The organism is Clostridium sp. (assembly GCF_036646415.1).
Classification (GTDB): domain Bacteria; phylum Bacillota; class Clostridia; order Clostridiales; family Clostridiaceae; genus Clostridium_J.
In genome coordinates this window covers 1-115,343 of record NZ_JAVXMF010000004.1, presented here as the reverse complement: position 1 = coordinate 115,343, position 115,343 = coordinate 1, and the positions used below count along the sequence as shown (strand labels likewise).

The following is a 115,343-nucleotide window of genomic DNA, read 5'->3' as shown; positions in this document are numbered from 1 at the left end:
GATTAAGATTGTTAGGATAAGAATTTTGGTTAAATTTTTCATGGGAAATTCAATCTCCTTGTTGATAAAAAATCCAGAGAAATCTCTCTGGATTTTTTACTTTTTTACTTTCTATTTTTTAGGGTTATATTTAGACAAACTATTGAAATCGGCAGAATAATATAGGGCATTATATCATTTATAGTATTCCTAGGATTATTTTAGAAGTGGCTACTTACTTCTTCTCTTTCAATTCTTTTTATATCTTTTAATCTTAGGTGGGTTTCGTCCATAATTTTATCATAGGATTCACCATCAATAAGCATTTGTTTTGCTTTATTATAGTTTTCTACAGTTGCTTCAATCTTCATAAGAATCTCCTCCTAATAATATTTTTATCATTACTTATTTTGTGATTATAAAGGAAATCTATTCATGAAAATAATAACAATATTTGGATGAATAATATTATTGTTAGTTTAAGAATTGTGACTTAGTCACTTAATTTCATTATCAAAAGAGTTATATTATATATAAGGCATCTTCAAAAAATAAATAAGTCAATCTCCTAGGCTATTTTGAGTGATACGTCGTCAGCAGAACCCTTAGATAGTTCTACTATCTGCGGAACCTGCTTCCTTGTCTAACTCAAAATATCCTTCGCATCTTTGACTTATTATTTATTTTCAGATGCCTAAGAATTAAAACAGTATTAAATTAAAATATATTTTAACAATTGTATTTTTAAAGTGTGAAAAATTGAAGTTAAAATAAGCTTATATGGAAGGAGTATATTTGATGATTAGAATTACAGATAAAGCAAGGGAAGCGTTTAATGAAAAGAATAATGAGTCCAATGGTAGACTTATGATTAGAATAGCAATTTCAGGTTATGGATGAGGAGGCCCAAGTTTAAAAATAGTTCTGGATGAACAAAAAGGTGAAGAAGATATAATTATAGACATAGACGGAATAAAGGTTATTTATGACAATAGCTTAAATCCATATGTGAAAAATATTATAATAGATTACTCAAGCGTTTGGGTAATTGGAGGTTTTTTAATAAGAGGTGGCGGACGAGGATGCTGCTAACTATAATGTAAATATATAAATCCTATGATATTTTTAAATATTTAAAAAATAATTTTGAAATCAAAGATTAAATTACTATTATAGTTGAATTCGTAAATATATATTGATACAATATTATTAATTTAATAAATAGCTAGGGGTGCCGTTTTGGCTGAGAGGGATAGTTCCTAACTCTAAGAACCTGATATGGTTAATACCATCGGAGGGAAGCAAATTAATATATAGTTATACTATTGTATTGGAATTAATGAGCTTGCTTTATGCAAGCTCTTTTTTTAACTTAAACTCCAATTTTACATTTGGAAAGTTAAAGTTACTTCTTACCACCTAGCAAAGTTTTTGTTAGGTGGATTTTTATTACGTAGAAATTTAAATTTTCATGGATGAATAGGCAAGAGAAAATATTGTTTTATATTTTATTTGAAAGAAGGTGAAAAAATGAAGGTTAACGGAAAAGAGTTTTCAAGGGATGGAATTAGTACTATCAGTAGCTTGCTAAATAAATTAAATATTAATGAAGCTAGAGTTGTGGTGGAACTAAATAAAGAAATAGTAGTTAAAGAAGATTATTCAAAGATTAATTTAAAGGAAGATGACACCATAGAAGTTATATCCTTTGTAGGTGGTGGCTAAGAAAAGTTTAATAACATAGATGAATGGAGGGGTGCAGTTGGAAGAAAAAATTCTTATTAAAATCAACGAAGAAGAATCAGAAGTTATCTTAGGGGAATCTTGTTTTAAGCTAATGGATAAGGTTAAGCCAGACAGTGATGTTATTATATTAAATGGATTTCCCCTAGAGAAAGATAAAGAATTAAAAGCAAAAGATAGAGTTGTGTTTATAAAAAAAGGACAAATTCCAAGTGCTAAAGAGTTACAAGGATTAATGATGGCAAGGCATACTCCGGGAGTCCATGAAAAAGTTAAGAGAGCCAGAGTTGGCATTGCAGGGGTTGGTGGACTTGGTTCTAATATAGCTATATCACTGGCTAGACTTGGGGTTGGACATATTAAAATAGTGGATTTTGATGTGGTGGAGCCTTCAAATCTAAATAGGCAACAATATTTTGTCTGTGATATAGGTGAGTATAAGGTTAAGGCACTAAAAAAACAACTTCTAAATATCAATCCCTTCATTGAAATAGAAGATGTGGTGGAGAAGATAGAAAATGATAATGTAAGGGAGTTATTTGGACAAATTGATATAGTTATTGAAGCTTTTGATAATCCAAACTACAAAGCGGATCTTTGTAATACTGTATTAACTACTATGAAAGATAAAACTCTTATAGCATCTTCAGGGATGGCTGGGTTTTATTCCTCTAATGATATAACTACTAAGAAAATAACTAGTAGATTTTATATTTGTGGAGATGGAGTAAATGAAGCTAAAGAAGGATCAGGACTTATGGCACCAAGGGTAGCTATATGTGCAAATCACATGGCAAATATGGCACTTAAAATTATTTTAGGGGAAGAGGAGATTTAATTATGGCAGATATATTAAAAATAGGCGGGATAGAATTAACTAATAGATTATTTGTAGGAACAGGAAAATATCCATCTAATAAGATGATAAAAGAAGTATTAGAGAATAGTACATCCCAGGTTATAACCTTAGCACTAAGAAGAATCGATTTAGATAATAAGGAAGAAGATATTTTGTCTAACATTCCTAAGAATGTAACATTACTACCAAACACTTCAGGAGCAACTAATGCAGAGGAAGCGGTAAGAATTGCGAGAATAGCCAGAGCTATGGGGTGCGGGGATTGGATAAAAATTGAGGTTATATCAGATTCTAAATACCTACTTCCAGATAATGAAGAAACTATAAAAGCTACTGAAATCTTAGCTAAAGAGGGCTTCACAGTACTTCCATATATGTGTCCAGATTTATATGCAGGAAGAAGATTAATAGAAGCGGGAGCATCTGCTGTTATGCCACTGGGAGCACCCATTGGAAGTAACAGAGGGATAATGACTAAGGAAATTATTCAAATTATGATAGACGAACTTGATATTCCAATCATAGTTGATGCAGGGATAGGTAAACCATCACAAGCAATGGAAGCAATGGAAATGGGAGCAGCAGCCTGCCTAGTTAACACAGCAATAGCATCTTCAAAGGACCCAGCCAATATGGCTAAAGCCTTTAACTTAGCAGTGGAAGGTGGAAGACTTGCCTACTTATCTAAATTTGGATCAGTATCAAATAAAGGAAATGCATCCTCACCATTAACAGGATTTTTAGATTAAGGTCTGTTTAACCAAGTGTTGATAATAACTTCATATTATCTTCGCTAAACCGTTTCGGAACCTTGATTTACTAAAGGCTCTGGTTAGAACAAAATCTAAAATACAACAACTCGCATTCGCTCAAACAAGTTGTATTTATTAACGATTTAGTCCTCCCCATAGCCTAAGTAAATTCAAGAACCCTGCAAATGGTATTGCGCTCAGATAATATTGAAGTTAAATTTCAACAATCAGATAAAACATAGTATTAAAACAACCTATGTTTAATCTAAGTGTTGATAATGACTTCATATTAAAATGTGTTAAATATTAAGGGGATGAAGAAAATGAGCTTTTATAATATTATAGAAAAGTTTAGAGATTTTGATTTTAGTGGGTATTGGGAGAATGTAGAACTAGATGATATTTTAAGAAGTATTAATGAGAGAAATCCAACCTATGAAGATTTATTAAATTTATTATCACCTAAGGCTGAAGAAGCTTTGGAGGAAATGGCAGTTAAGGCTAGGAAGTTATCCTTAAAACATTTTGGAAGAACCATATTACTTTATACTCCAATTTACATAGCAAATTATTGTGTAAATAAATGTGCCTACTGTGGATATAATTATGAAAATTCAATAAGCAGAAAGAAGCTTACTATGGAAGAGATAAGGCTAGAATCGGAAGTGGTGGCAAAGGAAGGTTTTAAGCACATTATTCTATTAACGGGGGAGAGTCAGGTTCACTCACCTACTGATTATATAGTGGATGCAGTGAAAGTAATGAAAGAGTATTTTCCTTCTATAACCTTAGAGATACAACCATTAAGTGAAGAGGATTATAGAAAAACTGTGGAAGCTGGAGTTGATGGACTTACTGTATATCAAGAAACCTATGATGAAGAGATCTATGATAAAGTTCATATAGCCGGGCCTAAAAAGAATTATAAATTTAGATTAGACACCCCAGAAAGAGGAGCTAAAGCAGGAATGAGGAGCATAAGTATTGGAGCACTTCTTGGTCTTGCAGATTTTAGAAAAGATGCTTTCTTTACAGCACTTCATGGAGAATATATAAGAAAGAAATATCCTCATGTTGACATAACTTACTCACCACCAAGGATAAGACCTTGTGAAGGTGGCTTAAGGGAATTAAATACTGTGGATGATAAAAGAATGGTACAGATTATGCTGGCATATAAGATATTTGCACATCAAAGTGGAATAAATATATCAACTAGGGAAGACAGTAAAATGAGAAAAAACTTAATTCCACTAGGAATTACAAAGATGAGTGCAGGGGTTTCCACAGAAGTTGGAGGTCATTCACTAGAATCTAAGGGTACATCTCAATTTACTATAAATGATGAAGGTACTGTGAAAGAAGTAAAAGAAATGATAATGGAAGCAGGGTTCCAACCAATATTTAAGGACTGGGAAAGATTTTGATTTATCTAATAACAAATAGACACTTAGCTCGTGAGGAAAAATACTTTAACACACTAAAAGAAGCCTCACTAGCTGGTGTAGATAGGATAATCTTAAGAGAAAAGGATTTATCCCATGAAGATTTTGAAGAGTTATATTACAAAGTAAAAAAAGTAGTAAACCCTGCTACTGAAGTAATAATAAACTCCAAAACAAAGGTCTTTAAGAAAGTAGGAGAAAAAATCCTACACCTACCCTTTGAAGCTTTCATAGAATTGAATAATAAAGAAAACCTAGAAATAGGAGTATCAGTTCACACTGTAGACCAAGGAATAGAAGCCTGTAACCTAGGATGCAGCTATATCCTAGCATCTCATATATTTCCTACGAAATGTAAGGAAGGACTAGAACCTAAAGGTTTAAACTTCATTAAGGAGCTTAAAGCAAAAGTTAATTGTCCAATAATAGCACTAGGAGGAATATCCACTGAAAATGCACAAAGTGTAATAGAAGCTGGAGCGGATGGAGTTGCATTGATGTCAGCTTTCTTTAAATGTGAGAATGTTGGGGAATTGGTTGATGGACTGAGAAAAGGGGAGTAGGATTGATGTTACGGGGGAGGATCGGCTCCACCACGAAAACCTCGACTAATTAGATTAGTCGAGGTTTTTTTCCTATGTATAAGTTTAGAATTATTTTGTAAACTAAAAAGTTATTTTAATGTCTTTTTTACAAATAAAATAAAAATTAACAGACTAATAAAACCAGATACAGCAGAAACAATAAATAACATTTGATATCCTATGAGTTGTAAAACCAATCCTAGAATAATAGATCCTAAACCAATGCCTAAATCAAAAGCAGTAAGAAATGTAGCGTTAGCTACTCCTCTTTTCTCTGGTGGAGCTAATCGTATAATTGCTACTTGAAGAGCAGGCTGTGCTGATCCGAATCCAATTCCGTAAAAAATGGCTGTAATAACTAGTCCAATAATTCCTTTTGTCAATGCTAGAACTAATAGTGCAACAATCAGGATAAAAAGCGCAGGAATAATAATGGCTCCTTCTCCATATTTGTCAGATATCTTACCTGCAATAGGCCTAATTACTGTAAGTGTGACAGCATAAACCAAGAAAAAAGTACCGACATTAACTTGAATTTTTGCCGCAAACAGTGGTAAAAATGTTGTAATGCCACTAAAAACATAACTACTTTTACCTAATCATAAAAATACATTGTAATTGCAAAAAATAGTAGCCCGCTTATTATAAATATTCGTCGGCCATATTGATCCATTAATCCTCCAACAATTGGACGAATAAGTACTGCAGATATTGTACTTTGACTTATTATTTATTTTCAGATACCTTATAGAAAAATTTTAGCACCTTACTTGTTAGGTATTGTGCTTAATAAGCTCTGGATTTCGTTAATACTATATTAAATTATTTTTAATCGCATATCTTACTGTGACTGGTTTTTGATAGCATAATTATTATTTAAGTATTCAGCTCCGTAGCTATGCATCATTTCTAAAATAGGTATTATCTTTTTACCTACTTCTGTTAATCCATATTCTACCTTTGGTGGCACTACAGGATAAACCTTTCTATATATAAGATTATCATCCTCTAAACTTCTTAATTGCTGTGTAAGCATTTTTCTGGTGACATTTAGTAATTTGTTTTGGATATCACTAAATCTAAGTGGGGAATAACTTAAATACCACAAAATCGATATTTTCCATTTTCCTGAAAATAAATTTTCCGATAAAACCATTGGACATATGTCATATTTAAGGCATTGGTCTTTCATATGACATTGTTCGTGGCGTTCTATATTATTTTTCATATCATTTTCTCCTTATGAGGTATATTTTAAGGTACTTTGAAACAAAAAAGTGCCTTCTTGTTATAAAGACATTATGTTGTTACTATTATAGCATAACAACTTTTCAGTTCTATAGAGAATAGTTTTAAAATAATATTCAGTTATTTTGGTTAATATGCTCAAAATACTTCTTTTCAGAATTAACTGAGATAAAACAAAAATTATTTACAAGGAGCATATACAAGATGTAGTAAGGATTATAAACAATTTTATTTTTAAATAATTATTTGACAACTGTAAATAATAAAGTTGTTATAACAGTATAATAAGAATTGTTTTATGATGGATAAATATGTTGATTTGAGAAGGGGGGATTTTATAAATGGAGTTAGTTAATTTAATACAAGAAAGAAGGTCTGTAAACAATTTTATTGAAGGAGTAGAGATACCAAGATCTGAATTTGATGAGATATTTAGATTAGTTACCCTTACACCATCCTGTTATAATCTTCAACATGCTAATTATATAGTTATAGATGATGCAGAGAAGAAAGAACAGCTGATGGAAGTAGCATTTAAGCAGTATAAGATTCATACAGCATCTGCTGCTGTTTTGGTTTTGGGAAGCAAAGAAGCAAATAAGGATGCAAACAAGATTTATGAGGGAATGCTTTCACTAAGAATCTTAAATAAAACAGAATATAACATAATACTGCAAGAAATCAATAGCTTATATGAAGGTAGAGGGGAAGAGTTTAAAGTTCAAGAGGCTATTAGAAATGCATCTCTATATCAGCAATGATGTTTATGCTTATTGCTAAGGAGAGGGGGTGGGATACATGTTCTATGATAGGATTTGACCCTGAAGCTGTAAAAAAGTTATTTAATATACCAGATAAATTTGAACCAGTTTTATTGATTACTATAGGTAAGGAAGATAAAACTAATAGAGGATTACGAGGATATAGAAAACCAATACAGGAATTTGTTTATTATAATAGTTTTAATGACATTTCAGAGTAAAGTCTCCCACTTCTATAAGTGAGGGTTCAATACACTAACAAAAAGAAAACTTCAGTAGGTGTTAAAATCTTCTTCTGAAGTCGTTAATTCGGCACTTTAGGTGCCAGCTTTAATAAATAAATACTGATAAAATAATAAATATAATAAATATAAAGTGAGGTTAATTAACATGAGTAAAGTATTATATATCAAGGCAAATGCTAAAAAGGAAGGAGCATCAAGAACTTTTAGAATTTCTGATAGCTTTATTGAAAAATATAAAGAGTTAAATCCAAATGATGAAATAGTAACTTTAGACTTATATAAGGAAGGAATAGGATTTTTAACAGAGGAAGGAATTAATCTTCATAGACCTAATCCGGGAGAAGGAAAGGATCATCCAATTCTAAAATATGCCTATCAATTTGCAGAAGCAGATAAATATATAATTGCAGCTCCATTTTGGAATTTAAGCTTCCCGGCAATATTAAAGGCATATATAGATTATATATGTGTTACAGGAATCACATTTAAATATACAGCACAGGGACCAGTTGGATTATGCCAAGGCAAAAAGGCAGTTCATATTGTTGGAAGAGGTGGTGGATATTCAGAAGGACCAGCTGCAGGATATGAAATGGGAGATAGATATTTAAGAACAATCTTTGGCTTCTTAGGAATAACTGATTTTACTACAATAGCAGCAAATAAATTAGATGTTATTGGTGAAGATGCAGAGGCGATTGTTCAAGCTACAATTAATGAAGCTCAAGATAAGGCGAAAACTTTCTAGATATAAGACATATAGCTAGGAGAACAATATTCTTATTCTTTAATTTCAGCAGCTGATTTCCATTGTACATCAAATTTATCTTATGTAATTAGTATAAGATACAGGTATTTGGAAATTTAAAAATATTCTGGATTTTAAAGGTCATCCTTCGCCACCACCATAAAAAAACAATGATTAAGACAAGAATTCTTGATCATTGTTTTATTTTTTTCTTATTTTAAAAATCTTTCTGGATTATTACCAATTTCATTACATAAAGATGTGATTACGTTACATGTGTGGGATAAGTTTTCTTTATTGATTTTATCAGCGGTATCCCTATCTGTATGGTAATCAACAAATGGACCATATTCAAAATATGCTACTGGTATACCAGCTTCTTCAAAAGCTACATGGTCACTTCTAGTGCTTTCATCTCTTCTATTATCGTATTCGAAATTATTCATACAACTTACTGCTAAATCTGCAGTTAAAGACTCCTTAGATCTATCAGCTGTGTAAACACATAAATTATCACCGATACCAACCATATCAGCATTTATCATTGCAATAGTATTTTGTAAATCATCACTATTTAAAGATTGAACATAATAACTTGAACCTACTAAACCTATTTCTTCAGCACCAAATGCAATAAATTTAATATTGCAATCAAGTTTTTCCTTGGATAAAATCCTTGCTGATTCCATTACAGTAGATATACCTGAAGCATTGTCATTGGCAGCAGGGGTATCGACTCCATCATAGTGAGCTCCAACTACTATAGTTTTAGCATCTTTCTTTTTGGATTTTAATGTTGCAATAATATTTTTTGATTTACTATCGATACATTCACTATCAACCTTTATTGTGGCTTTAAGGCCTTTTTCTGAGGTTATTAGGGTTGAGTTAAGATATTCTGCATCAGCTTTAGATATTGTAACAGCTGGTATTTTTGTAGGTTCAACTAGAGTAGCTGATAGAGGTTCTTCACTATTAGGATCAAAAAACATAACGCCTACAGCACCCATTGCAGTAGCTCTTTCAGTTTTAGTTCTAAATGTATCACCACCACGCTGAATGATTACAATCTTATCTTTTACTTTAGCTTTTTCTAAATCATTTAGTGTTCCCATATATCCATTAACAACTTCTGAAGTTAAGCCTTCCTTTGAAGTCTCTTTACTATAGGTTAAAGCCTTAGATTTAACTACCTTACTTTCGGGTATATCTATTTTTACTTCTACATCATTACATTTAAATGCGGTTACAGGAAATTCTTGTTCATCAATAATAAGTCCCATATCTTCAAACTGCTTAGATATATATGATGCTGCATCCTTTTCTCCCTCAAATCCAGTTATTCTAGCGTCATCTTTTGCTGAAAGTTTTTCTATTGTGCTATATATCCTATCTGCTGAAATATCCTTTGAAAAGTCTGTGAATTTTATGCTGGTTATATCACTTAAGCTAGAGGATTTGTCTTTAACACCATTACAACCCACAAGTGATGTTATAAAAACTAAAGAACAACATATACATATTATTTTTTTTGTGCCTTTCAAAATTAATCCCTCCCAAAAATTATTAGTAAATATAACTTTTGTTTTAATTTTTAAATAGATAGAATTTTAAATTTTATACTCCTTTCATTTACAGCTAGATAATAATTCTTAGTATTTAGCTCAATTCAATTTATTTCTTTTTATAGATTATATGAAATATATTAACATTTAATTACATTTTGTTCTAGTAGCCAGTTAAATGCATTACTATTTTTGGTATATTTCAAAATGGTAAAAATTTTCATAGTTAAATCTTATGTAATATATTAGTAAAAATAGTATAATAAGATTACTATAGTTATAATGCATTAAGAATAAATTATTATGAAGTGGTGGAATGAATAAACGAGCTATCAAATAAAATTTGTGAGGTGTACTATGGAAAAGTTAAAAATAAGCCAATTAAAAAATATAGAGGAGAATATATTCTGTAATTCTAGAGCTATTGAAAAAGTAAAATGGAATTATCTTTTTAATAATGGAAGTAAAGAAGCTATAGTTTCAGAGCTTATAAAATATCAAAATGAGGATGGTGGCTTTGGAAAGGGATTAGAGGCAGATATGCTATTACCATCATCAACAAGTATAGCATCTACTGAGGCCATTTTCATCGCATATGATTATGACCTTAATTGTGAGGAGCTTTGGTTTGAAAATTTATTAAATTATTTTGAAAAAACCATTGAAGATACACCATCATTTTGGGAGAAGGTTCCAAAGGACGTAGAGAACTTTCCCCATGCACCATGGTGGATATATGCTCCAGATACAAAATTTACTCCTAACCCTTGTGCTGTTGTTGCTTCAGCTTTTATCAAGTATGGTAATACTGTCCAAAAGGAGCTAGGTAATAAAATTGCAACTACATGTATAGAGTTTTTAAATAGTAATAAAGAATGTTCTGATCATGATTGCTATTGCCTACAAAGATTATTTATAGTTTTAAAAGAACTAAATTCTAATTTAATTAATGATGTAACTATTAGATCTATGGAAAGAAGAATATTAGAGTGTCTTTGCATAGATGAAAATAAATGGATGGAATATGTATCACAACCTTTGGATTTAGTAACTTCACCTCAGTCACAATGGTATAAGATAGTTGAACCTTTTGTAGAAAAGAACTTTTATTTTTGGATTAATACATTGAAGGAAGAAGGTTTTTGGCAACCTAATTTTTCTTGGAGAGTAGATAGTGACGTAGCTAGAAATGTTACAAAAATTTGGACTTGCTACATAGCCGTGAAAAGAGCAAGAATTTTCAAAGCTTTTGGGCTAATAGATATACATTGAATTTAAAATTAATGGGTAAATAATTTCGTATTTTATGGTGGTGTCTCGCCTCCACCATGAAAAAAACAATGATTAAGATTGGAATTCTTAATCATTGTTTTTATTTTATTGTCATAAATTCACTTTAGGCATCTGAAAATAAATAATAAGTCAAAGATGATGAAATGTATTTTCATTATTAAGTTGTGAGTTGAAAGAAAATATAATTAGTTAATATTAAGTAGCTAAGAAAAAAGAACACTGATATAATGTTTTTTAGAATGTATACAAAAGGAGTTATTGAATGAAATATTATTTAGCACCAATGGAAGGAATTACGGGGTATATATATAGAAATTCTTATGAAAAATATTTTGGTAATATTGATAAATATTTTACACCATTTATTATTACAAATAAAAGTTCAAGTCTTAAAACTAAAGAGCTTAGGGATGTTTTACCTGAAAATAATAAAGGGATGAATATTGTGCCTCAAATACTTACTAACGATTCAGAAGGTTTTATTAATACTACTAGAAAATTACAACAATTAGGTTATAATGAGGTTAATTTAAATTTAGGCTGTCCTGCTGGAACTGTTGTTTCAAAGAATAGAGGCTCAGGATTTCTAGCGAAAAGAGAAGAACTTGATATGTTTTTAAATGAAATATTTAAAATAGATCATATGAAAATTTCTATAAAAACTAGAATAGGAAAGGATAGTCCACAGGAATTTTATGAGCTAATAAAAATTTACAACAAATATCCTATAGAGGAATTAATTATCCATCCCAGAACACAAAAGGATTTTTATGGGAATAAACCTAATTTGAAGGTGTTTAAAGATGCATTATCTTTAAGCAAAAATCCAGTATGTTATAATGGTGACATTTTCACTGTTGATGATCATAATAAATTAATAGGAGATTTTCCAGAAGTAAATACAGTAATGCTAGGAAGAGGGATATTAGCCAATCCAGGGTTAATGAATGAAATTAAAAATAATACTTTTATAGATAAAGAAGTATTGAAAGAGTTTCATGATGAAATTTTAAATGAATACATAGAGTTATTTAAGGAAGATAAAAATGCACTATTTAGAATGAAAGAACTATGGGGCTATATGATTTACATATTTTCAGATAATAAGAAACATGCTAAAAAAATAAAGAAGTCACAAAAGTTAAGCGATTATAAGGTCGCTGTATTAAGTTTATTTGATGAGCAGGAAATTATAAAGGGAGCTGGATTATTTAATAATCAATATTAAATAAGTGTGATGCTAATTTCTTTTATTCTTATTATATTAAATGTAAAAGGAGCGTAAATAATGGGTAGAAAAATAATTCTTAATCTTGCAATTAGTTTAGATGGATATATAGCTGATGAAGATGGTGGTTATGATTGGATAGTAGGAGATGGTGATACTAAATTAAATACTAAGAAAGTTTTTGATTTTACTGAATTTGTTGATAGTGTTGATACAGTAGTTATGGGTAGAAAAGCTTATGAGGACTGTGGTGTTAAAGGATATGAGACAAAACATGTTGTTGTAGCAACTTCTCGAAAGATGGAAAATTACGATAATGTAAAATTTATTAATGATGATATTTGTGGTCATATACAAAATCTACAACAAGAAAAAGGTAAGGATATTTGGCTGTTTGGTGGTGGTGGTCTTACAGATTGTTTTGTAAAAGCAGATTTAGTTGATGAATATATTATTGGTATTATACCTATAATTTTGGGAAAGGGAAGACCATTATTCCTTGGCGATAATCCAACCATAAAGTTACACTTAGATGAGTGCACAGTGCAAGAGGGTATTACAATACTAAGATATTCAAAAAGAGTGTGTATAGATTAATTATAAAATCTATACACACTCTTATTAAAATGAATTAAATTAACTTAGTAAATGTAGATTTTCTTCTGTTTAATAAATTATCTAAGTGAATTCTTAAGTTTACCAGCCATTCAGGTTCATTATTCCATTTTTCTTTTATAGAGCGAAGCACACGGACATATCCATATAAATTAGCATATCTTCTGAACATAGGTAATAATTTAAGCATATCATCTGAAATACTATAGGCTGAGCGATAACCTTTAATAAATTGATTTATTGCAGACTCGACTTGTTCTTCTGGCATATCCTCTGTCATACTGTCTAATGCTTGTTCAATATCCATTGCATACCAGTGATACTCTGAATCATCAAAATCTATAGGGGTATAGGTTTTTGTAATTTCATCATAAAATAGGTTGTCAGCTTCAAAGTCATAATGGATAAGTCCAAAATTCTCCTTTGTAATAGGTAGTTTTGAAAAATAATCTTTAAGTATAGATAGTTCATTTTTAGCTGCGATCTCATCTGGAAAATTTGATAATACATCTTCCATCCAGTTCATGGTTTCTTTCCAATCATTACGTTTATTATTTATTGGTTTATATTCACTACTTAGCTTATGCAATTTCCCTAATGCGTTACCCCAGCCAAATATAAGACTATCTGTCATAGGTATTTGACTTATTTGTTTACCAGATGCTTCTTTAAATGCAACAGCATAGTAGGCTCCCCAAGGGGTAGCTATTACTTCAAGTTCATTACCAGATTTAGATAAAATAGTGTCCACTGCAGAATAACCACTATGTCTTAAAAATCTTAAAAATTCAAGTTCAGCAAGTACTTTTTCCTTGGCTTTTTCTTCAGCAGGTGCAAATCTAAGAAAAAAAGTATTACCTTGATTTTTACACCAATAAACTGCATTTGATGAAATTCTAAAATATTTTAAAAAATTAGGATCATCAATATCATACTCCCAGTTATTAAGTAACATATGGGCTAAATCTTTATTTTCAAACAAGTATTTTAATTTTAACATTTAACATACCTCATTTCTTATTTTTTTATACAATTTATTTATTAAGATAAAGTCTCCTTTTCGGTTGTAAGCCAATCTTAAGCTTACTGAATTTTTAAAGCTTAACCTGCATTAGATATAAAATTAATATGAAGTTTTGAAATAATTAGCATTGTCTTAAACTAATATGGTGAAAATTATTTGCATAAAAAAGTATATAAAAATACCACGGTAAGATTAACCTACTGTGGTATACCTAATATTTGGGCATAAAAAATACACGCTAACCCGTACCGTGCATCTTAATGCTAACTATTAAGGCTGAAAGGTTAAATCAAAGTTGTTCAAAAGGTACAACAAATAAAGAGTATATCAGGTACTCTTAAAAAAATCCTTTTGAACCTATATGCAATTATTTTAAAATCACCTCATATAACTTTTGCATAAAAAAAACTCACTCCTTTCGCCTAAAATTTACTACTAAGCTCTAAGTTTAATATACCATATAATTACTACTAATACAATATTATGTATAAATATTAAAGTTATGTTAATCTTAAAAGTCTATGTTATACACATTACGTTAATCGTACTATAAGCAAATGAATTTTATTGTAAATTATTTTATTGCATGTAAAATAATTGAAATTTATACATATAGTATGATATAATTTAAAGAAACAATTATGGGTAGGGGGAATTTTTATGGTAAGTTTGCCATGGTGGCAGTATGTACTTTCAATGGGTGGATTTATAATTTTCTTATTATTTCTAATTGACTTTATGAGGAAACATCCGAAATTTACAAACATATTTTGGATTGCAGCATTGTTTACATTTCCAGTATGGATAATTAGTGGAGGGGTAGTAGGCTGGTTTAGATGGTCTAAGACTCTAAGTATGTTACTCCCAATTATATTTTTTAATCTTTGTAGAATAGCAAATTATGAGAAAAAGAAGGGAAAGGTATGGGAAGCTATTCAAAAGAAAGAGGTTATATGGTTTTTTTATGCAATACTCTTTTTGAACATTATGGAAGCTACAATAAAGGATGTTACTTTAGGAAATTATTTTAATGCACTTTGTGGATTCTTATTGTGTGTTACTATTCCTTATGCACCAAAGTTTTGGAAAGTTACAGATGAAAAACCAAGTGATATAGTTGGTTATACTACTGCATCATGGAATTTTCTTTATACAACTTGGAATGCTTGTTTTGTTTTTGCAGAATCACCAATAGGATTTGCTGGTACATGTTGTATCCTTTTTGCAGCAGAATTATATCCTATAATAAAGAAACGTCCTGAATTATATATTACTTCTCGTGTTTATACATTAGCTTTTTATCTTTTATTTAAGGCTTGCTTCCCAAGCGTTATACCTACTTTAATGGACGCATCAGCTTGGTTTAACCCACAAGTACTATACTACTGGGGTTTAGCAAATGCTATAATGATAATACCATATGTATTTTGGCACACATGGCAATTGCATACAGGAAAAGGTGACTATAGTTTTAGACGAGGAAAAATTGATGCTGATACTCCATCTAAAAGTAAGATAGTTACCAATTAGTCCCTTGGATCGTGATATGGTGTACAGGGTTTATGTAATTATCAAGTACAATGAATAAAAAAAGTGATAAGATTAGAATTAAATATGAAGCCCATGACAGATTGTTGTGGGTTTTTAGCTTTTCATGAGATTTGGAATTATGAGAAATAAGTGTATCGCAAGTAATGGAGGTTTTGCTAAAATTGGATGAAGGTATGGTATAATTTGTTTATATATACCTGATGGAAAAGGTTGAAGAAATGAGAGAGACCGTAATGATAAAGGTTAGGTTTAAATGTTGAATAATAAGAATGGAGTGATTATATGTCTAGAGCAAATCACCGAGATATAGTTAGATTTCAGTATAGTTCAGATAAGAATTTAAATGCTTATAGGGAAGAAATCTAGGAAACTTTTATAAAAAGGAATAACTACTATTGAGTTGGATCGCAATACAGTTAGCAAAGACATTATGGATTTTATGTAAGAAATAATTAAGTTATATAATAAGTGGGATATTTAACAAATCTCATCTGAAAAAATATTGCATATTTATACATAATAAACCAAATAGCAAGAAGGAATTTTTAAAATATTGTTGAATAATAAAATATTATACTGAATTTTAAAAATATACTTGTGAGGTGAAATATGGAAGATGTTTGTGAAAGATTCTTAAGAAATTTCGATTTTAAAAATATACTAAAGAAACACAATATTCATAAATATATTATATTTATACTTTGCTTACCATTTATTCTCTATACAAGAAAAATAAATTATATGCTATATCATAGTATTATTGAAACATTAAATACAGCTATATGTTTTAGTCTTGTTATTGTTGTTATTAATTCTTACAACATGTCAGAAAATGACTATTTTCTCTTTTTAGGTATTGTATTTGGATTTGTTTCTTTTTTAAATTTTCTACATGGAGTTACTTACATGGGTAGTATATATAATGGAAAAGAATTAATAAATATATCCTTACAATTAAGTGCATCATTTAGAATTGTAGAAGTATTATCAATATTAATATCTTTTATTTTTTTATATAAAACTTTTAATAAACATGTAGTAGTTTATTTTTATATATTTATTTCTTTTGTTTTATTGTATATAATTTTTTTTACAAACTATTTTCCTATATGCTTTATTAGTGGCTTAGGTCATACTAAATTTTATGTTCAATGTGAGTGGATAGCGATTTTATGTATGTCAGTAGCTATCATCCTTTTTGTTAAAAATAAAAAGCATTTTAGTAAAACAACACTATTTTATATGAGTGCATATTTAATATTATCAATAGTAGTAAGATTTATGTTCATTGTTAATAACTCCATTTATAATGATTTTAATGTATTGAGCCATATCCTTAAATTTATATGCTATTACTTTTTGTACAAAGCTTTAGTTGAAAATGTAATAAAAAACCCTTTAAATACTCTTTTCAATGATTTAAACAATAAGAATATAGAACTTAAATTGAAGACTACAGAATTAGAAAAAACTATTTTAAAATTAAATGAAGAAAAAGCTAAGGTTGAAAAAATTAACGAAAAACTTGATGCTAGTAAAAATAATTATAAAAAGCTTTTAGAGTTTTTACCAGATGCAGTTATTTTTAGACATAATTATGAAATTATATATGCAAATGCAGCGGCTATTAAATTGTTTGGAGCAAAAGATAAACAAGAATTAATAGGAAAAACTCCTTTTGAATTAACTCATAAAGATCACTTAGATGATTTGATAAAAAAATTAGAGGATGAAAAAAATGGTATTATTTCTAATATTAATTATGGAGAATATAAATTAATTTCACTTGATGGAAAAATAAAAGATGCTGAACTAAAAAGTACTCCTTTAGAACCAAGAGAAGATAATTTTTATTTAAATGTAATTTATGATATTTCAGAAAGAAAAAAAGCTGAGAAAGCTGAAAAATTGTTAAATGAAGCTCGAGAAAATGAAAAGCTTAAAACAGAGTTTTTTGCTAATCTATCCCATGAACTTAAAACTCCAATAAATGTAATTTACAGTGCACTTAAAGTAATGGAGTTAAATGCTAAGGATGAAGTTACAAAAAAATATAATAAAGTAGTAAAGCAAAATTGTTGCAGACTTTTAAGACTAATTAATAATATAATTGATTCTACTAAAATAGATAATGGATTTTTAACATTAAATCTAACATGTAATAACATAGTATCAGTAGTAGAAGATGTTGCTTTATCTGTTTCTAATTATATAGAGTTACATGGTATGACCTTGATATTTGATACAGACGTAGAAGAAAAATATTTAGACTTTGATTTAGATGCTATTGAGAGAGTAATTCTTAATCTAATTTCTAATGCTATTAAATTTAGACGTGAAAATGGGACTATAAATATTAATATTTATGATAAAGGAAATAGTATAATTATATGTGTAAAAGATAATGGGATAGGTATTTCTACTGAACAACAGAGTTTAATTTTTGAAAAATTCAAACAAGTTGACAAGTCTTTTACAAGAAATAGAGAAGGCAGTGGGATAGGGTTATCTCTTGTAAAGTCTTTAGTTGAGATACACAAAGGAACTATAACATTAAAAAGTAAAGAAGATGTAGGTAGTGAATTTATTATTGAATTACCTATACTTGAAACAACAAAACATGGTGTTGAAAATAATGATAAAATTTCTCATAGCAATATAATTCAAAACATAAATATTGAATTCTCAGATATATATTTATAAAGAGTGGTTTAAATAAAATGGAACCTATGTGATAGACGCTTATAAAGAAGAGTCTATTTATATAGGTTCCATTTTGCACAATAATATTATGAGGTTAAATAGTAAAGGTATAACACTAGTAAAAATAATTTAGTAAACTAAGAAAAATTGAATGTTTATATTATAAAAAAATTAGGAGCTTAAAATTATATTAGCATATAGGTTACAACACCAAGGAGGGCTAGTGAAAATATATTATATAGTGTAAAAATCTTTACATATATAAATCCTTCCTTAGGATTTTCCTTAACATAGAGTTTATAGGATATTACACTTGCAAGAGAAGCTATAAGTGTACCAAGTCCTCCGATATTTACACCAAGTAAAAGCTCCCTATAATAAGATGTAAATGGTGAAATAAGCATTGTAGCAGGTACATTACTTATAAATTGACTAGCAACTATTGAAGATATATATGTACTTTCTTCAGAGGATAACAGCTTGGCCATTATATCTTTAATAACATCCATTGAAGAGATATTTCCTATAAATATAAAGAAGGCAATAAATGTTAAAAGCAGAGAGTAGTCAACTTCTTTAAATAGATCCTTATCAAGTAAAAATACAGTTAATAAAGTAACTACGAAGGTTAATCTATAATCTATTAAGTGAAATACTGAAAGAAGAATTACAAAAAACAATATTGAATACAAGATCACATTTCTCACATTATCTATATCAACATTCTCTAAGGTGAAGGATAGCTTTTTCTTATCTCCACACATAATAAATAGCACTAATAGCATTAAAGAAAGTATTACTAGTGGCAATGTTATCTTAAAGAAATCCATTGGTGAAATATTAAAAAATGAGTAAATAAAAAGATTTTGTGGATTGCCCATTGGTGTTAATGCACTACCAAGGTTAGCAGCTATTGTTTGAAAAACTATTATATTCAAGCTATCAATTTTAGCTTTATTTGCAATTATTAATGTTAATGGCACAAAGGTTATAAGAGCTACATCATTAGTTAAAACCATTGAAGAAAAAAAGGTTACTAATACCAATGTATAGCTAATACTATTAAAACTCCTACATTTTGATAATAGTGATGTTGCTATTGCATCAAATAATTTAAGTTTTTTAAAGGCTACTACCACAATCATTAAATTAAATAATAGTATAAGTACCTTAAAATCTATATATTCAAGTTTAGGTAATGCAAAAAATGAGGTGATTATTGCAAGTATTGAAGCAATAGTTAACACAGCTTCCTTTTTTAGCAGTGTAGTTATTTTATTTATTAATGATAAATTCTCATTAGAAATTTCATATTCAACATTTTCAGTCATATTTAAAATCCCCCTAATTAATTTTAGTCCAAGGATGATTGTATAATAAATAGAGGACATATTCAATCTACTAATTTAAAAGTTAGATAAGAGGAGTTTAGTCATATTTATTTAGCAAATTAGGAACAGTACAATTTTAATGTTGTTGATATAATATAATTACCACGTGGGAAAAGGTTGGTGATAATTTGAATTATAGTAAAGCTATATCACAGTGCATTCAGTATATTGAAGAAAATATAAAGAAAGATTTAACACCCGAGATGATAGCTAATGAAGTTGGATATTCTACCTTTCATTTTTGTAGGATATTTAGTATACAGCAAGGAATTACTTTGATGGATTATGTTAAGAAAAGAAGGCTTACACTAGCAGCAATAGATTTATTTAAAGGAAATAGAATAATAGATATTGCTTTAGAGTATGGATTTGATACACATAATGGTTTTTCAAAGGCATTCAAAAAAGAATATGGCTTTAGTCCTACACAATATTTAAAACGTATGGATGGTTATTTTGGGGAGAAATCAATATTAAAAATTGGAGGTTATATTATGAATCCTGTTATTATCAAAAGGCCAGCATTTAAAGTTGCAGGCTATGGTATTAAGACTAATGTTTCTAATGGAAATTATACAAAAGATGTTGCTTCATTTTGGAGTAATTATGATGGTGAAAATTTAGAAAGTAAAATGTATGAAATTTTAAATCCACCTAAACATGGTGAAGTAGGTTTGTGTGTATCATCAAATAGTGAAAGTGGAGATGCAATATATCTTCTTGGGGTCATAGTCGATGATTTTACAAAAGTCACAGATGATATGATAACTGTAGAAGTACCGAAAGCAACTTATGCTGTATTTACAACGACCCCAGTAGATACAAGTAGTGATTCAGAAGATAATGACTTTGCTAATGTAATAAAACAAACTTGGAAATATATATTTGAAGAGTGGTTTAAAGATAGTGAATATACATTTGATGAAAGTAAGATTGATTTTGAATATTATGATGAGAGATGTCATGGAAGAAAAGATACTGTAATGGATATTTATGTGCCTGTAGTAGAAAAGTAACAATCAAAGAGTATCTTTAGAAAATTAAGAAAAAATAGTAGCTTCCAATTGCAGTGGGGGCTACTATTTTTATGTTCTTCTATGTAACTTTTTAAAATTAGGTTGAATAAGTTGTTTTATAGTTACATAAAAATAGGATATAATTAAATTAATTTATAAAGGGAGTGATGGTAATGGGATTATTCGGTAGTGTGTTAGGAAATGCATCAGAAGTAGATATCAATAAAATTAGACAGGATTATATGAAATTATTAGGATCTAATGAGGAAATAGAAAAAGCATACAAGCTAATAAGAGACATGATTATATTTACAAACAAAAGATTAATCATTATAGATAAGCAAGGAGTTACTGGTAAAAAGGTAGAATATCATTCAGTACCATATAGAGCAATTACTAATTTCAAAGTGGAAACATCGGGACATTTTGATTTAGATGCAGAACTTAAAATATTTGTTTCAGGAATGAGTATGCCTATAGAAAAAACTTTTAGCAGTAGCTGCAATATTTATGAAGTGCAATCAATATTAGCAGAATACTGTAGTAAATAATATAAACATAAGAGATTATAAAATTAGGCAAATAAAAAAATTTATAGCTAAAGCCGTGAATGAATAAACCCTCATCACGGCTGTTTTTATAATATTATATTTTTATAATAAGAACCCACCGCAAAATTGGTGAGTTCGTGTATTCTGAAATTATAAAAATTTAACAGTTCTCATACGATTTATTGCTGCGGCTAATTCTATTTTCCTAGGTAATTCAAGCCAACGTTCAGTTAACAAAATGTTTGGGAAAATTGAGTCTAAGCCATTAGATTCAATTTGGTCATATACTTCAGAAATAGCCTCTTCAATATGAATGGTTTCTGAGGTTGACTTAACTTCTATAAATCTCAATATATATGCTAATGCATTTAGTTGAGCATGTGATGTTATTCCAGGTAGCATACGTAAGTCAAGTTTTTCATCACCTATAAGAATACAATCTTTTTCTATGACATCAACCTTTTGAGATACTTGTTCATTAGGATAGGGAGTAAAGCCTTTACTACTTAATTTACGATTATGATACCAATTCACAGGTTCTAAGGTTTCATCAACAGCAAGCTCAGAGGTAAAGCACATTAGTTTCGTTTCCTCCGTTACGTTATATGCAACAAAGTCCTCCATAAGGATTACATTATCAGCAATTTCAAGATACTCACTGCTACCGCCAATAACGAGTATGGTTGAGGTTCCAGTTTCATAGAACATTTGGCGTATCCTATCAGTAAATGGAGTTATAGGTTCTTTTTTTATAAGTTGCTTCATTCTAGAATCCTTTATCATAAAGTTTGTAGCACTTCTATCTTCATCAATTAAAAATAACTTTGAGCCATAATTAATAGCTTCTATAATGTTAGCAGCTTGTGATGTACTTCCACTTGCACGCTCAGTTGAGAATGCTTTTACATTTACCATAGATAGAGATTTTATAAAAGGGGATAGGTCTAGATTTTGGATTGACCTACCATCTTCTGCTGATATATTTATAGCAGTTTCATCTGTTATTACAAGTTCACGTCCGTCTCCAGGAATATGATTATATACTCCTACAGATATGGAATCAAGCAAGGTACTTTTTCCAGAATATCCTCCACCAGTGATAATAGTTACGCCTTTTTTAACTCCCATACCTATAATTGAGTTACCATCATTAAGGTTAATTTTCACTTCATCCTCCATAGGACTTATAAATGGCAAGGCATTTTCTTGTGGAAGCTCCGTTCCTTTTAAACGAGGTAAAATACTTCCATTAGCCACAAAAGAGCAATAAGAGTTTTCGCTTAAGAACTTACGAATTTGCTCTTGAATTGAAGCTATTTTAAGCCAGTTATTTAAGGCTGCATTATCAAAGTTATCTATAAAGTCATCAAGTATTTGTGGTAAATCCCTGGTCATGATTTTAGCAGCTTTCTTTCCATTAATGGTTAACTTCTTTTCCTTATCTTTATATATAGGCAATAAGGCTTGCATCATTATGCATAAATAATTATCATCTTTAAAAAATGAACAATTTCGTTTTAATATCTCTTGACCTGGGTTAAGAATATAGAGCATTCCTGTGACCTTGGCTTCCTTGGTACGACTATAATATTCTGTATTTTTCAAATTTATATAATAACTAAGTTTTCTTAGACAATAGTCTTCGATAGCTAATTTCTCAATTGGTGAATGTGAGTTTGTATCTTTAAGACCCAAATGGGATAGAGGAATTTTAATTGTTATAGTTGGCTTTTCAAGTAAAAGCTTATGAGTAATATCAAATTTAAATTCTATGTCATTATAGTAATAATAAGGTCCTTTAACAAGTGACTGTAAAGCCTCTTTTCTTTTAAAGCTACTTGCGTCAGGAGTACTACCTAATTTACGAGAGATAATATGAGCGTTATCTTCGTAAACTTTACGGTAATAGGATACATTGCAATCATCGATTTCTAATAATATTTTTTTCAAACGATCTATAGGTAACACCTCTTTCAATAATATAAATTGTTTTATTTAATCCTAAAAGCAAATGACAATCATATTAAGAAAAAATAAAACACCTCTGATAAAATCAGAAGTGTTTTAATCAATGAGAAATTACCTCAAATAATAGTCTACTTTTATGTTAGAAAGTTCTTACGTAGGTAGACAAAACATGATCTGAAATTATTATTTTTAACTTAATATTAATTGTCACATTGTCCACCTCACTTTCTTAATCTATAAGAATATATTAACAATTATATTACAAAATGTCAATAATGTTTTTTTATTCAAAAATTATACAGCCAAAGAATTCAGGCTTATGAAATGAAGGTGCTGGATTAGTTATATAACTCCAAACACCGTAATGAGGGATAACCGTCTTAGAACCAGTTTTGTAAAAGTTGCCGTTCATAAGGTATCCAGGTTTTATTTGAAAATCACTAAAGTAAGTTTTTATAAAAGAAAATGGTATTTCATACTCCACTTTCCAGGGTATAGAATTAGAAAAGCATTTATAATTATTATGGGTAACATCAGTTTTTATATTAAATATACTTAAATCAACATTATTAATGTAGGCTCTATTTTGTGTTTTAGAATCAAGTTGAAGTAATAAAACACCAGCAGCATTCATTTCAAAATTAAAATATCTTTCATCATTTTCTGGTTCAGGTTTAAAGAAGAATTCCACAGCACTATCCTCATAAACATTATCATTAAATTTAGTAGAGTTCACTCTAACTACTGCATCTTGTGATAAAAATCTTATATGCAAAGCATCATCAGTATAGAACATTTTTACCACTGTACAGGGTTTGTATCCAGTTTTATCCCAAGGAAATTTATCAATTGTAGTTCCTTCTATTTTGTCCCAAATATGACTATTATACTTCTTTACTTTTTTTACATAATACTTCAATTATCTCACTCCTGATTTTATTTATAGGTGGTTAATTTCAGTATATGATTAATTGATTTAGAGTTTACAAAATAAGGAAAATACAATGTAATACTGACGTAATATACTAAAGATTTAACATTGGTAAAATTAAAAAGGGAGAAAGGATTATTAGATATGAGAAAATATATATTTTAAACTGCTACTTACATTTTCAAGATATATTTATTTCTATAATAAAAACCCTAGAAAGCCAATATAGGTTTTCTAGGGTTAGTTCAATAGATAGAAATATTATCTCGATCTATTCTCAGTGCTATCTAGTAGTTCTTGTAGCTTGCTAGCTTGCATACCTGATTCTTCAGCAAACTGTTTAAATAAACTACTAACTTCACTATTATCTAATTTCTTAGAATATGTTTCATAATCACGTACGTTTTCTTGGGCATCAAGCAGTTTTTTTACAATTACATCTCTAGTATTTAAGTTCATTTGAAATACCTCCACATTATTAATATTATTTTGTTTTTTCATCTATACTAAACATTTATTACACGCTTATTTTAACCTTTTTCAAAAAAAATATTCTCTTCATTTTTCAGAGATTTAATGATGCACTTTCTGTGTAATGCCATTGGAAGGTAAACAGATATTTAAAATCATATCAGAACTTAAAGAAATCAATTTAAGTTTTCATTGGTTTAATTGATAATTTATATAAAATTTGGTATTATATAGGGAGAAAGAACTTATTGGGGGTGTGATAATATGAGATTTGAACTCAAAGAAAGCGAACAACTCAAAATACTCTGTGCAAAGTCTGTAAGTATGACATATGGCGACAATTTGCACAGAGGTAATAAATAAAGTCGTCTTTATAATTAAAGGTCATACATATACAGGCTTTGTCTCTTTAATTTAGATTATAAATTTAAGGAGCTGAGCTTTATGGGATATGTAAAGGCTGAAACAATTTTACCGGATAGTTTATTAAGAGAAATTCAAAAGTATATTCAAGGTGAATATGTATATATTCCATCTGAAAATACAACTCGGAAAAAATGGGGAGAAAAATCTGGCACTCGAGATTATATAAAGAATAGAAATGAAGAGATATGCACCAAGCATAAAAATGGATATGCAATCTTAGATTTGGCAGAAGAATTTTTTCTTTCTATTGATAGTATTAAGAAAATTGTATATACAAAAAATAAATATGAAAAGCTACCACTGTAATAATCAGTGGTATTTTTTTATGTGTAAAGAATAATATAGAAATATTCTTTATATATTATCTTAGCACACCAATATATTAAAATGAATATGAGGATAAATCCTATATGTATAAAATTATTAAGTAATAGTATTTATATTTTGTGAGGTGAATATATATGAAAATTAAGAATAGAAGATATATGCTATTAAGTGATTTTGAAAATGTATATAAATTCTTAAAGGATAATTATAATAGTGAGCACTTTAATGGTTATTTGTTACCAAGTTTTTATGAGTATGCCCATACTCATTCAGCATTTAATCATAAGTTGACTCATAGATTTGGTCTTTGGGAAGAGAATAATGATATTGTTGGAATTGCGTGCTATGAGATGAATTTAGGAGAATGCTTTATGGGAGTAAAGGAAGGTTATGAAACTTTATATCCTGAGATGCTTACTTATGGAGAAAGAGAATTATCAGAGGTTAAAGATGGAAAACATAGCTTAGATGTATACTCTACAGATAAGCAAGGATTAGATACTCTATTATTGCAAAGAGGGTATGAACTATGTGAAACTGAAGCAATTACAATATATCCCTATGAAAAGGGTTTTCCAGAATTATCATTGCCAGAGGGTTTTTCTGTAATATCCCTTGAAGAGGAGAATGATCTAAAGAAAATTCATGCTTGTCTATGGAAAGGCTTTAATCATGGATCTAATCCAGATGATGATATAGATGGTAGACTTCTTATGCAAAGCGCTCCTCGATTTAATAAGGAACTTACAACAGTTATAAAAGCTCCAAATGGTGATTATGCATGTTTTGCTGGTATGTGGGAAGATACGCAAAATGAATATGCCTATTTAGAGCCTCTAGCCACTGTTCCAGAGTACAGGAGAATGGGACTTGCCACCATTGCGTTGATGGAAGGAATGAAAAAAAGTCAAAAGTATGGAGCAAAATATTGCTTCGGAGGTTCTAGAGAATTTTATGGCATTATTGGATTTGAAGAGGTTGGTAAACGTACCATGTGGAAGAAAATTTGGTAATTAACTAATTTTATAAATTTTGGGGATTTAAGTACTAAGAAAGGAATTATAATTAAAATGGGGTTAGATATTGAACAATTGTATAGAGAGTTTTCTAACTTAAGGCTTGTTGGAATTAAGGAGCCTTCGCTAGGAATAATAAATAATTTAATAAAGAATAAAAAGGTTGATGATGAAAATTTATTTGTTATAGAGGGATTATGGGCATATGAAAAAATAATGAAAAGTAATTTAAGAATAAGAAATTTCGTATTTTGCCCAGAGTTTATTAAAAATAAAGATATGCTTGAGATGGTTCGACTTGTTGTTTCCTCAGCAGAGAATTCCTATTTAATATCAAGTAATTTGTGTAGTAGATTAAGTAGTAGAGATGGTGGAGAAGGATTTTTCATGTTATGTAGTTTTCCACAGCATAAGCTTGATGATATAGAGCTGAAAGAAAATAATTTACTAGTAATACTTGATGGGTTAGAGAAACCAGGAAATATTGGAACAATCATAAGGTCAATTGACGGTGCTGGTGGAGATGGAGTAATTATCTGTAATAGTAAGGTGAGAAAAACAAATCAAAAATTAATAAAATCAAGCATGGGATCTAGTTTTATGCTGCCAGTTATAAACAGTGATATAACCGAAATTACAATGTGGCTTAAAGGTAATGGATTTAAAATTATTATTACTGATTTAAAGGCTAGTAAAAGCTACTATAATGCTGATTATAAAGGAAGAATTGCTATTATTGCAGGAAATGAAATACATGGTATTTCAGACGTTTGGAATGAACATGAATGTGAAAGAGTAATAATACCAATGTTCGGAGGTGCGGATTCCTTAAATGTAGGAGTGGCAGCCACAATGGTTGTTTATGAAGCAAGCTTTTGCCAAAAGGATTTAGCTAAAAGGTTAGGATAAATGCAATTGCTTTATTTTAGATGATATGGAAAGTGATATATATATTCATAGAAATATAATTTCTATGAATATTTTTTTTATGTTTATGGTAAAAAAGTTAAAAATAGTACAATAATTAAGATGTGCAGTCTAATAATTATTAAAGTTTGGTGATTATGAAATAGCAGTATTAAATCATTATATTTAAAAAGTATTTTTATATTCATCGAAACGTATTGACAAAAATTAATTTAGTTGATATTATTTATTTAGATGGTTATAAAAATAAAAAATAAATGTTTAATTTCATGGTTTTTATGTGCATTAAAATAACAATATTTATAAAGGGGATTTTAAAAATGAGATTATGTGAACAATTAAAAGATCAATATTTAAAGGAGATTACTGCGTTAATAGATAGGTGGAAAGAAAACTCCAGTAGATTAAAAAAAGAAGAGTCAGTGGATGAAGCGATTTTAGAAAGTATAAAAGTAAATGTAGGAGAAATATTCTATAAAATGTTCAATGTTAGCTACAATAATTCTTGTAAAAATGTGTTAACAGAGGAAGAAGAACTTAAGAAGCTATATGATGCATATCTTGCTTTCTTTGATAAAATACCTGCACCTTGGAAGGCAAAAGCTGAAAAGGATAAAGAGTATAATATGATGGAGGAATTTTATAAAGAACAAATAAAGTTAGAGACAGCAGATAAGCTTAAAGAAATATTCGTTAAATATTATGAAAAAAAGTAGGTGATAGTATGGAAAAGGATTGTTTAAAGATTTTTAAATGTCTTGCAGATAAATCCAGGTTGATGATAATAAATAATTTAATGGAAAGTCCTATGTATGTAGAGTTGTTATCAGAGAGATTAAATTTAGCAGCATCTACAATATCCTTTCATTTAAAAAAGTTGGAAGAAATAAAATTAGTTTATTCAGTTAAAGAACAGTATTATGTAGTTTATCATTTGAATGATGAAATGCTTTCATTAACGCTGAATTCATTAATAGGGATAGGAGAGCCGGAAAAGGATATTCAGACAAAAAGAGAGGAACAGTATAGAACTAATGTAATTGAAGCTTTCTTTGAATATGGAAAATTAAAATCTATTCCTGTACAGCAAAAGAAAAGAAAAATTGTACTGGAGGAAATTCTTAAAAAATTTCAGCCTGGAAAGGAATATGCTGAAAGGGAGGTAAATATAATTATTGCTGATTTTAATGATGATTTTTGTACTATAAGAAGAGAGATGATAGCTTTTAAAATGCTTTCAAGAGAAAATGGTATTTATAAGCTAGTTGAAAATAAAAAAGATTAGAAATAATAATAACATGGGGGTTATTAGTATGGAATTTATAAATGTTATACCAAATATGGTTAGTGGATTTGAAATTAAAAAAGGAGCTCTAGTATTACTAAATTTTTGGGGAGAAAATAGTGATTTAGCTATACTAGATAAATTTACTTTAGAAGTTGCAAAGGCTGGAGGAGTTCCAATTAGATGGCAGCAATCCAGAGAATTAATAAAAGATTATTATACAGAAGTAGCACAAGAATACTTAGAGTTTCCAGATAAGTATTTTGAAATTTTCAAACTAGCTGATGTAGTTATTGATATGTTTATGTATGCACCTGCACCGCACAAGGATTTTCCAAAGGATAAGTTTCCTTTCTATGGTGGATATATGAGAAAGCTATTTGGTTCACTTACTGAAGGTAAAGAATTATTTATTCAAGTAAGAGTACCAACAGAGGAAAATGCTATGAGTGAAGGCATTGATTATGAAGTTTATAAAGCTTCAATATATAATGCTTTAAGCATAGATTTTACAAAGCTTAAAAAGGATTGTACAGAGCTTGTAAATAAACTAAAAGGAAAAAATAGCATTAAGATTTATACAGAAGGTAATAAGGTATTATCCTTTAATCTAGAAAATAGACAATGGCATAAGGATGATGGTACTGGAGATATTCCATGTGGAGAGGTGTTTATAGCTCCAATTGAAGAAAGTGCTGAAGGTGAAATATTAATCCCACTAGTTATATTAGAGGGCGAAAAGCTTTCAAATATACTTCTTGAATTTAAAGCTGGTAAGTTAGTAAATTGTTCATCAAAAGAGTTAATGGAGTTTATTAAACAATTTTCAGGAGATAATGATGTTCTTGCTGAGTTTGGAATAGGGTTAAATGAAAATATAAAAGAACTAATTGGTTGTGCTGTTGTAGATGAAAAATGTAAAGGAACTGCACACATAGCAATAGGAATGAATGATATGTTTGGTGGGAAAAATTCTTCTCAGCTTCATATGGATTTTATATTTACTCCATTGAAGATTGAAGTAGATGATGAAATATTAATGCAGGGTTCAGAGCTGTTATAAAGATATTTTCAGTGTTTTGTTAAAAAGATTTAATTATGTATATTCTAGAAAAAATAGTAGCTTCCAATTGCAGTGGAGCTACTATTAAAAACATAAATGTGGAATTGAAAAAGTTAAAATTGAAAGAATTTAAATTTTTAGGTGCAAATCCAAAGTTTCAAATAATTATTGAAATAATATCTTTGGTAACAATATATTTCATGGCAATTTACTTTATTATGAGTTTATATGATATAGGTACTCCAATAGGAATATGTTTTTTTTATAGCTATTATATTTACTTTTATTAATAGTCTTTATGGACCAAAGGTAGAGTATCATAAGTTAAAAGATGAGACTATTTTTATACTGTATACAGGTAATAAAACAGGGACAAGTGTTTTGGGAAGAAGAGTTAGTTCTTATGCTGAGGGTATCATTATAGATAGATTTATATTTTCAAAAGATGAAATATTATATTTACAAAAGGAGTGATGGTCATGGGCTTATTTAGTGGGGAATTAGGAAATGCATCGGAAGAGGATAATATAATTATATGAATAAAAATAATGTTCTTGAAAATAAATCTATATCTAAATTAATATTTATATTTGCCATACCTTCAATATGTTCATTACTATTAGAGTCAGTAGCATCTATGATAGACACAGTTTTTGCTGGTCATTTAGGTGCTATTAGTGCGAATGCACTGACTGCTATGGGGATTTTAAATCCAATACTATCATTATTAATTGCAGCTCAATTAGTATTTGGTGTATCAACTAGCATAGTGATAGCTAAAGGGCTAGGGGAAGATAACAAAGGTAAGGTAAACAATGCATTTAAGGTTGGACTATACTCTAGTTTCATTTTTAGTTTTACTATATCTTTGATAATATTTATCTTTCAAGGTAAATTATTAGATATACTAGGTGCTAATGGACAAGTTAGGAGATTAGCAAAGGAGTATTTAAATATAGCTATAATATTTAATATATTTAGTTCTACAGGATATACATTAGTAAATAATATAAGAGCTTTCGGATATCCTAAGATAGAAATTATGGTAGTTGTTTCTGCTACAGCCATAAATGTTTTATTTAATACAATATTTACTTTTGGAATGGATATGGGTATTAGAGGTATTGCATTAGCAACTTTAATTAGTGAAATATATTATTTATCATCTTCTGCTATATTTTTAATGAAAAAGAACTTATGGATTAAGAAGAGTACATTAAGTGTAAATGAAGTAAAATCAATATTGTTATCATTGGTAAAAATTGGTTTTGTTCAATTCTTAATGCAGGCCTTAAGTAGTTTAACTGCATTTATAATAAACAACAGATTAATGACCTATGCAAGTATTATATATATAGGAGTATGGGCAATTTGCAGTAATATACATACGGTTATAATATTACCTCTAATAGGCTTAACACAAGGAATACAATCAATAATAGCTTATTATCAAGGTAGTAAAGATGAAAATAGAAAGAATGAAGCAAAAATGAAGGCTATAAAATATAGCTTGATATATTCAATAAGTGCAACTATATTAGTAGGATTGTTTGCAGATAAGTTTGTATCTATATTTACTCCTAATTTAGATTTTATAAACTTAGCCATACCAATAGTTAGAATAATGTTTTTGGGATTTCCATTTATGGGGGTTGTATATACTTTAATAACTTTCATGCAAGTATCAGATAATGAAAAAAATGCCATTATACTAGGAATGACTAGACAGATGGGGGTATTTATACCTTTAGTAATAATACTTCCAATAATATTTTCTAAATATAATATTATGAATATACCACCTGGTATGTCAATATTCATTGCAATACCATTATCAGATGTTGGAGCATTTATTGTAGGTATATATCTGAGTAGAAGGTGTATTTAAAAGAAGTGGAATAAGCTTTTGATATCTATATATTTTTCTAGGATGAATTTTAAAAAGTTAGAGTAAGGGTTACTTACAATCTAGTTTTATGTAACCAATATAAAATGCTTTAATATTATATTATAGAGTAATTTATTGTGAGGAAATATGATAAGTAGGAAAGAAAAAGCTGTTATAGATTCAAAGGTAGGAAATGTAATAGATAAAATGTCACTAGGTAAAGTTACATTGCATGGAGAATATATTAGTTCTGATAGTGGATATGCAGATAATTTAGAGATTTCTATTATTTCAGAGCAAGATGGGAAGGAAATTATATTTCCCGTTTACTACAGTGGTTATTCTTTGAAATTGTTTTTAGGCGATTTTAATGGTGATGGTAAATCTGAGATAATGTTAAGAGGCAGCTTTGGTGGTTCAGGAGGATTTGAGATTGCTTCTATTTACGAGTATAAAGATGGAAAAGTAGAAGAAATATTTAGTCCAGACATGTTTAGTGAAAAGTATAAGTTTGAGGCGAAATATTTAAATAATTACAAGGTAAGGGTAGATGCTGTAACTTTAAATAAAAAATGGATTATAGATATATCATCTAAGCCTAAAATTTATTTGAACTTTATCTACGATGATAAAGGCAATGTTATAGATGAAGGAATGTCATCAGTATCACCAATAAACAGTGCGTATCCAATTAATGATGTATATCAAGATTACTATAATTTGTTTGTAAGACAGAGAATTATTGGAATATCTAATGCAGATACAATAGGTGTTGTTGAAAGCTTTGTTAATTTAAAAGATAACAATATAACTATAAATAGTGTAGGGGTTTTTACCTATGGTGAGAATATAGATAATATGACTAATATGACTAGAAGAATGATAGAAAATCAAGATATATGATAAATTTAAGTTGTAGAACAAGGTATTCTTTTAATAAAAAGCCAGCAAAGATTTATTTGCTGGCTTCATTTATAGTAATAACATTTTTTCTTAAAGCATCAATGCCTATTCTATCGATAAAGTCACTCAATTTTTCACCCATTGAAGCATTGGTTTTATAAAAATCAAAGATGTTATCTACAGTTTCTAGGGCTTCAACTTCAGTTAAATCTACAGCTATTACATCTGCAATTCTTGGATTATATCCTGCTGATCCTCCGGCGGTAACTCTAAATCCAGTCACATCCGCAATTACTCCCACATCCTTACTATAGACACTTCCACAAGCAGATCTACATCCAGCGACACCAATTTTAGTTCTACAAGGCATTTCCATTCTCATGTATTTATTATATAGTTTCATTCCAGTACTAATGGTATTAAATTTGCTTCTTTTACAAAATCCAGCAGGGCACATCTCTACATTTTTTACTGAATTTTGTGTAAGAACTGCTGGTTTCATATCTAGTTCTTTCCATATAGAAGGTAAATCCTCTGCTTTCAGGTTAGTAATTAATATTCTCTGACCTGAAGTTAGTTTAATTACACCATCATATTTTTTAGCTACCCTTGCTATTTTTTCTAAGGTTTCTGGAGTAGTGAAGCCACCAGGAATGTCAGGAGTTATAGCAAAGGTTCTTTTCCCATCCTTAACCTTTTGAAGATTTCCAAAGTCATTACCCAATTTAACATCTCCTTCTTTAATAATGTGCCTAGCAATTAATAATTTATATCTGCAGCAGCTACATTTTCCTTATTTTTAGAAGAACATGGAGTAACTCCGTAGGTCATTCCACAGTGAGGGCATCCGTCAACAAGTTTTGTCATAGTGAAGGTTTTACCACAACTACACTCTATTTCATGTTGGATTGCAAGTGGGAAATCTGCCTTTCCTTTACTTCTAACTAAATCAACTATAGCTTTACCATCTTTTTCGATAGATGAACATCCACAACTCATAATTATTACCTCCGTTTTTTATATTATGTTTTATAGTGTACATGAATAAGAAAAATTATTCTGTAACATAAGATACGTAATAGGAATATTAATGAAGTATTAATAGTTAGGAGGAATACTATGAGTGACTATAAAATCAAAAGGCACGAGGAAGAAGGACCAGTTAATTTATATTCTTATTTTATTGGTTCAAATCCACCTACTTCATTTAATCCCATAAGTTCATATCCAACTATTCATAATACAGTGTTGGTAGGTCCATTTTCTAGTGTTATAGGAGATGTGACAATAGATAAAAATGTATTTGTTGGATGCAATGCAACCCTTAGAGCTGATGAAGGTACCCCTTTCTACATTGGACCTAATTCTAATATTCAAGATGGAGTAATATTTCATGGTTTGCAGAATCAAAAATTCACTGTAAATGGGAAAACATATTCAATTTATGTTGGAAAGGAATCTACTATTGCTCATGGAGCTTTAATTCATGGACCAAGTATTGTAGGAAATAAAGTTTTTGTTGGATTTAATGCCATTGTTTTTAATGCTATTGTAGAAGATGGCTGTTATATTGATACTACAGCTATTGTAACCGGCGGAATAAGATTGCATGCTAACACCTATGTTCCAATTGGTGCTATAATAGATACTCAGAATAAAGCTAATGCTCTAGGAAAAGTACCTACCAGCAGAGAGGAATTTGCTAAAGAGGTAGTGGAAGTAAATAATGAGTTTCCATCAGCTTATGCGTTAAAGTTTGGTGATACTCGTTGTAGTTGTGGACTTTGTTGTAATAAAGATACTATAATTCATGATTAACAAATTAAGGAACACTCTGAATATATAAGTTGTCTAGTGGAACTTGCTTCACCAAAGATAGGGGAGGTGGAGTTTCATGTATTTATTACTTCAATATGTAAAACCGTACAAATTGAATTGTACGGTTTTTTTAGTATTTAAATAGTAGTGTTAGGCAATTGAGGAGATAACGTAATCTTTAAATATCTTTGAAATAGGGGACATATAGGAGTCTTTAAGCCAGCCCATATAAATCACTCTATCTTTGAGATTCTCTCTAATTTTTATGATAGAAAGAGTATTAGTATTAATAATTGGAGTATTAGGGACTATAGAAATCCCGGCACCAGCAGCAACTAAGCCTTCGAGCATACTAGCTTCGCTAGGTTGTATAGAAATTTTAGGAATATAACCTAAGTATTCGGAGTAAGAAAGCATTTTATCTTTACTTTGCTCACAAAATGCAACGAAGGATTCATTCTTTAATTCCTTTAAAGAAATTTCAGTTTTATTTGAGAGAACATGATTTTTAGGAACAATCAGAACATATTCTTCCCTTTTTATTGGTATTGATTGAATTTCAGGGTGAGAATCAATATTGTCTATACAATCATAAAAACCCAAATCTATTTTCCTTGTTTTTAAATCTCTTAGTATTCCTGGTACAGATTGATGGTTAAATTGGAATTTAGCATTAGGACTTTTATTTAAAAAATTGCTAATTATAAAAGGCATAAAATAAGTTCCTATACTAGATGTAGATGAAATACTTATAGTACCTGCTAAAGGATTAGTTATATCTTGTAATTCTTTTACTCCTCTTTCAATTTCCATTAAAGCTATATTAGTATGAGTTAAAAACATTTTTCCAAAACGAGTAAGTTTAATATTACGACCATTTTTCTCAAATAAAGGCACATTTAATTCATCTTCTAACTTTGATATTGCTTTACTTAAAGCCGGTTGAGTTACTGAAAGTAAATTTGCAGCAGTTGTGAAATTCTCAGTTTCAGCTATTGTTTTAAGATACTCTAATTGTTGTAAATTCATTTTTATCTCCTTAATATTTAGTATATTGTTATTTAAAAACTATATAGTTATTTTTCATATAACTATAACTAAAAGTCATATTTATATGAAAAATATGAATTAGACATAGTTAGTTTTGTAATGATATAATCACAATATGTAATTTGAAAATTAATTAATTATATTGGCTAATTATAAATTTTATTTATGGATATGTCAAAATTATGTTTGAGGAGATTATAAATTATGGATAATATATTTAATAAACCAATAAATGAAGTTATACAGTTAAGACACTCAGTAAGAAATTATGAAAATAAAGATTTATCAGAGAAGGTAATTCAAAAAGTAGAAGAGTACATTAATAATATAGATAATCCTTTTGATGCCAAAGTGAGAGTCAACTTAATTAAAAAAGACGATTCTAATAAAGAAGTAAAACTTGGAACTTATGGAGTGATAAAAGGAGCTAATTATTACTTAGCTGTTGCATGTGAAAAAGGGAACTTCAATTTCGAGGCCCTTGGATATGTTTTTGAAAAAGTAATTTTATATTGTACGTCTTTAGGTCTTGGAACAGTATGGCTTGGTGGAACCTTTAATAAAGGTAAGTTTGCAAAAGCTATGAGTATAAAGGAAAATGAAATTCTTCCTATTGTATCACCGTTAGGATATGAAGGTGGTAAAAAATCATTCTTAGCATCGATGATGGGTAGCAACACAAATAAACGGAAGGCTTATTCTGAAGTCTTCTTTGATAAGGATTTTAACAATCCACTTTCTAAGGAAACAGCAGAAAAGTATAGTGAAGTTTTAGAAATGGTAAGAATTGCTCCATCAGCTATGAATAAGCAACCTTGGAGAATATTAAAGCAGGGAAATAAATTTCATTTTTACACAGATGGTAAGATGGAAATGAATAGAATAGATATGGGAATTGCTCTTTGTCATTTCCATTTAACTGCCAAAGAAAAATCTTTAAATGGAGAATTCAATATTACAGATCCTAAAGTAGACACTAAATATAAATATGTTATATCTTGGATAGGATAATATTATAGATAATAAGGATAAGGTAGGGGGAATTATTTTATGATGAATGTAAATAAAGATAAATGTATAGGTTGTGGATTATGTGTAAAGGATTGTTTTGCAAGAGATATTAATATTATAGAGGGAAAAGCTGAAATTAATAATGTAACTTGTTTTAAATGTGGTCACTGCATAGCTATTTGTCCTAAAAATGCTATATCAACAGATGAGTATGATATGGAAGATGTAAAAGATTATAATAAAGAAGAATTTTCAATAGAGGCTGATAATCTACTGAATTTTATTAAGTTTAGAAGAAGTGTAAGATACTTTAAAAATAGAAATGTAGAGGAAGAGAAGCTTTTAAAAATAATAGAAGCAGGAAGATTCACACAAACAGGAAGTAATAGTCAAAATGTATCTTATATAGTAGTAAGAGATGGGATAGAAGAGTTGAAGGATATGGCATTAGAGAGCTTAAATGGCATAGGACAAGGAATACTTTCTAATTTAAATCCACAAACAATGCCTTTTAAGAGATACGCAGAAATGTGGGGGAAAATGTATGAAGGCTACAAAGCAAATCCAACTGGAAGGGAAAGTTTGTTCTTTAATGCTCCTAGTATAATACTCGTTGTATCTGATTCACAAGTAAATGCATCTTTAGCATCTTCAAATATGGAGCTTATGACTAATGCATTAGGACTTGGAACATTCTTTAGTGGGTTCTTTATAAGAGCAGCTCAAGGAAATAAAAAAATTATGGATTATCTAGGATTAGATGAAAGTAAGCAAATTGTTACTTGTATGGTAATAGGATATCCAGATATAAAATATTCAAGAACAACACCTAGAAAAAATCCAGAGATAAGTTGGAAATAAAAACATACTTATTTAAATATAATACAAACAATTAATAAAATGTGAAAATGAGTTTATTATATAATTAGATGTCCATGTACAAGTTACTTCTATTATAGTATCATCTTATTAAGATTTAGATTAAGGCATCTTCAAAAAATAAATAAGTCAGTCTCCTAGGCTATTTTGAGTGATACGTCGTCAGCAGAACCCTTAGATAGTTCTACTATCTGCGGAACCTACTTCCTTGTCTAACTCAAAATATCCTTCGCATCTTTGACTTATTATTTGTTTTCAGATGCCTAACACAAGATTAAAATTTATATAAAAATAAGTGAATGTAAAGTGGAGGTAATTAAATGTTAAATATAGGATGTCATTTATCAACATCTAAAGGATTTAAAAACATGGGTAAGGAGGCACTTGGAATTGGTGCTAATACTTTTCAATTCTTTACCCGTAATCCAAGAGGTGGAAAAGCTAAAGCTATAGATGAAAAGGATGTTGCAGCTCTTTTAGAAATGGCAAAGGAGAATGATTTTGCAACAGTATTAGCCCATGCACCATATACATTAAATGCTTGTTCAGCAGATGAAAACACTAGGAAGTTTGCAATGGAGATGATGATAGATGATTTAGTGAGAATGGAATATTTACCTAATAGTTTATATAATTTTCATCCAGGCAGCCATGTGAAGCAAGGTGTTGAAGTTGGGATTAATTACATTGTAGAAATGCTTAATAGTGTTATTAAACCAGAGCAAACAACAACAATTTTATTAGAAACAATGGCTGGAAAAGGTTCAGAGGTTGGTAGAAGTTTTGAGGAAATAGCGGAAATTATAAACAGAGTAGAACTTAAAGATCATATGGGAGTATGCCTTGATACTTGTCACGTATATGATGCTGGATATGATATTGTTAATGATTTAGATGGGGTATTAAATGAATTTGATAAGATAATTGGATTAGATAAATTGAGGGCAATACATTTAAATGATAGTAAAAATCCTTTTGAGAGTCATAAGGATAGACATGAAAAGATTGGTGAGGGTTCTATAGGTATAGAAGCTATTACTAGAATTATTAATCATCCTAAGTTGCGACATTTACCATTTTTTCTTGAAACACCTAATGAAATTGAGGGATATGAAAAGGAAATAGAGATATTAAGAGGTTTATATACTGAATAAAATTTTAGTTACTATGTGTTGATATTATATAAAAATACAGGTTAGTATTATTGTATAAATACCAATAAAAGGCTCTATAAAAAACTTCAGCTTAAAAATAGGCTGAAGTTTTTTTATTATAGAAACTTGTTTTCCAATATAAATTTAATAATTATTATATATCCTATCATTTGGTTTATTTAAGAATGTCCCTCATCACTTAGAACAAACTGTCTAGTTCTTCCCATGGTGTAGGCAAGTTTTATTATGTCTTCTTCTTCTGTTGACATTTTTCTATTATACATTTTTTCAAATTGATTAACTAATCCATTCATATCAATAGTTTCTTTAAACACTGGAGGTCTCTTAGTAGGTCTTGGTGTGTATATTGTAGGCTTTATATTATCATCAAAAATTTTCTTGAAAACTTCAGAAGTATAATATGCATCATTAAAGGCATCGTGAAACTCTCCTTGAGATTCTATATTTAAGAGTTCAACAGCATTTCCTAAACCAATGTTAGTTCCCTTGGCAGCCTTAAGATATTTTGAAGCATAACTTTGAATATCAATGTATTTTTTAGAAATTAAAGAAGTTGAAAGGTTATGAAATTCTATGTTTCTTATAAGTTCTTTAACATCAGATTTTCCCCAAACAACTAGTATAGTATCATCTTCGCCAAGAAAATTTATAAAGTCTTCATAAATTTCAGCGAAATTTTTAGATGAATTTAATTGTTCATCATTTATTTTAGTCAGTTTTTCCACGTAAGGATGAATAGTTTTGTGGACTACTGGTTTAATTAGTGTATTAAATGTGGAAATTGTATCAAAATTTTTATTCAGTTTTATTGCCCCAATTTGAATAATTTCAAAGGTGAGCTTTAAGCTACAATCTGTTTTGATATCTTTAGTATTGGGTAAAGCTTGATTAAATTCTAAATCAAATATTATATAATTCATGTCTATTACCTACTTACTTTCTAATTGTTATTAATTAGTATTTACAAAGAAACGAATAAGAACAAATAATAACAGAAAAAAATAATGCTAAAATTTTACTATTAAGTTATAATAATATAAAGATATATATAATATTACACGATAATAAAAAATAGTAAATAGTACTAAAGGGGTAAAGGGGTAATTGTGATGGAAAATGACAGAACTATAAATGCTAATGAGAGCCATATTTCTCAAACAAACAATAAAGTGTTAAAAATATTTTTAATAACGATAAGTTTTGTGATGATTGGATCATTAATGCAGGTCTATAAAGGGGAAGAAAGCTTTGTATATGCACTACCTAAAATTTTAGTTGGAGTAACAACCTATATCATATCAATGTGTTTGTATTTGAAAAATAGAGATAGCAGTATTATAAAATGGGTAATATCTATTGGGTGTACAATATTATATGCAATTTTTCTATTAACAGCAACTCATGTGTCAGTCTTTACATTGATATTTCCGATTGTATTAATTTTAGTTTTATATCTAGATGCTGTACTAATGCGTAGTGTTTGTTTGGGTAATTTTATTTTAATATTAGGTTATTCGTATAATCAATTTAAGTTGGGAAATCGAACAGAACTTGTTATTATTCTAGGTGCATCAATTATTTTTGGAATAATGGTTATTTCTGTTACAAAATTTATTAGTAAGATGAATAGTGAAATGAATGATAAGATTGAAATAATAAATAAGAATAATGAACTTCAGAAAGAAATGCTAGAAGATTTATTTAAGGTATCTAATACTGTTAAAGATAAATCAGAGAATCTTAAGGAAATTGTTTCATTGATGGGTGAAAGCACAACAGAGGTAAGTTCTGCTATATCAGAGATTGCTAAAGGGGCGACAAACACTACTGTGGAAATTGAGAGCCAAACTACTCTTATTAATGAAATAAAACATGGAATAGCAGAAGCTTCAGATATAGCTAAAGTTGTTCAAAAATCTTCTGAGGAAGCTGAAGGCGCAATAGATAGTGGTTTAGAAATCGTATATAACTTATCTGAAAAAAGCGAATATATTAATGATAAAAATATTGAAGTTAGCAATATTATGAATAACTTATCTGAAAAATCTTCTGACATTGCACGAATAACAAATGTTATATCATCAATTGCTGAGCAAACAAATCTATTAGCTTTAAATGCTGCAATAGAAGCAGCTAGAGTTGGTGAGAGTGGAAGAGGTTTTGCTGTAGTTGCGGATGAAATAAAAAAACTAGCAACTGAGAGTAAGAATAGCTCAGCGGAGATAGATAATATACTAAGGTCCTTAAGGGAAGATACAAATGTATCTGTATTGGAAGTTGAGGAGCTAGTAAATGCAAATAACCAGCAACAACAGCTAGTTAAGGAAACTAACGAAGCTTTTAAAGCAATAAAAGGAAATGTTTTATTGATGAAGGACGAAATCGTTAGTGTAGTTTCTAAAGTTTATACCATATTAAGTAGTAGTGAAAAAATTGATGAAAACATTACAAATCTATCTGGAATAGCTGAAGAGACAATGGCTAGTTCAGAAGAAACAGCGGCAATAGCAACTGAAAACTTAAATAATTCAAATCAGTTAGAAAGTATATCAGATGCGCTAAATGATTCAATTAAAGAAATAACTAAATATTTTCAATAAAAAAGAAATAGGCTGTTTTAAGGTGGATATTCAACCTTAAGACAGCCTTCTATTACATTTTTTGAACATTTACAGCCATGGGGCCTTTATCACCTTTTTCAACATCGAAGGTTACATTTTCACCTTCGTGTAAATCCTTATTTGTTCCTTTTTCTTTAACTTGTGAGTGATGGACAAAAACGTCGTCACCCTCATCACAAGAAATAAATCCATATCCTTTTTCTTGGTCATACCATTTAATTATACCTGTTCTACTAGACATATGTGATTCCTCCTTACTATGTAAATAATACATAAATAGTATTTGTATTATTGCAATTTTTACACCTTATGGAGAGATATAATAAAAATATTTTATAGATAAAATTACATTGATTATAGCGTACTCATAATTCTTATTTAGGAGGAAAAAAGTTCAATATTTTGGAGTTTAAGAAATATTTTTTTAAATAAATTTTATTTAAATTTAAAAATATATAAATAAATATTGCTATATTATACTAAGTATGTTAGTATAATAATTAAGAAGTGAAACAAGAAAAACAATAACGCGGGGTGGAGCAGTTGGCAGCTCGTTGGGCTCATAACCCAAAGGTCGTAGGTTCGAGTCCTATCCCCGCAACCAATTTTAATATGTAATTATACGCTTATATCTTATGATATAAGCTTTTTTTATTTTTGAAGCAATTATGAAATTTAAGTAACGCAATATCTAAATTGAAATAAATTTTATTATGATATTTCATTGAGATGTTGTAATAGATAAATTATTGAAATTTATAATGTTTTAATTTTTAGCATTTTATCATATAATTTACATATAAGATAATAATTATTTGTATATAAGGTAATAATTAAATTATATGTAAACGGTGCTTGAATTATATGATGGGAGGATAGACATGGAAGGTAAAAAGAAAATTATTTTTGAAGAGATTCTGTGGGTAATACTTATCATAGTTGTGCTAGTAGTTGGACTTTTAATATCAAATGCGATAGATGATTTTAATATTGATATTGGAGATGAGGAAACCAATGATACCTTTGTAGTAGAAAATAATAAAAAATATAAAGATGATGTTGAAGATAAGGTTAGTGAATTAGAGGCTGAGAAGGGGCTAGGTGAATTTTATTCTAAGATATCGGATATGAAATTATCTACTGTGATGAATAGTGGAATAGGTTGTGATATTATATTGCCTAAATCTTTTGATGAAATAGTTAATGAAATAGAAATAGGAAGGCTATTAGAAGAAAGAAATAAATTATCAAGTGAAGAAGGTTATGATTTTAGCAAATATTTAGGGAAAGAAGTAATGCTTTTAGGTTTAAGACTTGATACAGGGAATGATAAAATACAAGAGGTAATAGGCATAATATATAATGAAGAAGTTGTGGGTTTTTGGATAACTCCTATGTTTAATGATATAGAAGATTGTGATATAACTGTAATAATAAAAACATTTATGGACAATTAGAAGGTTATATATGGATTGGGTTTAATTTTTTCATGAACATTTAATTAGCAAGTGAATACAATAGAAGTAGAATGTAGTATTTTACTTGTGGGAGGATTTTAAATGAATGGTTATGAATTAATTATGAAAATTAAGCAAAAGATGAATGATCCTAATTTTGCTGCAAAATTTAATAATGCATCAGAGGTAATAAATAACATACCAGGGTTACAACAAGAAATAATGAAGATAGCACAAATGAAGGATGAAAGATCACAAAATGAAGCCATATCTAAATTACCAAAGGAAGCTAAAGAAGCAGTTAGAGATATAATATACTTATTAAATAGTTAACTTGTTATAATACTTAAGTCTTAAGTCGGTGATACTAAAAATATTACTCACTTAAGATTTTTTATGAGAAAGTATTGTCTAAATTGACAATATGGGGAATTTATAGTATGGTTTAAATATATTTAATATTAACGGGGAGCTTACACAAGTAGGCTGAGAGGAAACCAAATGTAGTTTCGACCCATAACCTGATTTGGATAATGCCAACGTAGGAGATTCATTAAGATTATTAATGGGATACACTTAATTGGTGTATCCCATATTTTTTTATTTCTACTGTATTTTAAGTAGGTATTGATAAGGATTTATATAAAAACAATAATTAAGTAATAGGAGTATATAAGTAAAGTATAAAAAATAGTGGTGGGGATGTGGATTAATTTGAATATATGTAAAGAAGATATGAAGCTATATGTGGTTACAGATAGAACTTGGCTCAAGGATAAAACTTTAGCAGAAGAAGTTGAGAAAATTTTAGAATGTGGTGCAACTTTTCTTCAGCTAAGGGAAAAAAAGCTAAGTTATGAAGAAGTTATTTTAGAAGCTAGAGAAATAAAGAAGATTACAGACAAATATAAGGTTCCATTTGTTATAAATGATGATATTAAGGTTGCTATAGAAGTTAATGCTGATGGAATACATATTGGGCAAGGTGATATGGATGCTAAAGAAGCAAGAATGTTAATTGGACAAGATAAGATTCTTGGAGTTACTGCAAAGACTGTAGCACAGGCGATTAAAGCAGAGGCAGATGGAGCAGATTATCTGGGGGTTGGAGCTGCTTTTTCTACATCAACAAAGCTTGATACAAATGTTATATCTTTTGATACTATAAGGGATATATGCAATGGGGTATCCGTACCAGTAGTTGCTATTGGGGGTATCAGCGAAAAAAATATTTTAAAACTAAAAGGTGTAGGTGTAGATGGAGTAGCTGTAGTTTCAGCTATATTTGCAAAAGAAGATGTGGGGTCAGCTACAAAAGAAATGTTAAAACTATCTGAAGATATGTTAATTCTATCAAATGAAATTTAGATTAAGAAGAGGTGCTAGAGCAGATAGATATGAAATAAATTTTGGATGGATAATAGAAATGTATTCTATAAGTATACAAAAAATCAATTCTAATGACACTCTAGAACAATCACTATAAGAAAGAAACAGAACCATTTAAAAGAAACGAGGGATTTAAATGAAGAAAGTACTAACTATTGCTGGTTCAGATTGTAGTGGAGGAGCTGGAATACAGGCTGATATAAAAACAATTACTTCCCATAAGATGTATGCTATGAGTGTAATTACAGCTTTAACAGCACAGAATACCACTGGGGTTTATGGGGTTATGGATGTACCAAAAGAGTTTGTGGGAAATGAAATTCATTGCATAATGAAGGATGTTTTTCCTGAAGCAGTGAAAATCGGTATGGTTTCTTCAAAGGAGATAATTGAAGAGGTTGTGGAAAGATTAAAAGAATATAATGTTAAAAATATTGTAGTAGATCCAGTTATGATATCTACTAGTGGAAGTAGATTACTTTCAGAAGATGCTATGGAAGCATTAATAATAAAGCTTTTACCTATAGCAGATGTAATCACTCCTAATATTCCAGAGGCAGAGTGCCTTTGTGGGTTTGAAATTTTAAATAAAGAAGATATGATAAAATCAGCTAGGAAAATATCTGAAAGTTATCAAGGTAAGATTCTTATAAAGGGTGGTCATTTGAAGGATGCTGCTGATGATTTATTATATGAAAATGAGAATATTACTTGGTATGAAAGCGAAAGAGTAGATAATCCTAACACACACGGAACTGGATGTACTCTATCTTCAGCAATAGCATGTAATTTAGCAGCAGGCTATGATGCAAAAGAAAGCATTAAGAAAGCAAAAGAATATATAACAGGGGCATTAAGAGCTAATCTGAATCTTGGTGGTGGAAGTGGTCCCCTTAATCATTGTTGGAATTTATCCCATGTCTACCGACTTTAATATTCCCATCTTCTTTTAAGTAGGAGATAAGAGTCGTTACGACCCTGGATTAGTTTGACTAAATTGAGTGGGAGATTTAAAACTGTCACTCAATAAGTCTCACTTTACAATATAATAATGTAAATATATAACCCTCCTAAGGTAGATGAAGTAGTTACCTTTGGTGGGTTATTTTTGTGATTTTTGGCATAATTCTAATTTATATAGTTGCTTATTTGTAGGTAGGATTATTTTTATATTATACATTATTTAGAATAAAATATTTTTGACAACAATCGACAATATAATTTGAGGAATATTGCAAGTCGGTTGTATGCTAATATTCATAAGTAAAAAATATGTTAGATAAAATAAAACTATAACTGTTAATCTATAATAACAAAATCTTATTAAGACATGTTAATAGTATAACATAATATATATATAATTAATAGTTTGTTATACAAATGCTTAGTTTAATCATAGAATATTGTTAGAAATTAGGGTAAATAGAATAACTAATAATTCGTAAACCTAAAGTTTCAGGTTTCGAAGAATTTAAAAGAAAATTCAGAAAATTTATAATAAAGTGTTTACAAATTGCAATACTCGCGATAGAATGTATATATTGAAACTTGAAAATAAGTAAAAAAATTCAAAATTATATTTTGAAATTTGAACTTTATTTAAAAACTAAAGCGAAATATAGTTAAAGTAAGTAAAATCACATTAACTACATGTGAATATTCTTAATAGAACTAACATATAAATTTAGATAAAAGCAATAAAGAATATATATAAATGTAATCACATCATAATATGGCGCAAATACCAAAGCATAAAGTAGACGGAATTTATAAAAACACTAATTAGGTAATTTATATAAATACATATGTTGCATTTATTTTATGTATTTATATTTATTTATATATTTATGTATTTAAATTTTTATTTAAGGGGGAATAAAATTTTGAAAAAGAGAAAGATAATGGCTTTAATAGTAGCGAGTATTCTAACATTTTCATTAGTAGGATGTGGGAACAAAGACAAGAAAGATGATGCTAACAAAGACAATCCAACACAGGTTGAAGAAAAAGGTCCTTCAGGCACTCTAGTGGCAGGTGTTACAGAGATGTCGGGAAACTTTAATCCAGTTTACTATTCATCCGCATATGATGCAAATGTAATAGATATGGTATTTGAAAAACTTATGATTAGAGATGTTAAAGGTGAATTAATACCATCAGCAGCTGAAAGTTGGGAATTCTCAGATGATGCTAAGGAAATAACATTTAAATTGAAAAAAGATATGAAATTCTCTGATGGAGAAAAAGTTACTGCAAATGATATAGTATTTACGTATAAAATTGTATCTGATAAATCTTATACAGGTAGATATGGGTCAATGGCTAAGGACTTAGTAGGTTATGAAGCTTTCTCTAAGGGGGAGACAGAAGATTTTCCTGGAGTTGTTGCAGTAGATGAAAATACAGTAAAGTTTAGTTTTGTACAACCATTAAGAACTAACCTAGAAAGTTGTCTATTGCAAATAATGCCAGAACATTATTATGGAAAAGATTATAAAGTTGGGGATACTTCTAAAATAGAAGCTATTACAACAACACCAGTGGGTTCTGGTCCTTATACTTTAGAGAAATTTGAAGAAAAACAATTTGCATCTCTTAAGAGAAATCCTGAGTATTATGGAGAAGGATATCAAATAGAAAACATTGTATGTAAATTCGTTGACGAAACAACTGACATAGTAGAATTAACTTCTAAAAATGTAGACTTGCTTCCAGGAGTTATTGAGCCTAAGAAAATTAATGAAGCAAAAGCTAAGGATTTCTTAACTTCAAATACTTATGATAGAAGTGGATATGGCTACACTAAATTTAACTGTGAGTCAGGTCCAACAGCTGATAAAGCTGTACGTCAAGCTTTGTACTACGGTTTTAATATTAAAGAATTCGTAAACAGTTATTATAAAGATGAAGAATCAGGAGATGTTCTTGCATCAGTTCAATATCACCCATTCTCTCAAATGTCTTGGGCTATAGACGATGCATTACTTGGTGAAATGACTGAATATGATTTTGATTTAGAAAAATCCAAAACTCTTTTAGAGGAAGCTGGTTGGAAAGTTGGTCCAAGTGGATTCAGAGAAAAAGATGGAAAAGTTATGGAGCTTAATATAGCTGCTATGCCAGACCATGCCATTTTAAATACACTTATTCCAATGTGGCAAAGAGACTGGGGTGAAGGTCTAAAAGTAAAACTTAACATTGCATACCTTGAGTTTAATACAATGCTAGACTATGTTATCTATAACTCTGATGAAAATGTAGATAATTGGAATGTTTACTTTATGGCAACATCTATCACTACACCAGATCCAGATACTTTATATTCAGAGATTCACTCATCTTATATAGGTAGTGGTAAAGACAATACAGCTAGATATAATAACCCAGAAGTTGATAAGTTATTAGATGAGGCTAGGAGCATAATAGATGTTGAAAAAGCTAAACCTATTTACAAAAAAATAGCTAAAATTCTTAATGATGATGCACCTATAGTTCCAGTTTATGCTAATAGTTACTTTGATTTATACAACAAAAAAGTTAAAAATCTAGAAACAAGCCCATTCTGTAACTGGGTAGATGCACTTAAAGATGCTTATATTGAAGAATAATATGAATATTTTCATATAAGTTATTGGCGCCCTGCCTATGGTGGGGCGTTTATTAAATAAGATTTAGGGGGGATAAAATGTTAAAGTATTTCGGCAAGAGGTTACTTAATTTAATACCAGTTATGATAATTATAACAATTATACTTTTTGCTCTACTTTCACTTATGCCAGGAGATCCTGTTAATGCGTATTTAGGACAAGGTTCTAAAACTACACCAGAACAACAGCAACAAATAAGGGAGCAACTGGGGTTGGATAAAGGACCAGTTGTACAATACGTAAATTGGATTTCGAGAACATTTAAGGGGGATTTTGGAACATCATTAAAATTCAGAAAACCTGTAAATCAAGTTATTGGAGATTACATTTGGAATAGTTTTTTAATCAATGTTGTATCAATGGTCATTGCTTTTTGTATAGCAATTCCTGTAGGAATAAAATCCGGAGTTAAAAAATACGGAACCTTTGATAATTTTTGGACGGTATTTTCTCTTGTAGGAGTGGGGATGCCATCATTCTTCTTTGCATTACTTATGATATTTTTCATAGCAATACCTAGTAATGGAGCAATACCACTTAACGGCATGAAGACTCCAGTAATGGCGGCAGTTGGATATGGAAGTGCATGGGCAATGATTTCAGATATAGGTAAACATATGCTGTTACCGACAATAGTGTTAACAATATTAAGTCTTGCTGGACTTATAAGATATGTAAGAAACAGTGTTATTGAGGTAATTAATCAGGATTATATAAGAACAGCTCGCTCAAAAGGGCTAAAGGAGAAGGTCGTTATCTACCGCCATGCTTTTAGAAATGCATTAATACCAATCGTAACACTTTTAGGTATGTATATACCTTCATTATTCGCTGGTTCAATATTACTTGAAACTGTATTTGTTTGGCCTGGAATTGGGAATATACTTTATGAATCAGTTATGGGGCGAGATATTTGGGTTGTTATGGCAGCAAACACCTTCTTTGCAGTACTAATGGTATTGGGGAATTTGGCTGCAGATATGTCTTATGCACTGGTGGATCCTAGAGTAAAGGTAGGAGGTTAGTTTTATTATGTTAGAAGTTAAAAAAGCAAAACAAGAAAAAACAAAACAGGACCTCCAAGCTGTGGGTCCATGGAGGGTTGCTTGGGAGCGATTTAGAAAAAATAAAATAGCACTTGTTGGAGGTATAATATTTGCAATTATAGTACTGTTAGTTATTATAGTGCCGATTATATCACCATATAACTTAAATGAATTTGAACTAACTAATAAGGTGTTACCACCATCATCAAAGCATTGGCTTGGAACTGATGAACAAGGGCGTGATATACTTATGAGAGTATTCTATGGAGGCAGAATTTCTATTTTTATAGGAGTTATGACTGCTGGAATAACAGTAATTCTTGGAGCTACTATTGGTGGTATTGCCGGATATTATGGTGGTTGGGTGGACAACATACTTATGAGATTTACTGAAATAGTAAGCTCACTTCCATTCATGCCTATTATGATAACTCTTTCCTTTGCATTAATGTGGAGAGTAACAAGTTCTCAGAAAATGTATGTGGTTATGGTTATTCTTGCAATATTATCTTGGCCAGGATTAGCAAGAATGGTTAGAGGGCAAATTTTATCCTTAAGAGAACAAGATTTCATAGTAGCCACTAAGGCACTAGGAATTTCAAATAAATCAAAAATAATTAAACATCTATTACCTAATACGCTTGCATATATTATAGTTAATGCTACCCTTGGAATGGCTGGAGCAATACTAACAGAAGCTGGACTTTCCTTCCTTGGATTAGGAGTAATTCCTCCAACTCCAACTTGGGGTAATATGATTGAAAGAGCTAGAGATTCCTTTATATTTGCCAATAACCCATGGATTTGGATTCCACCTGGTATTTTAATAATATTAACAGTTGTAAGTATAAATCTTCTGGGTGAAGGCTTAAGAGATGCCTTTGATCCAAAAGAGATAAGGTAGGTGGAGTATATGAATAATTTATTAGAGGTAAGAGATTTAAAAACATACTTTTATACAGACAATGGAATTGTGAAAGCAGTAGATGGAGTATCCTTTGATGTAGAACCAGGAAAAACTCTCGGTATTGTTGGAGAATCAGGCTGTGGTAAAAGTATTACATCTATGTCTATATTAAAGCTTATAGAAAAGCCAGGTAAAATAGTGGAAGGTACTATTAAGTTTGAGGGTAAGGATATAGTACCAATGAATGATAAAGAGATAAGAACAATAAGAGGTAATGATATATCTATGATATTTCAAGAACCTATGACATCTTTAAATCCTGTATTTAGAATTGAAGATCAAATAATGGAGGCAGTAATGCTTCATAGAGGTATAAATAAAAAAGAAGCTAAGAAGATAGCGGTAGATATGCTTTCATTCGTTGGGATACCAAGACCAGAGCAAGTTGCAAGAGATTACCCCCATCAACTAAGTGGTGGAATGCGTCAAAGGGTTATGATAGCAATGGCACTTGCTTGTGAACCTAAATTACTTATTGCAGATGAACCGACTACGGCTTTAGATGTAACAATTCAAGCACAGATTCTAAAGCTTATGAATGATTTAAAAGAGAAAACTAATACAGCAATAATGTTAATTACCCATGATCTTGGAGTAATAGCACAAATGGCAGACCATGTTATTGTAATGTATTCTGGAAAGGTAGTTGAATCAGCTCCGATTAAGGAGTTATTTGATAATCCAATGCATCCTTATACTAAGGGACTTTTAGCATCAATACCGAGCTTAGATGAAGAAAAAGAAAGACTATATTCTATAGATGGAGTAGTTCCAAATCCATTCCACCTTCCTAAAGGCTGTTATTTTGAGCCAAGATGTGAATTTGCAAAGGAAGAATGTAAGACTAAAATGCCTGCTGTAAGTGATGCTTCAAATAAACATCAGGTAAGATGCTTCCTATACAATGAAACTGTGGATGAACAACATCATAGAGAGGAGGATATTCATAATGGAAAAGGAAAGAAATAAGATTATTGAAATTAAAGAGCTGAAAAAATATTTTCCCGTAAAAGGCAAGTCTGCAACAGGTGAAAAACTTTGTGTTAAGGCTGTAGATAATGTTTCCTTTGAAATATATGAAGGAGAAACTTTGGGACTAGTTGGAGAATCTGGTTGTGGAAAATCTACACTGGGTAGAACTCTAATTAAGTTATATGAACCAACTGGAGGACAGATACTATATAGAGGTGAAAATATAATAAAGTATAATGAAAAAAAGATGAAACCACTAAGACAAGATATGCAAATTATTTTCCAAGATCCATATAGTTCTCTAAATCCAAGAATGAATGTACACACTATAGTTAGCGAAGCATTAGTTGAGCATAAATTATATAAGAAAGGGCCGGAACTTAATAAAAGAGTTCAAGAAATCATTGAGCAATGCGGACTTTCTCCATATCATATTTATAGGTACCCTCACCAATTTTCAGGTGGGCAAAGACAACGTATAGGAATTGCAAGAGCTTTAGCATTGCAGCCAAAGTTTGTAGTATGTGATGAGCCGGTATCAGCTCTAGACGTTTCTATTCAATCACAAATATTAAATCTTATGATGGATTTACAGAAGAAAATGGGACTTGCCTATTTATTCATATCCCATGATCTAAGCGTTGTAAAACACATCAGCGATAGAGTTGGAGTAATGTATCTGGGTTCTATAGTAGAACTAGCCGATAAGGAAGATTTATATAAGAATCCGGTGCATCCATATACAAGAGCATTACTTGCAGCTATACCTGTGCCAAATCCAGATTATAAAAGTGACATAAGCATTATAAAAGGAGAAATACCAAGCAATGTTAGCTTGCCAAAAGGTTGCAAGTTTAATACTAGATGTCCTTATGTTAAAGATATATGTAAAGAAGAAGTACCAGAAACTAAAGAAATAGAAAAAGGTCATTTTTGTGCTTGCCACTTTGCGGGACAGGTATAAAAGACGAAGAAGGAGATGAATATACGTGAGTAGGATGAGAAATGCATTTAAAGATGTATTTAAGAAGAGAGAAGTAAATCCGGATATGGTAGCAAATTTACAGCTAGAGAAAAATGATTTTTTAGCGTTAGTACTTGCTACAGCATCGGTGATAATCCCAGTATTATTAATTATTTTTGCAGTAATTGCATTTATAATATTTTTCATGTTTTATAGGTAGACTGAATAATCCCCATCTACACTATAATGAGCCAAGGCGTAAAGCCTTGGCTTTTATAATTAAAAAATTAAGCTACATTAATTTTTGATTTTAATATAGATTTAGATAATGGAATATATAGTGCAACAGCAACAAATATTGAAAATGATCCATTTATAAGAGTTGCTGGTAAACTTACAGCTGAGCTTAAAACAGCAGGAAGAAAACCACTACCAGCAAGTAGAAGAGTTACTACTCCAAATAAAAATTCTCCAACTAAATTAAATGCTATACCTGCTACAGATCCTAAAACTGCATATTGAATCTTAATAGATAAATTCTTAGAAACGATACATACAATTCCTAAAGCTATTCCAAGAATAAGTGAAAATACATATAATACAGGATTAATTACTAGTTTCTTTTCAATACCTGCAACAGTAATTTCGTTACCCATAGTAGTTGACACAGCAAAAAGAGCTATACCTATTAAAATAAGAATAATTGAAGCTATGCTAATCCATTTTATAGGAGATTTCGCGTCATCTTTGTTTCCTTTTGAGGCAACAACTCCAACGATTGCTCCAATACCGAACTTTAATAAAACAGTTTTTGGAACACTAGATGCATAACCGTTCATTAAGTCAAATAAACCCATACCAATAGAACCTGAAAGTCCTCCGATAGTACCTGTGAAAAGAAGTGCAGCTAAGATTACGAACATATTTCCCATGTGTAAAAATGGCTTACCTACAGGTGATGGAATTGGTATTTTAAAGAATAATGCCACATAACAAAGAGCGGCAAAAAGACCAATTAAAACCATAGTTTGTGTAGAAAATTTCTTTTGCGTTGTATTCATTTTACATACCCCCCAAATTTATAAACTAAATTTATTTATTAAGATTATTTTGAATGTCCATAATAAACTGTGGTAATACATTTTCAAAGTCTACTCCATAATGGGCTTCAGTTCCTCTTTTGTAGGTAAGTTCAATTGAACTTTTAACTAAATCTATGGCGATTTTTATAGACTTTTCGATACTAATACCTCTAACCATAGCAGCTGAAAAAGCGCTGGCAAAGAGATCACCGGTACCATGGTAATTTCCTGGCGTTCTAGATGTAAATGTGTAGTGAATTTCTCCGCTTTCTTTGTCATAGCAGGCTGCTCCCACCTCATCAGACTTAAATGATACACCAGTAAGTACAATTTTTGATGGACCTAGATTAGAAAGGCGTTTTAATAAACCTTCAACATAATCCTTTGTATAAGGTGGCTCAACATATTTTTCACCTAATAAGAGAGTTGCTTCCGTAAAGTTAGGTGTTATTATATCAGCTACTTCACAGAGTTTCAAAAATCCTTTGCACATTTTAGTGTCTAGATTAGTATAGTATTGTCCATGGTCCGCCATTACAGGGTCTATTATAACTAAGGTTTTATCATTTTTAAGTAGTGGTATAATATCTGCAATTAGATCTGCCTGCTGAGAACTACCAAGGTATCCAGAATATATGGCATCAAACTCAAGTCCAAGTGAATTCCAATGCTGTGCCATAGGGTACATATCTTTACTTAAATCACGGAAAGTATAGCCAGTAAATTCTCCTGTGTGTGTAGATAAAACTGCTGTTGGCATACAGGTACATTCCACTCCAGCAACGGAAATTACGGGTAATGCAACAGTTAATGAACATTTTCCAAAACCAGATAGATCATGAATTGCTACGATTCTTCTTAATTTGTCCAATTTTAAGCCCCCTTTATAATGTATATAAATCAAATTAAATAGATTTTAACTAAATTGATATGATAAGTAAAGCTAGTTAATAAAATTAAATTAAATCTGTATACTTGAATATTTATCATCCCTTATGTATACTATACATAATATTTGTCATTGTTAAAATGTACAAAATATGAAATTTAAATAGGGACGGTTTGGGGGAGTTTTTTCATGAGCAAAGTAAGTACAACTATAATTAATCCAAATGATGCTCCGAATGTACCATTATACATTCAACTTTATAACCACTACAAGGGTCTTATTTCTTTAGGCACACTTAAGGCGGAAAGCAAATTGCCATCTATACGAAGATGTGCAGAGGAGAGAATGATAAGCCGTACAACTGTAGAGGCAGCATACTTACAGTTGGCTGCAGAAGGTTATATTACTCCACGTTCAGGAAGTGGGTTTTACGTAAGTGATTTAGATTATAGGGATATTCAGAAACCCTTACCGGTGAAGGTTTCTAAATCTAAATTTGAGGACAAGCAACTATATGATTTTGCAACTTCTGCAGTTGATGATAAGAGCTTTAATTTTGATCTGTGGAGTAGATATATAAAGAGTGCACTCCGTAATGGAGAAAGACTTTTATCTTATGGAGATCCTCAAGGTGAGTATGACCTTAGAGTTGTATTATCACGGTATGTAGCGGAACGAAGAGGAGTTATATGTACTCCGGAGCAAATCGTAGTAGGGGCTGGGGTACAGAGCTTACTGCAAATTTTATGCTCTTTAACGGGGGTTCGCTCACCGGTGTCCTTTACAGGAGGAGGCTTTGAGAAGGGCAGAGCTATCTTTGAAGATAGAGGCTTTGATACTTTAATCTATGGTAATATGACCAATGACTTATCCAAGTTTGAGAAGGATAAAGTTAAAATAATATATACATCACCGTCTCATACAACACCATGGGGTGATGTTATGCCAATGCAAACTAGGCTTGCACTATTATCCTTTGCACAGTCGAAGGACTGCTTAATAATAGAGGATGATTATGATAGTGAATTTAGGTATTATAGTCGACCAGTGCCATCATTACAAGGTTTAGATGGAGGAGAAAAAGTGGTTTATATGGGGACCTTTTCAAGATTGTTGCTACCATCACTGAGAATTAGCTTTATGGTATTATCAAAGGAATTAACTAGTATATATATGAAGCGTGGAGGAATATATAATCAGACTGCATCAAAGACAGAACAAATTGCACTATGTCAGTTTATACGCGATGGACATTTAGGAAGGCAAATTAAAAAAGCAAGAAAACTTTATATGATAAAGAGTCAGCAGCTATGCATTGCTATAAATAAAATTTTTGGAGATAGAGCTACAGCATTACCTGGTTCAGGGGGGTTTTTAATACAACTTGAAGTTAAAAGTCAATTATCATCGAAAGAACTTGTAAGACGTGGGGCAAATGTTGGAGTTTTAGTTCGTGCTTTTGATTCGGAAAAAGATGGAAAATATCCAAGATTACTGCTATCCTGTTCTGGGGTTTCAGAGGATAATTTTGAGAAAGCACTGAATTTACTTAAAGAAGAATTTTTTAGAGAATAAGGAAACTTTTGTTGATGAGATGGGTACAATAGTTGGTAAATATTTAGATGCAGAAGTCTTATATTTTTAATGAATAGAAAATAATAATATTAGAGCTTTTCACATTAAAGTTTAGAATTATATAAGAACAAGTGCTATCTGAAAATTTCAGGTAGCACTTGTTTTAAATTAGTTATTTATTTTATTATGAAGAAAACTTTGATTGAAAGAAATAGTATTATAGCTGCACTTCTCTTCTAGGAATCTTAAATCCTATTTTTCTTTCGATATCTTCTAAAATTGGTTCATTTTTAGGATCTATAAATACGCAAGTATAACCTTCTTCACCAGCTCTTCCAGTTCTTCCAATACGATGAATATAACCTTCTACAGTTTCAGGAATATCATAGTTATATATATGAGATACTCCACTAACATCAATTCCACGAGCAGCAACATCTGTAGCAATAAGATATTGAATATCAGCATTTCTAAATGACTTCATTATTCTCTCACGCTTAGCTTGAACTACATCACTATGGATTTTTTCACATTTATAGCCACGTTTAGAAAGTCCCAGTTCTAGCTCATCAGCTCTTCGTTTAGTTCTACAGAAAATTATAGCAATGAACGGGTTATCTTCTGCAAGTACTTTACATAGGGCATCTTGCTTTCTTCTATCTGTAGTTTCTACTACAAATTGTTTGATGCTTTTAAGAGTAACCTCTTCCTTTTTCACAGTAACTATAGAAGGGTCATTCATATATCTATAGGCAAGCTTTTTAACAGCAGAATCCATAGTTGCAGAGAAACATAGAGTTTGATGATTTTTATTTGTATGCTTTATTATGGTTTCAACTTCATTTTTAAAGCCCATAAGTAACATTTGATCTGCCTCATCAAGTACTAAGGTTTTAAGTTTTGAAAGATCAATAGTTTTTCTCTCAAGATGATCAAGAAGTCTACCAGGAGTTGCAATAATTAAGTGAATATTTTTATTCAGCTTTTTAAGTTGTGAGCCAATATCCTTACCACCATAGGCAGCTAAAATGTTTATATCTTTACCACCCTTAAGCTTTTTAGCCTCATCAGTTATTTGTATAGCCAGTTCTCTTGTAGGAGTTATAATAAGTCCTTGAACTGCATCTGTATCTGGAGATATATTTTCAAACATAGGTAGTAAAAAAGCTAGAGTTTTTCCAGTACCAGTTTGTGCTTCAGCGATAACATCTTTTCCATTCTTAATAAGAGAAATACTTTCCTCTTGAATTGGAGTAGGGGTTGTTATTCCATTATTTTTCAGTATTTTTATTATATCTTCACTTATTCCTAAATTCTTAAAGTTCATTGTTTCATACCTTTCATTAGTAAATTTTTATTATGCTTCAACATTATTGTTAAACATAGTCTAAGTTTTAATTATATTCAGTTTGTAACTAAATAAACATAATTATTTATAGCCCTATGTTATAAAATCTCTTCTTAGATTAGTTAATCTTAACACAACGGTGTTCTTAATACTATCAGATTGAGGCAGCCCATTGTTTTTATTTAATATCTAAATTTATGTTATCAAAGGCTTTTATAGTTATATCTGAAGTTCCCATATCCACATATTCGAAGGTTATACTATCTCCTTCTTTAGTTATAGGTAATTCCTTTGAGATAGAAGAAGGAGCTATAATTAGTGTAGTATTATTTTCTTTAGTTATTATATAGAATAAGCTACCTTTATCTGTAGGTAATAAACCAATTCTTTCTACAGTGCCTTTACCTACCTTTATTTCACCACTTGTCTCTAATGAGTTAGAACCATTTTCAGTTAAGGAATCCACATAGTTATTCATAGTTTCATTCAAGGTTTCACCAACTGCAATGATATTTCTTTGTTGTACATTAACCATTCCATACATTTTAATATCTCCATTATTATCTTTTAACAGAGTAAAGTAAGTAGGTTGATTTTGAACATTTATAAGAGTAGGCATGGTAGAAGTATATCCGAATTGTTGAACTTTTCCTTCAACAGCTTGGGAACCAGCCAATTCAGTTATTCCACCAGGCATTTTATATAGGGTGGATTCTCCGGTTTTAGTGTCTACTAGCATGAAACCTACTGTACTTTCATCGGAACCAACTGAAGTTATTCCAGTATAGTAATAGCAGTTACCATTATTATATATGGTGTTAGTTCCATTGGTGGCTTTTAATTTATCTTTCTTAGAAAATCTAAAGCCATTAATATATTTACCCCAAGAATTGATATTATCATTTACTATATACATAGGTTGTACCATGTCAACCCAACTAGGAATTGAAGAATTATCATATTCAGTAACTTCACCATTTTGAGCATCTATAATCATTATTCCAACTACAGCACGACCAGATACACCTACCTGTTTTTCATACTTACTTATAACCCAATAAGGTCTACCAGAATCATTTAATTCAAAAGAGTAATCCGTAAGCCCTATGGTTTTGTTTTGTGAATGAGCATATCTATGGATATCATTACTAAAGAAAGATGAAGTTAAATACTTCATTTTCAAATCTTCACCATTTAAAGAAGTTACTAATTTAACATCAGATGGATTATTTGCATTTACAGTAATATATCCTGGTGTACCATCTTTATTACTAAGCCATTGAAAGAAACCAGAATGTTCTAGTGGAATTACATATTGAAGTACTCCATTTACTTGTTGTATAGTAGGAGTCCCAAGTTGTACCTGGCTACCTAAGGCAGAAAGCTCACCTAATCTACTTTCAGCTATTTTAAGTGAATATTCTTCATCAATGACTGGAATCTGAGATAGATCTATAGGTGAAATTTTCTCATCAAAGTTCTCATTTTTCACTTCCCCTAGCAGCCCTCTATAATCCTTAGCGTTAGTTATTACATTGGTAGTAACTACAGCGTAAACTAAATAGACAGCAAAAGCTCCACATAAAATTTTACCAACAATAGATATGTAAGATGTATCTTCCTTGCATATTGCTTTTTTTATAGCTAAAATAATCAAAGGTATAGCTATAGAAATTACTAAAACTATAATAAGTGATGGGAATTTTAAATTTAATGGTATATGAGCAAAATAATTTACTATAAAGAATAGAACGAATCCTATTAATATGCATAGCGCTATTTTTAAAACATTTTTTGTGTTCATTTAAACACCCCCTACTAGTATTATATCATGAGAAGTGTGAATTTAATAAAGGATTTATGTATATAGAGTTTAAACAGTTATGGTGCAAGTTACTGCAAATGAAGAAGGTGGTATATTACTAATAAATTACCACCTTTATTAAATACAAATACTTATTGGAGTTATTTGGAGGGCTGGTGAATGGACCTCTGTTATTAAGTTCATCGGAAATATAAAGCCATTGTCATTTAAAACTTGTAAATATGGTATAAATGAGTTAAGTAAGGTTACATAGTATTCATCTAGTCCAGTTTTCCTTAGTAAGCTTATATTGTCGTCAGGGTTTAGAACCACATTAGTTACCTTACCAAAGACTATACAAGGTGCATTATTAGAGTCAAATACATAACTTTGATTAAAAGAAGTCGTAATTAAAGAAGTAACAGCGCTTATTTCATCCATTTTAACTATAGCATCAGAGGTATTACCCCTAGCTAGATTATTTTGAATGATAGTTAATAACCTTAAAATCATGGCATAACTTAAAGGACCTATTTCTTTATTATTAAAGGTAGTATCAAGAAATGAAGTATCGTAGCTATTAAGTAAGTTTATAATAGTAGATACATAGTTAGAAACGGTATTAATATTTAACGTTCCAATGAACTTTATATAATCTCCAGGGTGAATATCATTTATTTTAGGGTTATTAACATTTAAGGTTTTTATTATACCGAGTTTTTCAAGAATTTCTATAATAATCTCATTAAATGCGAAGAGTGAATATTGACGGGTTACAGTAGAGTCACGAAACTCTGAATTTCTACTCTCTAAAGAGGTAAGAAGTTCATTTAACTCTAAGATTGATTCTTCATAGTTGATATTAGTACTATCATCATGATTAGTATGAACAAAGGAATTATTTTTACACTTTAATATATTAGAATTCCTAAGAAGCGGCAGTGGATTAATAGGTATAGATGTAGCTCTAATATTTTCAGTGTTTGTATTTCTATTGAGATTTTGCATTCTACCTATGATTAGATTATCATGTGAATTTCTTGAAAATCTATTGCTAAAATATCCCCCTATTAAAATAGAGGTTAGGTCCTGTAAAAGTAAAGAATTTAAATATATAGGGGTTAAAATTTGTGAAGACATATAATTGAATATCCTTACTAATGCTATATATATATAATATTAATATATACATAGAAATGTTCTAATGGATTATATAGGTGTTTATATTTGGAAGCACGAGATATTTAACAATTTGACAACAAGTTAACCATAGTTTGTAAAAACCATATGATACTATGTAATTAGAGGTGATAGATATGAGTAAGAAAAGAATATTTATAGTTCTACTAATCATGGGAATTTCAGTTTCCTTAATGGGATGTGAGAAAATGGGAGATAAAGCAGTTGTTGTACAAACTGATATAAATAAAGAAGATGGAAAAGCTACAGTAGATAAAATAGTTGTGGAAGAAGATGTTACACAGAAAGTGGAAAATATAGCTAAGGTTACAGTGGAGGACGTTGATTTAAAACTTGATTCATTAGAGTGTTTTTATCCAGGATTTTATCTTGATGGAAAGCTATATGGAGCGGTTTCAAAAGGTGGTACTTACTTTGTGAAAGAGCACATAGAAGGGAGTTCGCCTATAGATGGGGGAATGGAAGAAAATTTATATTCATTAAACAATGAAAATATTTTAGAGAAAACTAATAAAGAAATATTTACCTGGATTAATGGAGTTAAAACCACTAATTATAAATGGGAAGAAGGAAGACTAAAGGGTATATACACTATAGATTATAGAAATGAAGATGTGCCTAGAGAAGCTTGTGACATGGAAAATGAAATAAATAAAATCACACATATAAAAATGGATGCAATTAAGGAAGTTTCGGGTAGTGATGAATATTATTATTTTAGTAGTGCTAATTCTACAGGCTATGGGCCGAAATATTTAGGAATATATGATGAGAAAAATAAAGAAGCTTACAAAATGGACATAGGAAAAGAAGATAGATTTTCAATCTTCTATATAAAAGAAACGGATTCTTTAATGGTTTGGGATATAAATAATGGTTTGATTAATAAGGTAACTTTAAAAGATGGGAAGATTATATTAGAAAAATACATGGATTTAGAAGAAATTGTAGGGGAGAAGGAAGTGTATCTACGTGTCATAAGTGATAGTGAAATTATAATGCAGTGTGATATTGATATAAATGAATATGAAGACAATTATCCAATTTATAAGACTAATAAGATATCAAAATACAACTTCAAAACAAATGAATACAAAGTTATATTCGAAGGAGCAAAGGAAAAGAATATGTTAGTTCAATATGTAAGCGGTAACTTATTTTTGGCAGAGGAATTTGAACAGAAATCTGATAAAGCAGAAAATGAAAATAGATATATAATGAAGCTAGACAGCGAGGAGTTAAAGGTTATTTTCAAAGAGGATATACGAGGTGAAACTCAAATAGAAGATGGCGGGATGCCAACAGGAACAGCTATAGTAAATGAAGCGGGGAATGAAATATTCTTATCTAAACGTATTTATGGTGAGTTTGGGGTAAGTGACGAATCTATATGTAAGAGATATATTATTGAAAATTAGATATAATAAATATTGATTTTATTTATTTAAGAGGGGTATGTGTATACATGGGTAAAAAGATATTAGTTGTAGAAGATGAATATTCAATAAATGATGTTTTAACCCTTGGGTTAATCAGCGAAGGTTATGAAGTTAAAAGTGTTTATGATGGAAAGAGTGCCTTAGAACAAGTTAAATCATTTAATCCGGATTTAGTAATTTTAGATTTAATGCTGCCTGATATGGATGGGTTTGAGGTTTGTAAGACTATAAGCAATGAGTATTTAGTTGTAATGCTTACGGCTAGGGATAATATGTTTGATAAGATTTTAGGTCTAGAACTAGGGGCAGATGATTATATCACAAAGCCCTTTGAATTAAGAGAAGTCATGGTAAGAATAAAGGCTATTTTTAGAAGAGTGAGTAAAGAAACTAACAAAGAATTAGATGGAAATTTAATACTCCCAGGAAATATAACAGTGGATTTACAAGGGAAAAGAGTGTTTAAAAATGATATAGAAATAAACCTTAAGAGGAAGGAAGCAGGCTTGTTTTTTCACTTTCTTAATAATAGAAATAAGGTGTTTACTAGAGATGAGTTATTAAATGAAATATGGGGATACGATTATTATGGAGATGGCAGAACCGTAGATGTTCATATTAGAAGGCTTAGAGCTAAAATAGACATGCCTGGAGAATCAATTATTAAGACTGTATTTGGTACAGGCTATGTAATGAGGTGAGGTTGTGATAAAAACTATAAGAGGGAAAATCACTTTAGGCTTTATAGTTACAACATTGATTACACTTATATGTGTAAACCTAATAATGTGGAAAGTGTTTGATGAAAATCTAAAAGATTATATAAAACAAGATATGGATAAAGCTAGGTCTATATCAGTATCAGATTTAAAAAAGCAATATGACTTTGGATCTGGAGATTTTAGTAGTGAGAATAATCAGATTTGGAGGGTGTTAAGTAATATTAATAATCAGTATGGAATGTATATATCTTTTGATTATGATGAGGATAGAAATATAGAGTTTTTAGGAACTTTAATTGATGACACTGAAAGAAAAAACATTATTAAAGATAGTAACAAAAAATCATCACTATTGTATATAAGTAAAAATATTAAAAAGAATAAAGCGGATTATTTTTATGCTACATTTGCTTACCCAGTTTATATTGAAGAGAATTATGCAGGAACATTAGTATTTCAGAAGGATTATTTAGATAAGTATAAAGAAAATTTTATCCTAATGGCAAAGATTATAGTTGTTCAGTTTATATTGTTTTTGATAATGATTTTTATTGCATATATTTTATTGAAAAGTGCAATAAAACCATTGAATAGACTATCTATGGCAATGGTACATATAGGAGATGGGGATTTTAAAGAAAGGCTCAAGGTCAAGGGAAATGATGAGGTTTCAACCTTAGTTCATCACTTTAATGGCATGCAAGATAAGATAGAAGAGCAAATGAATCAACTTTATTTAGAAAAAGAGAAAATACAAGAACTTGAAAAGACTTCACGGGAGTTTATGAATTATGCAACTCATGAAATGAAGACTCCCCTCACTGCAATTTTAGGCTATAGTGAGCTTTTGAAAAAGGGTAGCTTAGGCGAAAATGAGGTAACCCGTGCATATGAAAGAATAACTACTGAGGGAAATAGACTAAAATCCATGGTAGAAAATATGCTAGTTGTGGCTAAAGGAAAAGAAGAAATAACTAAGAGTGCAGAAGAGTTTAATATAACAAATATGCTAAGGGAACTTACAGCTGAATACAATCTTATCTTTGAAAAAAGTGATAATAATATATCACTTCAATGTGATGATTTGATTGTATATGGAGTAAAAGAAGAATTGAGAATGGTTATGGTAAATCTTTTGGATAATGGAGTTAAATATAGTGAGGATGGAAAAATATATATTAATGTTTGTAGTGATAAAGGAACCATAGCTATTAAAAATAAGGTGAAGTCCATACCTAAGGAACTTAAGACGAGTTTGTTTGAGCCTTTTGTAAAATATAATTACGGAGATAATACAAAGGTAAGTTCAGGTTTAGGATTATTTATATGCAAGGAATTAATGGAGAAAAATGAAGGAAATATTAGCTATGAATTTCAAGGTGATAATATTAGGTTTAAAGTAGAATGTAATAAGGTAAAATATTTTTTAAATTGAATATATTTATTCTGAAAATGAAATACTAATCTCAAAGGAGTTGATGATATGCAAAAATTTGAAGATTATAAATTTGCTAACATGACAGAGGAAGAAAAAAATAGGATTACTGATCTTGAACAAACAATGGCAAAGGGTGACAATAAGAATGTTATCCTAATTGCATATGAGAATAAGAACAAAGTTCAAGGATAAATATCTTAAACTACCTATAACCCAATATTAACCCCTAATAAAAAAGCTAGTAATAAATAGTTGAACTACTATTTTTACTAGCCTATTTTTTATTTATAATCATATTTCATTAAATTATTTTTATATTCTTCACAAAACTTGAAGAAATCAGATGGCACTAAGTTAGGTTTGCTTAGAGAAAACTTTTCTCCAAACTCTGCTAAATTATCTATATAGTCTAATAATGAAGCACCAGGACTAAAGATGATATCATCACTTTGAGCAAATGCTGCAATGTCTGCTAAAACTCCTGTGATGTCTTGAGTGCCACTGCCACAAGGATATCTTTTATCAGCAAATGTAGCTAAAGTATCAGCATAAGCATCTTGTGCTTTTTTACCGTTAATTGCAGCTTTATTATTTTCTGATATTTTTATTGTATCGGATTCAGTAGTAATATTTAAATCATTATCTATATTAGCTTTTGATGTAGTTTTTTTCAATGAATTAATGTCATTTACATTATTATAATAGTTATTAGGTAAATTACCTTGTATTTTATTATACATATTTATCCCCTCCTAGATGATGTATCGTACATTAAATAAAAAACTTAATAGATATTAGTAACAAAAATTTACACTAAAAGTGTTAACTAAAGTATAAATTTATAATATACTTATATAAAATTACAAAATAGGAGGTTATATTATGAAAAAGTTTTTAAAAGGAAAAAATGTTAAAGTTATATTAATGATGTTAGCTTTAGCAATTACAATGTCATTAGCACCTATAACTAGTGCTTATGCAGCTACAACTCCAAGCCTTAATGTAATTAATGTTGGGGAAGCTGTTAATTTAAGTGCAGATCCTAGTTATCAATTGTGGGATGCTGGAAATTATCAATCTAACACTTATCATCCAACTATAAATTTAACAACAAAAGATGTAGCTATTAAATTTAAATGGGTAGGTTCTTTTGGAAATTCATATGTAGCTGTAGATGGTGTAAATTTAGGAACTACAGATTCAGTGGATCCAAAAGCAAAAGTATATTTCTTAGATATACAAACTTCAGGAAATGAGACTGTAAAAACAATCGTAGTAAAAGATCTTGCGCCAGGACAACATACAATAACAATTAGAGGTATTACAACAACAGGAGTTACAAAAACTGATTATGCGACAGTAAATATAGCTTACTAATCATCCCACATATAGAAGAGGTAGAATGTAATTTTAATATTACTTATACCTCTTTTTATTTTTGTTATAATAAGTTCTAAAAGTGTATCAAGAATTAATATTATTATTAAAGTGCAGTAGAAATAATCAAAGGCTAGTAGGAAATAATGTACTAGCTTTTAGTTTTATTAAATTCTTAAGAACATTTTTCTATTTCATTTGCATCATCATTCCAAGACTCTGTATTTTCAAGTCCAGGAATTGAAGAAGATTTAAATATAGGATCTTTACCTGCTTTCTTTTGAAGTGAATAATCATCAAGAGCAGCGAAGGCATATTTCCCAAGTAATACTATGGCAACTAAATTTACCATTGCCATTAGGGCCATAAATAAATCAGCTAGGTTCCAAACTATATCTATAGAAGTTAAAGAACCAGCAAAAACAGTAAGTACAACAAATACTCTAAATACAGTAAGTATAATTTTATTATCGGTTATAAATTCTATATTAGCTTGCCCATAATAATAGTTTCCTACAATAGAACTAAAGGCAAATAAGAATGTGCAAATGGCTAAGAAGTAAGTGCCGAAAACTCCAATTTGAGAAGTTAATGCACTTTGTGTAAGTTCAATTCCAGTTAAGGTAGTGTTTGCATAATCACCAGATATTAAAACTATAAAAGCAGTACAAGTACAAATTACGATAGTGTCGGTGAAAACACCTAAGGTTTGTGTAAGTCCTTGTTTTACAGGGTGAGATACCGTTGCAGTTGCAGCAGCATTAGGGGCACTACCCATACCAGCTTCATTTGAAAATAATCCTCTTTTGATTCCTTGCATTATGGTAAAACCAAGAGCACCAGAGGCTGCTTGTCTAATACCGAAAGCACCTTCAAATATTAACTTGAAAATATTTGGTAAAGCTCTAAAGTTAATTACTATTACGAAGATAGCAACTAAAATATAAATTGTTGCAAAGATAGGAACTATCACTTCAGAAACCTTTGCAATTCTTTTAACTCCTCCAAATATTACGGCAGCAGTTAAAACAGATAGAATAACCCCCATTAATGAAGGATTAATACTAAAAGCATTAGTAAATGCTAGGGTAGTAGTGTTGGCTTGAGCTGCATTAAATACAAGTCCAAAGCATAGAGTTGTTAAAATGGCAAAGAAAATACCAAGCCAACGTTTACCTAAACCTTTTTCTATGTAATAAGCAGGACCACCGAGGAAGTTGCCATCTTTATCCTTAGTCTTATAAATTTGTGCTAATGTACTTTCTACAAAGCTAGAAGCACCCCCAATAAGGGCAATAAGCCACATCCAAAATACTGAACCAGGTCCACCTGCGGCAACGGCCATAGCAACCCCTGCAATATTACCAGTACCAACTCTGGAAGCTGTACTTATACAGAAAGCTTGAAATGATGAAACACCATCTGGTTTATCTGTACTACTAGGCTTTAGAAGTTTAAACATTTCTTTAAAATATCTAAATTGAACAAATTTTGTTTTAAAAGAAAAGTAAATACCAACTGATATCAATAAGAAAATAAGTACTTTAGACCACAAAAAAGCATTTAGTATATTCACAATACCTGCTAAAAATTCCATGAAATTATTCATAATTCATCTCCTTACTTAATTAGTTTTTAGTAAATTGTAATTCAAGTACAGTTTATTTTGACTCATTAAGACACTAACTGACATTGAAAGATAAAATTTAATGTATTATTTATATATTATAGAGAAATTTCAAAAAAATCAATATAACGATTTAATATATTTAAAAAAATTCATTTATTAATAGTTAAATTAAGACTATAATAGGATAATTTATAATGAATATACGGTTATTTAGTTAAAATATGTGAAAGTTATTTGGGGTAATGAATTAATTATAGTTAAAATAGAAACTGAATTTTAAAATATGTTTTAATATAACAAGAAAGCAAGGTAAGAACAACTAATTGAAATTACCTTGCTTTTTATGCTATTTTAACTTTTCATTTTAAATTCATATCCACATTTTTTACAAGTTACAGTTATATTTCCCTTACCCCTAGGAAGTCTAAGTTTTTGACCACACTTTGAACATTTAATTATTTTATAGTTTCTTTTTTCATTAAACCATCTTTTTAAATTACTAAATAGTGGTGCACAGTCACTGAAGTGAAATACTGGTAGATTGCTAGGTATGGCTTTATTAAACTTACTTAAAAATCTGTTAGCATACATGCAAAACTTTCTATGTTCCTGCTCGCGTTTTTCTACATTTCTAGAGAATACTCTGTATAGTGCAAAAAGTAACACTACTGAGGATATCAGTCTAGTATTAGAAAATAGGTTTAGAAGAGATGCCACAAAGATTAGGAAAATAGAGAAAAAGTCAAGTCCGTAGGTTTCATTAAAAAAATTCATCCAATCACCTCTTAAAATATGATTATAACTAGAACTTTAATTAGTTTAGTGATTTTTAATATTATGGTTAATAATTCATCTAAGCATATCTATTTATTCTATTATAGTACAATAGTACAAGCTATTCAAAGAAATTTATAAATTATGTTTTTAATATTTTATGAAGAATTTATTACAGTTAATGAAATTTTCAAGTGGTTTATTACATCTTTCTTACAAATAAGTGTAAATTGTTTTCAAACTATTAATGATATTGTATGCTAGTTTTATCAAATAATATGAGGTGAGAAAATGTCTACAGTTTTAGAACTTAAAAATGTTAGTAAAATCATGGGAAAACGTAAGGTAGTTGATAATGTTAGTTTTCAGATAAATTCAGGTGAGATATTTGGATTCTTAGGACCAAATGGAGCTGGAAAAACTACAACTATAAAGATGATTACAGGACTTTTAAATATTGATGAAGGTGAGATTTTCATAAGTGGAAATAATGTTAAGAAGAATTTTGAGAAAGCACTTTCGGGGGTCGGTGGAATTATAGAAAATCCTGAAATGTATGGATACCTTACAGGGCGTACAAATCTTGAAATTTACGGAAGAATGCATGGGAATATTTCTAAAGAGAGAATTGATGAAGTTATAAATATGGTAAAATTAGAAAATCGTATTAACGATAAGGTTAAGAAATATTCTCTTGGAATGCGTCAAAGACTTGGCGTTGCTCAGGCGTTACTACACAATCCAAAGCTTTTAATTCTAGATGAACCAACAAATGGATTAGATCCTATGGGAATTAAAGAACTTCGTGACACATTAAGATTTTTAGCTGAAAAAGATGGACTTGCAGTCTTAGTTTCAAGTCACTTATTAAGTGAGATGGAGCTTATGTGTGATCGTGTAGGAATCATAGATAATGGAAAAATTATTGATATGAAGACTTTAAAAGATATTAAAAATCAAGAGACTTCAAGTATAAATAGTTATGAGATAGAAGTGGATAATGTGACAAAAGCACAGAGTACTATGGAGTATGCTATAGCAGAAATAAATAAAAATGCTGTATTAGAGATCAAGGGTAATAAGTTTGTAGTTTCATGTTCTCATGAAGATATTGCTAAAATTAATCAGATATTAGTGAAGGCAGATATACTTGTTTATACTATTGCGCCTTTAGCTAATACTCTTGAAGATGAATTCATGAAGATAACAAAGGGATCTAAGAGCCAAATAAGTTAGGCATCTGAAAATAAATAATAAGTCAAAGATGCGAAGGATATTTTGAGTTAGACAAGGAAGCAGGTTCCGCAGATAGTAGAACTATCTAAGGGTTCTGCTGACGACGTATCACTCAAAATAGTCTAGGAGATTGACTTATTTATTTTTGAAGATGCCTTAAGAAAGTAAGTGCGAAAAAATATCTAATAAGAAGGAGATAAGTAATGAGCAAGGTTTGCGGACTAATAAAAAATGAATTAATCAAACAATATAAAAAGACAAGCGTTAAAGTTATTATAATTTTAATACTTTTAGCAAGCATAGCATTTCCGGTAGCTATAGAACTTTTAAATAATGGCGGAAATGAGAAATGGCATATACAAGATTATAAAAATCAAATTCAATGGCAGACTACAGAAATGGCAAACATTGATAACAGTAAGAAAAACAGTGAGATTCAAAAGAAAATTTATGAGGAATCGATTAAAAGGCTACAGGTATCAATAGATAGTAATATATCTTATGAGGACTGGAGAAATGAAGTTGTAAATGAAGGGTCCATGAAGGCTAAAGAGGCTATTGTACTTTCTGGTATTATAGATGGACTATCAAAGGAAGAATTATTTAACAATATAAATGATTTTGATGTAAATACATTTAATGAGTATTATGACATGACAAAAGAAGATGTTAAGAAGGAAATGGATAAAAAGTTAAAGGAAAGCAGTGATTTATATGTTACTGTTGAAAAAAATGATTATCTAGTATACCTTGAGAATAGTATGAAATCTTTCAATGTAGAGATAAAACAAATGAAAGAATATATAAAGACTCTAGAAGAAGATATTAGTAAGGATAAGGATAATCAAGAATTAAAGGTTTCACTGGAAAAGTCAAAGATTCAGTTAGCAATGATTGAAGATAGACTAGAGGCAACCAAGTATAGGTATGATAATAAAATATCTTATGATGAAAAAGATTGGAAAAATAAAACTATAAGAGATATAGCATACAACATTGATAGTGAAGGTGAGACATTTTTAAATGAAGAAATGTTTAAGCAACAATATATTGATCAAATAGCTAATGGGTTAACCTATGATGATTATAAAGCAAACTTTGAAGAAAATAAGAAAGCTATAGAAGAAAAAATAGCTCTTCATTGGTATAGTCTTGAAAATGATATTCCACAAGTTGAATTCAGTGATGATGCAAGAAGTTCTATAGATAAAACTTATCTTATTTATGTAAGTATTACAATTATATTATGTATAATCATAGGCGGAGGAATAGTTTCTTCAGAGTACTCTACAGGAACTGTAAGATTACTTATGATAAGACCAGTATCAAGATATAAGATTCTACTGTCTAAGCTTGTATCAGTATTTATAATAGGATATGGGGTTTTAATTTGCACTGTTATATTAAATATTATAAGCAGTGGAGTTGTACATGGATTTGGTGGATTCGGGACACCTGTTATAGCATTTGTAAATGGTACTATAGTTGAACAAAACTATATCATGTCCATAATTCCAGGATTATTATTCTCAAGCATCAGCTTAATATTTATAATTGCAGTAGTATTTACTATTTCAACGGTTATAAAGAACACAGCACTTGCAGTTGGATTAACAACTGTTGGATATCTTGGAAGTTCTCCAGCACTAATGATTATGTTAACATTAAAAATGAATTGGGTATCAAAAACTATAATACCATATGTTAATTTGAGTAGTTTTGTTGGTGAAAGTTATATGATTGATATGATAAAAACCCAATATAACGTAGCGTTAAATCCAACTATGGGAGCTGTTCAGCTACTTATTATTTCAGCTATATTAATTGGGGTATCTTTCTTAGTGTTTACTAGAGCAGATGTGAAGAATTAGATATAAGTTTAAAATATTAGTTTTAAATGTATTAATATGTAAGGTTATATATTAAATTAAAGTAATTCATAAAAATATTAGATGTAGAATTTCATAGGTGATGAAGTTCTACATCTTTTTAATTGAGTAAAAAAATTTATATAATGAAACAATATATTTACTTCATAAGGAAAAGAGAGGGATAATATAAGGCGAAATCATGCATAAATTTAGTGATTTTTTTTACAAGTTATGATAAAGTAACAAGATGTGATAAAAATTATGTTTCGAGGTGATAATGGATGAAGGGTAAATGCTACTACTGTAATAAGGAGTTAGGAAAATCAGGAGTTACAAGGCATATCAAGAGTTGTAGTGAAATAAGAGAATATATTAGTGGAAATACAGAAGAATCAAGGTCTACAAAGGAAAAGTTTTTAATAGAGGTAAACTTTAAATATGAGCCTAGTGAATATTGGCTATATATAAATGTTGATGAGGACTGCACACTAAAAGAGCTAGACCAGTTTTTAAGAGATATATGGCTAGAGTGTTGTGGACATCTGAGTTGTTTTACTATTAATGGTGAAGTATTTGAAGTTAGAAGAACTAATACATTAGATAATAATGAGAATAAAAACATGAATGTAACCTTAAATTCAATTGTAGAAGTTGGAAGTAAATTTAAATATGAATATGACTTTGGGTCTACTACAGAGCTGAATATAAAGGTTTTAGATAAATTTACTTGTGGCGAGGATATAAAACCTATAGAAATCATGGCAAGAAATAATGAACCAATTTTTCAGTGTAGCAGATGTGGAGAAATCGCTACATATTTTAACCATAGAGAAGATGCTCTTCTATGTGCTTCATGCAGAAAAAGAAACTTTAATTCTAATGATGAGATGATAGAAAAGATGGAGTTTACAAATTCTCCAAGAGCAGGTATGTGTGCTTATTATGGAAGTCAAGATGATGAACTTGCATATGTTCCAAATAATAATTTATGGACAGATAAAGTACAGGTTGCAGAAATAAATAGAGTTAAGGATTCCTCTATTATAAATGAAGTAGAAGAGGAAGAAACATCTTTTGAAGATATGATGGAAAGTGCTATTCCAGAGCTTGAGAAATATTATGAAAAGATGTGGTCAAGTACAGAAAAAATATTCGATTTGGATTATCATCTACAAAAGCTTGGGAAAAAAGAACTTTTAACCATTGGAGAAAACCTAGGAATAAGCAAGATAAAATCTTTAAGTAAGGATAAAATTAAAGATAAAATAATTCATGATTATGAGGAAAGAGTATTATTATGTTTAAATAACATGGATACACAAAGATTAAGTTATTTACTTGATATGATAAGTAGTGAAGGATTTAAAGAGTCTGATGATTTTATAGATGAAGAATATTGTTATTATTTTGCACATAGAGCTATGGTATTTACAGGGGAAATAGAAGAGAAATATGTAGTTATCATGCCAAAGGAAACTCAGGATTTAATAAGAAGTGTTAATATGTTAGACATAAGAAGGCAGCTTAAGAAAAATGAGGAAATAATAAATCTTTGTAATGGAATGTCTAAATATTATGGAGTTATTACCATAGAAGAGTTTAAGGAACTCCTTAAAGAATATTTAGATTATGATATAGCGAATATAGATGTAGAAGGTATATTAAAAGAGGTTTCAGCTCAAGGTAGATTCATAAATTATGAAGATAGTGTGATTAGTAATTATGAAGTTTTAGACAAAGATAAAATATTGAAGGAACATATATTAAGAAAAGACATAGAATATAAGACCTTTACTAAGACTGATTTATTAGATGCTGCTAAAGAATATCAGATCCCTAAAAATAAGGCATATAATAAATTCTACAAATTTTTAGCAAGTAGTTTTGAGGCTGATAAAGAGCAATGTGATGAAATAATTAAAACAATAGTAGATGATCTAAATCATGGTGTGACTTTAAATGAGATTGTAGAAGAATTTCTAAGTGGTGTAGAAGTTGATAGTGAAGTTTATAAAAATATCATTATTAATGAAGTAGAAAGCTTTTTAAATAATACTCCACAGTGGATGTTAAAGGGGTACACACTAAGAGAACTACAAACTAAGGAACAACAAGTTGAAAGTAAAGATAAAGTTGGAAGAAATGATCCATGTCCTTGTGGTAGTGGCAAAAAGTATAAGAAGTGTTGTGGTGGAAAAGTAATTGATTTTGAAGAAATGAAAAATAATATGTAACATTTGAAGAATTTATATATTAGAGTCTAATAAGTTATGGATTTAAAAGTAAATTAATCATTTTTAAAATTTATAAGTAAATATTATATGATAATATTCTTAGATATGCATAGCATAAGGGATTACTTACTTGGTAAACCTTTATGTTATTTTTTATTATAGGCTATATACTTATGATTTTTCATACCTAAATATGAACTCTTCATATCATAAAAAGTACAGATATGATATGATAAAGTTAGCAATAAATACAAATACTGGGGAGAAAATGTATGAAGTTAATACTACTTAAAGATATCAAAGGTGATGAAATACTAGCAAAGGATATTATTACAGGACATGGGGATATTTTACTTAAAAAAGGCATAGTAATAACTTATGATATAATGAGGAAAATTGAACAACAAGGAATATTTTTTGTGTATGTAGAGTATGATGATTTAAAAGATATTAAGGATGATACAAAGCTTATAAATCTTAAAAAGAATGTGTTGCAAACTCTTCCAAATATGTTTAAGGACCTTATAGAGTGTAATCAAGAGTCTATTAATAAGTCATTAACTATTCTAGATGATTTAGTAGATTATATTCAAAGTGAAAATCATATAAATCTAAATCTATATGAAGTGAAATTATACGATGATTATACATATATTCATTCAGTAGATACCAGCATTATGTCAGTTTTTTTAGGCGCAAATATGAAGTTTAATAAAAAGAAATTAAGAGAGCTAGCTATAGCATCTCTATTTCATGATATAGGAAAGACTAAAATATCTAATAAAATTATAAATAAACCAAGTAAACTTACGGATGAAGAATTTCAGAGTATAAAGATGCATCCAGTCTATGGGGAAGAAATCTTGAGGGATAATCCTATATTTAGTGATGATATAATAAGTGGAGTAATTAGCCATCATGAAAAGTATGATGGAACTGGATATCCATTTAAATTAAAGGGTCATGAAATATCTGAATTTGCTAGGATAATATCAGTATGTGATGTATTTACAGCAATAACTTCAAATAGATGCTATAGAAAAAAATTTAATCCGAGAGAAGCCTATGAATTAATTTTAGCAGAAACATATAGAAGTTTTGATCCAGAGATAATAAAGTTATTTAAGGAAACTTTTGCTGTTTACCCTTTAGGATGTCCTGTAGGATTATCTAATAAGCTATTTGGATATGTTATTAATCAGAACAGTGGATATCCAGATAGACCGGTTGTTAGGATAGTAAGAGATGAGTTTAATAATAAAGTAACTCCTTATGATATTAATTTAAAGGATATTATAGATGTAGTAGTAGTAGATACTATAGAAGGATAAGTTATTAATAAGTATTTAGTAGTCTAAGGTGATATTAAGGAGGTGACTCATGGATAATGAATTAAATCTAGTTAATATAAAAAGTATTAACTTTTTAAGGACTTTGTACAGAAATATTTGGTGGAGTATGTCTACTAATTTAAAACTACCCTTAAAAGCTACCAGCTATCTTAAAAAGAAGAAGATGGAGAAAAGGTTTGAGAATCTACTTAATGAAATGGTTGATACTATTGAAAGTTTTCCAAAGGAAGAAAGTGAAAGAATTTTGTGGAAAGCTCGTGGAAATAGAATTTTTCAGGAGCTGATTGAACAGGAAGAAAGCTTTAAGCTGGGAACCTTAGATGAAAACATGAAGAAACAGTTTTTTGAAAGTACAAAGACTTTTATTAATAAATGTAAGGAGTTTGATAAGGATATACCATATAGTGATATAGGTCAAGCTATGAGGAATGTTTGGATTGTAAATATTCTTCAGAAGGTCATTGGTATGGATATTACGTTTACCATGGCTATCTTTGGATATAGCATGCTTTATCCATATACTGATAATTATCTTGACGATGTTAAGGTGTCTATGAAGGATAAAAAAGAATTTAATAATAGGTTTTATAAAAGACTGTCAGGAGAAGATGTAAAGCCCAAAAATCCTCATGAAGCTCAGGTGTTTAGCCTAGTTAGCTGCATTGAAAAAACCTTTGACAGAAATAAATATGCTAAAGTTTTTGAGGGACTTTTATTAATTCATCAATGTCAGGTTAATAGCCTTACACAGCAAGAGGGAATGAGTAACCCCTATGAGAGAGATATGTTAGATATATCTATAGAAAAAGGAGGAGCCTCTGTTATTGTGGATGGATACCTTATAAATGGGGATTTAACAAGAGACGAAGAGGTATTCACTTATGGATATGGATTTCTTCTTCAACTTTGTGATGATCTTCAAGATGTTAAAATTGATTATAAAAATCAGCATATGACCATAATGTCTCAACTAGCTGGAAAGTATGATTTAGACACCGTAGTGAATAAGTTAATTAATCTAACGGTTTATGTAATTGATGAGGCAAACTGCTTTAAGGGAGAAAACAACTTAGAACTTAAAAAACTCATAAAAGATAATTGTTTATTGATGATAATTTTTGCTATTGCTATGAGTAGGGAATATTTTTCAAAAGAGTATGTAAAGGAGATTTCTAAATATCTTCCATTTACCTTATCATATATAGATAATATGAAGGAAAAACTTCAAAGTAAGTTTAAGCGAGTAAAGAGTTCTTATCATGGAGTTAGCATAGAAGATATAATTTATTATCTTGTTATTTAGGTATTAGCGTTTTGGATGATAAGAAAGTTTATCATTGATATATTTTAAGAAAAATGATAGTATGTAAGGTGAAAAGGCGATTTTAAAAGCATAAATGTTAATGAATATTAAATGGAAAATTAATAGGTTTTCATATATTAAGGGAGTAGTCAGTGCCAGCTTTTATGTAAGCTAGGTGGGATTAGGTCAACATCTTGAATATTTTATATTCTGGTTTAATCTTAAAAGACGAGACTTGTATTCTAGAATTAGAATATAGGTCTCTTTTATTTTGGGGACAATATTTTTAAATAAATGTAACTTATAGAAAATTATTTATTTGTTAGAATAGAAAAACTAAAAAAATAGGTAGGAGGATTTGGAATGATTTATGTTTTATATGCAATAATAACAGCTTGCGTAATTGGATTCTCTATTGGGTTATCTTATTATGTGGACGAGCTGGATAAGAAGACCAATTTATCAGGTGCTTTCATTGGGGGAGTCATGTTAGCGGCAGTAACATCTCTTCCAGAACTTTTTACGAGTATTTCATCAACAGTGTTTTTAGATGAAGTACAATTAGTCTCAGGAAATATTTTAGGGAGTAATATATTTAATACAGCGTTGCTTGGATTATTAATTTTTATATGTGTTAAACAATTTAAGAAGGCTGCAATAACTTCAAGCCATAGAAATACCTTAAAGTTTTTAATGATAATATATGGGGTTATATTCATAGCTACTTCAATAGGTAGGGATTTTACATTTTTTGGAGTTAGCGTGTTTTCTATTATAATAATGCTACTTTACGTTACTGGGATTAGAAGAATGTCTGGAGATGAGGGTACAGAGGAAAGTTGCGAGAGTCAGTGTAACCTTTCAGTAAAACAAATATATGTTAGATTTATACTTTTAAGTTTAGGATTAATAGCATGTAGTATTGGAATAACTATAGTTACAGATATAATTGCTAAAAAATTAAACTTAGGTGTAACTTTGGCAGGTGCATTATTTTTAGGGATTGCTACTTCTCTTCCAGAAGTAACTGCATCAGTGTCCTTAGTTAGAAAAGGTAACTTTAATGCTATGATAGGAAACCTTGTAGGGAGTAATCTATTTAACTTCTGTATATTATTCTTAACAGACATTATGTATATAAAAGGTTCTATATATCAGACTTCAGATCAAGTATACTTATTAACTGTATTTGGATTTATATCTACTGTTTTTTCATATGGTATATTAAAAATGAAAAAGGAACATGCTAAAGAAATAGATAAACAAAGGAGTTCACTACCTTATGCATTAGCTAGCATATTAGTAGTTGCAGGATATGTAACATATATAACTATGTCTATATAATTATAACTATAGTTCTTAAGTGAGTTAAATCCTAGTTAAGTAGGTGGTTTAAACCTTTTAATAAAATATGTTTAGATCCATTGGAGGAATCCAGTGGATTTTTTATTGTTATATGAATTCTAAATTTTTAAAACCATTTTACATAAATGATTTTAATATTATATAATTTATTGAATATGTAAATTGTTACATGTATAATGTTAATATATGGTATGGAGTGTTGGGGTTAAATTTAAGAGAGGTGGATAAATTTTATATAATGCGAATTAGAATAATGGAGGGCTAGGTTATATGTTAGTAGTAAAGAATGTAACAAAAAAATATGGGAAAGTTATAGCTAATGAGGAGATAGATTTTGAAGTAAATAGTGGACAAGTGGCAGTATTATTAGGACCTAATGGTGCTGGTAAGTCAACTATTATTAAATGTATTTGTGGACTATTAAGATTTAAGGGTGAGATTACTATTGATGGATATGAAAATAGATCTTTGAAGGCAAAAGCTAGGATTGGATATGTTCCAGAAATGCCTGTGCTCTATGATATGTTAACGGTAGAAGAACATTTAGAGTTTATTGCTAGGGGATACAATCTAACTAATTGGCAAGATTATGCTGAAGAATTGCTTGTTAAATTTGAACTAGACGATAAAAGAAAGAAATTTGGTAAAGAACTTTCTAAGGGAATGCAACAAAAGGTTAGTATTTGTTGTGCGCTACTACCAAGACCTAAGGTTATAATATTTGATGAGCCGTTAGTAGGACTTGACCCTCATGGAATTAAGGCTTTAAAGGAGTTAATTCTAGACCTTAAAAATCAAGGAGTAGCAATGGTGATAAGTACTCATATGATTGATAGTGTTGAGGATTATTGGGATGTAGCTTATATAATGATAAAGGGGAAGATTGCTGCTACCAAAGAAAAGGATAGTAGTGAAGATTCTAGGGATAGTCTAGAGAAATTATTCTTCAACATCACTGAAGGAAAGGGTGATGAGTAGTGAGAGGAATATTATATCTATTAAGTAGGACTGCAAAAAATAGGATAATAGATTTAAAAAAACATCCAGGAAAGTTAGTAGCGTATATCATTATAATAGCATTAATGGGGTTTGTATTTGTAAGCTCAGCTATGTCAGATTCATCTTCAATGAGTAGTGGGAATTTAAGGAGTATGTCAGAGCTTGGAGCTATAATACTTGCTTTATTTATGTTCTTATTTATAAGTCAAATTATGCAAGGTTTATCTACGGGATCAACTTTTTTCAAGATGTGTGATGTAAATCTTTTGTTTGTATCACCAACATCCCCTAATAAAATTCTTGTATATGGATTAGTACGTCAAATGGGAATGTCACTTTTAATGGCGGTATTTATACTTTTTCAAGGAGCAGTTTTAAAGAATGCTTATGGAGTGGGTATAGGTGGAGTATTAATAATATTTTTAGGATACTTTGTACTAACATTTGTGAGTAGTGTAGTATCTATTGCTATATATTCAGTAACTAGTGGAGATGAAAAAAAGAAGACTGTAGTTAAGGGGATTATTTATCTAACAATTATTCCTGTGATTGCATCAATTCTTCTTAATATTAAAAATGGACAAATTGGAATAGAAGCAGTGGTTAATGGAATAAATTCACCATGGTTAGAGTGGATACCTTTTGCGGGATGGATAAAAGCCATTACCTATGGTGGACTTATAGGAGAAATATCAAATCTTCTAGTATATTCTATAGCTATATTATTGTCAGTAGTTTTACTTATCATAATAATTATAAAGAATAATAATAATTATTATGAGGATGTGCTTCAAGCTACTGAAAGTATGCATACTCGTATGCAGAATGCAAAAGAAGGAAGAGTTGTAGAAACTAAGGATACTAAAAAGATAAAATTAAAGCATAGTGGAATAAATCATGGTAAGGGAGCATCTGTATTCTTTTTCAAACATATGTTAGAGAATAAACGGGCAGGAAAGTTTTTCTTTGATAGTATAACCATATTTCAAATAATATTTGTTATAATATTTACTCTAGTGGTAGGCAAAGAAGCAGGGATAATCTTTGTATTTGGTATGTCAACTTATATGCAACTATTTACTAGCTTCACAGGTCGGTGGGTAAGAGAACTTAAGGTTAATTTTATATATTTAATTCCTCAAAATCCACTCAAGAAGCTTTTATACTCAATTTCAGAAGGAATTTTAAAGTGTCTATTTGACGGGATTTTAATATTTGTTTCTGCGGGAATAATACTTAAGGCAACACCTGTAGAGATTATTATATGTATAGTGGCGAGAATAGGATTTGGAATATTATTTATTTCAGGGGATGTTCTATCACAAAGAATATTTGGAGAGGTAACCTCAAAGGGACTACTTCTATTTCTAAATATATTAGCTTTAATAGTAATTGCAATTCCGGGAGTTATTGCAGCTATAGTTATTGGAGTTATAACTAATATAGGTACAGTTTCAATTATGGCTACTTTTGTATGGAATGTGGTTATATCATTTATAATTATAGGATTATGTAGAAATATACTTCATAATATAGAGCAAAATAATGTGTAAATAAATTTAGGAATACGTAAGCTGAACCTAATTAAAAGATTATTGAAGTCTTAAAAGTTTAGTGATTTTAAATTCATATTGCATTAAGATGCATTAAGAATTTTTAAAGTAATAATAAAAAAGGTGTGAAATTTTAGATTTAATATTCTAAATTCACACCTTTTTATTATGTTTGTTAACAATTTTATACTGAACAGAGTTTTGTAAATACAGGTTCCTAAAGAGGTAAGCGAAGATAATATGATGTAATAATCAACACTTATTAAAACAAATTCTACTATTTATATATCAGAGAATTCAATTTGAATTTTTTCCATCATATTATCATAAGATCTTTTTTTATGATCAATTTCATTATAATTTATAGGTTTGTCTAAAACCTTATTAGGGAAGCGAAGGGTAAACTCACTACCTACTCCATAGGTACTTTTAAAGGTTACATCACCACCATGGAGTAGCATTAAGGAGTTTACAATAGAAAGACCCAAACCACTTCCACTATTTTCTGATACCTTACACAAAGATTTATTAGTTTGAAAAAGCCTATCAAAGAGTGATTCTTTCATAGATTCATCTATTCCAATACCATCATCACTTATTGATATGCAGAGATAGTTGGAATCTTCAAATATATTTATAAAGATCATACCTCCAGGATTTGTAAACTTTATAGCATTAGATAGAAGGTTTAAAATAATACGTTCTACCTTTCCACCATCTGCTGAAATAATTTTTTCTTCTAAAGTAGTATCAAATATAACATCTATTCCTTTGGAACCTATAAAGCTGGCAGCAGCATCCACTATACTTTCAATGGTGTAAACTATATCTATATTATCTAATTTTATTTCATAAATAGATGATTGCATCTTAGTAATATCCAATATGTTATTTACAAGCCTTATAAGTTTAAAACAATTAATTTTTATTGATTCAATATAGTTTGTACATTTGTTTTTATCGATTACTAGGTTTTTAAGTTGCTTTTCTAAAAGTTGTTCTGCACTATAAATTACATTTACTGGAGACTTAAGATCCTGTGAAGTATTTGTAAAAAAGTTAATTCGTGCTTTCTCATGATTTAAAAGTGTGGTATTAGCTTCTTCAAGTTGTTTTTTGCTAAGATTAAGAGCTTTATTTCTAGAAAAGGTTCTTTCTAAATTTTTTAACTTTATTATCATACAATAATATCCCCAAAGTGTAGATAAGAGAATAATAGCAATTTGAAGATATAGGAATGATTGTTCACTTAATATATATGTAACAAGAAAAATATATACAGCTCCATGTAAAATAAGAAGTATAAAAGATTGCCTTAAATCTAGATATAGAAAAATAGTAACAATCATAACATTTATAATATAACAGTGAATTTGATGAGTAATATATAGATTTGATATAGATAATAGAATAGAATATAAAAGCATAATAACTGAGAAAATATTAAATAAAATGTGCTGATATTTAATATGCTTATCTTTATCACAAAATTTTATTTTCCTATAGCAAATTATCCATAACAAGTTAAAAGTTATATATAATAAGCGAAGCTTATTAGGGAAATAGGGAAAAAATGGAATAATTATATTAAATATTGAATCGGATATTGATAGCAAAGACATTAATAGTGTTATAATAGAAATATTAAAGCAAACTAATAAATTATGATTAAGCTTAAAAGTATGTAAGTCTTCAAATTTACTCATGGTTTTTCCCATTTTACAACACCTCTTTAAAAAATAAATTTTATATTTACAATAATAATTTTAACAATTATTGATATATGTCAGAAAATTCAACTTGTATTTTTGATATTTTATTATTATGAGGTTTCTTAATCAAAAATTTATTTGTATCATTAAAAGAATTTATTTTTATATCAGGAAAGGAGATTATAAATTCGCTACCTTCTCCTGGAGAACTTATTAAATTAATTTTTCCCTCATGCATATTTACTAGAGATTTTACAAGTGAAAGTCCTATACCGCTGCCCTCAGAATTTCTTGACATGGACTTATCAATTTGAATAAATCTATCGAATATTGCCTTTTTCATGGAATCATCTATACCTATACCAGTATCTTTAACTGAAATAGTCATATAATCTTTTTCTTCGTACATATTTATAAAAATTGTACCTCCAGCATCGGTAAATTTTATAGCGTTAGATAAGAGGTTTAATATAATTCTTTCAAGCTTATCCTCGTCTATAGCTATTATTTTTTCTTCCACATTTGTGTCGAATATAATGTTTAATCCCTTAGATTTTATAAACTCTGCAACTGAGTCTACAATAGTTTCTACGGTGTAAATTATATCTATGTTTTCAAGTTTAATATCGTAGGCCGATGAATCTATTTTTGTAATGTCTAAAATATTATTTAGAAGTCTTATAAGTCTATATGAATTTTGTTTTATAGATTTAACATATGTTTCAGATTTTTTTATATTAATGTCTTCATTTTTAAACTGTTGAGCTAGAAGTTGTTCAGCTCCATATATTACGTTGATAGGAGTTTTTAATTCATGAGACATATTAGCAAAGAAATCAGTTCTGTTTTTGTCAGATTCTAAGAGTTTATAATTAATTTCTTTAAGAGATTTTAGTGTTAAGGATAAGTCTTTATCGCTGTTAAAGGATTTATAAAAAGAAATATATTTAAATCTGATGCAAATAAAACTTAAAATATTGAAAATAATTATATTAGTAACATTAATGGACATAATAGTACTATTAGGCATAAGTTGAAACATAATGTAAATATAAAATATCATAGAGGGTAGTAATAGAAGCAATGATTCAAGTAAATTATGAAAAATAAACAGGCTTATACCCAAGATGACAAGTAGATAACCGGCTAGTAAGTAAGAAAATATTAAGCTGTTTATAGATATAGTCATTACAAAAATAAAATAGAAAACTAAAAATGTGTAATAAAATATACTGTTAATTATTAAATTTTTACATTCTTTATGTAAAAGATATTTATAAGTAATTACATATAAACTATTAAACACAAAAAAAATAATGTGCAAATTTACAGAGGAAGATAAAAACATTATTTGAGTAGTATAATTAAAAATTAATAAAAATAGACTGAAAAAAAGTGTAACTAAAGAAATTACATAACAATTTTTTAAATTTATATTTACTCTATATGTAGTAAAATTACTATATTCATCAATTTTATTATTCATATTTTGTTCCTCCATAAAATATTATATGTACTTAATAAATATAACATATAAAGAAAAAAAAGGAATAATAATATAATGGATGGACAAATTATATACTTTTATAGAAGAAAGAAATATTGCTCTTATATGACAATTTACAACAAGATTATCTAATTTTGAACACTAATGTATAAAGCCATAGATTTGCTTTTTCATATAAAATAAGAGTTGTTTAGTAAATTGAAAAAAAACACTAAAAATGAACAAAATGTTAAATTTTATTTTTATATAATTTGAATATAAAAGTCAACTAAAAAATAATATATTGATTTTCATAAATAAATATGATAAAGTAAGATTGATTTCATAAAATGAAATCTGTAGTATATAGTTAGTATGAGAAGGTTCTCTCTTTCCTTAGTGAAGGAGAGTTGTTTTATTTTTGAATTTATTAGGAGGATATAATTATGAAAAAAAATATGAAATCAATAATAATTTCCTTAATAGTTATTGTTATTGCACTAAGTGGGGTTTGGCTTTATAAGAGTTATAATTCTAAAAATATGGTTAAAGGAAATAAAAACATAGAAGTTACTGTTAAGAGTGAAAGAGATAATCATGAAAAGACTCATAAACACTCAACAGATGCTGAAACTTTAGGGCTAGCTTTAGATGAGATGGGTATAGTTGAGGTAGATGAATCTCAGTCTAGTAGATTTGTAATAGCTGCAGATGGCTTACAGGTTGATGCTAACAAACAGGAATGGTGGAATTTAAAAATAAATGGTGAAAATTCTCAAACAGGAATTGATGATACGCCAATAAAAGATGGGGACAAAATAGAGCTTATACTTACTATTGGTTGGTAGTATGTATAAGACAAAAGATATAATAATACTATCATTACTGGCTGCACTTATGTTTGTGTTGCAAGTTATGATGAGTGGAATACCCAATATAGAGCCCGTATCTTTTCTGCTAATAATATATACCTTGGTTTTAGGTAAAAGAACTTTAATAATAGTAGTAGTTTTTAATTTTCTATTGGTTCTTGTTACTGGAATGGGAACTTGGTGGTTTGGATATTGGATTGTATGGCCACTACTTGTAATAATAGTATTATTGTTAAAAAGGATAATAAAAGAAAACTTTTTAGGCTGGAGTATAGTGTCTGGTTGTTTTGGAATGATATTTGGTGGATTATATTCAATTTCATATATATTTACTGTATCTAAAACCTTTGCTATGACTTATTGGATAAATGGAATACCTTATGATTTAATTCATATGGTAGGAAACTATTTTATTATGCTTATGCTTGGTAAAAGGATATATTTAATTTTGAAACTCATGGTAGAGAAACATAATATGGTTAATTAAATTAAGTATATGTATATTTACTGTTAAATTTAAAAAAGATTATTTATAAATATGAACTTAGCATACCATAGCCCAAAAGTAGAAGTATTAAACATAAACAAATATTAATAGGATAGAAGAACTCTGAATTTATCAGGGTTCTTTTTGTAGGAAATTTAAATGAAACTGTTGATATATAAGGTGAAAAAATGAAAGTGACTATCATCAATATTAAAGTATGATAAGTAATGTTGATGAGATTATTATAAATTAGTAGTGTAATAAAATTTAATTGATGTGATATAATTATTGTACAATAGATAATAAAGGTTTAAATGCATGGGGGGAATTATTTATGAAAATATTAGAAACAGAAAGATTGATTTTAAGACCATGGAGGCTAGCGGATTTAGATGATTTTTATGAGTATGCTAAGAATACTAATGTGGGACCTAATGCAGGATGGCAGCCTCATGAAAACAAGGAAAAGTCTCTTGAAATATTAGAGTCTTTTATTGAAAAGAATGAAGTATGGGCAATTGTAAATAAGAAAAATAATAAAGTAATTGGTTCAATAGGAAATCATGGAGATAAAAAAAGATCAATATCAGATGCGAGAATGATAGGATATGTGCTTTCAGAGGACTATTGGGGCAAGGGTATTATGTCAGAAGTTGTGGAGAAAGTAATAAAACATTTATTTGAAGACCAGGATACTAGTATTATTTCTATTTATCACTATCCACATAATGCAAGGTCTAGAAGAGTTATTGAAAAGTGTGGATTTAAATATGAAGGAACTCTAAGAATGGCTAGTGAGATATATGATGGAAGTATTTATGATGATGTTTGTTATTCTATGACGAGAGAAGATTATATAAAATATAATTTTGAAAATGCAGTAGTATAATAGGATACAGGTAGTACAGCAATAATTATGAAGCAAAGACAATTATCTTAACAAATAATAGTGAGTCAGTAAGATACTAAAAATATTTTACTGGCTTTTATTGACTTTAACCTAAGGCGAAGGTTTAAAATTATAGTTGTAGAGAGAAGTTAGAGTATCAAAATATACTAGATATTGGTGTTGGTACAGGAAATCTATCAGCTAGATTTCTAAAGTATGGAAGAAAATTAAATTATAAAAGAATAGATAAATTTAATTATGTGGTGAAAGTTTAGGTATATGAAAATAAATTTGTTTATATACTTAAGATAATCATATGAAAAATTTGTAATAAGAATAATAAGTAGGCTTTTAAAAATTATAAGATAAAATTAGGTGTATAGATGTATTGTCTTGTGTTATAATATATAGAAATAATTGCAATAGTAAGATTTTTCTGATAAATAAATATTATTAATAGCAGAACAAAGGAGGAGTTAGCATGGTTTTTAATGAAGTATTAGGAGTTTTAGAATTCGATAAAAAAAATACAAGGATAACTTCAAGAAAAGCTATTAGGGGAGTTGCTATTAATAATGGAAAAATATTAATGGTACTTTCTAACACCGGAGATTACAAGTTTCCAGGTGGCGGTGTAAAAAAACATGAAGATGAAAAAGCTACATTAATCCGTGAAGTTTTAGAGGAAACAGGCTATAATGTTACAAAAATAAGAGAAAAGGTAGGGTTAATAATAGAGAGAAGTTGTGATAAGTTTAAAAAAGGTGCCTTGTTTCAAATAGAATCTCATTACTATTTTTGTGATTTAGGAGAAGAGGTTACAAATCAAAAGTTAGATGATTATGAAGCAAAGTTAGAATTCACACCAATATGGGTAGACATAGATAAAGCTATTGAAAATAATGAAAAACTACTTAATAACCCAGGTAAAAACATTAATTCATGGATAGCTAGGGAAACTCTTGTATTAAAACTGTTGAAAGACAAGGTTATGAAGCTGTAAGATATTTAAACGTATTTTCCACATTAAAAGGATAGTTATATAAGGATAAATAATATAGAAAATAGAGTGTATATAATAGATTTATGTTTAAGGGAAAGTAAGAATATGGGGGATAAATCATGAAAGAATATAATGAAATTTTTATAAAGAACTCAAGACTTGAAGGAAGTAGAATAATTTTGAGATCTTTTACACCTGAAGATAAGGAAGATATATATGAATATGCTAGTGCTGATATTGTTACAAGGTATTTAACTTGGCCATCAATTAAAACCTTAGAGGAAACAGAAAAAATTATTGCAAATTTCTATTTAGGAAGACCAGGAATCTTTGCAATAGAGCTAAAGTCAGAGAATAAATGTATTGGATGCATTGATATAAGAGTTAATGAAGCTGATAATAAAGCAAGTTTTGGATATGTGTTAACTAGAGCATATTGGAATAATGGATATATGACAGAAGCATTAGAATTAATCTTAAACTTAGCCTTTACAAAGTTAGAAGTAAATCGTGTAGAAGCAACACATTATGTAGGAAATTCAGGTTCTGGAGAAGTTATGAAAAAGTGTGGTATGAAGTATGAAGGAACCGGAATACAAGAAGTTATAGTAAAGGGTGAATACTTTGATGTGGTTCACTATGGGATTATTAAAAGGGACTACAAATAAACTTAAAAACATTTTAAACTATATACCTTACCAATTATAAACATTTGGTAAGGTCTTTATATTATTTATTCATATACTTAAATACAAATTAGGTAATCTTCTATGGGTATTATTCCTGTGGCTGCCATTAAAGTTCCATTAAGATTTCTATCCCTGTACCTACTATCCTCATTTACTAATTTTTCTACAGCCTTTTTACTAATATCTATAAATATAAGGGATTTTATCTCTGGATTTTCTCCCTTTAATATTAGAACTTCATTGTGATGAACTAGCCTCTGAGCAAGTTCATCCTCATTAATGAGTAGCTCCATCTTAAAAATAGCCGATAAGAAATTATCCTCGCCACCACTTTTTAAAACATAGGGGTTTAATGATTTTACAATTCTAGCATCCGCTACGTCTATCCCTAACTCCTCAAAAATTTCCTTCTTTATATTATGATGTAAATCAAAGACATCTCCCTCAATATCATTCTTATCTATACCCCCACCTATGAGCTGTAATTTATTTGGCGCTGCAGTACCAGTGTTCATTACACCTATAGCAAACTTATTGTCAATAGTTTCAATTAATACTGAAGTATGAATAACTCTACAATCAGGTACAATAAATTTTTTTCTGTGAATTGTATATAGAAAATGTGCATAGTCAGTTAGTGAAACGAAAATATTTACTTTATTCTCATTGATCTCTATATTGGTTATGGTATATGCATCACCTCTAAAAAAATGTTCATCTTGAAGCTTTAGCTGTGCCCAATGTTTCTCCACCTCACTACTATAATTCTCAGGTAAGGAAATTTTATTTTTTGTATAATATACCGCAATCCTATCATCATATTTTGATATAATAGTATCTCTCATTATCTAACCCCCTTAATTTTTACATCTACTATCAATTCTATTACAAAATAACCCTAAATGGAATATATTTAAATTATTAACATAAATATGATGAGTGTAAGTGCTTAGTATAATTGGGAAAATACTGCAATAATCATAACAATATTTATCAAAAATCTTTTATTTTCAATTTAGAATTTTAGGTGATATATTATTAGTAGTTAGATTCTCACGATATTTTATTGTAATTTTATCCTTTGATTATCTATGAAGATAAGAAAATGTTTTAGGGGGATAACCATGAATAAATGTAAAAAAATTATGTATGTATCTTTAGGGTTGATAGCTTTTGCGCTAGGAGCTTTAGGGGTTATACTTCCAGTACTTCCAACAACTCCATTTTTATTACTTGCGTCCTTTTGCTTTGTAAGGGGATCGAAGAGATTTGACAACTGGTTTAGGGAAACAAAAATATATAAGAATCATTTAGAAAGTTTCGTAAATGAAAGAGCCATGACTTTAAAGAAGAAGATAACTATACTGTTACTTGCAGATTTTATGTTGGCATTTCCATTGATTATAGTAGATAACTTAGTGGTTAAAGGAATGATTATTGTAGTAATTATTTCTAAATTTTACTATTTTTTCTTTAAAATTAAAACTATCTAGTTCAGCATAAGTTTAATATAATCTACATAATAATTATTATAAAACTTATACTGGGATGGTTAAAAGGTACGAATACTCATGATTTTAAAAGGAGCATTAAGAGATTCTCAACTAAGAAAATTATGACACTGTAAATAAGGAGTTTAGATGCGAAACTATAAGTTATTAAGAAGTGTAAGCTAGGGCTGAGAAAGTCCTAGCTTATTTTGACAAAATTATTATATCTTAAAAGAAAAATATGCTATTATTAGTATATAATACAAATGATGAATGAAATATGCTGTATATTTTGGTGTATTAAATGTTTTTATAAAATATTTTTTACTAGAAATAAATTAACTATAATTACAGAAATATGGAGGAGAAAATAGATGGAACAAGCAATTATTTTATTGTTATTAGTAATAGCAACGGGACTTACATGTGAAGTTAGTAGTATAAAGCAAAATATGGTGCGTATGGAGGAGACTTTGAATAAAATTGCCAAGGAAGCTGGAGTATGGGAGCCACTTATAGAAGATAGTGAACTTCAAATCCTTATTGGTGAAGGTAAAAAGGTTAAAGCTATTAAGAAGCTAAGAATGGCTACTGGAATGGGATTAAAAGAGGCCAAAGAATACGTGGATAATTTAGAAAACAGTTAAATACATAACTTAACTTAAATAATTTGGGTTATAATAAAAGATAAGATATTACTTGGGAGGTGAGGAAATTGTTTAGAACAAGGCACTTAGAAGAAGTAAATAGGGATGAAATTATTAAACATATAACTGAGTATTTAATAAATAAAGAAAACATAGTAGGTGTTTATATTTTTGGTTCTTTTGGAACTGATGACTTTAATAGTCAAAGTGATATTGACATCGCAATACTTCCCAAGGGTGAAATATCATATTCGCAGTGTCTAAAATTAAATTCAGAATTGGAAGATACCATAGGCATTCCAATAGATTTGAATGATATAAATGCCTTGCCAGAATATATTCAAGTACAAGTTATAATGCGAAATTATCAGTTATTCATGAAGGATTGTATAGAAGAAGAAAAATATCTAGATAGATTGAATCATTGGATAAAAACTGAATTTCCATTTTGGAAAAAGCTTGTAGGATGCAATTAGTATAGGGGGACATCATAATGAGAAAAATAAATTTAACAAGATTAAATATAACAATAAATAAGATAGAGAAATGTGTAGATGAATTGAATCAATTTTACGAAGAAATAATTTTGGATAACTATGAAAATAATGAAATAGTAAAACGCTCAATGGAATTATCATTTAGAAGTTTATTTAAAAGTTTTCAGGCATTGGTAGAAGATTATATTTCTATTGTATTAAAAACTTTGAGTGTAGATGTAAGTAAATTATACTTTAGACAGTGTTTAGAGTTATGTGTTGAAAATCAGTTTCTATCAGAGAAGTTTGTAGAAGGTTTCAAGCCATCAATAAAGCTAAGGAATGATATTGCACATGGTTATGATATACCAACAACAGAAACACTAGTTGAATTCTACAAAGAGAATAAAGATATGTATAGTAGGTTTTTAGTAGATGTAAATAGATTTAAGGATACGTTATCCCAGGATGAATTGTTTTAAGAGTTTAAGATTGTAAGGAATAATAATTTTACTAGAGCATATATTAATATTGACAAACTCTAAAAAGTGAAAATTTCAATCTCTGATTTGATGAATAAATTAGGATGGTAACACAAAGTTTTAACTCTCGTTCCTAAGATTAATTTCTTAGGAGGGGGAGTTTTTAGTTTTACTCCAAATTTTAATTTGCTTAAGTAAAACTAATTCCACCGAAGGTGGAGAGGTGAAGTTTCCTTGAGACCAAAGGGAAGAAAAATCTTTCAAGAAGATAATATAAAGGAGGAATATATTATGAATATTTTAATTTGAGGATCATGGCCATATGCAAATTGGTTATTGCACATGGGCCATATAGCGGTATTATCAACAAGAGACGTGACAGCAAGATTTTTTAGATTTAAAAGCGATAAAGTATTGTATATTTCATTTACTATTTGAAAGACTTAATAAGAAACTAGTTGAGGAAGAAGTGAGTAAAGTGAAGAATCGTGATATAAAAGCATACCATGTGTATTTTGAAGAAAAGGGAATATATGTGGTATACTTATATAAATATAAATCATAAGTAGTAAAATCCTTGAATTGTAATTAAAGATAATAGGTAATAATTGTTATTTACCTGTAAGAATAAAAATAGTTCTATTAATTGTTTTCGGAGGTTGTTAGTATGAATTATAATGAAATTCTTCAGATAATTAAAACTGAATATGAAAGAATTTTGAGTGATAATTTAGTTGGTATTTATGTCCATGGATCAATTGCTTTTGAATGTTTTAATGAGGAAAAAAGTGATATTGATTTTATTGTAGTGATAAATTCAGAGATTGATTCTAATGCTAAAATTAAACTTCTTAATTCATTAGAATCATTGAGAAGTCAGTCACCATCTAAAGGGCTAGAGATGAGCGTAGTACTTAAAGAAAACTGCATAAACTTTAAATATCCTACACCTTATGAATTACACTTTTCAAATTATTGGCTAAATACTTATTTAAATAATTCAGAAGTAATGTGTTCTGATGAAACTAAAGTAGACTATGATTTATCTGCACATTTTACAATTATCAGGAAGTTTGGAATTGTATTATGTGGACAGCCTATTAAGGATGTATTTGGAAAAGTAAAAGAGGAATATTATATTGATAGCATAATGAGGGATATTGGGGATTCAAGGGATGAAATCTTGGACAACACAACTTATGTGGTATTAAATCTATGTAGAGTCTTAGCTTACTTGAAGGAAAAATTAATTTTATCAAAAGAAGAAGGCGGAAAATGGGCATTAAGGAATATAGATAATAAGTATCACAAATCTGTAAAAATTGCACTTGAAGATTATAAATCAAGCAAGAGTGTTAAGGTTAGTGATAAAGAAAAAGTATATTTTAGTGAATACATGTTAGTGTGTATAAATAATAGAAGGTGGGGAAGAGACAATTGGTTGGAAAGTATAAAGTAGTAACTCTTTGTGGGAGTACAAAGTTTAAGGATGAATTTATAAGAGTGCAGAAGGAACTAACATTGAAGGGTATAATTGTAATTTCAGTTGGGCTATTTGGACACGCTGATAATGAGTTTGGAACTGTTATCACTGATGAAGTAAAGGTTATGCTTGATGATATTCATAAGAGAAAAATTGATATGGCAGATGAGATATTTGTAATCAACAAAGGTGGATATATCGGATCAAGTACAAGAAGTGAAATTGAATATGCAAAAGAATATGGTAAGAGAATTGTATATCTAGAATCAAATTATGAAAAAATATATAATATAATCTAAACTTTGAGATACTAATTTTAAAATGGATAGTTAAGGAGTGAATTAAGATGACAGATAATATAATTGATAGTATTATATTTGATTTAGATGGCACTATGTGGGATTCATCAGAGCAGATTATGGGAACATGGAGTAATGTTAGGGTTAAATATAAAGAGATAAGAAATGAAATAACCATTGAAGATTTGAAAGGGGTAATGGGACTTCAAATTAAAGATATTGGGAAAAAATTTTTTCCTTATTTAGATGAAGAAAAGCAAATGGAAATATTAAGGTATTGTTGTAAATCTGAGTGTGAGTATCTAAGTGAACATGGTGGGAAATTATATGATAATTTAGAAGAAACTCTTGAAAAATTATCTAAAACATATAAATTATTTATAGTTAGCAACTGCCAAGAGGGATATATACAAGCTTTTTTACATGCGCATAAGCTAGATAAATATTTCGTAGACTTTGAATATCCAGGACGAACTGGGCTTACAAAGGGTGAAAATATAAAGATTATAATGAAGAGAAATAACCTTAAAAACCCAATATATGTTGGTGATACTGAGGGAGATTATAAGGCTGCAAAGCTTGCGGGAATACCTTTTATCTATGCTAAGTATGGATTTGGAGATGTGAAGGAATATGATTATAAGATAGATAATCTTAGCCACATATTAGATTTAAGATTTCATTAAGATTAAACAAAACATGATTATGTAATATAATATAAGTAAGATTCTAAACTGAGATAAATGGTTACTGAAACTATTTGCACTTTTGTTTTATTAAGTTGGTAAGGAATAGTTTGAATAATTATTAAAGAAAGAGGGAATATGGATTATAGAGTAATTATTGGAAGGCTTATGATTGGGGTAATTGTAGGTGGATTAGTGGGATATGAAAGGGAATTTAAAAATAGTGCAGCTGGATTTAGAACTCATATATTGGTATGTTTAGGAGCGACTATAATAGCAATAATTAGTGAACTAAATTTAGAAAGAGCTATGGAACTAGCTACAAATCCAATATATCAAGATGTAATAAAGGTTGATATGGGAAGGCTTGGAGCCCAGGTTATTAGTGGAGTAGGTTTTTTAGGCGCAGGAACTATACTAAGGGATAAAGGATCTATAAAAGGACTAACCACAGCAGCCACATTATGGGTTGTTGCGTGTCTTGGACTTGCTGTTGGACAAGGATATTATATTTTATCAGTAACGGGAGCAATAATGGTATTTATAATATTAAAGTTTTTTACAAGGGCAGATACTGCAATAAAAAAAGAAGGTAAAAAAAGAAGACGAAGAAGAAGAGAATTAATGGAAGATACAATTGTAACTTGTAGTGATAGTGAAGATACGAGGGAAGAAATTTTTATTGAAGAAGAAAATCACACAACTACAAATTTATAAAAAATAGCCACCAGGTAGGGATATACTACTTGGTGGCTATTTGAATGTTTATTATTCTAGTAGATTACATTCAGTTTTATAGTTTACAATAAGATATAATTCGTTTAAAACACCAATGAAAAACATAAATACACACATTTCTATTTTTCTGGCGAAATGTTAGCCACCCAATATTGTTATCCACCAATTCTCATCTGGTTCTCCATCTGACTTAAGACCTTCCACATACCAATGAACTACATTGTTTTTTGTTCCAGAACCTATATATAGCCATCTTGTAGTTTGACCTTTACCAAAATCTGAAGTTCCTGGTTCGGTAACATTAAATTCAAGTTCATACCACCCCTTATTATCTCGAACTTCTGATTTAACTATTTTTACGTCTTGAATTTTTATTGTGTCCCACATTTTTTGTCCTTCAGCTATACTGATGGAATTAATTGAATTAAAAGTCATAGTTCCTATTAAGGAATAATTACTATCTAACATAGCTTGTATATATGCATCACAAACTTCCTGTGGGGTAGCAAAAGTTGTATTTAAAGCTACTTCATTAGTACCTTCATTTTGTGAGTTAGATGAATTAGCATTTTCAAATTTATAGTAATTCTTATTTGATACTATTCCATTTATTTCTTTGAAGCTAGAAACAAGCCACTTTTCATTTTCTTTTGTTAATGAAATATTACCATCTAAAATCTGTTCTTCCACGTTTCCATCTTCATAGGTTAAGGCAACCTTAGTTGAATAAAAATAATTATAATAATCTTTCATAACTTCTTTGTTACCAGCATCCTCTAGGGTTATTTCTTTTACTTCAACAGTACAACCATACTCCTTAGCTGCCATTACATTTCTAGTAACGTATCTATTTGAAATAAGATCAGTTCCAGCATCAAATGTAATATAATCATTAACTTGTTTTAAAAGTATATTACGCATTTCTTCTTCAACTTCATCGGTAAATTGAGCAATCCCTGTAGTAACGGGCTCTTTATATTTTTTATTTGTTGTTGCATCTTCTAATAGTGCATCAAATTCCGTTAACATAGTATAATCATCAACTTCATAATAGGCTTTTAGAAATGCTTTTGCAGTATCTTCAGTTGAAGGTTTCTGTGACTTTTGGCAAGCAACAAGAGAAGAGCTTATTAGAATTACAGATAGTATAATACATAAGGAAGCAATTCCTTTACGCTTTTTATTTGTATCAAAAATATTTTTGAATCTTTTTTTCATGGTTTCTACACCTCCATTAAAATGAGTTGAGAAAATTGTATTGTGATTTGGAGTGAAATGCATAACAGCTAATATAGCATCACTATACTTAGCCTTATAGGACATATCCATATTCTTTACAACAAGGTCATCACAATAAAATTCAATATCTTTGTTTGCCTCTTTAACCATAAAGTATACTAATGGGTTAAACCAGTGGATTGCATTGGCGATAGTCATTAATAACTTATAGCTTATATGGTGACCTTTGAAATGAATTAACTCATGCTTTAGAATTACTGACAAATCCTCAGCACAGAGATTTGTGCTTGGTAGGAGTATTACAGGCTTTAATAGTCCTATTAGCATGGGACTTGAAACCTTTTTGCAAGTCATAACTCTAATAGGTTTTGTAATAGTCATATCACCACAAAGCTTATGGAATATGCTCAATGTTTTTTCATTTGTTACTGGTATACTCCAACGTAGAGTTGCTTTTCTAAATACAAAATAGCTAATAAGTTCATTTGTTATAAAGGCGAATACACCAAGAAGCCATATTATAGATATCACATTTAAGAGAGATATATTTATAGAACTTAGAAAGTTCTCCTTTGGTATAGGGTTAATTTTACTTGAATTTACTGAAGTATCTAAGGTATTAGATTTATCTAAAGTGTTTTTAATATCTGGAGTTGTAGATTTATCTGAAGTTATATCAAGTGGAAAAGCATAGGATGCAGTTTCAAGCTGAGGAGGTACTGTTATGCTTACAGGTGACTGGGGTAAATTAAAGTTTAAAGGTATAATTAATCTAACTGCAATCACTAGCCATAGTAAATATCGCCATTTAGAAGTGTAGTTTTTCTTTAGTTTAGAAGAGAATAAAAGTAAGGGTAGAATTACAATTGATGATGTAAGGGTAATTTCAATAATCGCAAGAAAAATCTTCTCAATCATTGTTTTCCCTCCTTAGTTTTATCTAGAAAGATTCTCAGTTCTGAAAGTTGGTCTTCATCAACTTTATCACCAGCATATAGAGCAGCAACAAAGTTTTTAAGGGAGTTGCCATAAAGCTTTTCTAACATGGATTTACCCTCATTTTGGAGATAGTCATTTTCCTCTACTACAGCAGAGTAAATGTTGCTTTTCCCTTGTTTTTCTGATTGAACAAAGCCCTTGTCTATAAGTCGAGATAGTAATGAAAGTATTGTTGTAGCAGCAAGATTTTTCTTCTCATTAATACGATTTTCAATGTATGCTCTTGAAACTGGTTCAGCTACTTCCCATATCACTAGCATCACATCGAGTTCTGAATCAGGTAGTCTTTTTATTTTTTTGCTCATAACAATCCTCACCTTCTACAAATGTAGTAGTTATATTTATATTATATAAGTTTAGTAAAAAATTGTAAATAGTAAAGTGAAAAAAATATATGTGAAACCTATAAAAAATCCTTAGAGTAACTAATTTTAAATTATAGTTATTTTACAAATTATAGAATGAATGTGATATAATTGATAATAATATAAAAACTGATGAGGTGGTCAGAAACTTTATACAACCGTCAGTCATGGCCGTATATTATTCTGGCGAAACCCGTTCATAATCAAAATTTACTAAAATATAGCAAAGAATAAAATTAACATGATAAGGGGGCATATTTATGATAAAAGTTGGAATTTTAACTGTAAGTGATAAGGGATTTAATGGTCAGCGAATAGATGAAACTGGACCAACACTTAAGGCATATCTGAAAGAATATGGATATGAGGTTGAGTATTATAAAATAGTTTCAGATGAAATGGAAGATATTGAAGAACAGCTTAAATATATGTGCGATGTCCTTAGAATTCCATTAGTTATTACCAATGGTGGAACAGGACTCTCTAAAAGAGATGTAACGCCAGAAGCCACCGCAAAGGTGGTAGAAAAATATGTGCCGGGTATAGGGGAAGTTATGAGAATGAAGTCTCTGGAGATAACTCCAAGAGCTATGTTATCTAGAGGAATTTCAGGAATTAGAAAAGATTCATTAATTATAAATCTTCCAGGAAGTCCAAAGGGAGCTAAAGAAAATTTAGAGTTTGTTCTCCCAGCACTAGCTCATGGAGTTGAAATTTTAATAGGACAGGCAACTGAATGTGGAAGGAAGTAAAAAAGGAAGGGGAGAGACTATGAAGGATGCCCAGGGACGTGATATAAATTATTTAAGAGTTTCCCTTACAGATAAATGCAATTTGAGATGTATGTATTGTATGCCAGATGCGAATTGTAATCAAAGTGAGATAAATACTAATATGTCTATAGAAGAGATAAGTGAAATTATTAGAACATTCGCTGAATTGGGGATCGATAAGGTTAGATTTACAGGTGGAGAACCTCTTGTAATAAAGGAGCTATCCCAAATAATCTATAATACTTCTCAAATAATAGGTATAAAAGATATAGCATTAACAACCAATGGAGTTTTTCTTGAAGAGAAGATAGAAGAGCTTAAGAAATCAGGGTTAACTAGAGTTAATATAAGTATGGATACCTTAGATGAGGACAAGTATCGAAGGATAACGGGAAGAGCATATCTTAGTAAGGTTAAAGCTGGAATTAGAAAATGCTTAGATCTTGAAATTACTCCAGTAAAAATTAATGTAGTTATAATGAAGGATATAAATTCAGAGGAAATAGATGATTTCATTCACTTAACTGAAGAATTACCTGTAGATGTTAGGTTTATAGAGCTGATGCCAATAGGATCAGGAGCGGATCTTTTTAAGAACCATTTTATATCTTCAACAGAGATATTGGACAATCATCCAGAGCTTATACTTCAAAGTCGTAAAAAATCATCTACAGCAGAACTCTATAGGACTAAAAATGGGAAGGGTAATATTGGATTTATTACGCCTTTAAGCTGTAAATTTTGTAATGAGTGTAACAGGGTTAGGCTAACTAGTGATGGTGTAATCAGACCTTGTCTTCATGGAGAAGCGGAGTATGATGTACTACCATATGTTAGAGAAGGATTAAATAATAAGGATGGAATGGATGAGGATAAAAATTTAAGTTTAGCACATGGAAGTCTTAAGAAAAAGATTTATGAAGCAGTGTATAATAAGCCTTCAGAACACACACTTTTAAAGGATGGAAGAAGTAAGAGTAGTAAAAACATGTTTCAAATTGGAGGATAAAATATTAAGTTTTATATTTAATTTTGTTTAAGGATGATAATAAGGTTTTAAATCTTGGAGGAAAAATTATGGATTATAATTCTATGGAAAAATTGACACATATAAATAGTCAAGGTAGAGCCAAAATGGTGGATGTTAGTGAAAAGCAAAAAACTAAAAGAGAAGCCATAGCCTGTGGGTCTATTTATATGAAAAAATCTACGCTTGAAAGAGTGGGAAGCGGAGAAATTACTAAGGGTGATGTACTAGCAGTAGCTCAAGTTAGTGGAATCATGGGAGTAAAGAAGACTTCGGATATAATCCCAATGTGTCATCCAATAATGATCAGTGGTTGTGATATTACATTTAGTCTAGATTATGAAAAGAATAAGATTGATATAACAGCCATCACAAAAACCATAGGAGAGACAGGCATAGAGATGGAAGCTTTAACAGCGGTGTCTGTGGCAGCACTAACTATATATGATATGTGTAAGGCCATTGATAAAACTATGGTTATTGGGGACATAAGACTACTTAGAAAGATAGGTGGAAAGTCAGGAGAGTTTAATAGAACTGAGGAAAATATATCATAATAAATTAAGGAATATAAATATAAAAGTAGTTAAGAAAAGTGGGTGAAATAAATGGCAAAGGTTATTGGAATAAATATTAGTACTAAGAAAGGAGTTGTAAAGACTCCTATAGAAAAAGGATTTTTCAAGGTGGATTTTGGCCTTGAAGGAGATGCTCATGGAGGAAATTGGCATAGACAAGTTAGTCTTCTTGGAGATGAAAGTATAAAAAAGCTTAGAGGAAAAACTATAGTAAAACTTACTCCAGGAATATTTGCAGAAAACATAACTACAGAAGGAATAATATTATATGAACTTTCCATAGGAACAAAACTTTTAATAGGACAGGTTATCATGGAGGTAACTCAGATTGGCAAGGAGTGCCATAAGGGCTGTGAAATAATGAAAACCACAGGTGATTGTGTTATGCCAAGAGAAGGAATATTTACAAAGATATTACAAGAAGGTTGGATATTGCCAGGAGATGAAATTGTGGTATTATAGTAGGGAATACTATTCAAAATTACAAATAAGATAGTGTAGAATTTAAAATCCATTGATAATCTTAATGATATAATAAAATCCTTCAAATTTGAAAAGTATTAGAGATAATTGAAAATTGTAAGGATGAAAACATAAGAGAAGTAAATGATTCTTTGAAATTGATTAAGGATGACATTCAGAAAAGATAATAGATTAAGACTTTAAAGGAGATTTATATGAAACATAAGAAGCAGATTGGGGTATTTAGTGGTATTTATATATTGTCATACTTAGCTTACTCACTAGGTTTAACGCAATTCGTGCCATACTTAACTAGTCTTGGATATTCACCAGTAGAGAGAGGTATATTACTTTCTTCTATAGCTGTAGTTACTATTATAGTTCAATTAATATTTGGATATATATCAGATAAGTATAAAACAGTAAAAAAACTTTACATAATTGTACTTATCTTTTTTGCTATTGCTACTTATTTATTTTATAGTTTAGAGGTTAAATATTTTATATTTCATTTATTATTAATTGCTCTTTCAGGTGGATTTTTCAATCTTGCCATGGGTATGGGGGACAATTGGATTTTAGAAACTAATGATCATATGAGACAGATGTATAGTGCAATTAGAGCCTTCGGATCACTGGGATGGGCATTAGGAAGTACTTTAGTGGCATATGTAATAAATCTTTATGGATATTATGGAATCAGTGTAACAGTAATGTTTATCACCGTCATAGTTCTTGGATGTTGTTTGTTTCTAGATGATGCTTCAAAGCGTTATGATAAAAATATAAATCCAGTTACTAAAGCAGATGTAATAGAACTTTGCAAGAATAAATCCTATTTATTAGTGGTTATAATATTGTTTTTATTAACATGTGTGAATACCTTTAATACATATACTACGGTGGATAAATTAATTTTCCTCGGAGGTAGCAATAAAGATGTGGGAATCATGTGGACTATTAAAGGATTAGTAGAAATTCCTATGTTTTTTGCAGGAACTTTAATTTTACGTAAATTCAAAGCTTCGGGCATATTGATGATTTCAGCAGTTATGTTTACGATACAATTTATTCTTTTTGGATTTGCCACAAGCATTAATACAGTGATTATTCTTTCAGCCATGCAGGTAGTTACTTACCCACTTTTATTAATATCCTCAAAGGTTTTAATTGATAATTTATCCAGTGAATTCTGTAAATCAACAGGTCAATTGGTAGCCATGAGTGTATATAATGGGGTGTCAGCCCTTATAATACCTTATCTGAGTGGAGTTTTAACAGAGCGGGTTAATGTGAACTTTACGTTATTCTTTGCAGCAGGATTAGGAGTAGTAGCATTCTTACTTACATTTCTAATTAAAAAATCAAGAAGAAATTCAAGGCTAGGGTGTAGTGGTGGTTTGTCAATAGAATAAGACTATGATAGTATATAAGCATATATGGAACTCCATATATGCTTTTGTAAAGTTCAAGTTTGTAATTCCTATGATTACGAAGTTGCAAAATAAAACTAAAGATAATTCTAATATATTAGAATTACTAATAACGAATGGAGGAAATGAAATTATGGCTAATTTACCAAATTGCCCAAAATGTAATTCAGAATATACTTATGAAGATGGAAGTCTTTTTGTTTGTCCAGAATGTGCTCATGAGTGGGGAGTACAAGCAGAAAGCGAAAATAATGAAGATATAAACGTTATAAAAGATGCAAACGGAAATATATTACAAGATGGTGATTCTGTAACAATAGTCAAAGACCTTAAAGTGAAAGGCTTTTCATCATCAATAAAGCTAGGTGCAAAAATAAAAAATATACGCTTAGTTCATGATGCAGCTGATGGACATAATATTGATTGCAAAATTGATGGTTTTGGAGCTATGAGTTTAAAATCTGAGTTTGTTAAAAAAATATAAATGAATATTTAGTACAATAGAACGGAAATAATTTTTATTATTATAAGAATTCAATAGGTAGCCTTGAGGCTACCTATTTTTATGCATATAGAAATAATAATGTTGTATTGATAAAACTTATTAGATTTTCAGATGAGGACAAGAGAAATGTTCATAAAGTTTGAGCTACTATAAGTAGAAAATAAAAAATAGGGTGCTATATATACACCCTATAATATATTATTTTAATTTAAATTTTACTGTTACAGGATTATGGTCAGAGTATTTAAACTCCGCATTTGTACCAGTAGTTGAGATAACTCCTACGTTGTCTGATACTAAGAATCCATCTATAATTGAAAGTAAGTTTTCTCCCTTAGTATATGGCGTTGCAACGGTTCTAGAGGTTGCAATAGTTTTGTCATAGGCCCAAGTGTATCCACTAGGAACGAAGTCTTTGGGAATATCTTGTAGCCAATCTGGCCACTCCTCAGTAGTCGGGAAATCAAGGGCGTTTGTTCCAGGAATTTGTTGATTCCAATCGCCACCGATTATAACATAATTCCCTTTTGCATATTCTTCTTCAAGTAGGGTTTTGATGTATCCAAGTTGAACCTTACGTATTAAGCCACCTTCATCATAGGCAGATAAATGAGCATTGATAGCTATAAGTTCCTTACCGTTATCTACAGGCAGTCTGTTCACAACCATGGCTCTATCGAGGTCACCTAGTTGAACCAAGAAAGATGATTTTCCAGGTAAATCATATCTAGTACTAGAAGTAATATTAAATTTTGAAAGGGTAGTAAGCCCAGCTAAAACTTGTCCATGAGGTTTAGAAAGAGGAATAGGAACCCATGGAGATTTATAGTTTATAGCAAAATTACTGCTATAATCAGTAAATTTATTCTTTATTCTTTGTAGCTGATCAATTTTAAAGCTTCGAGTAGCCTTTACATCAACCTCTTGTAAAAATACTAAGTCAGAATTTAAATTCTCAATTATGGATTCTATACCATCAAGATTTTCTAAAGCTTTTTCTTTACTTGAGCCACGAGACATAATGCCTCCATCCATGAAGAAATCTACAAATTCGTCCATAGTACCATAACCTATGTTAAAAGTAGTGATGCTTGTCTCTGTATTAGCCTTAATAATTTTATCTTTATTGTTTTCTATGTCGACAGATATTTTTTCTTCTGGTTTATAATCAGTAATAATCATAAATACTATATATCCAGCAGCTAAAATAATAATTGCTAGAATAATAGTTATTACAATTTTTGATATTTTCTTAACCATAAAAACCTCCTTATAAGATATTGTATTAATATTTTAATATATATACTTAAATTATGCTATGTTTTACTTTAAATATATTTACATAAAAGTATAATATTACAGAGTTTAAAAGTATAATAAAAATATAAGACAATTTGAAATTTTAAAATATTGTTCAAAGGTTAAATTTAAGATTAAAGGCCGTATGTTTAGTAATAATTTTTATATTAAAATTATTACTAAGAAATATTAACTTTGAATAGGAATAATCGTTGGATATTATGAACAAAATTATTGGAAATGGGGAGTTACAACATGTCAAATTTAAGCAAATTAGCTAAACACGTACCCGCAGCTGGAGTTATTATAGTAGATGAAAAGAATAGGGTGCTACTGCAACTGAGAACTGATAATAATAAATGGAGCATTCCAGGAGGTTGCATGGAGATAGGTGAAACTACAGAGGAAACTGCAAAAAGAGAAGTGTTTGAAGAAACCAATTTAGTTGTTGAGGGGCTTAGTCTATTTAATGTTTATTCTGGAGAAGAACAACATTGGATTTATCCTGATAGAAATGAAGTATATTTTATTAGTATTGTCTATATAACAAATAGATTTAACGGAACTATGAAAGTCGATGGAGTTGAAAGTAAGGAATTGAAGTTCTTTGAAGTAGATAACTTACCTCAAGAAATTACACCATCCAATAAGCCTATTTTAAGTGATGTAAAAAATAGATTGATACATACTTTTCAGACTAAAGATAAAAAATAAATTTTTAGAATAAAGATGGGGAAGTAGTAGGTTAGTACGTTTTCTTCCACATTGCAACATAGATTTATTTTACCATTCAATTTGTGTAATAGCTATTTAATTGGGTTGTAGTTTAATAAATATATGATATGGGATATAATAGGAAGATATATAAATGTTTTTAGTTGGATAAAAAGATGTGCATAATGTGTATTTAGAATATGAAGTATTTTGAAAGGAGTAGATAATATGCCTACTGAAAATAAATTAACTTTAGATAATTTATTTAAAAGTTATGGATTAAATCAATTAAATGAAAATGTTATATCAGTCACTTTGTTTGGAAGCTATAATACAGAGTTTTGGATAGAAGGTAAAAGTGATATAGATATACTACTACTACTAAAATACTCAGACTTCAATGTAGAATATGAAGTGGAGGAATACTATAGACCATTGTTAGTTAGATATTTTAAACATGAAGATATTCATTTTACATTTGTGTCATTGAAAGATTTTGATTCTGTTTTTGCGGATATATATATTGATTATGAAGATAAGGTTATCTTTGATATGGACTTGCATTACGATTTTCTAATGTATATAAGTAAGTATAATAGAGTTAATGAAAGGTTGATAAACTTAGTAAGAAGGGACTGGGAAGAAAAGTATGGTGTATTATAAATATAAAAAAGAGAGATTAAGTGATAAATTTAATAGTGCTCACGACTTTTTAGTTAAGATAAGACAATCAGTAGAGTTGTACTGTGAAAGTCCCAATGAAATAATTTCAAGAGGAATGATAGGATATTTTTCGGATTTTACAGAATATATAATAGATATTTGTGAAACTTATTTGGTTATGAATGATAGACATAATACTAGATTAAGTGGAGTTGAACTTATTAAATCTGCTAGTAATTATGGATTGATGGATAATTATCTATGTGACTTTATAGTTAAATGCGTTATTCTTAGAAATAGGTTTACTCATGATTATTATAAGAGAGCACAGGCAGAAAATGAGATATTAAAATTCTGTCATTCGGAAGTATTATATTTAGATATATTTTTAGAAAGTTCTAATGAAGTAGTAAAGTTGAGTTATAAAACAAGAGAGCATTAGAAATTTGGCTATGATCTTAATAACAATTGATTTAATTAATTGTTATAACATATCAGATAATATTATGGTATATTATTAATCTAACATATAAATCAATGTTACTAAGCAGTTGAATGAGGATAATATTATGCCTTAATAAACACATAGATTAAGCATAACTATAAATTAAAGAAAACAGGTAAGGTGTGAGTACAGTGGCTAAGGTTATTATTGCGGAGAAACCTTCCGTGGCAAAGAATATTGCAGAGGCTTTAAATATAAAAACTAGAAAAGATGGATATTTTGAAGGGGAAGACTATTTAGTTACATGGGCTTTTGGTCACTTATTACAGCTATATGATGCTAGGGACTATGATGAATCCATGAAGGGGTGGGAATTTTCAAAGTTTCCATTTATACCTGAAGAGTTTAGATATAAGGTGAAATCTGATTCTCTTAATAGAAATATAACAGATAAGGGTGCAGAGAAGCAGATTAATATTATTAAGTCTCTTATTAATAGAGAGAATGTGGATGGAGTTATATCAGCGACAGACTTTGATCGAGAAGGTCAGGTTATTGCAGATGAGCTCTTCATATATTTTAATGAGAAAAAGCCCGTTTATAGATTGCTACTAAATGAGTGGACCCCTGATGAGGTTAAGAAGGGTATGGCTAGCCTAAAGCCTAATGAAGAGATGAAATCCCTTCAGGATGCAGGTATTGGAAGGCAGTGGGCTGATTGGGTTATTGGAATAAACTTGACCTCAGTAGCCACTCTAAGATATAAGTTTGAAGATGTTAAGATTTTAAATGTTGGAAGAGTGTTACTTCCTACACTAAAGATTATTTATGATAGAGATAAGGAAATAAAAGACTTCGTTGCAACTACTTATCATAAGCTTGGTGCTACCTTTAAAACTAAGAACAATGAAGAGTATGAAGGATTATACTATGAAAATAAATCTGACGGTGGTGAGGAAAAATTCGATGAGAAATTCGAAGATAAAAATTATTTAGCAAATATATCCAAATTATTAGAGGGTAAGTCAGCGGAGATAGTTGAAAAGCAGACAGAAAAAAAGAGGGAGTATCCTCCTTATTTATTTAATCTATCTAATCTTCAAGGTCATGTAACTAGTAAATTTAAGGGGTGGACTTCGGACAAAGTGCTAAAGGTGGCTCAATCCCTTTATGAGAAAAAGTTTATTACTTATCCAAGAACTGCAAGTATTGTTCTTGAGGAAAGCTTAGAAGAGAAGACAAGAAAGGTTTTAGAGAGTTTAAAGAAGGGGTTACCATATGAACAACATATAAAGTTTGCAAAGACTAAGAGAATATTTGATAACTCAAAGGTTGAGAGTCATAGTGCAATAGTTCCAACTTACATAAAACCAACTGGTCTTAGTTCAGATGAGGATATTGTTTATAATGCAGTTAAGAATAGATTTATAATGCAGTTTATGCCTATTGCAGAGTTTGAGGAAACTAAGATTACTGCTAAGGTATATGATGAAAATATCAAAGGCGTATTTATTTCTAAGGGTAAAGTTCAAATAGTTGAAGGCTGGCGTATGGTAGAAAAAATTGAAACCAAGGATACTATTTTGCCTTTAGTTATGGAAAAGGAAATGGTGGATGTAGTAGATAGCAAGGTAAATACTGTTACTAAGAAACCACCGAAGAACCATACAGAAAAGACTCTACTGAGAGTTATGGAAACCTGTGGTAAAAGTATGGGTAAGGAAGATAATAGTGATGAGGGAGAAGATGGTTCTTCAGGAGAAAGCTCCGAGGAGACTTCAGAGGAACTAATGAAATCTATCCTAAGTGGTTTTAGTATAGGAACTCCAGCTACTAGAGCAGAAACTATTAAAAAGTTAAAAGATATTGGATATATCACAACTAAAGGTAAAAATCTTATATGTACAGAGTTAGGAATCACCATGGTGGAAATGTTTCCGGTGAGAGAACTTTTTGACCTTGAATATACAGGAAAGCTAGAGAAGACTCTATCAGATATTGAAAGAGGGACAGTTATGAAGGATACCTTTATAAATCATATCTGTGATTTTACTAATAGATCTGTAGAGGCTATTAAAAAGGATGAATCCATGCTTTCTAAGATAAAGGTGGAGCTTCCACCAGGAGCTATAAGTGTAGGAAACTGTCCTATATGTGGCAATCATATTATCGAGGGTGAGAAAGGGTTTGGCTGTTCTAACTGGAAGAATGGATGTAAGTTTACTATTTGGAAGAATGATAAGTATATCGAATCCTATGGTAAGAAGATAACCAAAGAAATGGTAGAACTACTTCTTAAGAATGGTAAGGTTGGTTTTAGAGGACTTAAGAGCAAGAAAGGAAATACCTTTGCTGCTTATTTCCGTTATGAGAGGAATGAAGAAACTGGATACTTTAACTGGAAGATGGAGTTTATACAGTAACCATATATTTAAGGTTTTATAGTATTTTAACTATAAATAAAGTATATATTGGATATAAACCATATAAAAGTTGACATAAGTGACTTATAGAGATACCCTTAATGTATAACCCTTTAATATTAAGGGTAATATATTAAGGGTTATATTTTTATCCTAGGAGTGATGACGTGGAAGTTACTACACAAGATATTTTAGAGAAGATAGATAAGGAATTTACAATAAAGTATAAGCCCTTTTCTAAGTTTAAGAATTCAGGCCAGTTATGGGATATGTGTATTAATCTTGTTAAGAATCCAGATTTACTTAACAAATTAATCTTTGCTAATGATATTTTAAATATACCACCTGTAGAGGTTTTTGTTAGTATAAATAATACAATATCTGAAATCACTGATTATGATAAGAAAGCATTGGGAGCATTTTGGGGTTTTGTATTTAAATTCGTCTTTGAATATAGAAACCAAAGAAGCAAATGCATAACAACTAAGGCAATTAGAACAGCGACCTATTTTTATGATAGACCAAATCAAATAGTAGTAAAAGGAGATGGATTTTATGCCTAAAATTTTACAAGGTAAGAACGTTGGAAATGATGAGTTTTTTGCTAACATTATCCCAAGTTATATTGAAAGTTTAAATTCACTTTGTGAAGGATTTAAAGATTTTACAAATTTAAAATTTGATTTTGCCAGTGGAAAAAATATTGAACTTAAATTAAATACAGGTGAAATTGTATTTAAATTACAGATGATGAAATATGAGGGTACGGGTAAGGCAATATTTGCACTTTCTCCAAAATTAACAAATGCATCTTACCGTAAAAATGATGAAAATGATTATTATGAGGTTATAACTACAGCTTATTACTTTACATTAGGGAAGCTAAGTTTAGACTCAGAGGAAGATATGACAGTATTATGCAAGCTTACCCATGAACTAATAAAGCTTATTAGCAATAATCAGAGTTATGACTATAAATTACTTCTAACTCTTTGTGGATATTCAAAACATGAATTAGTAAATGATACTGATGAAATTTTGTTTAAGTGCCATGAAATGTCTGAATCAGATCAAAAGGCCCTAAGTTCTAGTAATAACAATGGAGAAGTATTAGGGACGGTGCCTAGTGATGTGAGAAGATATAAGATGATTATGGACGAAGCTGCAATTAATATGAAAAAAGAAAGAGGTCCAAAGACAATAAAAATCATCAATGCTAGTGATAAAAAGTGGTATAAGGACTTTATTGGCGCGGAAATCAGAGTTTTACATTGTTATAGCAGAAATAGAGAGTATACCTATAAAGTAAGTAGTGAAGAATTTGAAAGAATAATTGAAAATCCACTATATAAGAAGTGTGAGTATGAAATACAAGGGCTTGCATTATCTTATAAGGATGTTGAAGTTGTAAATATATAAGTTAAGAATTGGTGCTGTAGTCAGCACTTTTTTTTATTGAAGAATATAAAAAGTATCTATGTTTATTTTATCCATTATAGGGGTATTATAATGAAAGTGGTTATTTAAATAGAAATACAATTTTCATTATTATTCTTATAGGAGGGGTATTTGTGAGAGTTCCAAATCACATAGGGGTAATCCCTGATGGAAATAGAAGATGGGCACAGGAAAAAGGTTTATCAAAGCAAAGTGGATACATATCAGGGATAGATCCAGGGCTTATATTGTTTAAACAGTGCAAGGCTGCGGGTGTTAAAGAGGTGACCTTTTATGGATTTACTACAGATAATGCAAAGAGGCCGGTACCACAAAAGGAAGCATTTATAGATGCATGTATAAAGGCTGTTAAATTGATTGCCATGGAGGATGCCGAAATACTTGTTATTGGGAATACTAACACTGACTTGTTTCCAGAAATACTATTACCATATACTAAAAGAAAGATATGTGGTAAGGGTGGAATAAAGGTTAATTTTCTTATAAATTATAGTTGGAAAAGAGATTTAGATTTCTTGAAGGAAAGTCATGGAGGAACAAGTAATTTAATAAATGAAATAGAATCAAATGAAATCTCAAGAGTTGATTTAATAATAAGATGGGGTGGCAGAAGAAGACTTAGTGGATTTTTGCCAGTTCAATCTGTTTATGCTGATTTTTATGTAATAGATGATTTTTGGCCAGATTTTAAGCCCCAGCATTTTGAAGAGGCGTTACTTTGGTACCAGCAACAAGATGTTACCTTAGGGGGATAACAAGAGTGGAGTTGAATGAAAGTTTGACTCCTTATTTTTATTAGATTGAATCTTTCCATGTATGGTTCATATAAACCCATATGTAATCTAGAGGAAGTAGTAAAAATCATAATAGATTAAGATGTTTACGATTTGTAGATTTTTAAAATATAAATATTACACTATAATAAGATATGAATTAAGCTCTTAATAAGGATGGAGAAAGTGCCCTATATAATAGGAATGAAATCTATTATATAGAGCACTTAAATTATAAAAAGCTATTTTAAATTTTGGTTTAACTTAATTATTTAAGCACAAATGATTCACAATCTGTACATTGAACCATTCTAGGATCAGATTCATGAGTTCCTACTTGGATTTGATTTAGGGTGCAGTAATCATCACCGCAACTATGGTGTTTACAGTTACTAATTGTACATTTGATGCTTTGATTTTTTTCCATTGCAATTCACTCCTTCAAATTTTTTTGAGTTATAATTGGTACAAAGTTAGTATGACCTTTAAGGTGTTAAATATTCTTTGAAAAACTTTCCTTTAAATTTATCAATATTAATTAATTGCAAGAAATCAATTAACGTTAAATAATTTATTATTATCTCATACTCAATATTCATTTAAAATAGAGAATATAAGTTAGTTAAGAAAAATTTGATCCAAATTCAGCACGGCAAAATTCTATAAAGTATCCTTGTGGATGTTCACATACTGGACATGCTTTAGGAACTTCCTTCCCTTCGTAAATGAATCCACAATTAGTGCATAACCATTGAGTAGATGAATCATGTCTAAATAATGTTTCTTGTTCTAACTGCTGAGCAAACCAATTGAATCTGTCTCCATGAGTTTTTTCAATAGATGCTATGTTGGTAAATAGTGTTGAAATTGCATTAAATCCTTCTTCTTTAGCAATTTTTGAAAAGTTGTTATAGACATCATCATATTCCTCGTACTCATTATGATGAGCAACTTTAAGAAGTTTTAGAGTAGAATCATATAAATCAATAGGGTATGCTCCATTACCGATTTCTATGTTGTTACCTGCTTCTTCTTTTAGTTTTTTATAAAATTGATTAGCATGAGCAAGTTCCTGATTTGCAGTGTACAAGAATACATTTTGTATTACGTAAAGGCCTTCTTTTTTAGCTGCACTTGCTGCAAAGGTATATCTGTTTCTGGCTTGACTTTCACCTGCAAAACTTCTCATTAAATTTATTTTGGTTTCACTATCTTTGAAGTTCATTCTTAATACCTCCAGTTTATTAAATATCATTATTAAGTTTCCGAATTTGAGTAGTTTTTATTCAAGAAGATTTTTAGTGAATAAGGCAAAAGATATTGGAATTTAGAATATTATGTTGAAATTTTAAGTAATGTGGGAGTAAACTGCGGTTACCGTCTTTGCATAAAATCATTGCGAAAGATATAATGGTTAAAAGAAAAGAATTTATGTTTACAAATAAAGTTATAGGATATACAAAGGAAAAATTAAAGAAATTTACATATGAATTATTGAATATAAGTGGGTAAATTGAGAATTACAGAGGCTTTAAGAATGTGGAAGAATAATAGCTACATTTACTTAAAGTGATCTAGAGATTAAAAGTCTAAGGAAAGTAGGAAAAATATGAAATTAAGCATTATTAAAAGAGATTCAAGAGTAAAAGATTTTGATATGGAGAGGATACATATAGCTATTAAAAAGGCCTATGAAGAGGTTCATGGAGATGATGTTAAATTTGAAGAAGATTATATGTCTCTAGAATCAATGATAAAGACGAATATAGTAAGTCTTAACAAGGTTCAAATATTTATTGAAGAAATTCAAGACGTTGTTATTAATGCTTTAAATCAAAAGGATATAAAAGTTGCAAGAGCTTATGGAGATTATCGTGAAAAAAGAAGAATTGCAAGGGATACAAATGGAGATACATATAAAAAATTAGATAAGGTACTTCAATGTTCTGATGTTATGAATTCTAATGCTAATGTAGATGAACATAGTTTTGGTGGACGTAAGTTTGAAAGTGCTAACGTAATTTTAAAGAGATATACTTTAGATAAAATGATAAAGCCTGAGATTGCAAAGGCACATATAGAGAATAGATTATATGTCCATGACTTAGATAGCTATGCAACTGGAATGCATAATTGTAGTTTTCCAGATATAAAGAAGTTATTGAACAATGGATTCATTACTAGAAATGGAGATGTTAGGGGAGCTAATGGATTATCCACAGCATTTCAATTAGTAGCTGTAATATTCCAAATTCAAAGTCAGGAGCAATTTGGGGGAACAGGAAGTTGTCATATTGATTATGATTTAGAAGAGCAAGTTGACATATCCTTTAGAAAGCATTTTGCAGATGCATGGTTCTATTTTGAAGATAAAGAAGTTAAGTGGAGAGATTTAGATGCTGAAATATGTGTAGAAAACAAAGATGCACTTAAGGAAAAGTATCCTAAATTGACAGCTTTTGCATTAAGAGAATTAGATCGTGAAGGAATGCAGTCTGCTCAAGGGTTATATCATAACTTAAATACCTTAGAGTCAAGACCGGGATCACAAGTGCCATTTACATCTATTAATTTAGGAAAAAGAACTACGGTGGCTGGTAGAATGATTACTAGATGGTTAATGATGGCGAGTATAGATGGGATAGGTAAGCATCATAAAACAAGTATTTTCCCAATTTCTATATTCCAATATAAAAAGGGAGTAAATGATGTTGAGGGAACTCCAAACTACGACTTAAAGCAATTAGCTATAGAATCTATGTCAAAGCGAATATATCCCAATTGGGTAAATTGCAATTGGAGTAAAAATATAGAGGATGAAAATAATCCAGACACAGCTATGGCTACTATGGGATGTAGAACTTTAGTTGGATTTGATAGACATGGTATGGGTTACTCTAAGATAGGTAGAGGAAATGTAACTCCAGTTACCATAAACTTAGTTAAGATTGGGATAAAGCATGGAATATGTCTTGGAGAGAGAAGTAAGGCAGATATTGAAGGATTCTGGAAAGAACTTGAAGAATTACTAGAGTTGGGTGCAGAAGCATTAGTTGATAGGTTTAAATATATATGTGCTCAAAGCTCTAAATCGGCTCCATTTATGTACAAAAACAAGAGCATGCTAGGTGGAGAATATGATTCGGAAACGTGCATCTATGATGTAATGAAGCATGGAAGTCAAGCTATAGGATATGCTGGAATTGCAGAAATGTGCCAAGCTTTATTTGGAATGGACCATGCGGATAATGATGATGTCCATAAATTTGCACTATCTGTAGTTGAAAGAATATCTAAGTTTGCGGAAGAAGCTTCAGAAAGATATGATTTAAACTTTGGATGTTATGCCGCTCCAATTGAATCTACTTGTGGAACTATAATAACTGGTAATAGAGAAATAAAAGGATTGAGAGATGAATTTGGAATTATACCAAATGTTACTGATAGAGATTGGATAACAAATTCACATCATGTTCCTGTGTGGAAAAATATAGATATATTTACTAAGTTAAATCTAGAAGCACCATTCACAAAGTATCCTACATCAGGTTGTATAACCTATGTTGAACTTGATAGTGCAGTAATTCAAAATCCTAAGGCTATAGAGCAAATTGTTGATTATGCATTTGATTTGGACATACCGTACCTAGCATTTAACTTTCCTATAGATACATGTCTTGAATGTGGATATCAATCAGAATTTAATGATAAATGCCCAGTGTGTGGAAGTAAAGATATAGAGCAGCTTAGAAGAGTAACAGGCTATTTAACTACAGATTATCGTAACTTTAATAAGGCAAAACAAGCTGAAGTTAAAGAAAGATTTAAACACAGCACTATAAGTGACACTTTAAATTTTTAAAAACATTTAATTCTAAGGGAGTTGATCCTAGTAAAATCAGTATAAAGAAAGATTTACTGAAAAAGCTAGGTGAAACTCCCTTTAAAGGATGTGAAACATAATTGACAAGTACAATTAGATTAATAGGATATAATCCATGCTCTTTAAATGAAGGGGTAGGGCTTAGAGAAGTTTGCTACATAGCAGAGTGTACTCATAGATGTTTAGGTTGCCATAATGAGAAGTATTGGAATGAAAAAGGTAACCAGTATAACATTGAAGATGTTGTAGATAAGTTAACAAAAAATTCTCATACGGATATAACTATAAGTGGTGGAGACGGGTTAACGGTTCAATATGACGGTACTTTAGAACTACTTAAAAGGTTAAAAGAAAAATCCAATAAGAATATATGGTTATATACAGGATATACTTGGGAAGAATTATTTGAATTTGGTAAAGCAGAAGCTTTAAAGTATATTGATGTAATTGTGGATGGTAAATTTGAAATAAGTGAAAGAGATGTAACCTTAAAGTTTAGGGGAAGTAAGTCTCAAAGAATTATAGATGTAAAAGAAAGCTTAAAAGAAAATAAGGTTAAGGAATTTAAGGTTTAGGCTATTGAAATAGTATTATCCTAAGATAATATTAAAGTCAAATTAAATAGTAACTAAAATATAATGAAAATTGAAAATGAATGGAGATTAAAATATGAGAACAAGAGGATTTGAAATAGTTATAGATGAGAAAAGAAAACACCCTGGAATGGAAATTCAAATGCCAACAAGAGGAAGTAAACATTCCATAGCATATGATTTATATTCACCAATGGATATAGTAATAAATCCCGGAGATAAGGCGTTAATATGGACAGATATTAAAGCATACTTCCAGCAGGGGGAAGCTCTACTTATAAATGTAAGAAGTTCTATGGGGAGTCATCCAGTATTAATGGGAAATGCTCAAGGTTGGGTTGAGTGTGACTATTATAATAATCCTAAGAATGATGGAAATCTTGGAGTGAACCTTTTAAATCTAGGTAAAGATCCTTATGAAATAAAAAAAGGAGATAGAATTGCACAGGTTATGTTTATTCCATTCTTAGTAAGTGATAATTGCAACTCTGATGAAGAAAGAGTTGGAGGTTTTGGAAGTACTGGAAAGTAAGAAATGGTAATAATAGTTATGATATGAAAATCCCAACTAAAGTTGAATTTACAATGAAAATATAATAATAAGTATGTATAGCTTACAATTGGGGTAACCTAGTTGTAAGCTTTATTTATTTTAAGATTATATATTGGTTAGGGGGTAAGAAAAAGTGAAAAAAACTATGATAAAAGTGGTTACTTGGAGCGTAATTCTTTCTTCAGTAGCTATGATATGTTTCTTTAATTATATGGAACAACAAGAGAAGGAACCCTACATACAGGCTATGGCAGATAATAATCAAATAGTTATTAATAAAATGATTGAACATATAAGTTTAGCGGAAGAAGCTATAAATGAATTTGGAGCTTCCTCTGGTCAGTGTGCTGTGGAACTTTGGGCAAAGGGGATAATGAATAGGAATGGAGTACTCCAGTATGCGGTAATGGACAATAGGCTCAAAGGGGAGTTTAAAGATAAGCTTATGGAGGATGAAAACATTTCCTGGGTAACTGGGGTTTCTAGTCCATGGGTAACAAGCTACGAGGTGAGTGATGTAGTTAATGTTAGCGATAAGCTTAAGCTATATAAGGTGAAATTTAATTTAGCTACTAGCAATGGAGCGGAAGATTCGGCATACAACACTTTAACAGTGGTGAAGAATGAAGATAAATGGGTTATTTCTAGTATAAGATAATTGGAAATGGAAAATATTTATTAATAGTAGTAAAAGAAAAGAAAAAATAGTATAATAATATCGCTTGGTTAATAATTCAAGTAGAAAAGGGAGCGTATTATGAAACTAAAGTTAAATTCGGGAGTAAGAAGAAGAACAGCATCAAATATTATAGTAGTTTCTGTAGGAATTATTCTATATTTCATAATTAAGAATTTGAGTGGGATTTTTAGTGGAATAACAGCAGTTATGAATCTACTTAGACCATTTATATATGGATTTGCTATAGCATATATTTTAGCTATTCCAATAAAAGTACTAGAAGAAAAAGTTCTAAGCTTTATGGATAAAAAGAAACAGTATAAGCTAAAGAGATTTTTAGCAATTACTATTACATATATATTAGCAGCTATAATTATAGGAGTTATATTTGCTATATTAATTCCTGAATTAAGTCGTAGTATATATACATTAATAGAAAATATTCCTAATTATATTAGTACCTCAGAAATGTACATTAATAATGTAGTTGCTGCATTAAACTTAGATGCCAACATGGTTAATGAAGTTGTTCAAGATTTTAATAATATATCAAATTATATAACAAGTATTGCAGGAACTGCTATAATGGATTTATTACAATTCTCTGCAGATATTACACAGTATATCCTTAATATATTTATAGCAACGATTATTTCTATATACCTATTAACTGGAAGGGAAAAATTCTTTGCACAAATAAAGAAACTTTTATATGCAACTCTTCCAGAGAAACAAGTTAAGTATATGATAGAACTTACAAAATCAAGCCATAAAACCTTTATTGGATTTTTAGGTGGAAAACTATTGGATTCATTTATTATAGGTATTATATGCTTTATATGTATGGAACTATTTAAAATGCCATATCCATTACTTGTAAGTTTTATAATAGGAATAACCAATATTGTACCAGTGTTTGGACCATTCATCGGTGCTATACCAAGTGTAATTATTATATTCATTGCAAGTCCAGTTAAGGCATTATGGTTTATACTATTTGTATTTGTACTGCAGCAATTCGACGGTAATATTCTAGGTCCTAGAATATTAGGAAACTCTACAGGGTTAACTGCATTTTGGGTAATGTTTGCTATTCTAATAGGAAATGGGTTCTTTGGTATTGTTGGAATGATACTTGGAGTGCCGGCCTTTGCAGTAATCTATTCTATTATAAAAGGTGTGGTTGAACATGAACTTAATGAAAAAGGTCTTCCAACAGAGACTAAGGACTATGCATCACCTGAGAGAGATATAAAATTTTAGAAATAATATTTAAGGGAAAGTGTAATATAACATTTATTTTAGAACGTAATTTATTTAAAAGTCCACTAATGAAATTATTTCTATAATTATTTCATTAGTGGACTTTTGTTGTGTGTAAATCTTAGGTAAATATATAAATAGAGATTTAGGTTAGGTAAGTTACTCACTTGTCATTTGCTCAAACAAGTAGTGTGGGTGAAGGAGCTAAAGGTTCACTAAGAATAGTGAATTGTTAATCTATATAATTAGAAATGTATTATTAAAAAACACTTGAATATAAATTCTACATTTATATAAAAAATTGAAGAAAATTACAATATCCATGTTGTTTAAAGTAGAATTTTGAGGTATAATTTAACTGAAAATGTAAAGTTGAGGTGTTAATTATGGATTTTGTATCCTTTCAAGATGTTATAACAAAAATTCAAGGAGTAACTCACGCCAAGGTTGTATTTAACGGTGATGAATTAATAGAGGTGCATATTATTGCAAATACAATAAGATCACCAAAGCAGATTGTAAGGGACATAGAATCAGCACTTATTGCTATATTTGATTATAGAATTGATAGAAAGATAATAAGTATAGCACAAATAGAAAATGGAGAAACAAAATCTATAAAAAGAATAAAATATGAAGGCATATCAGTACAAATCAATGATAATAATATTGAGTGTCAAATAAGGCTTAGTTCAGGAGATGAAGAATATATCTCCAATGAGAGTGCTATTAGTACAAGCGTTAATAGACGTAAAGTCATAGCTAAAGCTACTGTGTCAACTGTAGAGAAAATAACAGGACAAGTATCTATGTTTGACGTAGAGGATATCATTATAAATACTACAAGAGAAATCTCTTTTGTAACTGTGATTGTAAATATGATTAACAAAAGTGAGGAAGAGATACTAATAGGTACTTCGGTAGTGAAAAATGATATGAATGAAGCAATTGCAAAAGCTACTCTAGATGCAATAAATAGAAGAGTAGAAAAATAATTAACTTGGTTTAATGGCCGATTATAAATTTTTTAATCTTTCCCTTAGCGGAGTGGAAATTATGACAGATTTTTAGCGGATCGTTGTTA

The 115,343-nt window shown here is 29.7% G+C and carries 115 protein-coding genes, 1 tRNA gene, 1 pseudogene and 2 riboswitches (1 of these 119 running past the window's edge); of the genes and pseudogenes, 86 read left to right on the top strand and 31 right to left on the bottom strand.

Annotated elements, in window-relative coordinates:
- Both RSD37_RS04370 and RSD37_RS04365 read right to left on the bottom strand, forming a co-directional pair.
- Nucleotides 1-42: the 5' portion of a hypothetical protein gene (locus tag RSD37_RS04370; protein WP_346945481.1), read on the bottom strand. Its footprint begins 303 nt before the window's first position; 42 of the gene's 345 nt are visible here — the first part of the coding sequence; the start codon lies at nt 40-42; its stop codon lies beyond the left edge, outside the window.
- Between the two features lie 158 nt (nt 43-200).
- Nucleotides 201-350, bottom strand: a complete 150-nt coding sequence (locus RSD37_RS04365) for a hypothetical protein (protein ID WP_346945480.1) — start codon at nt 348-350, stop codon at nt 201-203.
- 846 nt (nt 351-1,196) lie between these two features.
- Nucleotides 1,197-1,296, top strand: a riboswitch (TPP riboswitch).
- Between the two features lie 213 nt (nt 1,297-1,509).
- On the opposite strand from RSD37_RS04365, the gene thiS reads away from it, so the two are divergent.
- From thiS to RSD37_RS04340, 5 genes are all read left to right on the top strand, one after another.
- On the top strand, nt 1,510-1,704 hold the full coding sequence (thiS, locus tag RSD37_RS04360; RefSeq protein WP_346945479.1) for a sulfur carrier protein ThiS: 195 nt from the start codon (nt 1,510-1,512) through the stop codon (nt 1,702-1,704).
- A 49-nt stretch (nt 1,705-1,753) separates the two neighbouring features.
- Complete coding sequence (gene thiF / locus RSD37_RS04355) at nt 1,754-2,560, top strand: sulfur carrier protein ThiS adenylyltransferase ThiF (RefSeq protein ID WP_346945588.1); 807 nt, start codon at nt 1,754-1,756, stop codon at nt 2,558-2,560.
- A gap of 2 nt (nt 2,561-2,562) precedes the next feature.
- Nucleotides 2,563-3,330 carry a thiazole synthase gene (locus RSD37_RS04350; RefSeq protein WP_346945478.1) on the top strand — a complete coding sequence of 256 codons (768 nt, stop codon included), beginning with the start codon at nt 2,563-2,565 and terminating at the stop codon, nt 3,328-3,330.
- Nucleotides 3,331-3,656: 326 nt separating this feature from the next.
- Nucleotides 3,657-4,760 (top strand): 2-iminoacetate synthase ThiH, encoded by a 1,104-nt coding sequence (gene thiH, locus RSD37_RS04345; protein ID WP_346945477.1) that lies wholly within the window; start codon nt 3,657-3,659, stop codon nt 4,758-4,760.
- Nucleotides 4,757-5,341 (top strand): thiamine phosphate synthase, encoded by a 585-nt coding sequence (locus tag RSD37_RS04340; RefSeq protein WP_346945476.1) that lies wholly within the window; start codon nt 4,757-4,759, stop codon nt 5,339-5,341. Before thiH ends, RSD37_RS04340 begins: the two co-directional genes overlap by 4 nt.
- Before the next feature lie 110 nt (nt 5,342-5,451).
- On the opposite strand, the gene RSD37_RS04335 is transcribed toward RSD37_RS04340, so the two are convergent.
- Together RSD37_RS04335 and RSD37_RS04330 are read right to left on the bottom strand one after the other, a co-directional pair.
- A complete protein-coding gene (locus RSD37_RS04335; protein ID WP_346945587.1) occupies nt 5,452-5,931 on the bottom strand; it encodes an MFS transporter in 480 nt (159 codons plus the stop codon).
- A gap of 272 nt (nt 5,932-6,203) precedes the next feature.
- Nucleotides 6,204-6,590, bottom strand: coding sequence for a helix-turn-helix domain-containing protein (locus RSD37_RS04330; RefSeq protein WP_346945475.1), 387 nt, complete (start codon nt 6,588-6,590; stop codon nt 6,204-6,206).
- Between the two features lie 361 nt (nt 6,591-6,951).
- Between RSD37_RS04330 and RSD37_RS04325 the strand changes: the two genes are divergently transcribed.
- The 3 genes from RSD37_RS04325 to RSD37_RS04315 all read left to right on the top strand — a co-directional run bounded on the left by RSD37_RS04325 (nt 6,952) and on the right by RSD37_RS04315 (nt 8,364).
- A complete protein-coding gene (locus RSD37_RS04325; RefSeq protein ID WP_346945474.1) occupies nt 6,952-7,371 on the top strand; it encodes a nitroreductase family protein in 420 nt (139 codons plus the stop codon).
- A gap of 44 nt (nt 7,372-7,415) precedes the next feature.
- Nucleotides 7,416-7,592: a hypothetical protein gene (locus RSD37_RS04320; protein ID WP_346945473.1), complete on the top strand. Its 177-nt coding sequence runs from the start codon at nt 7,416-7,418 to the stop codon at nt 7,590-7,592.
- A 169-nt stretch (nt 7,593-7,761) separates the two neighbouring features.
- On the top strand, nt 7,762-8,364 hold the full coding sequence (locus RSD37_RS04315) for an FMN-dependent NADH-azoreductase (protein ID WP_346945472.1): 603 nt from the start codon (nt 7,762-7,764) through the stop codon (nt 8,362-8,364).
- A 212-nt stretch (nt 8,365-8,576) separates the two neighbouring features.
- On the opposite strand, the gene RSD37_RS04310 is transcribed toward RSD37_RS04315, so the two are convergent.
- On the bottom strand, nt 8,577-9,908 hold the full coding sequence (locus RSD37_RS04310; RefSeq protein ID WP_346945471.1) for a DUF4910 domain-containing protein: 1,332 nt from the start codon (nt 9,906-9,908) through the stop codon (nt 8,577-8,579).
- A 378-nt stretch (nt 9,909-10,286) separates the two neighbouring features.
- On the opposite strand from RSD37_RS04310, the gene RSD37_RS04305 reads away from it, so the two are divergent.
- The 3 genes from RSD37_RS04305 to RSD37_RS04295 all read left to right on the top strand — a co-directional run bounded on the left by RSD37_RS04305 (nt 10,287) and on the right by RSD37_RS04295 (nt 13,047).
- Nucleotides 10,287-11,201 (top strand): hypothetical protein, encoded by a 915-nt coding sequence (locus RSD37_RS04305; protein WP_346945470.1) that lies wholly within the window; start codon nt 10,287-10,289, stop codon nt 11,199-11,201.
- A 283-nt stretch (nt 11,202-11,484) separates the two neighbouring features.
- Nucleotides 11,485-12,450, top strand: coding sequence for a tRNA-dihydrouridine synthase family protein (locus tag RSD37_RS04300; RefSeq protein WP_346945469.1), 966 nt, complete (start codon nt 11,485-11,487; stop codon nt 12,448-12,450).
- A 60-nt stretch (nt 12,451-12,510) separates the two neighbouring features.
- Nucleotides 12,511-13,047 carry a dihydrofolate reductase family protein gene (locus RSD37_RS04295; protein ID WP_346945468.1) on the top strand — a complete coding sequence of 179 codons (537 nt, stop codon included), beginning with the start codon at nt 12,511-12,513 and terminating at the stop codon, nt 13,045-13,047.
- A 34-nt stretch (nt 13,048-13,081) separates the two neighbouring features.
- On the opposite strand, the gene RSD37_RS04290 is transcribed toward RSD37_RS04295, so the two are convergent.
- A complete protein-coding gene (locus tag RSD37_RS04290) occupies nt 13,082-14,065 on the bottom strand; it encodes a phosphotransferase (protein ID WP_346945467.1) in 984 nt (327 codons plus the stop codon).
- A 684-nt stretch (nt 14,066-14,749) separates the two neighbouring features.
- Between RSD37_RS04290 and RSD37_RS04285 the strand changes: the two genes are divergently transcribed.
- Both RSD37_RS04285 and RSD37_RS04280 read left to right on the top strand, forming a co-directional pair.
- Nucleotides 14,750-15,619 carry a hypothetical protein gene (locus tag RSD37_RS04285; protein WP_346945466.1) on the top strand — a complete coding sequence of 290 codons (870 nt, stop codon included), beginning with the start codon at nt 14,750-14,752 and terminating at the stop codon, nt 15,617-15,619.
- 630 nt (nt 15,620-16,249) lie between these two features.
- Entirely contained in the window at nt 16,250-18,343 is a 2,094-nt protein-coding gene (locus RSD37_RS04280) for an MASE3 domain-containing protein (protein ID WP_346945465.1), read from the top strand.
- A gap of 185 nt (nt 18,344-18,528) precedes the next feature.
- On the opposite strand, the gene RSD37_RS04275 is transcribed toward RSD37_RS04280, so the two are convergent.
- On the bottom strand, nt 18,529-19,674 hold the full coding sequence (locus RSD37_RS04275) for an SLC13 family permease (protein ID WP_346945464.1): 1,146 nt from the start codon (nt 19,672-19,674) through the stop codon (nt 18,529-18,531).
- Between the two features lie 188 nt (nt 19,675-19,862).
- On the opposite strand from RSD37_RS04275, the gene RSD37_RS04270 reads away from it, so the two are divergent.
- Together RSD37_RS04270 and RSD37_RS04265 are read left to right on the top strand one after the other, a co-directional pair.
- On the top strand, nt 19,863-20,750 hold the full coding sequence (locus tag RSD37_RS04270) for an AraC family transcriptional regulator (RefSeq protein WP_346945463.1): 888 nt from the start codon (nt 19,863-19,865) through the stop codon (nt 20,748-20,750).
- A 173-nt stretch (nt 20,751-20,923) separates the two neighbouring features.
- Nucleotides 20,924-21,301 (top strand): PH domain-containing protein, encoded by a 378-nt coding sequence (locus tag RSD37_RS04265; protein ID WP_346945462.1) that lies wholly within the window; start codon nt 20,924-20,926, stop codon nt 21,299-21,301.
- Between the two features lie 150 nt (nt 21,302-21,451).
- Here the strand turns inward: RSD37_RS04265 and RSD37_RS04260 are convergent, their stop codons facing one another.
- The 3 genes from RSD37_RS04260 to RSD37_RS04250 form a co-directional block, all read right to left on the bottom strand.
- Nucleotides 21,452-23,251, bottom strand: coding sequence for an ABC-ATPase domain-containing protein (locus RSD37_RS04260; protein ID WP_346945461.1), 1,800 nt, complete (start codon nt 23,249-23,251; stop codon nt 21,452-21,454).
- Nucleotides 23,252-23,552: 301 nt separating this feature from the next.
- Entirely contained in the window at nt 23,553-24,188 is a 636-nt protein-coding gene (locus RSD37_RS04255; protein ID WP_346945460.1) for a carbohydrate-binding family 9-like protein, read from the bottom strand.
- Nucleotides 24,189-24,461: 273 nt separating this feature from the next.
- Nucleotides 24,462-24,659 carry a hypothetical protein gene (locus RSD37_RS04250; RefSeq protein ID WP_346945459.1) on the bottom strand — a complete coding sequence of 66 codons (198 nt, stop codon included), beginning with the start codon at nt 24,657-24,659 and terminating at the stop codon, nt 24,462-24,464.
- A 456-nt stretch (nt 24,660-25,115) separates the two neighbouring features.
- On the opposite strand from RSD37_RS04250, the gene RSD37_RS04245 reads away from it, so the two are divergent.
- The 8 genes from RSD37_RS04245 (at nt 25,116) to RSD37_RS04210 (ending at nt 32,506) form a co-directional block, all read left to right on the top strand.
- Complete coding sequence (locus tag RSD37_RS04245) at nt 25,116-25,403, top strand: CD3324 family protein (RefSeq protein ID WP_346945458.1); 288 nt, start codon at nt 25,116-25,118, stop codon at nt 25,401-25,403.
- Nucleotides 25,404-25,558: 155 nt separating this feature from the next.
- A complete protein-coding gene (locus RSD37_RS04240; protein ID WP_346945457.1) occupies nt 25,559-26,437 on the top strand; it encodes a GNAT family N-acetyltransferase in 879 nt (292 codons plus the stop codon).
- Nucleotides 26,438-26,494: 57 nt separating this feature from the next.
- Entirely contained in the window at nt 26,495-27,349 is an 855-nt protein-coding gene (locus RSD37_RS04235; RefSeq protein WP_346945456.1) for an RNA methyltransferase, read from the top strand.
- Between the two features lie 338 nt (nt 27,350-27,687).
- Entirely contained in the window at nt 27,688-28,083 is a 396-nt protein-coding gene (locus RSD37_RS04230; protein WP_346945455.1) for a hypothetical protein, read from the top strand.
- Nucleotides 28,084-28,091: 8 nt separating this feature from the next.
- Nucleotides 28,092-28,652 carry a metalloregulator ArsR/SmtB family transcription factor gene (locus RSD37_RS04225; RefSeq protein WP_346945454.1) on the top strand — a complete coding sequence of 187 codons (561 nt, stop codon included), beginning with the start codon at nt 28,092-28,094 and terminating at the stop codon, nt 28,650-28,652.
- Nucleotides 28,653-28,680: 28 nt separating this feature from the next.
- Nucleotides 28,681-29,715, top strand: a complete 1,035-nt coding sequence (locus RSD37_RS04220) for an aminopeptidase (RefSeq protein ID WP_346945453.1) — start codon at nt 28,681-28,683, stop codon at nt 29,713-29,715.
- Between the two features lie 535 nt (nt 29,716-30,250).
- Complete coding sequence (locus RSD37_RS04215; protein ID WP_346945452.1) at nt 30,251-31,603, top strand: MATE family efflux transporter; 1,353 nt, start codon at nt 30,251-30,253, stop codon at nt 31,601-31,603.
- Between the two features lie 147 nt (nt 31,604-31,750).
- The gene (locus tag RSD37_RS04210) at nt 31,751-32,506 is read left to right on the top strand and encodes a hypothetical protein (protein WP_346945451.1); all 756 of its coding nucleotides are present in this window, start codon (nt 31,751-31,753) and stop codon (nt 32,504-32,506) included.
- A gap of 52 nt (nt 32,507-32,558) precedes the next feature.
- On the opposite strand, the gene RSD37_RS04205 is transcribed toward RSD37_RS04210, so the two are convergent.
- The gene (locus RSD37_RS04205; protein WP_346945450.1) at nt 32,559-33,230 is read right to left on the bottom strand and encodes an NAD(P)/FAD-dependent oxidoreductase; all 672 of its coding nucleotides are present in this window, start codon (nt 33,228-33,230) and stop codon (nt 32,559-32,561) included.
- A 35-nt stretch (nt 33,231-33,265) separates the two neighbouring features.
- Nucleotides 33,266-33,505: a hypothetical protein gene (locus RSD37_RS04200; RefSeq protein ID WP_346945449.1), complete on the bottom strand. Its 240-nt coding sequence runs from the start codon at nt 33,503-33,505 to the stop codon at nt 33,266-33,268.
- A 120-nt stretch (nt 33,506-33,625) separates the two neighbouring features.
- On the opposite strand from RSD37_RS04200, the gene RSD37_RS04195 reads away from it, so the two are divergent.
- The gene (locus tag RSD37_RS04195) at nt 33,626-34,324 is read left to right on the top strand and encodes a carbonate dehydratase (protein WP_346945448.1); all 699 of its coding nucleotides are present in this window, start codon (nt 33,626-33,628) and stop codon (nt 34,322-34,324) included.
- Between the two features lie 150 nt (nt 34,325-34,474).
- Here the strand turns inward: RSD37_RS04195 and RSD37_RS04190 are convergent, their stop codons facing one another.
- A complete protein-coding gene (locus RSD37_RS04190; RefSeq protein ID WP_346945447.1) occupies nt 34,475-35,353 on the bottom strand; it encodes a LysR family transcriptional regulator in 879 nt (292 codons plus the stop codon).
- A 225-nt stretch (nt 35,354-35,578) separates the two neighbouring features.
- Between RSD37_RS04190 and RSD37_RS04185 the strand changes: the two genes are divergently transcribed.
- The 3 genes from RSD37_RS04185 (at nt 35,579) to RSD37_RS04175 (ending at nt 38,418) form a co-directional block, all read left to right on the top strand.
- Nucleotides 35,579-36,385: a nitroreductase family protein gene (locus tag RSD37_RS04185; protein WP_346945446.1), complete on the top strand. Its 807-nt coding sequence runs from the start codon at nt 35,579-35,581 to the stop codon at nt 36,383-36,385.
- Between the two features lie 39 nt (nt 36,386-36,424).
- Entirely contained in the window at nt 36,425-37,246 is an 822-nt protein-coding gene (locus RSD37_RS04180) for a nitroreductase family protein (protein WP_346945445.1), read from the top strand.
- A 338-nt stretch (nt 37,247-37,584) separates the two neighbouring features.
- Nucleotides 37,585-38,418 (top strand): deoxyribonuclease IV, encoded by an 834-nt coding sequence (locus RSD37_RS04175; RefSeq protein WP_346945444.1) that lies wholly within the window; start codon nt 37,585-37,587, stop codon nt 38,416-38,418.
- A gap of 179 nt (nt 38,419-38,597) precedes the next feature.
- Here the strand turns inward: RSD37_RS04175 and RSD37_RS04170 are convergent, their stop codons facing one another.
- Complete coding sequence (locus tag RSD37_RS04170; RefSeq protein ID WP_346945443.1) at nt 38,598-39,359, bottom strand: 3'-5' exonuclease; 762 nt, start codon at nt 39,357-39,359, stop codon at nt 38,598-38,600.
- Between the two features lie 189 nt (nt 39,360-39,548).
- Here RSD37_RS04170 and RSD37_RS04165 point away from each other — a divergent pair, with 189 nt between their 5' ends.
- Nucleotides 39,549-41,039, top strand: a complete 1,491-nt coding sequence (locus RSD37_RS04165) for a methyl-accepting chemotaxis protein (protein WP_346945442.1) — start codon at nt 39,549-39,551, stop codon at nt 41,037-41,039.
- A 52-nt stretch (nt 41,040-41,091) separates the two neighbouring features.
- Here RSD37_RS04165 and RSD37_RS04160 read toward each other — a convergent pair whose 3' ends face one another.
- Nucleotides 41,092-41,301 (bottom strand): cold shock domain-containing protein, encoded by a 210-nt coding sequence (locus RSD37_RS04160; protein WP_346945441.1) that lies wholly within the window; start codon nt 41,299-41,301, stop codon nt 41,092-41,094.
- Between the two features lie 287 nt (nt 41,302-41,588).
- Here RSD37_RS04160 and RSD37_RS04155 point away from each other — a divergent pair.
- The 11 genes from RSD37_RS04155 to RSD37_RS04105 all read left to right on the top strand — a co-directional run bounded on the left by RSD37_RS04155 (nt 41,589) and on the right by RSD37_RS04105 (nt 51,722).
- A tRNA-Met gene (locus RSD37_RS04155) sits at nt 41,589-41,664 on the top strand.
- A 277-nt stretch (nt 41,665-41,941) separates the two neighbouring features.
- On the top strand, nt 41,942-42,517 hold the full coding sequence (locus RSD37_RS04150) for a DUF4830 domain-containing protein (RefSeq protein ID WP_346945440.1): 576 nt from the start codon (nt 41,942-41,944) through the stop codon (nt 42,515-42,517).
- 102 nt (nt 42,518-42,619) lie between these two features.
- Entirely contained in the window at nt 42,620-42,850 is a 231-nt protein-coding gene (locus tag RSD37_RS04145) for a hypothetical protein (protein WP_346945439.1), read from the top strand.
- Between the two features lie 122 nt (nt 42,851-42,972).
- A riboswitch (TPP riboswitch) is annotated at nt 42,973-43,083 on the top strand.
- Nucleotides 43,084-43,231: 148 nt separating this feature from the next.
- On the top strand, nt 43,232-43,885 hold the full coding sequence (gene thiE / locus RSD37_RS04140; RefSeq protein WP_346945438.1) for a thiamine phosphate synthase: 654 nt from the start codon (nt 43,232-43,234) through the stop codon (nt 43,883-43,885).
- 157 nt (nt 43,886-44,042) lie between these two features.
- On the top strand, nt 44,043-44,840 hold the full coding sequence (gene thiD, locus RSD37_RS04135; RefSeq protein WP_346945437.1) for a bifunctional hydroxymethylpyrimidine kinase/phosphomethylpyrimidine kinase: 798 nt from the start codon (nt 44,043-44,045) through the stop codon (nt 44,838-44,840).
- Nucleotides 44,841-45,789: 949 nt separating this feature from the next.
- Entirely contained in the window at nt 45,790-47,514 is a 1,725-nt protein-coding gene (locus RSD37_RS04130; protein WP_346945436.1) for an ABC transporter substrate-binding protein, read from the top strand.
- Nucleotides 47,515-47,591: 77 nt separating this feature from the next.
- Complete coding sequence (locus tag RSD37_RS04125) at nt 47,592-48,578, top strand: ABC transporter permease (protein WP_346945435.1); 987 nt, start codon at nt 47,592-47,594, stop codon at nt 48,576-48,578.
- Between the two features lie 7 nt (nt 48,579-48,585).
- The gene (opp4C, locus tag RSD37_RS04120) at nt 48,586-49,503 is read left to right on the top strand and encodes an oligopeptide ABC transporter permease (protein WP_346945434.1); all 918 of its coding nucleotides are present in this window, start codon (nt 48,586-48,588) and stop codon (nt 49,501-49,503) included.
- Between the two features lie 9 nt (nt 49,504-49,512).
- Nucleotides 49,513-50,535 (top strand): ABC transporter ATP-binding protein, encoded by a 1,023-nt coding sequence (locus RSD37_RS04115; RefSeq protein ID WP_346945433.1) that lies wholly within the window; start codon nt 49,513-49,515, stop codon nt 50,533-50,535.
- Nucleotides 50,516-51,502: an oligopeptide/dipeptide ABC transporter ATP-binding protein gene (locus RSD37_RS04110; protein WP_346945432.1), complete on the top strand. Its 987-nt coding sequence runs from the start codon at nt 50,516-50,518 to the stop codon at nt 51,500-51,502. Before RSD37_RS04115 ends, RSD37_RS04110 begins: the two co-directional genes overlap by 20 nt.
- Before the next feature lie 25 nt (nt 51,503-51,527).
- The gene (locus tag RSD37_RS04105; protein WP_346945431.1) at nt 51,528-51,722 is read left to right on the top strand and encodes a hypothetical protein; all 195 of its coding nucleotides are present in this window, start codon (nt 51,528-51,530) and stop codon (nt 51,720-51,722) included.
- 67 nt (nt 51,723-51,789) lie between these two features.
- Here RSD37_RS04105 and RSD37_RS04100 read toward each other — a convergent pair whose 3' ends face one another.
- Nucleotides 51,790-52,563, bottom strand: a complete 774-nt coding sequence (locus tag RSD37_RS04100; RefSeq protein WP_346945430.1) for an ECF transporter S component — start codon at nt 52,561-52,563, stop codon at nt 51,790-51,792.
- A 31-nt stretch (nt 52,564-52,594) separates the two neighbouring features.
- A complete protein-coding gene (locus tag RSD37_RS04095) occupies nt 52,595-53,455 on the bottom strand; it encodes a pyridoxamine kinase (RefSeq protein WP_346945429.1) in 861 nt (286 codons plus the stop codon).
- Between the two features lie 207 nt (nt 53,456-53,662).
- Between RSD37_RS04095 and RSD37_RS04090 the strand changes: the two genes are divergently transcribed.
- Nucleotides 53,663-55,048, top strand: a complete 1,386-nt coding sequence (locus RSD37_RS04090) for a PLP-dependent aminotransferase family protein (RefSeq protein WP_346945428.1) — start codon at nt 53,663-53,665, stop codon at nt 55,046-55,048.
- Between the two features lie 217 nt (nt 55,049-55,265).
- On the opposite strand, the gene RSD37_RS04085 is transcribed toward RSD37_RS04090, so the two are convergent.
- From RSD37_RS04085 to RSD37_RS04075, 3 genes are all read right to left on the bottom strand, one after another.
- Nucleotides 55,266-56,375 (bottom strand): DEAD/DEAH box helicase, encoded by a 1,110-nt coding sequence (locus RSD37_RS04085; RefSeq protein ID WP_346945427.1) that lies wholly within the window; start codon nt 56,373-56,375, stop codon nt 55,266-55,268.
- Between the two features lie 199 nt (nt 56,376-56,574).
- Entirely contained in the window at nt 56,575-58,200 is a 1,626-nt protein-coding gene (locus tag RSD37_RS04080; protein ID WP_346945426.1) for a cell shape-determining protein, read from the bottom strand.
- Between the two features lie 138 nt (nt 58,201-58,338).
- Nucleotides 58,339-59,340: a hypothetical protein gene (locus RSD37_RS04075; protein WP_346945425.1), complete on the bottom strand. Its 1,002-nt coding sequence runs from the start codon at nt 59,338-59,340 to the stop codon at nt 58,339-58,341.
- Nucleotides 59,341-59,516: 176 nt separating this feature from the next.
- Between RSD37_RS04075 and RSD37_RS04070 the strand changes: the two genes are divergently transcribed.
- Genes RSD37_RS04070 through RSD37_RS04055 form a run of 4 tightly spaced genes read left to right on the top strand, consistent with a single transcriptional unit; the run spans nt 59,517 to nt 63,191 of the window.
- Nucleotides 59,517-60,818, top strand: coding sequence for a hypothetical protein (locus RSD37_RS04070; protein WP_346945424.1), 1,302 nt, complete (start codon nt 59,517-59,519; stop codon nt 60,816-60,818).
- A gap of 47 nt (nt 60,819-60,865) precedes the next feature.
- Nucleotides 60,866-61,540 (top strand): response regulator transcription factor, encoded by a 675-nt coding sequence (locus tag RSD37_RS04065; protein WP_346945423.1) that lies wholly within the window; start codon nt 60,866-60,868, stop codon nt 61,538-61,540.
- Nucleotides 61,541-61,544: 4 nt separating this feature from the next.
- On the top strand, nt 61,545-62,996 hold the full coding sequence (locus RSD37_RS04060; protein WP_346945422.1) for a HAMP domain-containing sensor histidine kinase: 1,452 nt from the start codon (nt 61,545-61,547) through the stop codon (nt 62,994-62,996).
- 48 nt (nt 62,997-63,044) lie between these two features.
- A complete protein-coding gene (locus tag RSD37_RS04055; RefSeq protein ID WP_346945421.1) occupies nt 63,045-63,191 on the top strand; it encodes a hypothetical protein in 147 nt (48 codons plus the stop codon).
- An 89-nt stretch (nt 63,192-63,280) separates the two neighbouring features.
- On the opposite strand, the gene RSD37_RS04050 is transcribed toward RSD37_RS04055, so the two are convergent.
- Entirely contained in the window at nt 63,281-63,739 is a 459-nt protein-coding gene (locus RSD37_RS04050; protein WP_346945420.1) for a hypothetical protein, read from the bottom strand.
- A gap of 142 nt (nt 63,740-63,881) precedes the next feature.
- Here RSD37_RS04050 and RSD37_RS04045 point away from each other — a divergent pair, with 142 nt between their 5' ends.
- Nucleotides 63,882-64,376 (top strand): hypothetical protein, encoded by a 495-nt coding sequence (locus tag RSD37_RS04045; RefSeq protein ID WP_346945419.1) that lies wholly within the window; start codon nt 63,882-63,884, stop codon nt 64,374-64,376.
- Between the two features lie 175 nt (nt 64,377-64,551).
- Here RSD37_RS04045 and RSD37_RS04040 read toward each other — a convergent pair whose 3' ends face one another.
- Entirely contained in the window at nt 64,552-65,973 is a 1,422-nt protein-coding gene (locus tag RSD37_RS04040; protein WP_346945586.1) for an alanine/glycine:cation symporter family protein, read from the bottom strand.
- Nucleotides 65,974-66,357: 384 nt separating this feature from the next.
- Entirely contained in the window at nt 66,358-66,780 is a 423-nt protein-coding gene (locus RSD37_RS04035) for a hypothetical protein (RefSeq protein WP_346945418.1), read from the bottom strand.
- Nucleotides 66,781-67,071: 291 nt separating this feature from the next.
- Between RSD37_RS04035 and RSD37_RS04030 the strand changes: the two genes are divergently transcribed.
- The 8 genes from RSD37_RS04030 (at nt 67,072) to RSD37_RS03995 (ending at nt 78,693) form a co-directional block, all read left to right on the top strand.
- A complete protein-coding gene (locus RSD37_RS04030) occupies nt 67,072-68,016 on the top strand; it encodes an ABC transporter ATP-binding protein (RefSeq protein ID WP_346945417.1) in 945 nt (314 codons plus the stop codon).
- A gap of 203 nt (nt 68,017-68,219) precedes the next feature.
- Complete coding sequence (locus RSD37_RS04025) at nt 68,220-69,887, top strand: ABC transporter permease subunit (protein ID WP_346945416.1); 1,668 nt, start codon at nt 68,220-68,222, stop codon at nt 69,885-69,887.
- A 281-nt stretch (nt 69,888-70,168) separates the two neighbouring features.
- Nucleotides 70,169-72,121, top strand: a complete 1,953-nt coding sequence (locus RSD37_RS04020; RefSeq protein WP_346945415.1) for an SEC-C metal-binding domain-containing protein — start codon at nt 70,169-70,171, stop codon at nt 72,119-72,121.
- Between the two features lie 272 nt (nt 72,122-72,393).
- Entirely contained in the window at nt 72,394-73,452 is a 1,059-nt protein-coding gene (locus RSD37_RS04015; protein ID WP_346945414.1) for an HD-GYP domain-containing protein, read from the top strand.
- Nucleotides 73,453-73,501: 49 nt separating this feature from the next.
- Nucleotides 73,502-74,776, top strand: a complete 1,275-nt coding sequence (locus RSD37_RS04010; protein ID WP_346945413.1) for a hypothetical protein — start codon at nt 73,502-73,504, stop codon at nt 74,774-74,776.
- A 363-nt stretch (nt 74,777-75,139) separates the two neighbouring features.
- Complete coding sequence (locus RSD37_RS04005) at nt 75,140-76,120, top strand: cation transporter (RefSeq protein WP_346945412.1); 981 nt, start codon at nt 75,140-75,142, stop codon at nt 76,118-76,120.
- Nucleotides 76,121-76,411: 291 nt separating this feature from the next.
- The gene (locus tag RSD37_RS04000) at nt 76,412-77,119 is read left to right on the top strand and encodes an ABC transporter ATP-binding protein (protein ID WP_346945411.1); all 708 of its coding nucleotides are present in this window, start codon (nt 76,412-76,414) and stop codon (nt 77,117-77,119) included.
- The gene (locus tag RSD37_RS03995; protein WP_346945410.1) at nt 77,119-78,693 is read left to right on the top strand and encodes a putative ABC exporter domain-containing protein; all 1,575 of its coding nucleotides are present in this window, start codon (nt 77,119-77,121) and stop codon (nt 78,691-78,693) included. The genes RSD37_RS04000 and RSD37_RS03995 overlap by 1 nt, the downstream gene beginning before the upstream one ends.
- Before the next feature lie 281 nt (nt 78,694-78,974).
- On the opposite strand, the gene RSD37_RS03990 is transcribed toward RSD37_RS03995, so the two are convergent.
- On the bottom strand, nt 78,975-79,874 hold the full coding sequence (locus RSD37_RS03990) for a HAMP domain-containing sensor histidine kinase (protein WP_346945409.1): 900 nt from the start codon (nt 79,872-79,874) through the stop codon (nt 78,975-78,977).
- Nucleotides 79,875-80,466: 592 nt separating this feature from the next.
- Nucleotides 80,467-81,417, bottom strand: coding sequence for a HAMP domain-containing sensor histidine kinase (locus tag RSD37_RS03985; RefSeq protein WP_346945408.1), 951 nt, complete (start codon nt 81,415-81,417; stop codon nt 80,467-80,469).
- Nucleotides 81,418-82,337: 920 nt separating this feature from the next.
- On the opposite strand from RSD37_RS03985, the gene RSD37_RS03980 reads away from it, so the two are divergent.
- From RSD37_RS03980 to RSD37_RS03960, 5 genes are all read left to right on the top strand, one after another.
- On the top strand, nt 82,338-82,739 hold the full coding sequence (locus tag RSD37_RS03980) for a DUF4430 domain-containing protein (protein ID WP_346945407.1): 402 nt from the start codon (nt 82,338-82,340) through the stop codon (nt 82,737-82,739).
- 1 nt (nt 82,740) lies between these two features.
- On the top strand, nt 82,741-83,250 hold the full coding sequence (locus tag RSD37_RS03975) for a hypothetical protein (protein WP_346945406.1): 510 nt from the start codon (nt 82,741-82,743) through the stop codon (nt 83,248-83,250).
- 334 nt (nt 83,251-83,584) lie between these two features.
- Entirely contained in the window at nt 83,585-84,139 is a 555-nt protein-coding gene (locus tag RSD37_RS03970; RefSeq protein WP_346945405.1) for a GNAT family protein, read from the top strand.
- Nucleotides 84,140-84,620: 481 nt separating this feature from the next.
- On the top strand, nt 84,621-85,142 hold the full coding sequence (locus RSD37_RS03965; RefSeq protein ID WP_346945404.1) for an NUDIX domain-containing protein: 522 nt from the start codon (nt 84,621-84,623) through the stop codon (nt 85,140-85,142).
- Between the two features lie 119 nt (nt 85,143-85,261).
- Nucleotides 85,262-85,810, top strand: a complete 549-nt coding sequence (locus RSD37_RS03960) for a GNAT family protein (RefSeq protein ID WP_346945403.1) — start codon at nt 85,262-85,264, stop codon at nt 85,808-85,810.
- 77 nt (nt 85,811-85,887) lie between these two features.
- On the opposite strand, the gene RSD37_RS03955 is transcribed toward RSD37_RS03960, so the two are convergent.
- The gene (locus RSD37_RS03955) at nt 85,888-86,676 is read right to left on the bottom strand and encodes a hypothetical protein (protein ID WP_346945402.1); all 789 of its coding nucleotides are present in this window, start codon (nt 86,674-86,676) and stop codon (nt 85,888-85,890) included.
- Nucleotides 86,677-86,955: 279 nt separating this feature from the next.
- Between RSD37_RS03955 and RSD37_RS03950 the strand changes: the two genes are divergently transcribed.
- The 9 genes and pseudogenes from RSD37_RS03950 (at nt 86,956) to RSD37_RS03910 (ending at nt 92,111) form a co-directional block, all read left to right on the top strand.
- Complete coding sequence (locus tag RSD37_RS03950; protein ID WP_346945401.1) at nt 86,956-87,324, top strand: YbaN family protein; 369 nt, start codon at nt 86,956-86,958, stop codon at nt 87,322-87,324.
- A 371-nt stretch (nt 87,325-87,695) separates the two neighbouring features.
- On the top strand, nt 87,696-87,968 hold the full coding sequence (locus RSD37_RS03945) for a ribosomal protein L7/L12 (RefSeq protein ID WP_346945400.1): 273 nt from the start codon (nt 87,696-87,698) through the stop codon (nt 87,966-87,968).
- 68 nt (nt 87,969-88,036) lie between these two features.
- Nucleotides 88,037-88,444 (top strand): nucleotidyltransferase domain-containing protein, encoded by a 408-nt coding sequence (locus tag RSD37_RS03940; protein WP_346945399.1) that lies wholly within the window; start codon nt 88,037-88,039, stop codon nt 88,442-88,444.
- 17 nt (nt 88,445-88,461) lie between these two features.
- Nucleotides 88,462-88,926: a HepT-like ribonuclease domain-containing protein gene (locus tag RSD37_RS03935; protein ID WP_346945398.1), complete on the top strand. Its 465-nt coding sequence runs from the start codon at nt 88,462-88,464 to the stop codon at nt 88,924-88,926.
- Between the two features lie 324 nt (nt 88,927-89,250).
- Nucleotides 89,251-89,364 (top strand): annotated as a pseudogene (locus RSD37_RS03930) (hypothetical protein); the annotation flags it as partial.
- Between the two features lie 229 nt (nt 89,365-89,593).
- On the top strand, nt 89,594-90,385 hold the full coding sequence (locus tag RSD37_RS03925; RefSeq protein ID WP_346945397.1) for an aminoglycoside adenylyltransferase domain-containing protein: 792 nt from the start codon (nt 89,594-89,596) through the stop codon (nt 90,383-90,385).
- Complete coding sequence (locus tag RSD37_RS03920; RefSeq protein ID WP_346945396.1) at nt 90,364-90,708, top strand: hypothetical protein; 345 nt, start codon at nt 90,364-90,366, stop codon at nt 90,706-90,708. Before RSD37_RS03925 ends, RSD37_RS03920 begins: the two co-directional genes overlap by 22 nt.
- 47 nt (nt 90,709-90,755) lie before the next feature.
- Nucleotides 90,756-91,394 carry an HAD family hydrolase gene (locus RSD37_RS03915; protein WP_346945395.1) on the top strand — a complete coding sequence of 213 codons (639 nt, stop codon included), beginning with the start codon at nt 90,756-90,758 and terminating at the stop codon, nt 91,392-91,394.
- Between the two features lie 138 nt (nt 91,395-91,532).
- Complete coding sequence (locus RSD37_RS03910; protein WP_346945394.1) at nt 91,533-92,111, top strand: MgtC/SapB family protein; 579 nt, start codon at nt 91,533-91,535, stop codon at nt 92,109-92,111.
- Nucleotides 92,112-92,270: 159 nt separating this feature from the next.
- On the opposite strand, the gene RSD37_RS03905 is transcribed toward RSD37_RS03910, so the two are convergent.
- Nucleotides 92,271-94,289: a M56 family metallopeptidase gene (locus RSD37_RS03905; protein WP_346945393.1), complete on the bottom strand. Its 2,019-nt coding sequence runs from the start codon at nt 94,287-94,289 to the stop codon at nt 92,271-92,273.
- Nucleotides 94,286-94,675 carry a BlaI/MecI/CopY family transcriptional regulator gene (locus RSD37_RS03900; RefSeq protein ID WP_346945392.1) on the bottom strand — a complete coding sequence of 130 codons (390 nt, stop codon included), beginning with the start codon at nt 94,673-94,675 and terminating at the stop codon, nt 94,286-94,288. Before RSD37_RS03900 ends, RSD37_RS03905 begins: the two co-directional genes overlap by 4 nt.
- Nucleotides 94,676-94,995: 320 nt before the next feature.
- Between RSD37_RS03900 and RSD37_RS03895 the strand changes: the two genes are divergently transcribed.
- From RSD37_RS03895 to RSD37_RS03870, 6 genes are all read left to right on the top strand, one after another.
- Nucleotides 94,996-95,487, top strand: a complete 492-nt coding sequence (locus RSD37_RS03895) for a MogA/MoaB family molybdenum cofactor biosynthesis protein (RefSeq protein ID WP_346945391.1) — start codon at nt 94,996-94,998, stop codon at nt 95,485-95,487.
- 19 nt (nt 95,488-95,506) lie between these two features.
- On the top strand, nt 95,507-96,517 hold the full coding sequence (gene moaA, locus RSD37_RS03890; protein ID WP_346945390.1) for a GTP 3',8-cyclase MoaA: 1,011 nt from the start codon (nt 95,507-95,509) through the stop codon (nt 96,515-96,517).
- Between the two features lie 83 nt (nt 96,518-96,600).
- Nucleotides 96,601-97,092, top strand: coding sequence for a cyclic pyranopterin monophosphate synthase MoaC (moaC, locus tag RSD37_RS03885; protein ID WP_346945585.1), 492 nt, complete (start codon nt 96,601-96,603; stop codon nt 97,090-97,092).
- Between the two features lie 51 nt (nt 97,093-97,143).
- Complete coding sequence (locus RSD37_RS03880; protein WP_346945389.1) at nt 97,144-97,575, top strand: MOSC domain-containing protein; 432 nt, start codon at nt 97,144-97,146, stop codon at nt 97,573-97,575.
- A gap of 215 nt (nt 97,576-97,790) precedes the next feature.
- The gene (locus RSD37_RS03875) at nt 97,791-98,990 is read left to right on the top strand and encodes an MFS transporter (RefSeq protein WP_346945388.1); all 1,200 of its coding nucleotides are present in this window, start codon (nt 97,791-97,793) and stop codon (nt 98,988-98,990) included.
- A 151-nt stretch (nt 98,991-99,141) separates the two neighbouring features.
- Nucleotides 99,142-99,492, top strand: coding sequence for a zinc ribbon domain-containing protein YjdM (locus RSD37_RS03870; RefSeq protein ID WP_346945387.1), 351 nt, complete (start codon nt 99,142-99,144; stop codon nt 99,490-99,492).
- Between the two features lie 219 nt (nt 99,493-99,711).
- Here the strand turns inward: RSD37_RS03870 and RSD37_RS03865 are convergent, their stop codons facing one another.
- Nucleotides 99,712-100,773, bottom strand: a complete 1,062-nt coding sequence (locus RSD37_RS03865; protein WP_346945386.1) for an endonuclease/exonuclease/phosphatase family protein — start codon at nt 100,771-100,773, stop codon at nt 99,712-99,714.
- A gap of 294 nt (nt 100,774-101,067) precedes the next feature.
- Here RSD37_RS03865 and RSD37_RS03860 point away from each other — a divergent pair, with 294 nt between their 5' ends.
- The 7 genes from RSD37_RS03860 (at nt 101,068) to RSD37_RS03830 (ending at nt 107,270) form a co-directional block, all read left to right on the top strand.
- Nucleotides 101,068-101,526 (top strand): NUDIX hydrolase, encoded by a 459-nt coding sequence (locus RSD37_RS03860; protein ID WP_346945385.1) that lies wholly within the window; start codon nt 101,068-101,070, stop codon nt 101,524-101,526.
- Between the two features lie 228 nt (nt 101,527-101,754).
- On the top strand, nt 101,755-102,189 hold the full coding sequence (locus RSD37_RS03855; protein WP_346945384.1) for a nucleotidyltransferase domain-containing protein: 435 nt from the start codon (nt 101,755-101,757) through the stop codon (nt 102,187-102,189).
- A complete protein-coding gene (locus tag RSD37_RS03850; RefSeq protein ID WP_346945383.1) occupies nt 102,176-102,631 on the top strand; it encodes a hypothetical protein in 456 nt (151 codons plus the stop codon). Before RSD37_RS03855 ends, RSD37_RS03850 begins: the two co-directional genes overlap by 14 nt.
- 194 nt (nt 102,632-102,825) lie before the next feature.
- Nucleotides 102,826-105,057 (top strand): DNA topoisomerase, encoded by a 2,232-nt coding sequence (locus RSD37_RS03845; RefSeq protein ID WP_346945382.1) that lies wholly within the window; start codon nt 102,826-102,828, stop codon nt 105,055-105,057.
- A 167-nt stretch (nt 105,058-105,224) separates the two neighbouring features.
- Nucleotides 105,225-105,620: a hypothetical protein gene (locus RSD37_RS03840; RefSeq protein ID WP_346945381.1), complete on the top strand. Its 396-nt coding sequence runs from the start codon at nt 105,225-105,227 to the stop codon at nt 105,618-105,620.
- Entirely contained in the window at nt 105,613-106,476 is an 864-nt protein-coding gene (locus tag RSD37_RS03835) for a hypothetical protein (protein WP_346945380.1), read from the top strand. The genes RSD37_RS03840 and RSD37_RS03835 overlap by 8 nt, the downstream gene beginning before the upstream one ends.
- Nucleotides 106,477-106,628: 152 nt before the next feature.
- Nucleotides 106,629-107,270: an undecaprenyl diphosphate synthase family protein gene (locus RSD37_RS03830; protein WP_346945379.1), complete on the top strand. Its 642-nt coding sequence runs from the start codon at nt 106,629-106,631 to the stop codon at nt 107,268-107,270.
- 286 nt (nt 107,271-107,556) lie between these two features.
- Here the strand turns inward: RSD37_RS03830 and RSD37_RS03825 are convergent, their stop codons facing one another.
- Nucleotides 107,557-107,715, bottom strand: coding sequence for a DUF1540 domain-containing protein (locus RSD37_RS03825; RefSeq protein ID WP_346945378.1), 159 nt, complete (start codon nt 107,713-107,715; stop codon nt 107,557-107,559).
- Between the two features lie 195 nt (nt 107,716-107,910).
- Nucleotides 107,911-108,513 (bottom strand): rubrerythrin, encoded by a 603-nt coding sequence (rbr, locus tag RSD37_RS03820; protein ID WP_346945377.1) that lies wholly within the window; start codon nt 108,511-108,513, stop codon nt 107,911-107,913.
- Nucleotides 108,514-108,897: 384 nt separating this feature from the next.
- Between rbr and nrdD the strand changes: the two genes are divergently transcribed.
- From nrdD to RSD37_RS03790, 6 genes are all read left to right on the top strand, one after another.
- Complete coding sequence (nrdD, locus tag RSD37_RS03815; protein ID WP_346945376.1) at nt 108,898-111,150, top strand: anaerobic ribonucleoside-triphosphate reductase; 2,253 nt, start codon at nt 108,898-108,900, stop codon at nt 111,148-111,150.
- A gap of 101 nt (nt 111,151-111,251) precedes the next feature.
- The gene (gene nrdG / locus RSD37_RS03810) at nt 111,252-111,746 is read left to right on the top strand and encodes an anaerobic ribonucleoside-triphosphate reductase activating protein (RefSeq protein ID WP_346945375.1); all 495 of its coding nucleotides are present in this window, start codon (nt 111,252-111,254) and stop codon (nt 111,744-111,746) included.
- Nucleotides 111,747-111,840: 94 nt separating this feature from the next.
- Complete coding sequence (locus tag RSD37_RS03805; RefSeq protein ID WP_346945374.1) at nt 111,841-112,296, top strand: dUTP diphosphatase; 456 nt, start codon at nt 111,841-111,843, stop codon at nt 112,294-112,296.
- Nucleotides 112,297-112,450: 154 nt separating this feature from the next.
- On the top strand, nt 112,451-112,975 hold the full coding sequence (locus RSD37_RS03800) for a hypothetical protein (RefSeq protein ID WP_346945373.1): 525 nt from the start codon (nt 112,451-112,453) through the stop codon (nt 112,973-112,975).
- 99 nt (nt 112,976-113,074) lie between these two features.
- Complete coding sequence (locus RSD37_RS03795) at nt 113,075-114,259, top strand: AI-2E family transporter (RefSeq protein WP_346945372.1); 1,185 nt, start codon at nt 113,075-113,077, stop codon at nt 114,257-114,259.
- 386 nt (nt 114,260-114,645) lie between these two features.
- Nucleotides 114,646-115,254, top strand: coding sequence for a hypothetical protein (locus tag RSD37_RS03790; RefSeq protein ID WP_346945371.1), 609 nt, complete (start codon nt 114,646-114,648; stop codon nt 115,252-115,254).
- Nucleotides 115,255-115,343 lie beyond the last annotated feature (89 nt).

Excerpts from the sequence above, each read along its gene's own strand:
- RSD37_RS04150 (WP_346945440.1), top strand. The coding sequence starts at position 41,942 with ATGGAAGGTAAAAAGAAAATTATTTTTGAAGAGATTCTGTGGGTAATA.
- RSD37_RS03880 (WP_346945389.1), top strand. The coding sequence starts at position 97,144 with ATGGCAAAGGTTATTGGAATAAATATTAGTACTAAGAAAGGAGTTGTA.
- RSD37_RS04090 (WP_346945428.1), top strand. The coding sequence starts at position 53,663 with ATGAGCAAAGTAAGTACAACTATAATTAATCCAAATGATGCTCCGAAT.
- RSD37_RS04165 (WP_346945442.1), top strand. The coding sequence starts at position 39,549 with ATGGAAAATGACAGAACTATAAATGCTAATGAGAGCCATATTTCTCAA.
- RSD37_RS04300 (WP_346945469.1), top strand. The coding sequence starts at position 11,485 with ATGAAATATTATTTAGCACCAATGGAAGGAATTACGGGGTATATATAT.
- rbr (WP_346945377.1), bottom strand. The coding sequence starts at position 108,513 with ATGAACTTCAAAGATAGTGAAACCAAAATAAATTTAATGAGAAGTTTT.
- RSD37_RS04160 (WP_346945441.1), bottom strand. The coding sequence starts at position 41,301 with ATGTCTAGTAGAACAGGTATAATTAAATGGTATGACCAAGAAAAAGGA.
- RSD37_RS04075 (WP_346945425.1), bottom strand. The coding sequence starts at position 59,340 with ATGTCTTCACAAATTTTAACCCCTATATATTTAAATTCTTTACTTTTA.
- RSD37_RS04190 (WP_346945447.1), bottom strand. The coding sequence starts at position 35,353 with ATGAATTTACAACAATTAGAGTATCTTAAAACAATAGCTGAAACTGAG.
- RSD37_RS04230 (WP_346945455.1), top strand. The coding sequence starts at position 27,688 with ATGAGATTATGTGAACAATTAAAAGATCAATATTTAAAGGAGATTACT.
- RSD37_RS03975 (WP_346945406.1), top strand. The coding sequence starts at position 82,741 with ATGTATAAGACAAAAGATATAATAATACTATCATTACTGGCTGCACTT.
- RSD37_RS03960 (WP_346945403.1), top strand. The coding sequence starts at position 85,262 with ATGAAAGAATATAATGAAATTTTTATAAAGAACTCAAGACTTGAAGGA.
- RSD37_RS04200 (WP_346945449.1), bottom strand. The coding sequence starts at position 33,505 with ATGAGTTGTGGATGTTCATCTATCGAAAAAGATGGTAAAGCTATAGTT.
- RSD37_RS03965 (WP_346945404.1), top strand. The coding sequence starts at position 84,621 with ATGGTTTTTAATGAAGTATTAGGAGTTTTAGAATTCGATAAAAAAAAT.
- RSD37_RS03925 (WP_346945397.1), top strand. The coding sequence starts at position 89,594 with ATGAATTATAATGAAATTCTTCAGATAATTAAAACTGAATATGAAAGA.
- RSD37_RS04280 (WP_346945465.1), top strand. The coding sequence starts at position 16,250 with ATGGAAGATGTTTGTGAAAGATTCTTAAGAAATTTCGATTTTAAAAAT.
- RSD37_RS04215 (WP_346945452.1), top strand. The coding sequence starts at position 30,251 with ATGAATAAAAATAATGTTCTTGAAAATAAATCTATATCTAAATTAATA.
- RSD37_RS04225 (WP_346945454.1), top strand. The coding sequence starts at position 28,092 with ATGGAAAAGGATTGTTTAAAGATTTTTAAATGTCTTGCAGATAAATCC.
- RSD37_RS04245 (WP_346945458.1), top strand. The coding sequence starts at position 25,116 with ATGGGATATGTAAAGGCTGAAACAATTTTACCGGATAGTTTATTAAGA.
- RSD37_RS03865 (WP_346945386.1), bottom strand. The coding sequence starts at position 100,773 with ATGGTTAAGAAAATATCAAAAATTGTAATAACTATTATTCTAGCAATT.
- RSD37_RS04220 (WP_346945453.1), top strand. The coding sequence starts at position 28,681 with ATGGAATTTATAAATGTTATACCAAATATGGTTAGTGGATTTGAAATT.
- RSD37_RS04275 (WP_346945464.1), bottom strand. The coding sequence starts at position 19,674 with ATGACTGAAAATGTTGAATATGAAATTTCTAATGAGAATTTATCATTA.
- opp4C (WP_346945434.1), top strand. The coding sequence starts at position 48,586 with ATGTTAGAAGTTAAAAAAGCAAAACAAGAAAAAACAAAACAGGACCTC.
- RSD37_RS04125 (WP_346945435.1), top strand. The coding sequence starts at position 47,592 with ATGTTAAAGTATTTCGGCAAGAGGTTACTTAATTTAATACCAGTTATG.
- RSD37_RS04320 (WP_346945473.1), top strand. The coding sequence starts at position 7,416 with ATGATAGGATTTGACCCTGAAGCTGTAAAAAAGTTATTTAATATACCA.
- RSD37_RS03990 (WP_346945409.1), bottom strand. The coding sequence starts at position 79,874 with ATGATAATAAAGTTAAAAAATTTAGAAAGAACCTTTTCTAGAAATAAA.
- RSD37_RS03910 (WP_346945394.1), top strand. The coding sequence starts at position 91,533 with ATGGATTATAGAGTAATTATTGGAAGGCTTATGATTGGGGTAATTGTA.
- RSD37_RS04195 (WP_346945448.1), top strand. The coding sequence starts at position 33,626 with ATGAGTGACTATAAAATCAAAAGGCACGAGGAAGAAGGACCAGTTAAT.
- RSD37_RS03790 (WP_346945371.1), top strand. The coding sequence starts at position 114,646 with ATGGATTTTGTATCCTTTCAAGATGTTATAACAAAAATTCAAGGAGTA.
- RSD37_RS03875 (WP_346945388.1), top strand. The coding sequence starts at position 97,791 with ATGAAACATAAGAAGCAGATTGGGGTATTTAGTGGTATTTATATATTG.
- RSD37_RS03855 (WP_346945384.1), top strand. The coding sequence starts at position 101,755 with ATGCCTACTGAAAATAAATTAACTTTAGATAATTTATTTAAAAGTTAT.
- RSD37_RS04210 (WP_346945451.1), top strand. The coding sequence starts at position 31,751 with ATGATAAGTAGGAAAGAAAAAGCTGTTATAGATTCAAAGGTAGGAAAT.
- RSD37_RS04170 (WP_346945443.1), bottom strand. The coding sequence starts at position 39,359 with ATGAATTATATAATATTTGATTTAGAATTTAATCAAGCTTTACCCAAT.
- RSD37_RS04305 (WP_346945470.1), top strand. The coding sequence starts at position 10,287 with ATGGAAAAGTTAAAAATAAGCCAATTAAAAAATATAGAGGAGAATATA.
- RSD37_RS03860 (WP_346945385.1), top strand. The coding sequence starts at position 101,068 with ATGTCAAATTTAAGCAAATTAGCTAAACACGTACCCGCAGCTGGAGTT.
- RSD37_RS04000 (WP_346945411.1), top strand. The coding sequence starts at position 76,412 with ATGTTAGTAGTAAAGAATGTAACAAAAAAATATGGGAAAGTTATAGCT.
- RSD37_RS04240 (WP_346945457.1), top strand. The coding sequence starts at position 25,559 with ATGAAAATTAAGAATAGAAGATATATGCTATTAAGTGATTTTGAAAAT.
- RSD37_RS04285 (WP_346945466.1), top strand. The coding sequence starts at position 14,750 with ATGGTAAGTTTGCCATGGTGGCAGTATGTACTTTCAATGGGTGGATTT.
- RSD37_RS03905 (WP_346945393.1), bottom strand. The coding sequence starts at position 94,289 with ATGATTGAGAAGATTTTTCTTGCGATTATTGAAATTACCCTTACATCA.
- RSD37_RS04055 (WP_346945421.1), top strand. The coding sequence starts at position 63,045 with ATGCAAAAATTTGAAGATTATAAATTTGCTAACATGACAGAGGAAGAA.
- RSD37_RS04040 (WP_346945586.1), bottom strand. The coding sequence starts at position 65,973 with ATGGAATTTTTAGCAGGTATTGTGAATATACTAAATGCTTTTTTGTGG.
- RSD37_RS04080 (WP_346945426.1), bottom strand. The coding sequence starts at position 58,200 with ATGAACACAAAAAATGTTTTAAAAATAGCGCTATGCATATTAATAGGA.
- moaA (WP_346945390.1), top strand. The coding sequence starts at position 95,507 with ATGAAGGATGCCCAGGGACGTGATATAAATTATTTAAGAGTTTCCCTT.
- RSD37_RS03950 (WP_346945401.1), top strand. The coding sequence starts at position 86,956 with ATGAATAAATGTAAAAAAATTATGTATGTATCTTTAGGGTTGATAGCT.
- RSD37_RS04050 (WP_346945420.1), bottom strand. The coding sequence starts at position 63,739 with ATGTATAATAAAATACAAGGTAATTTACCTAATAACTATTATAATAAT.
- RSD37_RS03970 (WP_346945405.1), top strand. The coding sequence starts at position 83,585 with ATGAAAATATTAGAAACAGAAAGATTGATTTTAAGACCATGGAGGCTA.
- thiD (WP_346945437.1), top strand. The coding sequence starts at position 44,043 with ATGAAGAAAGTACTAACTATTGCTGGTTCAGATTGTAGTGGAGGAGCT.
- RSD37_RS03945 (WP_346945400.1), top strand. The coding sequence starts at position 87,696 with ATGGAACAAGCAATTATTTTATTGTTATTAGTAATAGCAACGGGACTT.
- RSD37_RS04015 (WP_346945414.1), top strand. The coding sequence starts at position 72,394 with ATGAAGTTAATACTACTTAAAGATATCAAAGGTGATGAAATACTAGCA.
- RSD37_RS04295 (WP_346945468.1), top strand. The coding sequence starts at position 12,511 with ATGGGTAGAAAAATAATTCTTAATCTTGCAATTAGTTTAGATGGATAT.
- RSD37_RS04330 (WP_346945475.1), bottom strand. The coding sequence starts at position 6,590 with ATGAAAAATAATATAGAACGCCACGAACAATGTCATATGAAAGACCAA.
- RSD37_RS04145 (WP_346945439.1), top strand. The coding sequence starts at position 42,620 with ATGAATGGTTATGAATTAATTATGAAAATTAAGCAAAAGATGAATGAT.
- moaC (WP_346945585.1), top strand. The coding sequence starts at position 96,601 with ATGGAAAAATTGACACATATAAATAGTCAAGGTAGAGCCAAAATGGTG.
- RSD37_RS03935 (WP_346945398.1), top strand. The coding sequence starts at position 88,462 with ATGAGAAAAATAAATTTAACAAGATTAAATATAACAATAAATAAGATA.
- RSD37_RS03805 (WP_346945374.1), top strand. The coding sequence starts at position 111,841 with ATGAGAACAAGAGGATTTGAAATAGTTATAGATGAGAAAAGAAAACAC.
- RSD37_RS04290 (WP_346945467.1), bottom strand. The coding sequence starts at position 14,065 with ATGTTAAAATTAAAATACTTGTTTGAAAATAAAGATTTAGCCCATATG.
- RSD37_RS04250 (WP_346945459.1), bottom strand. The coding sequence starts at position 24,659 with ATGAACTTAAATACTAGAGATGTAATTGTAAAAAAACTGCTTGATGCC.
- RSD37_RS04175 (WP_346945444.1), top strand. The coding sequence starts at position 37,585 with ATGTTAAATATAGGATGTCATTTATCAACATCTAAAGGATTTAAAAAC.
- RSD37_RS04030 (WP_346945417.1), top strand. The coding sequence starts at position 67,072 with ATGTCTACAGTTTTAGAACTTAAAAATGTTAGTAAAATCATGGGAAAA.
- thiS (WP_346945479.1), top strand. The coding sequence starts at position 1,510 with ATGAAGGTTAACGGAAAAGAGTTTTCAAGGGATGGAATTAGTACTATC.
- RSD37_RS03985 (WP_346945408.1), bottom strand. The coding sequence starts at position 81,417 with ATGTCCATTAATGTTACTAATATAATTATTTTCAATATTTTAAGTTTT.
- RSD37_RS03870 (WP_346945387.1), top strand. The coding sequence starts at position 99,142 with ATGGCTAATTTACCAAATTGCCCAAAATGTAATTCAGAATATACTTAT.
- RSD37_RS04005 (WP_346945412.1), top strand. The coding sequence starts at position 75,140 with ATGATTTATGTTTTATATGCAATAATAACAGCTTGCGTAATTGGATTC.
- nrdD (WP_346945376.1), top strand. The coding sequence starts at position 108,898 with ATGAAATTAAGCATTATTAAAAGAGATTCAAGAGTAAAAGATTTTGAT.
- RSD37_RS03850 (WP_346945383.1), top strand. The coding sequence starts at position 102,176 with ATGGTGTATTATAAATATAAAAAAGAGAGATTAAGTGATAAATTTAAT.
- RSD37_RS03980 (WP_346945407.1), top strand. The coding sequence starts at position 82,338 with ATGAAAAAAAATATGAAATCAATAATAATTTCCTTAATAGTTATTGTT.
- RSD37_RS04180 (WP_346945445.1), top strand. The coding sequence starts at position 36,425 with ATGATGAATGTAAATAAAGATAAATGTATAGGTTGTGGATTATGTGTA.
- RSD37_RS04325 (WP_346945474.1), top strand. The coding sequence starts at position 6,952 with ATGGAGTTAGTTAATTTAATACAAGAAAGAAGGTCTGTAAACAATTTT.
- RSD37_RS04025 (WP_346945416.1), top strand. The coding sequence starts at position 68,220 with ATGAGCAAGGTTTGCGGACTAATAAAAAATGAATTAATCAAACAATAT.
- RSD37_RS04085 (WP_346945427.1), bottom strand. The coding sequence starts at position 56,375 with ATGAACTTTAAGAATTTAGGAATAAGTGAAGATATAATAAAAATACTG.
- RSD37_RS04035 (WP_346945418.1), bottom strand. The coding sequence starts at position 66,780 with ATGAATTTTTTTAATGAAACCTACGGACTTGACTTTTTCTCTATTTTC.
- thiH (WP_346945477.1), top strand. The coding sequence starts at position 3,657 with ATGAGCTTTTATAATATTATAGAAAAGTTTAGAGATTTTGATTTTAGT.
- RSD37_RS04235 (WP_346945456.1), top strand. The coding sequence starts at position 26,495 with ATGGGGTTAGATATTGAACAATTGTATAGAGAGTTTTCTAACTTAAGG.
- RSD37_RS03955 (WP_346945402.1), bottom strand. The coding sequence starts at position 86,676 with ATGAGAGATACTATTATATCAAAATATGATGATAGGATTGCGGTATAT.
- RSD37_RS03915 (WP_346945395.1), top strand. The coding sequence starts at position 90,756 with ATGACAGATAATATAATTGATAGTATTATATTTGATTTAGATGGCACT.
- RSD37_RS04365 (WP_346945480.1), bottom strand. The coding sequence starts at position 350 with ATGAAGATTGAAGCAACTGTAGAAAACTATAATAAAGCAAAACAAATG.
- RSD37_RS03835 (WP_346945380.1), top strand. The coding sequence starts at position 105,613 with ATGCCTAAAATTTTACAAGGTAAGAACGTTGGAAATGATGAGTTTTTT.
- RSD37_RS04350 (WP_346945478.1), top strand. The coding sequence starts at position 2,563 with ATGGCAGATATATTAAAAATAGGCGGGATAGAATTAACTAATAGATTA.
- RSD37_RS04115 (WP_346945433.1), top strand. The coding sequence starts at position 49,513 with ATGAATAATTTATTAGAGGTAAGAGATTTAAAAACATACTTTTATACA.
- RSD37_RS04010 (WP_346945413.1), top strand. The coding sequence starts at position 73,502 with ATGGATAATGAATTAAATCTAGTTAATATAAAAAGTATTAACTTTTTA.
- RSD37_RS04070 (WP_346945424.1), top strand. The coding sequence starts at position 59,517 with ATGAGTAAGAAAAGAATATTTATAGTTCTACTAATCATGGGAATTTCA.
- RSD37_RS04315 (WP_346945472.1), top strand. The coding sequence starts at position 7,762 with ATGAGTAAAGTATTATATATCAAGGCAAATGCTAAAAAGGAAGGAGCA.
- RSD37_RS03900 (WP_346945392.1), bottom strand. The coding sequence starts at position 94,675 with ATGAGCAAAAAAATAAAAAGACTACCTGATTCAGAACTCGATGTGATG.
- RSD37_RS04020 (WP_346945415.1), top strand. The coding sequence starts at position 70,169 with ATGAAGGGTAAATGCTACTACTGTAATAAGGAGTTAGGAAAATCAGGA.
- RSD37_RS03795 (WP_346945372.1), top strand. The coding sequence starts at position 113,075 with ATGAAACTAAAGTTAAATTCGGGAGTAAGAAGAAGAACAGCATCAAAT.
- RSD37_RS04265 (WP_346945462.1), top strand. The coding sequence starts at position 20,924 with ATGGGATTATTCGGTAGTGTGTTAGGAAATGCATCAGAAGTAGATATC.
- RSD37_RS04045 (WP_346945419.1), top strand. The coding sequence starts at position 63,882 with ATGAAAAAGTTTTTAAAAGGAAAAAATGTTAAAGTTATATTAATGATG.
- RSD37_RS04100 (WP_346945430.1), bottom strand. The coding sequence starts at position 52,563 with ATGAATACAACGCAAAAGAAATTTTCTACACAAACTATGGTTTTAATT.
- RSD37_RS04110 (WP_346945432.1), top strand. The coding sequence starts at position 50,516 with ATGGAAAAGGAAAGAAATAAGATTATTGAAATTAAAGAGCTGAAAAAA.
- RSD37_RS03825 (WP_346945378.1), bottom strand. The coding sequence starts at position 107,715 with ATGGAAAAAAATCAAAGCATCAAATGTACAATTAGTAACTGTAAACAC.
- RSD37_RS03895 (WP_346945391.1), top strand. The coding sequence starts at position 94,996 with ATGATAAAAGTTGGAATTTTAACTGTAAGTGATAAGGGATTTAATGGT.
- RSD37_RS04065 (WP_346945423.1), top strand. The coding sequence starts at position 60,866 with ATGGGTAAAAAGATATTAGTTGTAGAAGATGAATATTCAATAAATGAT.
- RSD37_RS04185 (WP_346945446.1), top strand. The coding sequence starts at position 35,579 with ATGGATAATATATTTAATAAACCAATAAATGAAGTTATACAGTTAAGA.